Below are 114798 nucleotides of genomic sequence, written 5' to 3'. Positions count from 1 at the left end.
TGGGCGACCGAATCAAGCACGATTTGACTCCCAGAAGGGAGGAACGGGAAGCCCTGCGCAATCTGGCGTTCCAGTTCCTTTGACCCCGAGCCGGTCAGCGCACGGAATCGTCGGTCGAAGCGAAATTCCCGGCGCTGATGCCCGACGAAATCCAATGCTGTCAAAACAGTCTTGCCGTGGGTAAGCCGCAAGCCCCGGCCAAGCTGCTGCAAGAAGACCGTGGCGCTCTCGGTCGGCCGCAGAAACAACACGGTGTCAACCTCGGGTATGTCTACGCCTTCGTTGAATAGGTCGACGTTAAAGATGACGTTGATCTCCCGGTTCCGCAAGGCGGTTAGCGCTTCAGCCCGCTCCATTGACGGAGTATCGGCCCATACGGCCCGCGCCGGGATTCCCGCTGCATTGAACGTAGCTGTCATGTACCGGGCATGGTCAACGCTGACACAGAATCCCAACGCCCGCATTGTGTCGATGTCAGCCACCTTGTCGCGTAATTCTTTCAGAACAATCCGGGTTCGCGCATCATTACCGGTGTAGACAGAACTCAAACCAGCTAGGTCGTATCCACCGCGCTTCCAACCTAGGTCGCCCAGGTCGACCCCGTCGTATACCCCGAAATAGTGGAACGGGCATAGCAGATTCTGCTCGAGCGCCTCCCAAAGTCGCAGCTCACTGGCGACCCTTCCGTCGAAAAAGTCACGCACGTCGACTCCGTCGCCACGCTCCGGCGTCGCTGTCAGGCCCAATAGCTCGATCGGCCGCACATGATTGAGCAACCTCCGGTAAGAGGCGGCGTCTGCATGGTGAAACTCGTCAATCACCACGACCTCGAAATGATTCGGCACGAGGACCGAAAGCCGTTCTGCCGATAGCGATTGCACACTAGCGAATACGTGACGCCATCTACTCGGTTGCTCTCCGCCAACGAGAAGCTCCCCAAATGTCGCATCGGATAGCACCTCCTGATACATGCGACGAGCCTGAACGAGGATCTCCTTTCGGTGAGCGACGAACAGCAGAGTCAAGTCCCGGGCGTGCACCTCGCGAACCAACCGTCGGTAGTCAAGGGCCGCGACCACTGTCTTACCGGTACCAGTTGCCGCGACGATCAGATTGCGGTGCCGATCGTGCAGACTGCGTTCGGCATCGAGCTCTTCGAGCATCTCGGCCTGAAATGGTTTGGGCTGCACCTCGAGTCCGGAAAGCGCAATCGTCTTTATGCCGGGTTGGTGGCGGCCGGAGGCCACCGCCAGCGCTTCCCGCAGACGTTCCCCGTCAGCCATTGGGCGATACAAGGCGAACTCGCGAGCGACCCAGTAAGAGTCGAAGGTATCCCGAAATTTCTTCAGCAAGTGCGGGGTCGCCTTCGCCGACAAGCGCACGTTCCATTCCAGTCCATCGACAAGCGCAGCGTGTGAGAGGTTGCTCGAACCGACATATGCAGTATGAAACCCACTATTGCGGCGGAGCAGCCACGCCTTCGCATGCAGGCGAGTGCCGTGGGTTTCGTAGTTAACCCGTACCTCGGCACCGAACTCATTGACCAGCGCGTCGATGGCGCGGGCGTCGGTAGCGCCCAGATAGGTTGTGGTTATTACTCTCAGCGGCACACCCCGCTCACGCAGCTCAGTCAGCGGTCCTTCCAGTAACCGCAGTCCCTGCCACTTGACGAAAGCACACAGCAGATCGACCGCATCGGCACTGGCCAATTCTGCGCGCAGCTCGGCGGCCAGCGTCGGCTCACCACGACCATTGGTCATCAACGCCGCATCCGACAACGGGGTGGCGGGCCTAGCCGGAGGCGGGGTCAGCCGGTTGGCCACGGTTACCGCGTCGAGCCGTTCGATGCGGGCCTCACGCACATTCGGTGTCTCATCAGGCTCGGCCAGCAGCGCCAGGATCGCTCGGGTCAGTTGAGCGCGCTCCTCGGCGGTCTTCGCTGAACGCAGTGCTCGCTCGATCAAGGGGGTTAAGTGCCTGGCCAGGGCCAGCGGCTGCTCAGCATCATCGACCGTAACAATTTGCGGGCATAGGTCAGGCCGGGCGGCCAGGTCCCGCTCCAGCCGGCCAGTGAGCAATGATTCGTACAGACCTTCGTCCACGAGCCGGAGGCTAGCCGATCCTTGCGACAAACGGTGCTGGTCAACGCGATGTGACCTCAATTGTCGCCGAGGCGCGAATACCCCGTAAGAGATAATTGGTCGCGACGACGTGCACCCGGGTCCCGATCACCAGGGTGCGGTAGATGCGGCCGTGCGGCCCTGGAAAAGCCGCATAGGTCTGTGCGTGTACGCGCGTAGCGCCCGTCGAAGCGTCGGTGAGCTCGAAGACCAACCGATACCGGGAGAATCGATGCCGGCCCACGAGAATGATCCGTTGCAGCTCAACACTTTCGGCCACTGCAAAGCCGGCGCGGGGCTGCAGGCCGAGCGGCGCGAGAAGCGGATTGTGTTCGTTGGCGCGCAACATGGCCTCGACATAGCGCTGCAGGGCCCTCCAAACCCGGTCGCGCGGCGCGTCGATCCGTAGCGTGTGTTCATCGATGTAGGGCAGGTCGATGGTCATGGCGATCCCCTCGTCTGGTTCGAGACGGCGTGGCGAAAGTCGTCGGCCAGTGCCGGCTGCAGGCCCGCCCCGTACGTGTGCCCCCGCACCGCTGCGACGCCGGGACAGCCGAGCCCGGGAATCCACTCGAAGGTCCCGGCCATGTCTTACTGCTCATGTCATGTAGACGATTCCGCGCGGGCAACTGTGACACCAGCGAACGGTCACGTTCACCGGCCACCTTCCGTCCTAGCAGAGGGCCGGCGGCTCAGCTCGACGTAAGCCCTCAGAACGTGTCGACGAAACGCCGCGGCGGCACGTCACGGCCGACCGCTTCCGACGCCGCCAGTGTCGCCGCGATCAGACCCCGGGTCTCGGCGGGGTCGATCACGTCGTCGATCTCGAAAATCGCTGCGGCGTTGAGGGCTTTGGCGTGCTCCTCGGCGGCGGTGGTGGCTTGGCGCACCCGTTCCTCGCGCTCGTCGGCGTCGGCGATGGCCTCGAGTTCCTTGCGCAGACCCAACCGGACCGCGCCCTCCAGCCCCATCGGGCCCAGGTGCGCGCCGGGCCAGGCCACGGTCAGCACCGGCTCGTGCAGGCTGCCGCCCATCATGGCTTGAGCACCCAGCCCGTAGCCGCGGCGCAGGATCACCGCGATCAGCGGCACCCGCAGCGCGGCGCCGGCCACCAACAGCCGAGATGCTCGCCGCACCAGGGCTTCTGCTTCGGCGGCCGGGCCCACCATGTAGCCCGGGCAGTCGATGAGCGACACCACCGGCAGCCCGAAGGCGTCGCAGAGCTGCAGGAATCGGGCGGCCTTGTCCGATGCGCCGGCGGTGATGGCCCCGGCCATCACCATGGTGTTGTTGCCGATGATTCCGACCGGGCGGCCTTCGATGCGGGCCAGTGCGGTGACCATCTCGGGGGCGAATTTCTCCCGCAGGAAGGTCACCGAGTCGGCGTCGGCGATGGTCTCGATGATGGGCTTGAGCGGGTAGGCGCGCCGGGCGCGCTCGGGAATCATGGTGCGCAAGGCGTTTTGGTCGGGTGCCGGGCCGGCCGCGGTCGCGCCCTGGAAATAGCCGAGCACCTTCTTGGTCACCGCGACGGCTTCGGCTTCGTCGGCCACCACCACATCGACGACGCCGTTGGGTGCCTGTACCGAGAGGGGCCCGACGTCGTCGGGGGCGACCTGGCCCAGGCCGCCGCCGGCGATCATCGCCGGGCCCGCCATGCCGATCGAGGTATCGGCGGTGGCGATGATCAGATCCGAACAACCCGCGATGACGGCGTTGCCGGCAAAACAACGGCCCTTGACCACGGCGATGCGCGGCACCAGACCGGACAGTTTGGCCCACAACGCGAACGCGGGGACATCCAGAGACGACACCGTCGGGTAGTCGGTATCCCCGGGGCGCCCGCCGCCGCCTTCGGCGAAGAAGACCGTGGGCAGGCGCATTCGCGCGATCAGCTCGAACAGCCGGTCCTTCTTGAAGTGGCCGATCGCGCCCTGAGTGCCGGCCAGCACGGTGTAGTCGTAGGCCAGCACCGCGCACGCGCTGCGCTCGCGGCCGAACACCGCGCTGTTGATGGTGGCGGTGCCACCAAGCAGGCCGTCGCCGGGGGTGTTGGCGATCAGGTCGTCGATGTCGCGGCGGGCGCGTTGGGCGGCGATCGCGAACCGCCCGTACTCCACGAAGCTGCCGGGGTCGACCAGGTCGGCGATGTTCTCCCGCGCGGTACGGCCGCCGGCGTCGTGGCGGCGTTGCACGGCCTGGGGGCGCGCCGCGTCCTCGGTCAGTGCGCGGCGGCGCAACAGTTCGAGGTGGTCGTCGCGCAGCGGAGCATCAGGCATAAGAGATTCCTTCACTGTCGAACGTGAACACCATCATGGGCCACCCGTCGCAGCCGAGCGCGGCACCCGGCGGATCCCCCGAGGCTGACATAACGGCCACTGTCGCTCAGAGGCGGGCAAAAGTCTGGTCACCCGGGTCCGGCGCACGCGGCTCCGCACACCCCCACCGTCTGCGTCATCGCACCCTGCCCGGGACCGGTCTGGGTGTAGAACGTCTGGCCATCCACGGCTGACAGGCTAGACCGCGCCGCACCTTACGCTGGGGCCATGGCCAACGAGGATCAGCAGCAGTCTTGGGCGACCCAAGGGGTGGATTGGGTCGACAATGCGGCAATCTTCGAGGCGGCGCTTGCCCCGTTCGCCGACGCCGTGATGCGGGCCGCCGACATCCGAGCCGGCGCAAGGGTGCTCGACATCGGTTGCGGTTCCGGGACGCTGTTGAAACGGGTGGCGGCACTGCGCGCCGTCCCGTTCGGCGTCGATATCTCCGAGCCCATGGTGACCGCGGCCCGCCGGCGGGTTCCGCAGGCCACCGTGACGCTCGGGGACGCCCAGACCCTCGATCTGCGGGCCGGCGGGGCGCCGTTTGACCGGGTCGTCTCGCGGTTCGGGGTGATGTTCTTCGACGACCCGGTGGCCGCATTCATCAACATCCGCAGCGCCGCAGCGCCGGGTGCCGGCTTGGCGTTCGTGTGCTGGCGCGAAGGCGACAACCCGATGTTCTCCGTGGGCGTCGACCTGCTGGCCGCGCAGCTGGAGTCGCCACCTGCCGCGGTGGACGCCAGCGCGCCGGGTCCGCTGGCCTTCGGCAACGCCGACCGGGTGCGCGCTGTCCTGACTGACGCCGGCTGGGCCCAGGTCGGCGTCGCGGCCTATGACGGGGTCTGCAACTTCAGCATCGACGGCAGCGACGGCGTCGAGGAACGCCTGACGATGATCCTGTCCAACCGCACCGGCCAGCAGGCCCGCACCGAACTGCCTGCCCGGCTCGGCGCGGACGGCTGGGCCGCTGTGGTCGAGGAACTGCGTGACGAGCTGCGCCGGCACCGCGTCGACGGAGTCCTGAAATTCCCCGGCCACACCTGGGTGGTGACGGCGGTCAATCCGGGCTGACGGCCCGCGATAGCGTGACCGATATCGTTCCGCCTGCCGGGAGGGCCGCTGTGACCGAACACCCCTTCGACCGCGCCGTGCGTCTCGACGCCGTCGACGCCGAGACGTTCCGCGGGGCCACCGACCCGGCGTGGGCCAACATGGTGGGGCCGTTCGGGGGGATCACCGCGGCGGTGCTGTTGCGCGCCGTGGAGTCCCATCCCGACCGCATCGGCGATCCACTGGCGCTGACGGTCAACTTCGCCGCGCCCATCGCCGACGGCGAGTTCGACATCAGTCTGCGGGCCGCCCGCACCAACCGCAGCAACCAGCACTGGATGCTCGAGCTTCGCCAGGGCGGCGAGGTCAAGACCACCGCGACCGCGTTGTTCGGCCTGCACCGCGACACCTGGGCCGACGACGAAACCCACCCGCCGAGCGTCCCCGCCCCCGAGGACGTCGCCCGCGGGACCTTCGTCGACGCGATCGTCTGGGCCAACCGCTACGACATGCGGTTCGCCGAAGGCCCGGTGCCGCTGCGGGCCGTGGAACCCAGTACTTCGTCGACGACGACGTTGTGGGTGCGCGACGTCGAAGGCCGGGCCGTCGACTTCGCCGCGCTGGCCTGTCTGTCGGATGTCTTCTTCCCGCGGGCCTTCCTGCGCCGCGGCAAGTTCCTTCCGGCCGGGACTATCTCGCTGACCACGTATTTTCACGCCGACCAACGTGAAATCGACGCTCTGGGAAGCGATTACCTGCTGGCCAGCGCACACGCCAACCGGTTCTCGCGAGGCTACTTCGACCAGAGCGCGCACCTGTGGTCACGCACCGGCCAGCTGCTGGCCAGCACTCATCAGCTGGTGTATTTCAAGGACTGACGTCGTCACGGGCCCTCAGGTGAATACCGCGAGCGCAGCCACTGAACTAACGTCGCAAATATGCCCGAGGAACTCGGCGCTCACGCCGATGCCGCGCGCGAACGCGAGGACGTCCTGGCGCGGCGGCTGCAGACCTCCGCCAAGGCCGACCGGGCCTTCGCGGCGACGGTGCACGGTGCCACGCAAGTGGCCCTGCAGAGCCGAAAGCGGCTCGACGGTATCGAGGCCGAGCTCCGCGCCGTCCTGGCCCACCCTCGGGCGCTGGCGTTGGACAGCCCCGCCGGTGCCCGGCAGTTCCAGCGTTTCCTGGCCGCCAAAAGCCACGACATCCACCAGGTGATCGCCGACACCGTCGCCGACAGCCAAGCCCGCGGGCAGGCCGTGCGTGCGGCGCGGGGCGGCTACGCCACCGAGGACCGGAAACGGCCGAGCATCCAGGCCGTCGACCACTCCTTCAAACTGTCCCCCGCCACCGATGACGAACGCCGCCGAAATCAGGCCGCCGCCTTCCGGGAGGTGTTCGGACGCGACCCGGTCTCCCGGTCAGATTGGACCACCGCAGGCGCACTCGATGCACATACCTACAACCCGATCTTCCGGGGCGTGAATTCCCAGGTTCGGGTCGCACGGATCGAGCCCGTACCCGGGCAGGGTGTGGTTCGTACGTCGCAGTGGATAGAGCAGCCGTGGGTCAGAAGCGGCTTCAACGCACGCGACGCCGGCAATGGCCGCGGCCCCAACGCGAACTTCGATCCCGAGGACACCAAAGTCACCACCTACATCGACTACGACAACGGCATCGTGGTGATGCGGCAGAACCCGTCTGTTGAAATCGACCCCGACGGCTCTCCCACGCGCGTGAAAGTCGGTATTCCGCAAGGCAGCGTCGCGCAGGCTCCTGACGGATCGGTTCGGATCAAATATGACGCCGGAAATCCGCTGGCCCCAGATTTCGCTACTGACGTTCGCGGGCCGCTGGGCAATCACCGCCTGAGCGTTAACGGCGATGTGGTCTTTACCCCCGGACCGAGCGGTGTGCATGTCGACGGAACGCGTACCGACTATCCCTCCATGGAGATCTACCAAGACCTGCCCAATGGAAGTAGCCGCACAGTGTTGATCGATCCTGCGCAATCGGGCAGTAGCGCGGGACCGGTGTTCAACCTTCCGTTCCACCACGACATCGGCGTCGGCGGCAAGGCGTTCGCGCCGTTCGATCACGGCGGTTCCTGGAATCCGCGCTTCGACGTCCGAACCCCGATCCCCGCCACCGACTTCGGGCCGACTACCGCCCCGCCGTCGGCGTCGTCGGCCTCGGGCAGGCCGGGCGGTGTCCCCGCATGAGCATCGAGAGGAGCTGGTAAATGGCTGGCGCACTACGGAAACGTCGGCGCGACAGCAGTCCGGATCTCTGGCGGACCGCCACGTGGGCGGCACCACTGATGTTCCAGGGTGTGTTCGCAGTGGCGGTGGGCCTCGGCTGGCTGTTGTGCCGCTTTCCGATCGACAGTGATGCCGGATATTCCATCATGATCGCGGTCTCTACCACTGTCGCGACTGTCGCATCGCTGCTGATCGGTGTGAAGCTGCAGGGCGCTGATTCACCGCGCCGGCGCGGCCAGGGATTGGCCCTCGGGGGAGCCGGTCTGGCAGCCGCCGCCGTCGGCTGGTCATACGCCCTGTCCTACCTGCTGCTGTTGAACGCCTCATGAGCGCCCCGCCCGCCGAAGACCGCTACAGTCGGCACGGTTTCCACGCCGCGCTGGCGACCATCGCGATCGTCGAGACCGCGACGTGGGTGACGGCTCCCTATTGGATCGCTCAGCTGTACCTGTTGGGCATCGCGACCCTGATCGTGGTGCCGACCGGCTTCTTCATGTGGCAGACCGGCGGCGTCAAGACCGCTCAGGTGGGCTTGGGAATGCTCATCGGCTACCTGGCGACGCCACTGACCGTTGCGCTGGTCGTCATCCCCCCGCTGGTGTTCACCCTGCTCTTGCATCCGGCGTGAAGTCACCGCGACGCCGCGGCCCGTCGTACTTGCCGTTGAGCAGCTTCGCCACCGTGCCGGCCTGCCACGGTCGGCCGGTCGGCGTGCGCTGCCCGGCGGAGTTGAGCACCCGGGCGGTGGCCGCCTGGGTGACACCGCATCCGTGCACCAGCCAGCGCACGTAGTCCTCCAGCGGCCGCTTGCGCTGCGGCCACGGCACCGTCGCCGACGGGAGGGCCGGCGGTAGCGGGTTCCTGGTGTCGTCGGCCCGGATTCGCCGTACCGTCTGCGAACCGCGGGAGCCACCCAGGGCCAGCTCGATCTCCCTGCTCAGGCTCTTCGCGCCTTCGGCAGCCAACGCCGCCTGGTCGAGGTCGTCGACAGCCCGCACCTCACGGCGCAGCGCGAAGTCGATTTCGTTCATCCCACCGTCGATGGGCGCTGAGAAGAGATCCCGCGTCAGCCGCAGGTTCAGCCCGTGACGCTGCAGCACCATGCTCATCCGCCGCAGATGCTGCTCCCGGGTGAAGTCCGGGCCGGGGAACGGCACCCAGACATCCATGCGGCCCGAGATGGCCCGGCCCACCGCTGCGATCACGGCGCCGACGCTGGTCAGGTCGTCGGTGGCACCGGCCTCGCCCGCCTCGAAAAAGAAGGACTCGACGATCATGCAGTTCTTTGTGGCCGCATCGGTGGCCAGCTCGGCACGAAGCTCGACGGTCGCTCTATCCCCGAGCAGGATGATTCGAGTGACCGCAGATGGATCCTCACCGGATTCCGACATCGATTCCTTTCGATTGTCCAAGAGCACGTAGTAAATTGCCTGCCCCGGAACTGTAACGACGCCCACCGACAAGTCGTCTGCGTCGCACTACCGGCAGCGGCGGCACGCAGTGCACCGCACGCCCCGACAAGACTTGGCGCACAACCACGTCCAACCGAACTTGTCGGACCCCCTCGATACGGTTGGGCGCATGGACGAACCCCCTTTAGATTGGCCCGGCGTGTTGGACCCTTCTCTGCTGCCGGAGGAGGTCAGCGCAGCCGGGCACAAGATGGCCGATGCCGCCGACGCCGGCGACTGGCCGGCCCTGTTCGATCTGCTCGATGCCGTTCCGGCGCTCAACGTCAATCAGTGGCGCCCCGGCAGTCCCGAGTGGATCACGCCGCTGCATCACGCCGCCCGGCACGGAGCGGCGGATGTCGTTGCCGAACTGGTCGAACGGGGAGCGCTGCGTTCGCTGCGCGACGCCCGGGGCTGGACGGCACGGGACACCGCGCTCGACCAGCGGCACCCGCTGCCGTTGATCAGGTTGCTGACCCCGCCTCCGTCGCCGCATTCGGTTGAGCGGGTCCGCGCACTGGACGCCAACCTGGAGTGGGCCATCGACGGCACCATTCGCACCACCCAGATCTTTTCCGATCTCACCGACCACCAGCTGCGCCGCACCCTGCGCTACCCGCCGGTCGCGGTGCTGCACGAAGCGCACCGGTGGTCGGTGCACGTCGCAATTCCCGGGATAGCCAGCGGTATCCGCGTGCGGTTGCGCCGCGGCTACCTGGAAACCGAGAGCGCCGGCCGGGTGCAGGTGATCACCCACCGCGGCGCGGTCCTGGTCACCGACCCCACGGCGGCCACCGGCGAGCAGGCCGGGCAGGTAGCGTGACCGGCATGTCTTTCAGAATCGCGGACACTCCGGACCAGTCCGGCCGCACCTTCGTGGTGACCGGCGCCAACGGCGGTTTGGGCGAGGTCGTCACCCGGACCCTGGCCGCCAAGGGCGCCACGGTGGTTATGGCCTGCCGCAACACCGCCAAGGCCCAGGAGATCGCCGACGGGATCGACGGCGACGTCACGGTGGCGGCACTGGATCTGGGCAGCCTGGCCTCGGTGCGCGATTTCGCCGCCCAGCAGGGCCAGGTGGATGTGCTGGTCAACAACGCCGGGATCATGAACATCCCCAAGCGGCGCACCGTGGACGGCTTCGAGACCCAGTTCGGTGTCAACCACCTGGGCCACTTCGCGCTGACCGGCCTGCTGCTGGATCGGATCACCGACCGGGTGGTGACGGTGTCGAGCATCGCGCACAAGCAGACCCCGAAGTTCTGGATCGACGACCTCAACTACGAGCACCGGCCCTACCAGCGCAACCTGGCCTACGCACAGTCGAAGCTGGCCAACCTGATGTTCGCACGCGAGCTGCAGCGGCGGCTGGTCGCAGCCGGCTCGCCCCTGCGTTCCTACGCGGTGCATCCCGGCGTCTCGAGCACCGACCTGTTTTCCAACGACAAGACCATCGTGGGCCTGGTCGCCAGGTTCGGCGCGCCGCTGGTCGGCCAGCCCCCGGAGCGGGGTGCCGAATCCATTCTGTTCGCCGCCAGCGTCCCCGATGCCGACCCGAACATCTACTGGGGCCCGACGAAGCTGAACCAGTCCCGCGGCCCGGTGGGGCCGTGCCCGTCGAACAAGCTGTCGAAGGACCAGCGGTTGTGGCTCCGGCTGTGGGAGGAGTCGGAGAAGATGACCGGAGTCCACTACCCGCTCTGACCTGACCGCACACAGACGTTGCCGGGTGCGGCGCCGGCCCGGTGACGGGCCGATGGCCACCCCTGCGATCCCGCCCCCAGCCGTGACGGGTGTGACGCATGGGACTCATCGGGGGCGACGCGGCCGTATCTCACCGACAAACCACGGTGGTACCGCTACTCACCGGTTAAGTTGTGGCGAGCCGCCACGCGATGCGGCCTGAGACGGACCGAAAGAGATCATGCGAGTTGAGGGGCGCGATGTCGCGGTCACCGGCAACCTCCTACAGCCGCTGACCCGACGCACCAACGACATTCTGCGTCTGGCGCTGGCCAGCCTCTTCCTCGCGACGGTCATCACCAGCTCGCTGGTCACCCGCTACGAATGGGTGGCCCTGGAGCGATCGGTATCCGAAATCGTCGGGGTGCTCTCGCCCACCCACGCCAACCTGGTCTACCTCGCCTACGGCATCGCGATTCTGGTGTTGCCGTTCGCGATCCTGATCGGGCTGGTGGCCTCCCGGCAATGGAAACTACTCGGGGCTTACGCGGTGGCCGGGCTGCTGGCGGTGGTATCGCTGTCGATCCGCAGCAACGGCCTGGCGGCACCGAATTGGCATTTCGACCTCTCGGATCGGCTCGCCACCACGCTGGCGCAGTTCCTCGACGATCCGCGCTGGATCGCGATGCTCGCCGCCGTGCTCACCGTGTCCGGTCCCTGGCTGCCGGCCCGGTGGCGGCGCTGGTGGTGGACGCTGCTGCTCGCTTTCGTGCCGATCCACCTGGTGGTCAGCGCCATCGTGCCGGCCCGTTCGCTGCTCGGCCTGGCGGTCGGGTGGTTCGTCGGAGCCCTGGTGATCCTGATCGTCGGCACGCCGGCGCTGGAAGTGCCGCTGGACGGTACCGTCCGCGCCCTGGCCCGTCGCGGTCACACCGTCTCCGAGCTCGCCGTCATCCGGCCGGCGGGCCCCGGCCCGCTGGTGCTGTCCACCGTCGGGGCATACCCGACGATCATCGAGCTCTACGGCCCCAACCAGCGCAGCGGGGGCGCGCTGCGCCAGCTCTGGCGCAAACTGCGGTTGCGCAACACCGAGACCGCACCGCTGCACGCCTCGCTGCACCGGGCCGTCGAGCACCGCGCGCTGATGGCGATCGCGATCGGCGACAGCGGGATCGCCAACACCGCCACGGTGGCCGTCGCCTCCCTGGACCGGGGCTGGACGCTGTATGCCCATACCCCGTCCCGGGGCACCCCGCTGGCCGAATCCACCGCCACGACGCCGGTGGCCAAGCCGTGGGAGTCCTTGCGCCGGCTGCACGATCAGCAGATCTCGCATGGCGACCTGCGGTGCAAGGAGATGACCGTCGACGGCGACAAAGTGCTGTTCGGCGGCTTCGGCAACGCCGAATACGGTGCCACCGACACCCAGCTGCAGTCCGATATCGCCCAGTTGTTGGTGACGACGTCGTCGCTGTACGGCCCGACCGACGCGGTGGACGCGGCGATCGAGTACTTCGGCCGCAGCACGGTGCTGGCCGCGTCACGCCGGCTCACCAAATCGGCGGTGCCCGCGCGTCTGCGCAAGGCCGTTCCCGAGGTCGCCGGGGTGATCGCCGCCGCCCGCGAGGAGGTCAAACGCCAGACCGGCACGGACCAGATCCAGACCAAGACCATCACCCGCTTCACCCGCAGCCAGCTGATCCAGCTGGTCCTGCTGGTCGCCCTGGTCTACGTGGCCTATCCGTTCATCAGCCAGGTGCCTACATTCTTCTCCCAACTGCGCCATGCCAATTGGTGGTGGGCCCTGGTCGGGCTGATCGTCTCATCGCTGACCTACGTCGGCGCGGCGGGCGCGCTGTGGGCCTGCGCCAACGGCTCGGTCAGGTTTCGGCACCTGGCGATCATGCAGGTGGCCAACACCTTTGCGGCCACCACCACCCCGGCCGGCGTGGGCGGCCTGGCGCTGAGCACCCGGTTTCTGCAGAAGGGCGGTCTGAGCACCCTGCGCGCCACCGCCGCGGTGGCCCTGCAGCAGTCGGTGCAGGTGATCGTGCACGTGATCCTGCTGGTCATCTTCACCACCGCCGCCGGCGCCTCAACGGACCTGTCGCACTTCGTTCCCGGCGCGACCATGCTCTACCTGCTCGCCGGGGTGGCGCTCGGGTTGGCCGGCATTGTGTTGCTGGTCCCGAATCTGCGCCGCTGGCTCACGACGGCACTGCGGCCGCGGCTCAAGGAAGTCACCGGGGACCTGGTGGAGTTGGCCCGCGAGCCCCGGCGGCTGGCGCTGATCGTGCTGGGCGCGGCCGGCACCACCCTCGGGGCGGCGCTGGCACTGTGGGCCAGTGTGGAGGCATTCGGCGGCAACACCTCATTTGTCACCGTGACGGTCGTGACCATGGTCGGCGGCACCCTGGCGTCGGCCGCGCCGACGCCCGGCGGGGTGGGAGCGGTGGAGGCCGCCCTGATCGGTGGGCTGGCCGCCTTCGGTGTGCCCGCCGCGCTGGCGGTCCCCTCGGTCCTGCTCTACCGGGTCCTGACCTGTTGGCTGCCAGTGTTCGTGGGCTGGCCGGTGATGCGCTGGTTGACAGAGAACGAGATGATCTGAGCCGATGCGGATCGCGATCAGCGGTGCAGGAGTGGCCGGGACGGCGCTCGCGTACTGGCTGCACCGCACCGGCCACACCCCGACGGTGATCGAGAAGGCCGAGGCCTTTCGCTCCGGCGGCTACATTGTCGACTTCTGGGGTGTGGGCTACACCGTCGCCCAACGGATGGGCCTGGAGTCACAGATCCTGGACAGGGGCTACCAGATCGAATCCGTCCGATCGGTGGCTTCCGACGGCCATGTGGTCGCGACGTTGGACACCAACGTTTTTCGGCGCCTGATCGGCGACGAATTCACCAGCATTCCGCGGGGTGACCTGGCAGCCACGGTTTACGCCGGGATCGCCGAAGACGTGGAGATGATCTACGGCGACAGCATCACCGGGATCACTGACGGCGGCGACAGCGTCCGCCTGACCTTCACCCACGCCGGGCCTAGGGAGTTCGACCTCGTGATCGGTGCCGACGGGCTGCACTCCAACGTGCGCCGGTTGGTGTTCGGTCCCGACACCGACTTCGAGCACTACCTCGGCTGCAAGGTGGCCGCCGCCGTCGTCGACGGCTATCGGCCCCGCGACGAGCTGGCGTACGTCACGTACGCCGTTCCCGGCCAACAGGTGTCACGGGTCGCGCTGCGCGACGACCGCACCTTGACCTTATTCGTGTTCCGCGATGCCTCGCCTGAGATCTCCGACCCGGGCGCCCAGTTGCACGACCGGTTCGCCGACGCCGGTTGGGAATGCCCGCAGTTGCTCACCGCCATCGAGGGCCTGGACGGCTCGACCGGCGAGGGGCTGTACTTCGATGTGGTCAGTCAGGTTCGGATGCAGCGCTGGTCGCGAGGTCGGGTGCTGTTGATCGGCGACGCCGCCGGGTGCATTTCGCTACTGGGCGGGGAAGGCACCGGCCTGGCGATCGCCGAAGCCTACGTGTTGGCCGGCGAGTTGCGCCGCGCCGGCGGCGACCACCGGCGCGCCTTTGAGACCTACGAAGCGCGACTACGCCCGCTGATCGAAACGAAACAGTCCAACGCTCAACAACTTCTCGGATTCTTCGCCACCCGAACGCGCTTCGGACTCTACTTTCGCAACCTGGCGATCCGGGCGATGAACCTCCGGATGCTGACGAACCTGTTCGCCGGCGCCGTGCGCGATGATTTCGACCTGCCCGACTACGGGATCTGACGCTAGCCCGCCCCCGCCGCCGCGTACACCCGGCTGACCTCCGGTTCCGGGTAACCGGCCGCGGTGACCGCGGCGCGCACCGCGTCACCGACCTTGACCGTGAGCTCGGCGGGCACCAGGGCGATCACACAACCACCGAACCCGCCGCCGGTCATCCGGGCACCATGCGCTCCGGCGGCCACCGCACTGTCGGCGATCAGGTCGATGTGTTCGGTGGTGATCTCGAAGTCGTCGCGCATCGAAGCGTGCGATGCGGTGAACAGCGCTCCGGCAGCGGCGAAGTCGCGCTCTGCGCAGGCCGCGACAAAATCCAGCACCCGCTCGTTCTCGGTCAGCACATGCCGTGCCCGCCGGGCATCGACCGGGTCGCTGAGCGCCGCCAGCGCCTCGACACCCCGGTGCCCGACCTCGCGCAGCGACGACACCCCCAACGCGGCGGCGGCCCGCTCACACGATGCCCGCCGGGCGCCGTACTCGCCGTCGACGTGTCCGTGCCGCTGCCCGGAGTCCAGGAGCAGCAGGCTCACCCCGGAATCGTCGGGGTCGAACGGCACCGGGTGCACCGCGACATCGCGGAAGTCGATCAGCAGCGCGTGCGACACCTCGCCGAACAGCGAGGCCAGCTGATCCAGCAAACCCGTTGGCGCGCCGACATAGTCGTTCTCGGCGCGCTGGCCGATCCGGGCCTGCTCGAAGCGGTCGATGTCCAGACCGGCCGCCGAGGCCAGGGCGCCCAGCACCGCACATTCCAGGGCTGCCGATGAGGACAGACCGGAGCCGATCGGCACGTCGCTACGCACCGTCATAGTTCCGCCGGGGACCGCGAACCCGCTGTCGCGCAACGCCCAGACCACTCCCGCGGTATAGGCGCCCCAGCCGGTGATCTGTCCGGGTGTGGTGCTCAGCGGAATGTTCACCGGCGCGTCGGCTCGGTCGCTGACCACCGTGAGGGTGTCCGTCTCGGCGGGTGTGAAGCTGACGCTGGTGCGTTGGGGCAGCGCGATGGGCAGCGCGAATCCGCCGTTGTAGTCGGTGTGTTCGCCGATCAGGTTGACCCGGCCGGGCGCGGAGTAGGTGATCACAGCTCACGCAGCCTAGCCGCCACGGCCTCCGGGGTGACGTCGGCGATGAAGGCGTCCATCGCCGATTCCGAAGCGGCCAGATACTTCAGCTTGGTGGCGCTGCGCCTGATCGACATGAACTCGACATGGAAGTATCCGTCCGCCTGAACGCCCTGGGCGCGGTACTGGTGCAGTGCGGCCATGTAGGGCAGCGGGGCGTCGTACATGCGGTCGAAGCGGCCCAGCACGTCGTGGTAGACGGACGCGAAGTCCTCGAGCTCGGCGTCGGTCAGCTCGGTCAGATTGTGTACCCGCCGGTTCGGGTAAAGGTGCAGCTCTACCGGCCACCTCGCGGCGAACGGCACGAACGCGGTGCAGTGTTCGGTCTGCCGCACGATCCGCGTCCCCGCGGCGCGCTCGGCCGCCAGCAGATCCGCGAACAGATTGGCGCCGTGCTTGATTCGATGCTCCCGCGCCTGGGTCAGCATTGCGGCGGTGCGCGGGGTCAGATAGGGGTAGCCGTAGATCTGGCCGTGGGGGTGCGCCAATGTCACCCCGATCTCCCGGCCACGGTTTTCGAAGCAGAACACCTGCTCGACACCGGGGCGGGCCAGCAGATCAGCGGTGCGGTGCCGCCACGCCTGCACCACCAGCAGGGCATGCGCGGCCGGCAGGTCGGCGAACGACCCGGTGTGATCGGCCGAGAAGCAGATGACTTCACACCGGCCGTAGCCGGGCACCCCGACGAACGCGGCGCCGTCGGGCGGGACGGCGTCCAGAGCACCGGCCCCGGCCAGGCTGGGGAACCGGTTCTCGAAGACCGCGACGTCATAGTCGGCCGCAGGCACCTCGCTGGTCAGCCCGGTGGGGCCCGGGCACAGCGGGCAGGCCTCGGCGGGTGGGTGGTAGGTGCGGTCCTGGCGCTGCGCGGCGATGATCACCCATTGGCCGGTGGTGCGGTCGAAGCGCAACTGCGACGGCTCCGGGTCGCGGGGGGACAGCGGCCGGCGATCCGGCACCGGGGCGGCGGTGTGGCCCGGCAGGGCGAACAACAGCAGGTCGCGGCCGTCGGCAAGCGTCCAGCGAAGCGGTGTGCTCACGCGACCAGCCGCGGATGCAGCCGTTGCGAGCCGATCTCGATCCCGGCCGCCAAGTCATCGGCCAGTTGCGTGGCGAAGCCCTGCAATCCGTCGAGATCGACACCGTAGGGCGCGGGGGGCCGCACGCCGGCCAGATGATCCGCGCCCCGGCGCAGCAGACTGACCGCGCCGGTGACATTGCCGCGCTGGACGTGGGTGATGCCGACCGCCAGCTGGGCCAGCCCCTGCCAGAGTTCGCGTTCGGCGGGCGGTCGATGCTTCCAGGCGGCTTCGAGCACCTCGTGGGCGTTGAACGCCAGGCCGTCGTCCAGCAGCAACTGGGCGTAGGCCAGCATCTGGGCCGGCGGCAGGTCCAGGTCGTCGGGGACCCCCTCAACCCCACCCTGGCTGCCGCGCGGCAGGGGCCGGCCCAGCCGATCACGCGGGCGGGCGTTACGGGGGCGGCCCTCAGCGTCGCGGTCGCGGGTTGTCACCTGTCCATCATGGCAAGCCGGTCAGGCAGGCTTGGCGGCAATCACCTCGATCGCGGCCATGTTCTTGCGGTGGCGGCGGAACGTCGCGCGCATGTTGAGGACCCTGGCCCGCGCATCGGAATCGCGCAACACGTTGAACACGAAGCGCAGCGCCCCGAACAGACCCTCGTCGGCGATCAACCGGTGCGGCTCCAACAGCGCCATCGGCGCGTAGCCCACCTTCTCCACCTCGAAGCCGGCGTCGGTGAGCAGCTCGGTCCACTCCGCGGCGGTCAGCGGCCGGGCATTGACCTTGATCGAGCGGGCCAGGGCCGTACGGACCTCATCCTTGACGGCCTCCGGCACGTCGGCAGGCTGCAGCATCATCTCGTGGATCGCATAGCGGCCGCCCGGCCGCAGCACCCGGAATGCCTCGCGCATGATCTCGGACTTGTGGGCGTTGGTCTGCATGGTCAGCATCGCCTCGCCGATGACCACGTCAGCGCTGTCATCGGCCAGTCCGGTCTCCGATGCCTGGCCGGTGACCACCCGTCCCTTGTCGCCCACCACGGAGCGAACGACACCGGCGGCATGGTCGTCGGCCTCGACGCCGGTGTACGTGCCGGGGGTGTGCGCCAGGATGTCGCGTGCGGTGCGGCCCATGCCGGGCGCCAGTTCGACGACGTCGGAGCCAGCGATGTTCGCGTCGGCGAGCATCCGGTGGGTCAGCCCGAGTCCGCCCGGCCGCAGGACCCGTTTGCCGAGACGCGCGAAGAGCCAGTGCCCGGGCAGGTCAGCGGTCTTGCGGTCAGGCATCGGAAGTGTCATGCGATGGAGGTTAGCCTAACCAGTCTTGGTTCCGCCAGAGGACTTTCGACCCCTAGAACTCCTTTAAATGGCACGCCGCTTCACGTCAGACCACCTGGCGGCCGGCCAGGAAGGTGGCACGCACCTGAAGGTCAGCGACCTCCTCGGGCGCGACGGCGCGTGGGTCGGCCGACAGCACCACCAGGTCGGCATACTTTCCCACCTCCAGGGAGCCGGTCACATCGTCGGCGAACAACTGCCAGGCCGCATCGAGGGTCTGCGCCCGGATCGCCTGCTCGACGGTGAGCCGCTCCTCGGGAGCCAGGACTCGCCCGCTGGGCGCCCGGCGGGTGGCGGCGACGCTGATGTTGCGCAACGGCTCTTCGGGGGTGACCGGTGCGTCGTTGTGCAGCGAGATACGCATACCCGCCGCCACGGCGGAGGCCGCGGGCATCCACCGCGCGCCGTGCTCCTCCCCGAACAGCCCGTCGACCAGAACGTCCCCCCAGTAATGGAGGTGGTCGACGAACAGGCTGCAGGTGACACCCAACTCAGCGGCGCGTCGCAACTGCTCGGGGCGGATGGCGCCGACGTGTTCGAGGCGCAACCGATGATCGGCGCGCGGGTGCCGGCGCAGCACGTCTTCGTAGACGTCGAGGATGGTGTCGACACCGTTGTCGCCGTGGACGTGGCAGGCCATCTGCCAGCCGTGCGGGAAGTAGGCCTCAACGATTCGGCTCAGTTGTTCGCCGGTGTAGTTGGCATGCCCGCACGATCCGGGTTCGACGCCGATGATCCGGGTGGCCTCGGTGTCCAGGTACGGAAACGACAGGTCGACGTTGCCGATCCACGGCGAGCCGTCCACCCAGATCTTGATGCCGACCTGGCGCAGCATGTCGTCTCCCTCGCCCGGCGAGGCATCGGTGTGCAGCGCCGCGTTGGAGATCTCGTAGGTGCGCAGTCGCACCGTCAACTCGTCATGCAGTGCCTGCACCAAGGGCCGGTACTGCGGAGAGAACGCCATCTCCGAAATCGTCGTCAGCCCGGCCCGGTTGAGCCGGGCGCATTCGGCCCGCAACATCGCCGGTCCGTCGGCGGGCAGCATGGCCTTGCCCAGCAGCGGGATGAGGGCGGCGGTCTCCTCTGCGGTCCCGTCCAGTTCGCCGTCGGCGTCACGGCCGTACTTCGCCCCGGCCGGGTCGGGGGTGTCGCGGTTCAGTCCGGCCTCGCGGCCGGCCGCGCTGTTGAAGTACGCCTTGTGACCCGAGTTGTGCACGATCACCAGCGGACTGTCCGGGGCGATGCTGTCCAGCCAGTCCAAGGTGGGTTCGGGCAGGCCCGGCTGCAGCAGCTGGTCCCAGCCGACCGCGTAGGCCCCGTCGGCGCCGCGGGCAGCGACCTCTGTGCGAACCAGATCAACCACGGCGCCGGCCTCGGTGAGGGTGACCGGCCGGATGTCGAGGATGCGGTCCGACAGCACGACGGATTCCATCAGCGGGTGCCCGTGGGCCTCGATGAAGCCGGGCAGCACACAGCCCTCGCCGGCGTCGTACACCCGGGTGTCTGGACCGATCAGTGTCTCGATGTCCTTGCGGTCGCCGACGGCGACGATGCGCCCGTCGGTGACGGCCAGCGCCTCGGCAGTCGGTTGCGCGTCGTTGACCGTCAGTACGGTGCCGGTGACGACCAGATCGGCTGCGGGCATTGTTGCTCCTTGTCGGCAGGCTTCGCCGGAGTGTAAGGCGCTGGAAGCGCCGCTGCCGGGAACCTCTCCGAGGCGCGGTGGAATAGCCCGGGGTCAACCGCTGTTCGAGTCGGTATGCCCAGAAACTTCACTGAGACCGAACGTCAGCAGTTCCTCGCCGGCAAGCACGTCGCCGTGCTGTCGGTCGCCGCCACCGATGGCCGCCCGCCGGCCAGTGTCCCGATCTGGTACGACTACACCCCCGGCGGCGACATCCTGGTCAACACCGGCACCGGCACCCGTAAGGCCAAGCTCATCGAGCAGGCCGGCGTGGTGACGCTGGTGGTGCAGCGCGAAGAGCTGCCCTACCAGTACGTGGTCGTCGAAGGAACCGTGGTCGATGCGGCCACGCCCGCCCCGCTGCCCCAGCGCGAAGCCATCGCGATCCGCTACCTGGGCGAGGAGGCCGGCCGAGCGTTCGCCGCCGCCATGAACGATGCCGCCGGCGTGTTGTTCACGATCCGACCGGACCGCTGGTTGACCGCCGACTTCACCGGCGATCTGTAGACGCTCGACCGGAAACTTTGCCGGCGGCCGGTGGGCTTTTTTGAAAGTCGCGGTCGCCGTCAGGGGTGGCCGATGGCGGGGCCCGCCGAGGCTGCTCCATAGCGCGACACCAGCTCCTGCTTGCGCAGCTTTCCTGCCTCGGTGCGCGGCAGCAGGTCCTCGAAGGAGATCGATCGCGGGCACTTGTAGGGGGCCAGCCGGTCGCGCAACCAGGCGATCAGCTCCTGGGCGAAGTCCTCGCCGGCGTCCGCGGGTTGCACGCACTGCACCACCGCTTTCACCGACTGCCCCATGGCCGGATCCGGGATGCCGAAGACCGCGGCGTCGAGTACGCGGGGGTGGCTGATCAGCAGGTTCTCGGCTTCCTGCGGGTAGATGTTGACCCCGCCGGAGATGATCACATGGTGCCGGCGGTCGGTCAGATACAGGTAGCCGTCTTCGTCGAGGTAGCCGATGTCGCCGACGGTGACCCAGCCCCGGTCGTTGCGGGTCGCGGCGGTCTTGGCCTCGTCGTTGAGGTAGGAGAAGGACAGCCCCCCTTCGAAGTAGATCTCCCCGTGTTCGCCGGCGGGCAGCTCGGCGCCGTCCTCGCCGACGATGTGCACCGCACCGCCCATCGGCCGGCCCACCGAGCCCGGATGCGACAGCCAGTCCTGCGCCCGGATGTAGGAGGCTCCGGCGCCTTCGGAGGATCCGTAGAACTCATCGATGATCGGCCCCCACCAGCCGAGCATCTGCCACTTGATCTCCGGCGGGCAGGGCGCAGCGGCGTGCACCACCCGGCGCAGGCTGGACACGTCGTAGCGGGTGCGTACCGCTTCGGGCAGCTTGAGCATCCGGACGAACATCGTCGGCACGAACTGTCCGTGGGTGACGCGGTAGCGCTCGATCGCCTCGAGCGCGCCGCAGGGGTCGAACTTCTCCAGCATCACCACCGTCGCGCCGAGGGCCTGCGCGGACATCGACCAGAACGACGGCGCGGTGTGGTAGAGCGGGGCCGGGCTCAGATACACCGAGCCCGAGTTGATGCCGGCGGCGGTGAGCAGTGGCGCCAGCAGCAACCCGGCGTCCTTCGGTGACAGGTGCGGCAGCTCGCGGCGGATTCCCTTGGGCAGCCCGGTGGTGCCCGAGGAGTACTGCAGCAGATCGCCCTCGCGTTCGTCGGCGATCGGCCCGTCCGGCCGGTGCGCCACGCAGTCCGGGTACTGCTGCCAGCCGTCGAGATTCCCGCCGGCCAGGATCCGCAGCTCCGGCAACCCGCCGGGGAGATGCGAACCGAGCGCAGCGCAGACGTCCCGGGTGGCAACCGACCCGACGACGGCTGTGGCGCCGCTGTTCTCGAGGATGTAGGCGGCTTCGGCAGTGGTGAGGTGCGTGCTGATGGTCGCGTAGTACAGCCCGCAGCGACGGGCGGCCCACATCACCGCGTGCATGTGTTCGTTGTTCTCCATCAGCACGGCGACCGTGTCGCCCTCACGCAGTCCCGCCGCCCGGAAATGGTGCGCCAACCGGTTCGCTCGCGCCTCGAGTTCGGCGAACGTGATCTGGATGCCGCTCGGATGCAGGATCAACGCGGTTCGCCCGGAAGCCGCCCACTGCCGAATCTGCATGATCAGTCCGACGCCGGCAGCGGCTTGGCCGCCCGCAGGACCAGCGCGCGCCCGGCGAACCGCAGCGGCCCGGCGCCGGCCTTGACGCACAGCACTTCCAGCCCGGATTCCTCATCGGCGTACCGCTTGCCGACCAGGATCGGCTCCTGGCCGTCACCCTCGTGCGCGCAGAGCTCGCCGTCGGTGGACGGCGGCCGGACGACCATGACCTCGCAGGTGGACCCGGGCAACGTCAGCCGGGTTCCGGACTTGAGTGTCATGCGCACCTCCTAATAGGATACTGATCTATTCGATAGTATCCGGCCCGGCAACACGAGGAGGCCACGGTGCACGGGATCTCGGTGCTCCTGGAGATGGCCGCTTCGGTCGAGCCCGATCGGGTCGCCGTGCAGTGCGATCAGCGGCGGTGGACCACCGCCGAACTCGACGCCCTGACCCAGCGCGCAGCCGCCGTGTTGGTCGGCCACCCGGCAGCCAGCATCGCCTACGTCGGGCTCGGCGGGTCCGTGATGCCGCTGCTGCTGTTCGCCGCCGCGCGCAGCGGGCTGCCGTTCGCTCCGCTGAACTACCGGCTCAGCACCGCGGCACTCGACGAGCTGATCGGCCGGCTACCCGATCCCCTGGTGATCGTCGACCCCGAATACCGCAGCGCGGTCAGCGCCACCGCCCGGGTGATCGACACCACGCAGTTCCTGGCGGCGGTATCGGCCGCCGAGCCAGGCGAGGACGCCGCGGTCGACCCCGACGATGTCGCGGTACTGCTGTTCACCTCAGGCACCACGTCGGCCCCCAAGGCCGTCGAACTCAGCCACGCAAACCTGTCCAGCTACATCTTGGGCAGCGTCGAATTCGCCTCGGCGACAGCCGATGACGCGGCGCTGATCGCCGTCCCGCCCTACCACATCGCCGGGGTCAGCGCGGCGCTGTCCAACCTCTATGCCGGACGCCGGATGGTGTATCTGCGCCGGTTCGACGCCGCCGGGTGGGTGCGCACGGTCCGCGACGAGAAGATCAGCACCGCGACGGTGGTCCCCACGATGCTCGATCGCATCGTCACCGCGCTGCACCGCGACCCCCAGCCGCTGCCCACCCTGAAGGCACTGGCCTACGGTGGCGCGAAGGTACCCCAGCCGCTGCTGCGGCGCGCACTGGATCTGTTGCCCGACACCGGTTTCGTCAACGCCTACGGCCTCACCGAGACCAGCTCCACCATCGCCGTACTGGGCCCGGAAGATCATCGCGCCGCCCATCGTTCGACCGAACACGCGGTGGCTCGCCGGCTGGCTTCGGTCGGGCGGCCACTGCCCGGGGTGGAGATCGAGATTCGCGACGAGGACGGCCGCCCGCTGGGACCCGGCACAGCGGGTGAGCTGTTCGTGCGCGGCGAGCAGGTGTCGGGACGCTATGCCGAGCTGGGATCGGCTCTCGACGCACAGGGCTGGTTCCCGACCCGGGACCGGGCCGAAATCGACGACGAGGGTTACCTGTTCATCACCGGGCGAGCTGACGACACCATCATCCGCGGCGGCGAGAACATCGCTCCGGCCGAGGTGGAGGACGTGCTGATCGAGCATCCCCTGGTGCGCGACGTCGCGGTGGTGGGCGCGGCCGACGAACAGTGGGGGCAGATCATCGTGGCCGTGGTGGTACCCGAAGCCGGAGCCAGCCCGCCGGGCGAGGAGTTGCGGGCATTCGTCCGGGAGCGGCTGCGCGGCTCGAGAACTCCCGACCGCGTCGTCTTTCGCGACGAACTCCCCGCGACGGCCACCGGAAAGGTGCTGCGCAAAGACATCGTGGCGAGTCTGTCCGGTGAATAACACGATCGATCCGGGGGCGGCCTCGCCTCGTGTGATTCTGCCGGATCCCGGGCCGAAGAGGTCTGATAACTTCAGCTCAATCGTTCGCGCGCAAGGGGTCCCGGACGCCGCGCGGAACTCAGCGTTAAGGAGCACGTCGTGACGACTGGCCAGGAGTTGGCGATCTCCTTCGTCGCCGGGAGAAGTCTGCGCGCCCGCGCGGTGTGCAACGCCGCCACGGTACTGGTGAAGCCGGCGGTGTACGTCGGCGGTCACCTCCTGGATCTCCCGTGGCCGTTCGCCGTTGCCGAACTCGCCGCCAGATGCCTGCCCAAACTGTCCGGGGTCACCGTCGAACCGGTGCGTGTCGGCGAGATGTACGCCGAAATCATCCGGCCGGCCGCCGGCCCCCGGTCGCCCCATGTCCTGCTGTACCTGCACGGCGGTGCCTTCTACGTCGGGGGGCCCAACACCCACCGCCGGGCGGTCTCGCACCTGGTCCGCGAAACCGGTCAGACCGCACTGGTGGTGGATTACCGCCAGAGCCCCCGGCACCCGGTCAGCAGTTCGGTACGCGACTGTGCGGCAGCCTTCGAGTGGCTGATCGGCCAGGGCTACCAGGCCGGCGACATCAGCATCGTCGGCGACTCGGCGGGGGGCTTCCTGTCCGTCGCCACCGCGATCACCGTGCGACAGCGCAGTCTCGGTACCCCGGCCGGGCTGGTGTGCTGGTCGCCGGGCCTGGATTTCACCCCCACACCGCACCGCCGCGGGCGGTACCGGGACGCGTTGATCGGCCGCCGCTCCTACAACGCGCTGTGCCGGAGTCTGGCGAAGGTCGAGTCGCGGGCCGGTGGCGTCGACGGCATCGGAGCCGCCACCAGCCTGCTGTGCGCCGACGTCACCGGCTTGCCCGCCACCCTCATCCAGGTCGGATCACAGGAATTCGTCGCTACCGATGCCGTGGATTTCGCCCGGCACCTGGCCGACAACGGTGTGCCGACCACCCTCGAACTGTGGGACCGCCAGATCCACGTCTTCCCGGTCCTGGCCGACATCCTGCCGGAGGGCATGGCCGCACTACGCCGCGCGGCCGTGTACCTCAACGAACTCCATGCGGCCGCACCCGGCACCCAGCCAGCTGCCTGACCAAAGGACTGCCCTGATATGACACCGAATCCGCTACGCCGTGCCATGCGCCAGTCGATCAACGTGCTGACCAAGCCCGTACCTATCCCCCGGGTGGGCACCCCGTCGCTGGCCGAGCGCGTCTCCGGTCGCGTCGTTCTCATCACGGGCGCCTCGAGCGGCATCGGCAAACGGCTGGCCGAGCGGGTCGCGGGCGCGGGGGCCACGGCCGTCGTCACGGCCCGGCGCGCCGACGAACTCGACCGTCTGGTGCGCTCGATCGAGGCCACCGGCGGGAAGGCGCACGCGGTGGTCGGCGATCTGTCCACCGAGGAGGGCATCAACGAGGTCGCCCAGGCCGTGCTCGACCGTTTCGGGGCGCCGGACGTCTTCGTCAGCAACGCGGGCAGATCCATCATGCGCTCGGTCGCCGAATCCGAACACCGACTGCACGACTACGAGCGCACGATGCGGCTCAATTACCTGGCCGGCGTGGGCCTGACGCTGCGCCTGCTGCCCGAGATGCGCCGGCGCCGAAGCGGCCACGTCGTGCACAGTTCCTCGATCGGGGTGTTGTCGAACCTGCCGACGTTCTCGGCGTACATCGGCTCGAAGGCGGCGTTGGACGCCTTCTTCGGCGTCGCCGCGATCGAGAGTCTGCGCGACGGCGTCCACTTCACCAACGTGCATCTGCCGCTCGTCGACACCGAGATGATCGCCCCCACCGATTGGAGCGGCTTCGCCTCGCTGACCGTCGACGAGGCGGCCGACATGTTGATCGACGCCATCAGGCGCCGTCCCCGGGCGGTCAACAACCCCCTGGGTTCGATGTACCTGGCCGCCGAATCGGTGGCTCCGCGCACCCTGCACCGGTTGCAGAACCTGATGTTCCACGAGATCGGCGTGGGTCAGAGCGAAAGCTAGCCTCCTACACCGCGTAGCCGCCGGCGCGCCCCGAACCCGGGGCGCGCCCGACCGGCTCAGCCGGTCACGGTAGCGGCGGGCACGGCGGATTCGGTCCCAGGCCGCACATATCGTGGTGCAGGTAACTCGGGATGTCTTGCGCCGGTTGGGTGTCGGCGTGCTGATTCACCAGGTTGAAGCCGAGCATGAAGACCATCATGATCACGTTGAACACGCCGGTCAGAGCCAGGATGCGTACCAGCGGGACCACGCGCTTGTTGCGCAGCTTCTCGATCCCGGCGTCGGTGATCATCCGGCCGTCCTTGTCCCGGAAGCAGTAGATGGCTATCGACAACGTGCTCACGATGCCCCCGAAGAAAACGCCTTCGTACAAGGGGAACTGATACAGGTGCCCAGTGAAGATCGACCAGGAACCGTCCACGCGGAGGTAGGTCCACAGGCCGACCCGGTGGAAGAACTGCTCCATCACGATGTCGATCACGGTGAACAGCAGCACCATCAACCCCAGCACGCCCGCCCGGTTCAGCCGGGGCGCGGCGGTGCGCAGCCGGCCGATCAGTTTGTCGATGCCCATGATCGCCAGCGGGGTCAAGACGATGTAGCTGGCCAGGAAGTAGATCAGGGGCTGGGGATTCTCCGCGCCTTTGCTCACCCACCCGGGAATGAACTCGCCCCACGTTCCCCGGTTGAAGAAGCCGCTGTTGTAGGCGAAGACCGGACGGGTCGCGTTGACCCCGGGGTCCTGCCAGGCCGCCAGCAGCCAGGCCACCACGAAGATCCCGATCGGCGGAAACTCCCGCTCGGCCCGGAGTTTGCGCACGATCCACCAGAGAAGCCCAATACCCAGCAGCACACAGCCGATCTCCCAGAACCGGATCCAGAACATCGATGATGCCGGGATCGGATCGGGTCCAGCAGGTGTGGACGCGAAGCTGTCCGAGAAGATCCAGCGCAGGTACACGTAGAGCTGAAACACCACGAACACCGCGCCGAGCCGCGCCAGCCATACGATGGGCGGCGACTCCTTGGCCCCCACCCAGAGCTGTTTCATCGTGTCACCATCGGTGGTGACAGAACTTGTGGTCATGTCAGAACTACTCCATTCTCGGCAAACGCCTCGATCACCTGTTCTCCGTAGCGCTGTCGGCGCCGCGGACTGACGAGAAAGCCTGGCGGCGAGAAAAATCCGATGTCGGGCAGCCGCCGCCGGGCCGCCAGCATCTCGCGGGCCTGGGCGGTGTCGCCGCACACCGCCATCGCCCACAACATGTCATCGCTGACGTGCTTGCCCAGCTCGCGGGCGTTGCCCTTGGCGAACTCGGCCCGGATCGCCGCGACTTCGTCCTGCCAGCCGTGCAGGTCCACCAGCGAGTCGTAGGTCCGGACGGTGAGCTCGAACCCGATCTGGCGCTTGGCGTCCTGGACCGCTCGCCGCGGGTCTTCGTTGTCGATCACGGTGGTGATCCAGCCCCAGCGCTTGAGCCCGGCAGGGTCCCGGCCCTGCCGGGCAGCGCCGATCTCGAGTTGCGGATCGACCACCTCGGCCCACCACCTGTCGGTGAACAGCGGGTGGCCCAGTACCCCGTCCGCCACGCTTCCGGCGGTCCGGATCATATGGATGTTGAAGGCGCCCAGCAGGATCGGCACGTCGATGGGTCCCATGACCGGTGCCCGGATGTGGGTGTTCAACGAGTAGAAGTCGCCGTCGAACACGATCTTCTGGTCGTTCTCGGCCCGCAGGAAACCGCGGATGCAGATGACGAGTTCGGCCATCCGGCGAGCGGGGTGGCTGGAGTCGACGCCGAACCAGTCGCGGTTCATCCGTGCCGTTCCCGCCCCCAGCCCCAGAAAGACCCGGCCGGGCGCAATCCGGTTGAGGTGGCGCACCGACGAGGCGTGCACGAACGGTGACCGGGCAAACGCATAGGCGATGCCCGGCCCCGTCCTGGCCGTGGTGGTGGAACGCGCCATCTCGGCAGCCGTCACATACGCACTGGTGTCGGCGAACTCGCCGGCACAGAAGGCGACAGCGCCCGCCTGTTCGCAACGCTGCGCGAGCTCAGCTCCGGGCCAGGGCATTCCCCACTTCATCGCGGCCTCGTCAGAACTTCAGGCTGGCGCCGGCATCCACCTTGAGTTGCACCCCGGTGACATATCGGGACTCGTCCGAGGCCAGGTAGCACACCGCATGCGAGACGTCCTCGGGCTCCACGTAGGGAACGGGCATGCCTTGCATCATCGGGAAGGTGAGCAGGGCGTCGTCCACGCCGGGGTGCTCCAGATCCGGGCGGAACATCTTGTACATCCCCTCGTTGTGCAGCATGGGGGTGTTGACATTGGTCGGATGCACCACGTTGGCCCGGATGGACAGCGGCGACAGTTGCGCGGCCAGCGCCAGGGTGTACTTGTCGATGAACTGCTTGGCCAGGTTGTAGCCGGCGCCGCCGGATCCCTGCGGGCCCATCGCCGAACCTGGGCCGGCCTTCTCCGCCAACAGTCCCGCCACCGAACCGACCGTCACGATCGACGCGCCGGACGACAGATACTGCAGTGCCGCGTGCACGGTGTTGACGACCCCGACGAAGTCGACGTCGAAGGCGTTCGCGAAGGCGCCGATCGGCTGGTTGAGGCCCAGCGGGCAGATGCCGGCATTGGCGACCACCACATCGAGCTTGCCCATCTCGGCGACCGCTGCGGCCAGCGCGGCCTCGACGGCGGCGCGGTCGCGGACGTCCACGGCGGCCGCGGTCACCCGGTGGCCGGACTTCTCGACCTCTCGGCTGGCCTCGTCCAGGTCCTCAGGGCGGGCCAGCGCGTACTCGTTGTGTTCGATATCGGCACAGATATCGAACAAGATGATGTCGGCGCCTTCCTCAGCCAGCCGCACGGCGTGCCGGCGGCCCTGACCGCGCGCCCCGCCGGTGACCAGGACGACTTTCCCGTCTACTCTGCCCATCTCGGTTTCCTTCCGCCTATCTGAGTTGTTCTCGGAGAACGTGCTTTTGAATCTTTCCGCTCGCTGTGCGTGGCAGCTCGGAAACCACCACGATGCGCTCCGGGGTCTTCTGCCGCGCCAAGCCGCAGTCGACGAAATGCGCTGCGGCGTCGGCGAGGTCGAATCTGTGGCCGGGGTTGACGACCACGAAGGCGCAGACCCGTTCGCCGTAGGTCTCATCAGGTGCACCGACCGCGGCGGCCTCGGCGATCGCAGGATGCGCGCTCAGCACGTCCTCGACTTCCTTGGACGAGATGTTCTCGCCGCCCCGGACGATGATGTCCTTCTTGCGGTCGGTGATGGTGAGGTATCCGTCGGCATCGAGGCGCCCGACATCTCCGGTACGGAACCATCCGTCGACCATGCTGGCGCGGGTGAACTCCGCATTGGTGTACCCGCCGAACACTTCGGGGCCGCGGGTCAAGATCTCGCCGGGCTCGCCGACGGCCACGTCGCGGCCGTCGTCGTCGACGATTCTGACTTCGGTGCCCGGGCAGATCCGGCCGTCGGTGTCGGCCCGCTTGTGCAGCGGATCCTCCGGGCGTCCCGAGCTGATCGTCGGATGCTCTGACGAGCCATAGCACCGGAACGCACCGATGCCGAACCCGTCGGCCCGGCGGATCAGGGCGCCGGCCACTCCGGCGGCGCCGGTGGTGTATTCCCGCAGACTGGACAGGTCCAGCCGGTCGCGCTGCGCGATGTCGAGTATCCCGCTGAGGTGAATGGGCGCGCCGCCGGAGGAGCCCACCGCGTAGCGGTCGATGAGCGTCGCGGCCTTCTCGGGGTTCCAGGCATCCATCGCGATGGTGCTGCTGCCCCGGCACAGCATCCGCAGTATGCCGAGCGTGCCGGCGATGTGTCCGGAGGGGAAGACCGACAGGGTGGTCAGACCTGGCCCGGAGGAACGCATCTGGTCCAGCGATGCCACCTCGCCGAGCAGGCTGGCATGAGTGTGCTGCACGCCCTTGGGCTCGGCGGTGGTGCCGGAGGTGTACACCAGCAGGCAGCGCCGGTGCGGGTCGTCGTCGACGACCGGGGTGAAGCCGGGTGCGGCGGCAGCGGCCAGCTCGGCATAGGACAGTGTTCCCGGCAGCGCGGCACCGACCAGGATGCGGTGTTGCAGGCTCGGCACGTCGGCAAGCGCGGCCAAGGTCGCGGCGGCGTCGCGGTTGCGGTTCTCGCGGGCCAGGATCAACGCCCGGGCCCCGGACTGCCGGGCGATGAAGGCGACTTCGGCGGGACCGTAGATCGGCACGATGGGCAGCGCGACCGCCCCGGCCAGCCAGATCCCGGCGTGCGCGGTGAAGCACTCCCGCCAGTTGGGCAGCTGCAGGGCCACCACGTCACCGGGACCGATACCGAGCGCCGCCAGGGACGCGGCCACCCGGCAGCTTTCCCCGAAGATCTCACCGAGCGACCCCGAGTAGGGGTTGACGTCGCTGTGTACCTGCACCGCGGTTGCGCCGTGCTGCGCTGCGGCGCGGACCATCTCGCCGGGTATGTCCGCCAACGTCTCGGTGGCCGGGGTCAGCATGACAGCAGCACACATCCTGCGATCGGTCCACCGCCCGCCGAGACCACGGCCACCTCCGGCCGGGTGGCCAGAGACGTCGGGCCGGCGCACCCGCGCAGCTGCTGACATGCCTCATGCAGCACCCAGTAGCCGTGCATCCGTCCGGCGGACAGTTGCCCGCCGTAGGTGTTCAGGGGCAGCTCGCCGTCGAGCGCGATGCGCTGGCCGCCCTGCACGAACGGTCCGGACTCGCCGGGCGCGCAGAAGCCGAGCGCTTCCAGCCAGGCCAGGGTGAGGAAACTGAACCCGTCGTAGAGCTCGGCGAGGTCGACATCGGCGGGCTTGAGCGAGGTCTTCGACCACATCTCCGCGGCCGCGTCGGTGGCGGCCATCTGCGGATAGTCGGCACGGCTGAACCATCCGCCCGCCCCGGCGGACCCGCCGGATGCCTCGATGGCCACCGCCCCGTGGGGGGCGTTGCGGCGATGCTCGGCCACCGAGATCACCAGCGCGATGGATCCGTCGACCGGGACGTCGCAGTCCAGCAGGCCCAGCGGGGTGGAGACCGGCCTGGCGTTGAGGTAGTCGTCCATGGTGATCGGCTCGCGGTACACCGCCAGCGGGTTGCGGGCGGCGTTGCGGCGCGCATTGATCGCCACCCAGCCCAACTGCTCCTTGGTGGTGCCATAGAGATCCATGTGCCGCCGGCAATGCAGCGCCAGCCAGTTGGCTGCCGAATAGGCGTGGGCGGCAAGCAGATAACCGACGTCCGACAGTGCGGCGGGGAGCTTGGCGCCCTTCTTCGGCGCTTGCGCGGTGCCACCGATCATCTGGACCGTGCGGTAGACCAGGACATGCCGGAACCGGCCCGAGGCGACCGCCTCGGCGGCCTGCACCACCGGAGTGAGCAGTCCCGCGGACCCGAAGGCCGTGCCGAAATCACCGGGATCGGCGATCCCCAACAGGGCGGCGGCCTCGGCGGCCGGGGTGTCGCCCAGGGTGATGACCCCGTCGATGTCGGCGGGCGTGAGGCCGGCGTCGGCGATGGCCGCCGTGCAGGCCTGCACCGTCATGTCCGCGGCAGGGATGCCGGTCCGCCTCCCGATGCCCGAGATCCCGGTACCCGAGATCACCGGAGCGGGCCGCGCCGCTTCGATCATGAAACCTCCGTCACCAATGTCATAAATGAGTGTACTATTGAACAATGGCGCCTGTGCCCGCTTTCGCCCCCCGGATTCTGCCCGGGATCGATGATCACAACCGCGGCTTCTGGGCCGGTGGGGCCGACGGGAAGTTGCATCTCGCGCGGTGCGAACCCTGCGGGCGCTACGTCCATCCGCCCCGGAGCAACTGCTCGGACTGCGGTGCGCCGCTGACCTTCGCCGCGGTCTCCGGGAACGCCACGCTGTACAGCTACACCGTGGCGCATCAGCAGTTTCACCCCGATGTGCCAACGCCGTTCGTCATCGCGCTGGTCGAGATCGCCGAACAGCCCGGTCTGCGACTGGTCACCAACCTCGTCGACTGCGACGTGGATTCGCTGACCTGCGGCATGGCCCTGCGGGTCCGCTTCGAGGAGCACGGCGAGGCGTTCGTGCCGGTGTTCACCCCGGCCTGAACACCTCGCCGTCCCCATCATTTGATCAACGGGTCGCGCGGCAGACCGAGGATGCGCTCGGCGATCTGGTTACGGGTCACCTCCGATGTTCCGCCGGCGATCGTCATCCCGCGGGACCCCAGCACCAGCAGGCCCGTCACCTTTGCCGGCGCCGTCAGCACCGCGACATCGCGACCGAACAACTCGGCCGACAGTCCGGCCCGCTTGACCACATGCTCGGCGATCAGCAGCTTGGTCACGTTGCCCTCCGGACCGGGTTCGGCGCCGCTCACACTGCGCACCACGCGCCGTAGGTTCAGCAGCCGCAGAGCGTGGTCTTCGGCGATGAACCTGCCGGCTCGTTCGGGCCCACCGGCGATGTCGTCGCCGTAGCGCTGGGTCAGGTCCACGATCACCCGCGTCGCGCCGTCGGCGCTGGCCGCCCCGCCGCCGATGCTGACCCGCTCATTGCCCAGCGTCGCGCGGGCCACCGTCCAGCCGGCGTTGGGCTGCCCGACCACGTTCTCGTCGGGGACGAACACGTCGGTGAAGAACACCTCGTTGAACTCAGCGCCCCCGGTGATCTGGCGCAGCGGCCGAACCTCGACGCCCTCGGCAGCCATATCGATGATCACCGTGGTGATGCCACTGTGCTTGGGCGCATCGGGATCGGTGCGCACCGTCGCCAGGCCCCGCTGGCAGTGCTGGGCTCCACTGGTCCACACCTTCTGCCCGTTGATGACCCAGCCGCCGTCGACACGGACCGCCTTGGTCGCCACCGCCGCGGCGTCGGATCCGGCACCCGGCTCGGAGAACAGCTGGCACCAGACTTCTTCCTTACGCAGCGCCGCAGCGACGTACCGCTCGATCTGCTCAGCACTGCCGTGCTGGATCAGGGTCAGGATCACCCACGCGGTGATGCCGTAATCCGGCCGCTTGACCGCCGCGTCGGCCAGTTCCTGTTCGATCACCAGCTGCTCGACCGCATCTGCGGCCCGGCCCCACGGCTTGGGCCAGTGCGGCATCACGTAACCGGTTTCGATCATCCGCTCGCGCAACGCGGCCTCGTCCAGCCCGGACCAGGAGGCGACCTCGGCGCGGACCTCGGCGCGTAGCGCCTCGGCCTCGGCCGGCAGTTCGATCGAGTTCTCCCGGACCACGCCCTTGGCTGTCAGTTCGTACGCCTGCGTCGGAGCGTCCCGGCCGCCGAACAGGCCGCGCAGCACCAGAGCCCGCCGCAGGTGCAGGTGCGCGTCATGCTCCCAGGTGAATCCGATACCGCCGTGCAGCTGGATGTTGAGCTCGGCATTGTGCACGTAGGCCGAGAAGGCCAGGGTGGCAGCGCATGCGGCCATCAGCGCGAGCTGATCGTCGCCGTCGGCAGCCGCCCGAGCGGCATCCCATACCGTGGCCGTGGCCGACTCGGCCGCCACCAGCATGTTGGCGGCGTGGTGCTTGACGGCCTGGAAGGTTCCGATGGTGCGGCCGAACTGCTCGCGAACCTTGGCGTAGGCCACGGCGTGCTCCACGCAGTCCTGGGCTCCGCCGATGGCCTCTGCGGCAAAGATGGTGCGGGCCAGGGACTTGGCCAGCGCTGCCGCGCCGGGCAGGATGTCGACCCCGGCCGCGCCGACACCGGTCAGCGCGACCCGTCCCGACCGTCGAGTCGGATCGAGGTTGGCCGGAACATCGACTCGCACGCCGGCGGTATCGGCGGCGACCACGATGACGTCCTCCCCCACCGACAGCACCAGGACATCGGCCAGCCCTGCCCCGATCGCCAAGGCATCGCCGGAGAATGCGTCGCCGTGTGCCGTCACCGACGAGTCGACGTCGACCGCGCCGGTCAGCGAACCGTCGACCAGCCCGGGAAGCCAGCGCGCCCGCTGGGTTTCGTTGCCGGCCGCCGCAATCACCGCGGACGCCGTCACCGTCGGGACGAAGGAACCCGGAGCGTTGACGCGGCCGAACTCCTCGACCACGGCGACCAGTTCCAGCAGCCCGCAGCCCGCACCGCCGTACTGCTCATCGATGTGCAGGCCCAGCCAGCCCAGGCCGGCCAACTCGTCCCAGAACGAGACCTGCGACTCGTCTGGGGCATCCAGCAGCGCCCGGGCCGCCTCACGAGCCTTGCGCGCTTCCAGGAACGATCGGGCGACCCCGGCCAACTCCCGGTGTTCTTCGGTGATTGCGATACCCAACGGTCCAGCGCTCCTTGCTTATCGGGATTGTTCTTCAATGACTCAGCGGCGGCCAGGTACGGCGCGCCAGCGCGCCCGAAGCCGTTCGAGTCAGGTAGTCGTCACGTTTGATGCCGCGCCACAGCTGCGCGACGTAGTCGTATTCGCTGATCTCGCCGCGGCCCACCGCCTCGGCCAGCGCGGCCCGGCCCGCCGACACCGACGCCGGGACATTGCCCAGCAGCGCCGCCAGTTCGGCGGTTTCGGCCGCATCGACCTGGGCACCGACCCGGTTGACTTCGGCGAGGTACTTGACCAGTCGCGCCGCGCCTTTCACGTAGCGCATCGCCAGGGCATCGGTGATCCGTTCCGCCGCGCCGGACAGCGAGGAGGCCGCCGCCTCATACACCGCCGAGAACTCCCCGTCGCCGCCGTCCTCGGGCAGGTCGACGTCTACCTCGGGTATGCCGACCACCTGCGCCAGCGCCTCCACCAGCATCCGCCGGTGCAGCATGCCGTAGATCAGGCTGTTCCCGGCGTCGGGCGATCCGGCCGGTGCCGAGGCTCTGATGTCCACGGTGCCCGGGTTGATCGACGCCAGACGGGTTTCGGCGAGCAACCGGTAGTACCAGACACGTCCTTCGTCGATGCGATGCCCGGACAGTTGTTCGTACTCGGCCAGCCGATCCGGGAACACGGTGAAGGTGTCCTGGACCGCCCGCAGCGACAGCCAGGCGATGTCGTCCATCGGATCGCCGAAATGGGCCAACTCCCAGTCGACCACGGCCGTGACGGCGCCGTCGGCGTACATGAAGTTTCCCGGCCCGGTGTCGCCCTGGACCAACACTGTCGGCCCGTCGTAGTCGGGCACATTGCGATCCAGCCAATCGATGCAGAACGTCACCAACGGTGCGGGTTTGCCGTACCGCGCGACCCGCGCCCGCATCGCCGCGATCTCGGCGCGGACGTGCTCGGCAACCGGACCGGCGGGGCCCAGACTGTCGATCTTGAGGTCGCGTGCGTCGATTCGGTGCAGGGCAGCAAGTTTGGCGATGAAGTCGCGAGCGGTGCGCACCTGTTCGTCGGGATCTTTGATCAACCGGAACCAGGTCTGCCCGCCCACCCGTTCCAGCAGCACGGCCTGCTGCACCGGATGCGCGGCGATGACGCGCGGCACGGTGACCCCGTGGCGATGCAGCTCGGCCATGATCTCGGCCTCGACCTGCAGCGGATGGAACGCGCCGCCGGGATCGGCGGGTTTCGGGTCGTAACGCAGGAACAGCTCCTGTGTCTGCGACCCGATGGTGACGTCGACGAACCAGGCCTGCCGGCTGGCGCCCCCGGATACCTGCCGGCTTTCGACCCGATCGGCACCGGTGACCTCGGCGATCCACTGCCGGATCTCCTCCCCGATCCCGGGCTTGGGACTGCTCATCGGCGGGCCTGCGTCTTCTTCGCCGCCGTGGCAAGCCACGCCTTGACCGCGTCCCGATGTTCGGCGGTGAGCGCGCTGCGCACCATGCGCTCGCTCTCCGCCTTTACTGCCTCGTGCAGCGTGAGGCGCTGCGCATCAAGGACATTGGCCTTGGTACCGGCGAACGCCGCAGTGGGTCCCGCGGCGATCTCGGCGGCCCAGGCCAGCGCTGCCGCGGGCAGCTCCGCATCGTCGACCACGCGATTGAACAGCCCCAACGCCAAACCGGTGTCGCTGTCGATGGGCCGGTCCGCAATCAGCAGTTCCAGCGCCCGGGAAGGCCCGAGCAGGTGGGTCAGGAACCACGCACCACCGAAATCACCGGAGAAGGCCAGCTTCGACCAGCCCGGAACCAACTTGGCCGAGCGCGCTGCGATCCGCAGATCGGTGGACAGCGCGATACTCATGCCGGCACCGACCGCCGCGCCGGGCAGCGCAGCGATGGTGATCTTCGGCATCTCGTGCAGCAGCGTCACCATCCGCGCGTTGTCGGCCAGCACGGCGCTGCGCTGAAGGACCTGGGCCTCGGGATCCGGCGCGGTGACTTCCCGGGCCGAGCCGCCGTCGCGGACGTCGCCGCCGGCGCAGAACGCGCTGCCGGTGCCGGTGATGACCACGCAACCGATGTCGTCGTCGGCGGCGAAGCGCTCCAGCAGCGCGGGAATCGCCACATACATCTCGCTGTGCAGTGCGTTGCGCCGATGCGGCCGGTTGAAGGAGATGACTCCGACTCCCTCGACGACTTGGGCCAGCACCGTCTCGGTGCCGGTCTCGATCACCGTGTGTTTCCGTGCAGGAGCTCGTTGTGGCGCCGCAGCATCGACGCGGCCTTGCGCCGCAGTTCGTCATCGGGCTGCGGCAGGATCACCGGGCCGAGTTCCCGGCTCGGCAGGGCAACGGTGGCCGTCGCCGGTGCGGTGACCTCGCCCCGCTGGCTGGTGGCCCGGAACTCCAGATCGACGAGGGCGTTGCCGTTCTCGATGCGCTTGCCCACCACCTCCCCGGTGATGATCTGGGTGTCACCGATGAAGTTGAACTTGCGCATTTCGTCGTACTGGCGGACCAGCCAGCCGTCGTCACCCATCCAGTCGGTGACGTAGTGGGTCAGCCAGCACTCCCGCATGACGCCGTAGTCGTAGGCCATCGGGTTACCGATCGACTGCGACCATTCGTTCTCCCAGTGCAGCCGCTGCGCCACATCGGGGATGCCTGCCGCGTTCTTGATGTAGAACTTGGGCGCCCGCTGCCGGTTCTTGTAGCCCACCCGGCCGGGTCCGATGCCGTACGGCGCCAGGCCGTAACCACCGGCATGGAAGCAGATCATGTCCGTCAGGGTGAACGGCCCCTTGGCCATCTTGGGCAGGACGTCGCCGACGTTGACGTCCTCGTAGTAGCGGGGTTCGGCACCGCGGGGACCTTCGGCGGCATAGATCTCGTCGATCTCGGCGATCTCGGCGTCGGTGTAGGTCGCGGCCGTCAGCCCCATGTACTTGCCGCGTTCCCGCGACTTCTTGCGTTCGGTGGCGATCAGGATCATGCGGGTCACCGCCACCACTTCGCCCCGCTGGTTGATGCGTACCGACCTGATGCGCCGGATGACCGAACGGCCGGCGTACTCGCTGGCCTTCTCCTCGATGGACTCCAGACCGCCGAAGCCGTAGAGCGTGTCGCCGGGGTACACCGGCGCGTACCACTCGGTGTCCTGCCCCGAGACGAACATGTGCACGCCGGAGAACAGGCCCCTGGTGGCTTTGCGGATGTCCTCGGGGATCGGGTCGCCCAACATCTTTCGGGCCATCGCGATATGGATCATCGGTGGCGCGATCGGCGCCCCCCAGCGGGTGCCGGCCGCGTACTGCGGATCGGCGAACAGCGGGTTGTCGTCGCCGTAGGCACGGGCGAAGTTGCGGATCCCGTCGGCGCTGAGCTCGCGGTAGTACTCATCGATACTGGTCGGGGCATCCACGCCGAGCAACAGCTTGGCGCGCTCGATGTCCTCGTCCTTGATGGCGTAGTCGAATTCCTTGGCCTGCTCCGTCTGCGTCATGTCAGTACATCCGTATCGGTAGTTTGGTCAGCCCGCGCAGCGACACCGTGGGCTTGTAGTGCAGTTGTTCCTTGGGTACCGCCAGTTCCCAGTTGGCGAAGCGATCCAGCAGTGCCGTCAGGGCGATGCGGCCCTCGAGGCGGGCCAGCTGGTGGCCCAGGCAGTAGTGCATGCCGAAGTTGAATGCCAGGTGGCGGTTGGGCTTTCGGGTCAGGTCCAGGGAGTCGGGGTTGTCGAACACCGTCTCGTCCCGGTTGGCCGAGACGATCATGCCGAGAATCTGCGACCCGCGCGGGATGGCGACACCGTGGATTTCGACGTCCTCCTTGGCCAGCCGCGCCGCACCCGAGGCCACCGGCGAGGTGAAGCGCAGCAGTTCCTCGATACCGGTGCCCGCCAGCAGCTCGGGCTGCTGGCGCAGCAACGCAAGCTGGTCGGGATGCTCGATGAGCGCCAGCACGCTGCTGCCGATCAGGCTGGCGGTGGTGTCGTGCCCGGCCAGCAGCAACAGGAAGACCATGGCGACCGTCTCCTTGTGCGTGAGCCGGTCGCCGTCGGCATTGGCGCGCACCAGGTCTGAGATCAGCCCGTCGTCCGGACGGACCCGACGTTCTTCGATCAGCTCCTCGAACAGCTGGACAAGCCGTCGCGCCGCCGAGAACATGCCCAGTTTGCGGCCGCCGTCGCCCACCTTCTCCACGAGTTGGTGGAACTCGTCGCGGTCCTTGTCGGCCACCCCGAGCATTTTGGCGATAACGGCCAGCGGTAGCCGGACCGCGTATTCGTGCGCCAGGTCGACATCGCGTTTGGCCGCCACCTCGTCGGCCAGCTGGTCGGCGATCTTGACGATGTCCGATTCCATGGTGGCCACCAGCTTCGGGGTGAACGCCTTGTGCACCAGCGCCCGCAGCCGCTTGTGGTCCGGATCGTCTTTGAACACCATGGTCTGGGTCAGCATCCGGATGGTCGGCGGCAGCACCCAGGCGAATTTGCCCACCGCGGTGTACTTGAGCACATCGGTCGAATACCGGTCCTCGCTGTGCAGCGCCATGACGTCGTCGAACCGGGTGAGTAGGTAGCCGCCCCTGCCCCGCAGCAGCTGCGGCGCGGTGGCCCAGGACACCGGGGCGTTCGAGCGCAGATAGGCAAAGCGCTCGTAGGGGTGATCGAGCATGTCCCGGCTTCCCAGCGCGGTCTTCTCCAGGTTGGCGGCCTTGGCCATTGCTACTCCCATCGATGCCCTACTCGTCGGATCGCGCGAAATCGCATGCCGCCCACCTCAGCCCCTCATCGGATGATTGAGTTCAAAAGGCACCTCGGCGAAGTGGGCCGCCTTGGTCTGCAGGTCCGCCACCGTCCAACGTTGCCCGTTGGGCGCATCGATCCGGTCGATGATCGACCACGGCTGGAACAGCTGCACCGAACCGCCCATGACGAAGAACACCCGACCGGTGATCGGGCTGTCCGCGGTTGCCAGGTAGGCCACGAACGGCGCCACGTTGGCGGGATCCATCGCACCCACGGCGTCGCCGCTGCCGACATCGGGCACCCCGGGCAGGCCCGCGGTGAGCCGGGTCAGCGCCGCCGGAGCGATGGCATTCACCCGAACCCCGTAGCGGGCCAGTTCGTCGGCGGCGATCATGGTGATCATCGCGATGCCGGATTTGGCTGCGCCGTAGTTGGTTTGGCCGGGCTGACCGAACAGGCCGGAGGTCGACGAGGTGTTGATCACCGATCGGTCGGTGACGACACCGCTTTTCGCCTGATCCCGCCAGTACGCCGCCGCATGGCGCAACGGGGCGAAGTGCCCCTTGAGGTGCACCCGGATGACGTCGTCGAACTCCGCCTCGGTCATGTTGACCACCGTGCGGTCGCGCAGAATGCCGGCGTTGTTGACCAGGACGTGCAGATCGCCGAACTGCTCGATAGCGGTGCGGATCAGCGACTGCGCTCCCGACCAGGTCGCGACGTCGTCATGATTGGCCACCGCGTCACCGCCGCTGTCGCGGATCTCGGCAACAACGTCCTGGGCCGGAGTGCGGTCGCCACCGGTTCCGTCGCTGGCGCCACCGAGGTCATTCACCACGACCTTGGCTCCTTCGGCGGCGAAGAGCAATGCGTGCTCGCGGCCGATGCCACGCCCGGCACCTGTGACCACCGCGACGCGTCCGTCCAGAGTCCCCATCTCTACTTCCCTGTATCCCGCTGTCCCGTTGGAAATTATTAGTACACTGATTTCTATGATTTCCGCTACCCCTCAGGGCGCTACCGATGGCAGCACCGGTGAACCGATCCCGCTCGAGCACATCGCGTTCGACGTCGCCGACCACATCGCCACCATCACCCTGAACCGCCCGGACGCCATGAACGCGATCTCCGCCCGGATGGCCAGCGAACTGACCTGGGCCTGGCGCACGGTGCGCGACACCGACGACATTCACGTCGTCGTGCTGCAGGCCGCCGGCGATCGCGCGTTCTGCACCGGGGTGGACGTCAAGGGCGACTCCAGCTGGTTCTTCCGCAGCAACGTCTGGAACACCTTCGACCCGGGCATGGTGATCTCGCCGAAGATCCATCACCGCTGCTGGAAGCCGGTGGTCACGGCGGTGCACGGCATGGCCGCCGGCGGCGCTCAGTACCTGCTCAACGAATCCGACATCATCATCTGCTCCGAGGATGCCGCGTTCTTCGACCCGCACGCCAACGCCTCGATCGTGTCGGCGCTCGAACCGATCGGCATGCTGCACCGCGGCGTACCGCTCGGCGAGGTGCTGCGCTGGGCGCTGATGGGGACCGAGGAACGCATCTCGGCGGCCACGGCGCTGCGGATCGGGCTGGTGTCCGAGGTGGTCCCGCGCGAGCAGCTGCATGCCCGCGCCCGCGACATCGCGGCGTCGATCGCAGAACGCAGCCCGCAGGCAATCCAGGGCACCATCCGCGCGATATGGGAATCTTTAGACATGACCCGGTCAACCGCTCTGCAGAACGGAATGGCCTACACCCATATCGGCAACCCGCCCCTGGCCGAACGCCGCGCCAGCCCGCGGCGCAATGGACCTGCCCTGTACCGGTGAGCATGTGAATCCAGAGCTGATCGCCCCCCGCGTCGACTCGCGTCGCGCCAAGCTGGCCGGACGTGCCGCCGAGCAGATCATTGCCGACGTCGTCGAGCTGGGCTGGCCGGTCGGCGAGGTTCTGGGGTCGGAAGCCGAACTGCTCGCCCGTTACGGGGTGAGCCGCGCAGTCTTCCGGGAGGCGATCCGGCTGGTCGAGCACCAGCATGTGGCGCGGATGCGGCGCGGCACCGGTGGCGGGCTGGTGATCGACGAACCTGAGGTCGACGCCGTGATCGGTCCGGCCATCATCCACCTGCTGCGGGTCGACGCCACCCTCGACGAAGTCTTCGCCACCCGCATCCTGCTCGAGGAGCTGGCGGCCGAGATCGCCTCGCAACGGATCACCGAATCCGACATCGCCGCGATCCGCCACACCCTGGAGCAGGAATCCGCGGGCACGTTCTCCAATTACCGGCTGCTGCACTCCCAGCTGGCGACCCTGACCGCCAACCCCGTCCTCGAGCTGTTCGTCGAGGCGTTCGGACGACTCACCAACTTCTATTTCAACGACACCGCGGCGCTGCCGCCCGACACCGACCGCGAGACCGCGCGAGCACACGACGGTATCGCCAGGGCGATCCTGACCAACAACCCCGGGCAGGCCCGCGACCGGATGCGGCGCCATCTGACGGCCGAGGCCGATTTCATCCGCGCCCAGCCGGCCACCCGTCAGCGGCTCGACCCGGCGGTCGCCCTGGCCGGAACCCTGGGCGACAAGCGGGGCGAGGCGCTGGCCCGCCAGCTGTTCGCCGAGATCCTGAAGTCCGGTGCCACCCCGGGCGCCTTCATCGGATCCGAGTCGACGTTGATGAGCACCCACCACGCCAGCCGCGCCGTGGTGCGCGAAGCGATCCGGATTCTGGAGTATCACCAGATCGCGCTGACCCGTCGCGGGCCCGGCGGTGGGCTGTTCGTCGCCGAGCCCGACATCTCCGCACTGGTCGACATCATCACCATCTACCTGCGCCGGCGCGGGGTCCGGCTGCGCGACATCATGGACCTGCGGACCGGGCTCGAGCTGGCGGTGGTCGAGCAGGCGGCCGCGGCGCTGCGTGCGGCACCCGAGCGGGCCGAGGCCCTCGAACAGTCGTTGCACCACGAGTGCGACAAGGGCCTGGGACCGGCGTTTTCGCACGGCGAGGACTTCCACTCGACCTTGGCCTCGCTCACCGACAACAACGCGCTGCGCCTGGTCCACGGCGTCACCATGCGGCTGGGCTGGCACTTCTTCGCCCAGCTCGCCGACGTCGACCCGCGCATCGGCGCGATCTCGCAACGGGCCAGAATCGAGCCCGCCCACCGCGGCATCGTCGATGCGCTCACCGCCGGTGACGCCGAATTGGCGGTGATGCGGATGCGCGCACACATGACCGCGACGTCGGAACCGGACGACTGACCCGGTGCAGCGGCTTTACCCCGGGCCTTCCCTTGGCTCCCAATTGAGGATACTGTTCTAGCTATTTCGAGCGTGGAGGGTCGATGCAACATCCGTGGGACCAGCGTCTGGGTGTGTGGTGGATCGCCGAAGACCACCCCGACGCACCGGCCATCGTCGAATCTCCCAGCGGCCGTACCCTCAGCTTCGGCGAACTGACCGCGGCCGCGCACCGGGTTTCCAACGCCCTGCGCGCGCACGGCCTGCCCCCCGGATCGGTGGTGGCCTACGCGCTGCCCAACGACGTGGACGCGGTCATCTGGCAACTTGCCACCAACGAGATCGGACTGCGCTACCTGACCTTGAACACGGCCCTGTCGGCCGACGAGTTCACCTCGATCCTCGACCATTCCGGCGCCACCGTGCTGGTCACCCACAGCGACTACCTGGACCGCTTCACCGCCATACCCGAGGAGACCCGAGTCCGGATCGTCGTCGGCGGAACGAACGCCGACGGGTTTGTGGCCGAATCGGACTTCCTGGCCGACCACCCGACCACCGCGCCCGCCGACCGCACGCAGGGCGATTCCATCCGGTATTCCTCGGGCACCACCGGCAAGCCGAAGGGGATCGTGCGCCAACTCGACGGCCGGGACCCCTCGGTGGCGGCGAACGCGATGGCCGTCTTCGGCCGCGCCTTCGACTTCCGCCCCTTCGACGGTGCTCATCTGGTCTCCACCGGGATGCACCACGCCGGTTGCCAGAGCTTCTACCTGGGAGCCCTCAACGTCGGTCAGCCACTGGCGATCCTGGGCCGCTTCGACGCCGAGCAGACGCTGTCCGCGATCGAACGCCACGGGGTGACGACCGCCTATATGGTGCCGACCCAATTCGTCCGGATGCTCAAGCTCGCGCCCGAGGTACGCGCGAAGTACGACCTGTCCAGCCTGCGGTCGGTGGTGCACTCCGCCGCCCCGTGCCCCCTTGAGGTCAAAAAAGAGATGCTGGCCTGGTGGGGCCCGGTGATCTGGGAGACCTACGGCGGCACCGAGGGCGCCGCAACCATCGCCAAGCCGTACCGCTGGCTGGAGAAACCCGGAACCGTGGGCCGACCGATCCGTGGAGTCCGGGTCAGAATCATCGACGACGAAGGCCATGACCTGCCTGCCAACGCCATCGGCAACGTCTATATCGAGCGCCTGGACGGGGAACGCTTCGAATACCGCAATGACGCCGAACTGACGGCCTCGGTGCATCGCGGGTCTGCCTTCACCATCGGTGACGTCGGCTACCTCGACGACGACGGCTACCTGTTCATCTGCGACCGCGCCAAGGACATGATCATCAGCGGTGGCGTCAACATCTACCCGGCCGAGGTGGAAGGCGTCTTGAGCACTCACCCCGCCGTCGCCGACGCCGCCGTCATCGGCGTTCCCGACCCGGAATGGGGCGAACAGGTCAAAGCGGTGGTCAAGCTGCTCGACGGAGCCGAGCAGACCGACCAGCTGGCCGACGAGCTGATCACGTACTGCCGCGACCGGCTGGCCGGATTCAAATGCCCGCGCTCGGTGGATTTCGTCACCGCGCTGCCCCGCACCGAAACCGGAAAGCTGGTCAAACGTGCGCTCCGCGACGCCTACTGGGCGGGCGCGGGACGACAGGTCTGAACCGAACCCGACCGAAAGGACCGCGACGCCATGAGCGAGACCGCCGCTGGGAAACCCATCCCGATAGTCGGGTATCTGAGCCTTCAGGACCCCCCGAAGCTGGTCGCGACGGTGTGCGTCACCTGCGGCGCGTACTACTTCGACCGGCGCGACGCCTGCGCGTCGTGTTTCGGCGCTGACTTCACCACCCAGCCGGTGTCGTCCACCGGAACGCTGGAGACCTTCACCGTGGTCGAGGTGGCCGCCCCCGGCGTGCCCGTGCCCTATGTGGCCGGCGTGGTGGACTGCGCCGGCATCTCGGTGCGGGCCAACGTCGTCAACGTCGATCCCACGGTGGATGCGGTCCGCCTGGGAATGCCCCTGCGCCTGACCACCTTTCCGATCGGTACCGACGACGAGGGCCGTACCGCGATCGGGTTCGGATTCGAGCCGGCGAGCGAAAGCGAGGACCTGCGGTGAACGGTGACATCTGGATTCTGGGCATCTCGATGACCAAGTTCGGCAAGCGGCCGGATCGCGACGGGGTGGGGCTCGGCGTCGAAGCCGCCCGCGCGGCCCTGGCCGATGCCGGGGTCAGCGTCGCCGACATCGACGTGCTGGCCGCCGGCAACCTGTTCGGCCCACCCGGCTACGGGCAGGCCGTCCAGAAGCAGCTCGGCCAGACCGGCATCCCGGTGTTCAACGTGGCCAACGCCTGCGCCACCGGGGCGACAGCGCTGCGCACCGCCATGCTGGCGATCAAGGCCGGTGAAGCCCACCTCGGGCTGGCGGTGGGCGCCGAGAAGCTCGCCGGCGCCGGGATGCTCGGCGCCTCCGGCAAGGCCGGCACCGGACCCAAGACCTGGCAGCCACAGGGACGGCTGGATGCGGTCACCGGGCTGGAGGGCCGCGTCGGGACCGACCTGATGCCCGGGGTGTTCGCCCAGATCGGCATGCAGTACCTGCATCGCCACGACTACGCCGGAACACCGCTGGAACTGTTCGCCCGGATCAGCGAGAAGAACCACTCCCATTCCACGCTGAACCCGCTGGCGGCCCACACCAAAGCAATGTCCGCGGAGCAGATCATGAACGATGTCATGATCGCCTACCCGAACACCCGCCCGATGTGTTCGGCCAACTGCGACGGCGCGGCCGCAGCAGTGGTGGTCAGCGACGAACGGCTCCAATCGCTTTCGGCCGAACAGCGCCGGCGCGCAGTCAAGGTCAGCGCCTCGGTGCTGACCACCGACCCCTGGGAACCGGCATGCCAGGTACTGCCCAACGTCAACACCGTCACCCGTAACGCCGCAACCCAGGCCTACGAGCAGGCCGGACTCGGACCCGCCGACCTGGACCTCGTGGAGCTGCACGACTGCTTCGCCACCGCCGAACTGGTGCACTACGACAACCTGGGCCTGTGCCCGCCCGGCGGCGCGGTCAACTTCTTCGAAAGCGGCGCGCCCTGGCGCGACGGCAAGCTTCCCGTCAACGTCTCCGGCGGCCTGCAATCCAAGGGCCACCCGATCGCGGCCACCGGAATCGCCAACGTGTGGGAGATCTGCCAGCACCTGCGCGGCGAGGCCGGACCGCGCCAGATCGACGGCGCCCGTGTCGGTTTGGCGCATGTCATCGGCCTGGGCTCCACCTGCGGCATCCACATTCTGGAAAAGGCCGGCTGACTCCCCGCACACATCGACCCAGGCAACATCCCGAGGGCAAAGGAGTCCCCGTGACCACACACCAGACACCCGGCCGCGACGCGGTGATCGTCGGCGCGGTGCGCACGCCGGTCGGGCGCCGCAACGGCGCGCTGTCGGGCATCGCCGCCGGTGAGGTGTCCGCGCAGGTGCTGCGGGCCCTGGCCGACCGCACCGGAATCGATCCCGCGGTCGTCGACGACGTCATCTGGGGTTGTGTGAGCCAGGTCGGCGAACAGACCGGCAACATCGCCCGGCACGCGGTGCTCAGTGCCGGCTGGCCCGAGGACGTGCCCGGCACCACGGTGGACCGGCAGTGCGGATCCAGCCAGCAGGCGCTGCACTTCGCCGCAGCGGGGGTCATCTCCGGCCAGTACGACGTGGCCGTGGCCGGCGGGGTCGAGATGATGAGCCGGGTGCCGATGGGGGCATCGCGCGGCGTCGACGTGGGCGATCCGATGACCGAATCCGAGCGGGAACGCTACGGCATCAAGCACTTCCACCAGGGCCTCGGCGCCGAAATGATCGCTGAGCGCTGGTCGCTGTCACGTTCGCAGCTCGATGAGTTCAGCGCCGGTTCGCACCACCGCGCGGCGCGGGCCATCCAGGCCGGCGAGTTCGCCGACGAGATCGTGCCGGTGACCCTGCCCGACGGAACGACCGTGGACACCGACGGCGGTGTCCGGCCGGACACCACGGCCGAGAAACTCGCCGGGTTGAAGCCCGCCTTCGCCGCGGACGGCGTGATCACCGCCGGCAGCTCGTCGCAGATCAGCGACGGGTCCGCGGCGCTGCTCATCACCACCTCCGAGCGGGCCCGCGCACTGGGGCTTACGCCGTGGGCCCGCATCCACACCGCAGTCCTCGCCGGTTCCGACCCGGTGATGATGCTGACCGCACCGATACCCGCCACCGCGAAGGCCCTCGACCGGGCCGGCCTGGCGATATCGGATATCGGCACGTTCGAGGTCAACGAGGCGTTCGCCCCCGTGGTGCTGGCCTGGCTGAAGGAGACCGGGGCGGGCGAGCTGGCGACCAACCCGAGCGGCGGGGCTATTGCGCTGGGCCACCCGCTGGGCGCCTCCGGCGCGCGCCTGATGACCACGATGGTGCATCGCATGCGGCGCGAAGGAATACGGTTCGGCCTGCAGACAATGTGCGAGGGCGGCGGGATGGCGAATGCGACGATCATCGAGTTGCTGTGAACCTCACCTCGCGTGAGGTCTTCGACGAGAACCAGGTCACTCCGACAGCGGTAGCCGAGCTGTTGACGCTGCGGCGGCTTCCGCACGACCGCTTCCTTGCCGACCCGGTAGCGGTGACCGGTCGGCGCGCCATCTACGGCGGCCAGATCGCCGCCCAGGCGCTGCGCGCCGCCAGCCTCACGGTGCCCGGCGACCGGGTGGCGCACTCGCTGCACGGTTACTTCCTGGCGGCCGGCGACGCCGGCAGCCCCCTAGAACTGCAGGTGGACCGCGATCGCGATGGCGGCCGCTACTCCGGCCGGCGCGTCACCGCGTATCAGGGCGGAACCGCGATCTTCTCGATGGGATGCTCCTTCTCGCGCCCCAAAGATGACGCCACCGAATACCAGGCCGTCGAGATCCCCGCCGTGCCGCCGCCGGCCGAGCTGACCACCTATGAGCTCAATGCCTCGCGCACCTTCGACCTGGAAGCGCGGGTGCCCGACGGGGGCGAACCCTGGTACCGGTGGCCGGCGCGGTTCTGGGTCCGCATCCGCGAGCCGCTGGACGACGATCCGAACGCCCGGGCCTGCGGGGTGGTGTTCGTCTCGGATCTGTGCACCGGGCTGTCCCGGGCACCGGAGATCGAACGGGTGGGCCTGCTGCCGAGCCTCGATCACGCGGTGTGGCTGCACCGGCGAGGCGATCCCAACGACTGGCTCCTGCTCGATCTGCATCCGCTGGCCGCCTCGGGCGGCCGCGGTGTCTACGCCGGTCAGATCTATGACCAACGCGGCACTCTGGTGGCCAGCCTGACCCAGGAGTCGCTGTTCGACGCCACCGGCGGCGACCCATAGGCAGGCGTCCTGGCGGTTCATCCGGCTGGCTGATCGCAGCAATTAACTACTAAATCAGTATCCTTTTCAGTTAGGATCACGGCTATGTCGACCAGGCCGTCAGCGGAGACCTTGGGAGCCACACCCCAAGCCGCTAACCCGGATTCGCCGTTCACCCCGGCCGACGACGACTTCCACCCCTGCCCGTCCGACCCGTTCTGGACCGAGACCACCTGGTGGTCGTTCAACATCCCCGAACGCAAGATCGGCGGGTGGCTGCACGCCGAGTTCCACACCAGCCGCGGCACCGCGACATGGCGGGTCTACGTCTGGGATCCGGCCGGTGCGACCCCGGAACACCTGCGGTATTTCCGGATGCGCAGCGAAGTCCCCCTCACCGACACCAGCCTGGACCTGCGCGACATCGTGCTACCCGGCGGCGGATTCAGTGTGCGGATGGTGCGCCCCATGCGCGAATACCGCATCGAGTACCAGGACCCGGAGTCGGACTTCGCGGTGCGGCTTGACTTCGAGGGCACCCACGACCCGCGCCGATTCACCCCCGGCGAACCGCCGTTCATGACGCACACCCACTTCGATCAGCTCGGCCACGTCACCGGCGAGCTGGTGCTGAGCGGGGAGCGGATTGCGCTCGACTGCTACTCGATCCGGGACCGGACCTGGGCCCCGCGGGGAGGTCCCCGGCCCCCGCGAACCGCCCCGGCGGACCAGGGCGACCGGGTCCTGCACCCCGGCGGTGCGCGCTGGCGGGAGATCGAGCGGGAACGCGGCCGCGGCCGGATCCAGTACATCTTCGGCCATTCCGGACCGCGCACCGGCTTTCTGGCCTTCGCCCGAGTCGCCGAGGGCGACGCCGAGGGCTGGTCCCCGCTGAACCACGGCTGGCTGTTGCGGGACGGCCGTTTCGAGCGGTTGGACAAATCGGCCAGCCGGATGAAGAACTACCGCGACCCGGTCACCGGCTGGAGTTCGCACATGCATGTGCATCTGGTGGACCTCACCGGCCGGGTGATGGACGCCGAGGGGTTCACGGTCAGCCACATCTGCGAGCGCGGCGGCGGCAGCACCGCGCTCATGCGGTGGGATCTCGACGGCGAGATCGGCTGGGGCGAGGACCAAGACATCTGGCATCCACAACATTTCGCCCGCATGCTCGAAGCCCTGCACGCCACGCACTGACGCGAAACCCAGATCAGGAGAAACCAAGTGATCCGACCGTTCGAGGGCGTACGCGTCATCGAGGTGGCCGCGTGGACATTCGTCCCGGGCGCAGGCGCCATTCTGGCCGACCTCGGCGCCGACGTGATCAAGGTCGAGCCGCCCACCGGTGACCCCCAACGCGGCCTGCTGAATTCGCTCAACGGCGACACCTCGCTGCCCAATCCGTTCCTGCAGGTGCCCAACCGCGGCAAGCGCAGCATCACCCTGGACCTGTCCCGTCCCAGTGGCATCGCGACACTTCGCCAGTTGACCGCCACCGCTGACGTGTTCTTGACCAGTTACCTGCCCAAGGTGCGCGCCAAGCTCGGCATCGAGGCCGAAGACCTGCGCGCCGGCCACGAGCGCCTCATCTACGCCCGCGGTTCCGGCTGGGGCATCCGCGGGCCGCAGGCCGACGCCGGCGGATTCGATGCCGCCGCGGCATGGTCGGCGGCCGGCGTCCAGCACAAGCTCACCGCACCCGGCGCCGAGGCGCCGGCCGCGCAGCCGGCCGCGTTCTTCGACCTGCAGGGCTCCAGCGCGATCGCCGGTGCGATCGCCATGGCCCTGTTCCGCCGCGAGCGGACCGGCCAGGGCGGGGTGGTCGATGTCTCGCTGCTGAACACCGGCATGTGGACGATGGGTCCGGATCTGGCCGCCAGCGCGGTCGGCGTCAGCGAGATCCCCCGCACCGACCGTCGGGAAGCGCCGAATCCGATCGTCAACAGCTACCGCACGGCCGACGACCGGTGGCTGAATCTGGTGTGCCTGCAGTCCGATCGGTTCTGGCCCGAGCTGTGCGAACTCGTCGGGCGCACCGACTTGGCGCAGGACGAGCGATTCGGCAATGCCGCGCAGCGCTTCGCCAACCGTGCGGCCTGCGTCGCCGAACTCGACAAGGTCTTCGGCTCCCGGACCCTGGCGGAGTGGAAGCAGCTACTCGCGGGGTTCTCCGGAGTATGGTCTGCCGCGGCCACCTTCGACGAGGTGTGCGAAAGCCCGCAGGTGGCCGACAACGGATACCTGCCCACGGTCACCGGGACAGACGACCGCCCCTTCCGGCTGGTCGCACCGCCCTACCAATTCGACGAGACCCCCAACGTTCCCGTCGGTCCCGCGCCCGAACTCGGACAGCACACCGAGGAGATCCTGCTCGAGTACGGCCTGGACTGGGATGCGATCAACTCCCTGCGCGACGACGGCGCCCTGGGCTGATGCGATGTCAGACGTAGAGGTCGAGCACGGTTTCCTTGGCGAGTCCGCCCCACAACATGTTGCGGCCGGCCCGCTCCATATGCGCGCTCCAGAGCTCCTTTGCCTCAACGCCGTTGCCCGCTTCGATCAGCGCGGTGAACTTGTTGAAGGTCCGGATGGTGCGCTTGAACTGCTTCTCGATCTCGTCGTGATTGCCCGCGGCAACCGCCATCACCCGGGCCATATGCCGGGTGACGACTTCGCGCAGCACGGCCCCGACCAGAGCAATCGTGTTGTTGCCGGCCCGTTCCAAGATCAGGTCGTGGAACCTGAAGGCAGCAGCCGACCACTGGCCGAAATCGGCGGCGACGGTTCCCCGGGCGACCAGCGCCGCCAGCGCCGCGGCCGCGGTCTTGAGGTCCTCGACGTCCTGCGGTGTGGCGCGTTGCGCCAGCATCTGCGCAGCGGCGGGCTCGAAGACCTTACGGGCCTCGTAGAGGTCGGCCAGCGTGGTTCCCGACATCTGCAGGAGCAAGCCGAAGTTGCGGGCCGCCACCGAGGTTTCCGGCGCGGACACCAGGACCCCGCCCCGCGACCCGCGCCGGACGACGATGAGCGATTCGCTCTCCAGAATGCGAAACGCCTCCCGCAGGGTGGGCCGCGAGACGCCGAACTGCTTGACCAGCTCCACCTCGGTGGGCAGCGCGTCACCGTTCTTCAGGACACCGCGGACAATGCTGCTGCGCAGATGATCTGCGATGATCTCGGCCGTCTTGGGCGCCCGCACCAGCTTTCTCGAACCAGCGCCCGGATTCACCGTAGCCATATCAGCACTCCTTGGCCGTCCGCGGCGCACACCGCCCGCCCCGAACCCGAATATCTAAATCAGCATACTCATCGCCCATCTACCAGGAGGATTCCGTGACCACGACACGACTACCGGCCCGCGGCCTGTTCATCAACGGCTCGTGGGTCGAAGGCTCGGGCAGCGAAGTCCTCGAGGTCGTCAACCCGGCGAACGAGGAGATCATTGCCGAGGTACCGCAGGCGACCACCGCGGATATCGACACCGCCGTCGCAGCGGCGCGCACTGCTTTCGACGAGGGCCCTTGGCCCACAATGCGTCCCGCCGAACGCGGACGCATCCTGGCGGCGATGGCCGACGAGCTGACCCGCCGGAGAGCCGAACTCGTCGAACTGAACATCGCCGAGGCCGGCTCCACCCGGATGCTGGCCGACATGCTCCAGGTGGGCACCCCCATCGACCACTTCAACGATCTGGTGCACCGCGTGCTACCCCAGTTCTCGTTCGAGGCGCCGGTTCCGCCCATCTACGGCCAGGGCATCGGGCACGGGGTCGCGGTGCGCGAAGCCTACGGTGTCGCCGCACTGATCACCGCGTTCAACTTTCCCTTCCTGCTGAACCTGGCCAAGGTGGGTCCGGCGCTGGCCGCCGGCTGCACGGCGGTGCTCAAGTCCTCGCCCTATACCCCGCTGGAGGCCATGGTTCTCGGTGAGATCGCCGAAGCCGCAGGGCTGCCCCCGGGCGTGCTGAACATCGTCACCGGCGATATCGCCGCGGGCGAGCGGTTGACCCGCCATCCGGGCGTGGACATCATCAGTTTCACCGGATCCGACGCCGTCGGCCGCAAGGTCTACACCCAGGGCGCCGAGAGCATCAAGAAGGTGGTGCTCGAGCTCGGCGGTAAGTCGGCGAACATCCTGCTCGACGATGCCGACCTGGACAAGGCGCTGCAGGGCGTGTTGGCCGGCTTCATCACCCACGCCGGTCAGGGCTGTGCCCTGCAGACCCGGATTCTGGTGCACGAGTCACTGCACGACGATCTGGTGGCCCGAATCGTCGGCGTCCTGGGATTCATCAGCGTCGGTGATCCGTCCGACACCGCGACCATGATGGGACCGCTGATCCGCGAGGTGCAGCGCGAGCGGGTGGAGTCGCTGATCGCCAGCGGTGTCGAAGAGGGCGCGCAGATCGCCTTCGGCGGCAAGCGCCCGGCACACCTGGACCGCGGCTACTACGTCGAGCCGACGCTGTTCGTGGGTGTCGACAACAGCATGCGCATCGCGCAGGAGGAGATCTTCGGCCCTGTCGCGGTGGTGATTCCGTTCACCGATGACGACGACGCGGTGCGGATCGCCAACGACAGCCGCTACGGTCTGGCGGGCGGGGTGTGGTCGGCGGATCCGCTGCGTGCCGATGCGGTCGCCCGAAGACTGCGGACCGGGATGGTCGTGATCAACGGCGGCGGTGGGGGACTCAACCCCGCTTCCCCGTTCGGCGGCTACAAGCAGAGCGGCATCGGCCGCGAGTTCGGCGAGTACGGGCTGTCGGAATACCTGCAGCACAAAGCCTTGCAGTGGCCGGTCGGGTAGGCACTGCGGTGCGCGCGATCGTCGACCACGACCGGTGCGAGGGACACGGCCGGTGCTTTGCCGTGGCACCGGATCTCTTCGACCTCGATGACGACGGCTACAGCGTGGTCGACGAGATCACGGTGCCCGAAGGCCGGCACGACGACGCCCGCGAAGCCGCGTCGTCGTGCCCCCGCGCGGCTATCCGGCTGGTGGACTGAGAAGGATGTGTTGAGCGGGGGACGCGTGGCCGCCATCGCGGCGGGGGTGCTGGCGGTGCTGTTCGCCGGCAGTTCGGCGAACGCCGATCCAGTGCCCCCGCGGCCGCCGGGTTCACCGCAGTACATCGACCATGTGGAGTGGGTCGACAACGGCGACCGGGCGACCCTGCGGGTGTTCCCCACCGCGTGGGGGTGGGCCGCATCCGGGGTGTTCACCAATGGCGCCCAAAGCTATGACGCCTGGGCTGAGCTCCTGCAGAACGCACCGGATGCCAACACGCTGACCATGCAGAAGCAGTTCTTCTGCTTTTGGCAGCTGTCGTCGTTCACCAACCCGGGCAAGGTCGGCACCTGGAACCTGGAACCGTGGCGGCCGGTGGTGGCCGACACGATCATGCTCAACTCCGGGTGTAACCCCGGCGGCCCCGACGACGTTCTCAATTGGTGATCGGCACGAATTCCGGTGCGATGAGGTCGATCACGGCCGGCCAGGGAATCGTGATGACGTGTAAGCCGCGGCCGACCTGGTACTCGGGGAAATGCAGTTCTATTCCCTGTGCGGTGGGAATCCACGCTCTGAAGTTGCGTTCCAGCGGCGCCATGCCGGGGCCGTATTCCGCCCAGCCGCCCAGCGGAGCCGGATAGACCGACGGCAGGATCTTCTTGGTCAGCTCGGAGAGCCTGCGCAGGCCGGCCTGTCTGTCGACGAAGAGGTTCTCCCAGACGATCTGAATCCCGCTGCGCGCATCGAAAACCCGGGTCGCCACCGTCTTGTACGGCATGTTCGGCAGCTCGACGGCGTTGTACTCACCGTCGAACAACGCCGATACGGTGACCGGCCGGAACAACAACCGCCCCTGAGTGCGAAACGTCCATGGCGTGGTGTGGCTGGAGCTCGCCACGTAGGTGGCGATCTGCCCGGCGGCCTCATCGTCGAGGATCTGGTTGATCGGATCGGTGATCGCCGGGTCGCCCCCGGCGATCCTCTCGTAGTCCACCGTCCAGGTCCCCAGCTCGTTGGGACTGGTCCCGGTCAGCCTCGCCGGGATCACCGCGTAGCCGGCACCGCCTGATGCCGGGTCCGCCAGGGCTGGTGCCGGCGACAACAGCGCCAGGCCCGCCGCCAGCAGGACCGGCAGCATGCGGCGCCACAGCGGGCCCGGACCGGATTCCGACATGGGTGCGCTCCTTTCGACTGCACTCATGGCCCGCTCGGCGGCGGGGGCAGGGGCAGCGTCGGTCCGGCATAGGGCAGATCAATGGTGTACGGCCCCTGCGGGGTTCGATCGGCGCGCTGCAACGGGTTGACGCCGGGCGGCGGTCCCGCGGTGTCGTCCCCCGGCGGTCTGGGCGCGTTGCGGGCGCCCCGAACCAGATACTTCGGGTCCGGGTTGGGGCAATAGGTGTACAGGTACGGTTCCGGATGGTCGGCCACGGTCGGCGGGGCCTTGGGCAGGTTGAAGTCACACGAATACCGTTGGTACAGACTGACGGCTCCCCACACGCCACCGTCCCGGAAAGTACTGGCGGCCGCGTCCAGCGCCGATCCGTCGCGGTACTGCGGGAAGAACAGCTCCTGCAACGCCGGGACCCGGACGTACATCAGTTGCGACACCGTCGTGAGATTGCCCAGCAGCTGCACCATGGTGGGTGAGTTGTCCGCGATCAGGGCGTCGATACCCGCCATGGCCGCCGGTCCGCTGTCGAGAAGCCGCCGATACCCACCGTCCATCTGCTGCACACCGCGCAGCACCGACGACAGGTTCGCCGAGGTCGCCGCCAGCCCTGGACTGACATCGCCGACGGTGGAGAGCACCACCTTGCTGGTGTTGAGCAGACTCACCGTCTGCGGCAACACCGAGTCCAGCGTCGACGCCAAGAACGCTCCGCCGTCGAGGATGGCCGCCAGCTTCTGCGGCCCCTGCCGACCGACCCGGAGTTCGTCGAAGACGGCGGCCAGCGTCGCCGGATCGAGCTGGGCCAGCGTGCCGTCCATATCCGCCAGCAACCTCGACAGTGAGACCGGCGTGCGTGTCCGGGCGGTGTCGATGACGGCTCCGTCGGTCAGATACGGGCCGGCGTTGGTATCGGCCCGGAAGTCCAGGTACTGCTCTCCCGCCGGCGACAGCGCCGATACGTGCGCAACGCTGCCGGCCGGCACGGCGGCATCCGGGTCCAGAGCAGCGGTCGCCACGACCCCGTCGCCGGACATGTCGATCGAGTGCACGCGGCCGATGGGCACGCCCCGCAGCGTCACGTCCTGGCCGGGCAGCAGCCCACCGGTCTCGGCCAGGTGCACCCGCACCAAGATGTCCGAGCGCGCCGGATCGATCCGCAGCGTGCCGAACAGCAGGTAGAGCACCCCGACCACCAGCATCACCACCAGCGCCGCCGCCGACAGCCCCAGCCGTCGCGCCCGGAGGTAGCGCAGCGCATCCAGACTCCACCCGAGCACCGCGGTCATGGCGACCCTGCCGGAGGAGTCGAGACGCCCGGTGCCAGCAGATTGGGCCGGGGCTGTGCCGGTGTCAGTTCGCCGGGCCGCGGGCCGATCAGATCGGGCGGGGGCACCAGCCCGGGCGGCATGGTGGGGGCGCCCCAGAACTTGTCACGCACTTTGATCAGCGCATAGCTGATGCTGCCGACCATATTGCGGAAGTCCTCCCGGGTGGGTCCGTGGCTTCCGGGGTCACCGGGGTGGTGGAGGTCGGCGAACGCGCCGACCGCCATATCGGCCAAGTCGATGTCGACGTGCGAGGAGGTGGAGTTCGTCAGTTTCAGCATCGGCCCGAATACCCTGCTGAAATTCTCCAAGGAGGCGTCGGGGGCGTTGGTCGCCGCGTCCAGTCCGGCCGACAGCCGGTTGAGGTCGGCGATCATACTGCGCGATATCTCACCCCGGACCGACGGAAACTTGGCCAGTTGCAGCGTGATGCGGTTGATGGTTGCGGCCAGGTCCACGACGTGATCGGTGTTGCCGGCCAGGGTTCCCAGTGCCGGCGCGCTTGCCTCGATGGCCTCGTCGATGGTCTGCTGCCGGTCCGACAGCGTCGTGGACAGCTCGCCGCTCTGCGCGAGCACCGTTTTGATGGCCGTCGATCGGTCCGAGAGGTTCTGCACGATCCGGGTGGACTCGTCGAGGAACTGCTTGAGATCCTCCCCCTTGCCGCCGACCGCATGCCCCATGCCGTTGACCACATTGATCACATTGCGGATGGCGCCGCCGTTGCTGAGCAGAGACGCCGTGGTGAGCACCTGCTCGACGGAGGCGGCCGTGGCGGTCGCGTGCGCGGGAATCGCATCGCCCGGTGCCATCAGCGGGCCGCCCGGGTCGGCGTCCGCGGGCGGCTTGAGCGAAACGAAGATGTCACCCAGCGGCGTTGCCGACCGCAGTTCGGCGGTGGTGCCGACCGGGATCTGGGTGTCGGAGGATATCCGCATGGTGACCACGGCGGTGTAGTCGCGCGCCGTCATCGACTCCACTTCGCCCACATCTGCTCCCGAGAGCCGAACCTTGGCCTTGGTGGGAAGGTTGAGGGCGTTGGCGAATGTGGCGGTGATCGGATAGGTCCGGGCTCCGGCGGACGGTGCGGGCAGCGGCAGCCGGTCCAGGCCGACCGAACATGAGCTGAGCGCGCCGGCCAGCACCACCGCCGCGGTCACCGAGCAGATGCGTGATGTCATGAGCCCAGACCCGCCAGTCCCTCGATCATGCTGGTGATGCCGAAATCCGGACCGAAGTCCTGGATGGTTCCGGTGGCGCAGCCCAACTGACGCATGCCCAGCAGGCTGCACATCTCTTTGGTGGCTTGCGTGTTCAGCTCGATCTGGTCCAGCAGCGGGTGTGCGCGAATGGCGGACTTGATGGGGTCGATCATGTTGTAGACGTTGTCCGCCAGCATCGGGATGAGGTCGAGCGTTTCGGCCATCTCGCGGCGGTAGTCGGCGATCGCCCGGGTGACGGTCTCGGCGTTTGCTGCGGTGGATTTGAGGACGTCCCGGTTGCTTTCCAGCAGGTCGGTTGTCTCCGTGAGGATCTGATTGAGCTGTGCGCCGGTGGATCCGCGGCCCAGGCGCTGGCCTTCCAGGACCCCGCTCAACTGCCGCACCGCGGTGCCGAATTCCCGGATGGTCGCATCGTTGTCGGCGGCGGCCTTGGTCAGCCGGTCGAGGTTGGTGACGATCGTGGTGATCGCCTCGCGGGTGGGCGCCCCGCGGTCCTGGCTGAGCTTCAGCGCCTCCGACAGCTGGCTCAGCGCCGATCGGATCTTGTCGCCGTTTCCGCCGGTCATCGATGCGCTGATGCTGAGCAGATCGGCGACCGGCCCCGAACCTGCACCGTCGCCGGCCAATTGCAGCGACAGCTTGTCGATCATCGCCAGCACCCGGTCGAACTCCACCGGTGTGCGGGTGCGGGCGAGGCTGAGCGAGTCGTTGTCGGCCAGCATCGGTCCGCCCCGATACACCGGGGTGAACTCGATGTGCCGGTCGGTGAGGATCGATGTCGAGACCGTGACGGCCTGGGCGTCCGCCGGGATCTTGACTCCGCTGTCGATGTGCATGGTGACCTGGACGTAGTCGCCCCTGGCTTCGATCTTCGCGATCTTTCCCACGCGCATGCCCAGCACGGAGACGGCGTTGCCCTCGTAGAGTCCGCTGGCGTTGTCGAACTGGGCCGTGACGGTCACGCCGCGGGCCAGCGGCCCCGGCGCGTCGTTGGAACAGCCGAACGCTGCCAGGGCCATCGCGACGACCCCGAGCGCCTTGGCGATCAGCCGGCCGCTCATCCGCAGTCCTCGAAGTAGTGCGGCAGGTTGAACTGCTTGGCGCGGCCGCTGATCGCGCACATGAACGAGTCGATGAGCGTGCCGCCCGTCGAACTGAAGTCGAACTCGTTACCGTTGCCCGTCGCGTTGGAGAAGTTCCTGATCGGAACGGGCATGATCTGCAACATATTCCGGAACAGCTCATCGTTGTGGCCGACCGAGGACAGCATTCCGTCGAGGTTGGCCAGCAGTTCGCGGGTCTGCCGGCGATCGGCGACGAGCACCGGTTGCAGCTGCCCGACCAGCTTGGTGGTCGCGTTGATGAGTCGCACGATGACCTCCCGCCGGGCCGCCAGATCGGCGAGCACATCGCGGCCCTGCAGCATCAGCACCCCCAGGCTGCTCTGCTGCCTGCCCAGCAGTTCGGACACCTGCTGCGTGCTGCGCAGCAGGCTGCCGATCTCGTCGCGCCGGGCACCGATGACCGCGGACAGGTGCGCGATGTTGTCGAGTGCCTGGGGCAGGATCTCCGGGCCGCCCTGCAGCTGCTGGGACAGTGTGGTCATCGATTGGGCGATCTTCTCGGCGTCGACGGCGTCGAACGTCGTGGTCGCATCCTGCAGCGCGGATTGCAGGTCGTAGGGCACTTCTGTGTTGGCCAACGGGATACGCCGCTGGGCCAGCCTTCCGGAGCCGGCTGGGCGTAGGTCCACATAGCGCGCGCCGAGCAACGTGGTGAGCTTGATCGAGGCTCGAGTCTCGGCTCCCAGGTGCAGGCCTTTGTCGATCTCCATTGCGACGGCCACGTGGTCGTCTTCGAGGCGAAGGCCCTTGACCGCGCCGACCCGGACTCCGGCCACCGTGATCTGATCGCCGGCACTCAGGCCGGCGGCCTGAGCGAAGTCGGCGGTGTAGGTGAGGCGGCCCACGCCGATCTTTCCCATGCCCAGCACGCCGCCGCAGAGCAGCGCGATCACCGCCACCGTGACTATCCCGAGCCGCAGGTTGCCGTGGCTCTCGATGGGGCGCCGCAGCACGGCGCTGATCCTGTTCACGTCCTCACCTGCATTTCGCGCTGAACTGTTTGGCCCCGCTTGGTGTCCCGTTGCGCAGAATGGCGTCGATCAGGGCGTCGATGCGGGGAAACTCGCTGACCGTGATGTTGCAGGCGTAGATGTCGAGATAGGACCCCTCCTGGCTCATCCGGGCCAGCCCCTTGAGCATCAGCGGAACGTTGAAGCCCATGTAGGCGAATCCCTGTTTGTTGTCCATGAAGTGCTTGGCGAATCCCGGCTCGCGTTGCACGAACTCGCGCAGGTCGGGCTGGATATCGCCGATCACGTTGGCCAGACGTTGCCCCACCACCGACACCTGTTCTAAGGAGGTGACGAATTCCGCACGCCGAGCGGCAAACCCGCGGAACATGTCCTTTGCCGAGGAGATGCTGGACTCGACGTCCCCACCGCGGCGCGCCACCGACTCGAGAACCGATCTCAGATTGGTCAACACCGGGTCCAGCAGGTCGTCGGTGCCGGAGTACGCCTGGGCCAGTTGGGTGGTGTCGGCGATGAGTTGGGTGATCGCGCCGGAATCCCCTTGCATCGAGGCGATGACGGCGGTGGTGAGGTGGTCCACCTCCTCGGGGTTGAGCAGGGCGAACAACGGCTCGAATCCGTTGAGCAGGTGCGAGATGTCGAACGAGGGTTGGGTGCGCTCGACCGGGATCACCGTTCCCGCGGGCAGCACCCCGGGGTTGTCGAACTTGCCCAGCGACAGACCCACGTAGCGCTGGCCGACCAGGTTCTGGTAGTCGATCGAGGCCCTGGTGTCGCCCGAGAGGGGCTGCGCCTTCTCGATGCGGAAGTCGACCCGGGCCAGCTCACCCTGCAGGGTCACGCCCTCGACCCGGCCGACCCGGACTCCGGCCATGCGGACGTCGTCACCGACTTTCAGGCCGGAGACATCGGTGAACAGCGCGGCATACGGCGTCGTCGGGCCGGCGACCTGGCGTTGCAGCGTGACGAAAACGGTCCAGGTGAGCGCGAAGCAGACGGCCAGAAACGTGCACAGCCCCAGCAGCCGGCGGCGGTGTCCACTCATGACCCACCTGCCTGGGTGGGGCCCGCAGGCGCGGCTTCGGCCGGCACGCCGGGGGGCGCTGCCGGTTCGGGGATCATCTGCACGGTCGTTCCGCGCAGCACCGGACCTAAGAGCAGCTCCGAGGCCGGGTTGGTGTCGGGGCCGAGAATCTCGGTCAGTTTCGCCAGTTCCTCGGGACCGCCCACCAAACCCGGGCCGCCGCCGGTCAGCTCCGGCGCGAGCGGATAGTTGCGGGGATCGATGGCTTGCGGCAGCACCGGAGGATCAGCGGACAACGGCGCGGTCTGGCAACTGGGGCCCTCGAGGCTGCCGTAGCGCGGGCAGTCTCCGCGGGTGTACATCCGGTTGGGGGTGATGACCAGCAGGAACTTGCCCACCGCCGTGTTGCGATCCGAGCGCCAGACGTGGTCGAAGAACCTGTTCACCACGTTGTTCATCCGGGTGACCATGGGAGCGAACTCGCCGCCGGCGTCGGCCAGCACACCGAGCACCGGGGACAGCTGGGTGGTGATGACGATCATCCGGTCGGTGTTGTTGACGAAGGCTTCGGCCATCGATCCCGTGGTGGTGTTACCGGCCGCCAGGAAGTCGGTGAGCGCCTGCCGTTTCTCGGCCAGGGTCCGCATGGGCACGACCATCTGGTGCACGGTCTCCAGCAGCTCCGGAGCAGCGCTCTGCAGGCCCGTCAACGCGTCCGTGAGCTGGCCGACGGTGGACGCCGATCCTTGGGCCTGCATCACCTCGTTGAGCTGCCGGACGATCCGCTTGGCGCCGCCACCGGCGGCGGTGAGGGCGTCGCCGCGGCCGCCGGTGGCTTCCGCGACCGCCTGCAGCACGCCGATCGAGTCGCGGGAGTCGGGCCGGCCGACGGCGCCGAGGATTTCGCGCAGCTTGGTCAGCACGGTCTGGAATTGCACGGTGGCCAGGCTCTGATCCTGAACGATCCGGGCACCGCTGCGCAGCCCGCCGGCCGGTCCGTTGTCCACCAGCTGAATCGAGGAGACCGCGAAAACGTTGCTGGGTACCACGCGAGCCGTCACCGTCGCCGGAATCCCCTGCGCGAAGTGCGGGTCGATGATCAGTTCCGCGGCGTTCGGTCGCCCGCCCAGCGCCGGTGTCACCTTCGCGACCGAGCCCACCAGGGCACCGCGGAACTTGACGTCCGAGCCTTTCGGCAGGCCGTCGCCGACGTCGGTGAGCAGGGCGGTGACCGCGACGTGCTCGGAGAAGGCGCCCTGCGACTTGGCGATCGCGACGCCGGCGAGCAGCAGCACCCCGGTCAGCACGGCGAGCCCCCGGAGCAACAGGCGCCAGCCGGCCAGCTGCCGATGCGCCGATTCGATCTGCTGCATGCCTATCCCCCCAGCCTTGCTCCCGATCCGATCCCCCAAAGACCCACGGTGAGAAGCAGGTTCGCGATGATCATCACCGAGATGCTGGCCCGCATCGCCCGGCCGGCCGCCACCCCGACTCCTTGCGGACCGCCGGCTGCGAAGTAGCCGTAATAGCACTGGATGGTCGACGTGATGAGGACGAAGACCACGGCTTTGATCACCGAGTACACGACATCGGTACCGGTGAGCACCAAGCCGAAGTAATGCTCGAAGGAGCCGCCGGACAGGCCCCCGGCGAACGTGACGATGGTCTTCACGGTCGCGTAGTTGACCACCAGACACAAGATGTAGAGCGGGATGATCGCCAGCGTGGAAGCCACCAACCGGGTGGTCACCAGGTACGGGATCGGCCGGATGGCCAGCGATTCCATCGCATCGATCTCTTCGGAGACCCGCATGGAACCGAGTTGAGCGGTGAAGCGGCAACCGGCCTGCGCCGCGAATGCGAGGGCGGCCATGATCGGTGCCAGTTCTCGGGTCGACACCGTGGAGGACAACAGGCCCGCCGCCGGTTCCATGCCGAGCAGGTGCAGGGCCTGGTATCCCTCGATGCCGACGATGGCGCCCGCGGTGGCCCCCAGCACGATGATCACTCCCGCGGTGCCGCCGCCCACGACAATCGACCCGTTGCCCCAGCTGACGTCGGACAGGATGATCAGGAAGGCCTTGCGGTACCGCGCCAGCATCACCGGCACTCCCGCGACGGCGTGCGCGAAGAAGGTGAGCATGTGGCCCAGCCGCATGACCGTGTTGGTCACCGCGGTCGTGGCGCCGAGCAGTGGCCGAACCCCGCGCGGCAGATACGGGGCGGCCATCACAGGGCCGCCTTCGGGAACATCAGGACGTACATCTGGGTGAACAGCACATTGGTGACCATCAGCAGCAGAATCGAGGCCACCACCGTGGCGTTCACCGAATTGGCCACCCCCGCAGGGCCCCCCTTGGTGGTCAATCCCTTGTCACAGGCCACGATTGCGACGATCGCGCCGAAGACCACCGACTTGATCAAGGTCACGACGAGGTCCCCGACGGTGGCAAACGATGCGAAGGTCGACACGAAGCTCCCGGGGGCTCCGCCCTGGGCGAAGGTGTTGAACAGGTAGCCGGCCAGAAACCCGATGAAGCTCACCAGTCCGGTCAACGCCAGGCCGACGGTGATCGCCGCGGCCAAACGCGGTACGACCAGGCGCCGGATCGCCGAGATACCCAGCACTTCAAGCGCGTCGACCTCTTCGCGAATGGTGCGCGATCCCAGGTCGGCGCAGATGGCCGAGCCGACCGCCGAGGCCATCAGCAGCGCGGCCACCAGCGGGGCGCCCTGCCGGATGACCGCCAGCCCGCTGGCCGCGCCGGCCAGCGACGTCGCGCCGACCTGGCCGGCCAGCAGCGCGAACTGGATCTGCAGGGTCACCCCGATGGGGATGGCCACACACATGGTGGGCAGCATCGCGGTCGAGGCCATGAACGTCGCCTGCTCGACGAACTCACGGAAGGCGAACCGGCGCTCGATGATGTCGATGAACAGGTATTGCATTGCCCGCACGCCCAGAGCGGCCTGGCTGCCCACGGTTTTCAGCGATGCGATGGGGTGGCGCTCGACGTAGCCGTGCGTCCACTCCCGGACCTCCCCCAGCGGGGAGGGGAGCTCCGCTGTCATCGGCGGTTCCCTCCCCTGTTTTCCCGATTGGTCAACGCCATTGCGGACGATCGTCTGAAGTGGCGGTCAGTGAGCCGTATCGGCGGAGGAACGCGCTGTTGGTTCGCTGCTCCTCGCTGTAGCGCTGGGCGCCGGCTCTCAGGCGCTCGATGCGTTGTTCGACTGACCGGATCGCCGCCTGATCCGGATTGGGTTGGCTGCGCAGCTTTTCCAGCTCGGCGGCCTCGGCGGCCAGCACCTCGGTGAGCCGCGCCGCGACCTCACCGAAGGTCAGCAGGTCATAGTCGTCGGTCTCCGGCCGCCCCCCGCTGGAGTCCATCATCGGTCACCGAGGTGCAACAGCTCTCGGGCGTTGAGTTCCACGATCCGGTGGACGTCGCTGTCGCTCACCTCGCGCAGGGTCTCGGCGATTCTCTTACGGCTGTTGGGCCAGTTGGAGTCCGAGTGCGGATAGTCCACCTCGATGAGGATGTTGTCGATCCCGATCGCATCCCGGGACGCGACCCCGTGTTCGTCGTCGATGAAGCAGCCCCAGAAGTGCCGGCGGAACAGATCCGACGGACGGTCCGTGCGGCTGATCTTCTGGTACCACCGGTGCCGCTCCCAGGTGTAGTCCATCCGCTCCAGCAGGTAGGGGATCCAGCCGATTCCGCCCTCGGACAGCATGAACTTCAGGTTCGGGTGCCGCTGCAGCATTCCGGAGAAGACGAGATCGGCGGTACTCCACATGAGGTTGGTGGAGAAGGTGGCGATGGCCACCGCGAACGGCGCCGTGTCCTGCGGCGAAGGGTTGCGGGCGGGGAATCCCGGCACATAGCCGCCGGAGCCGAAGTGCAGGCAGACCGGCATGTCGGCGGCTTCCAGCGCGTCCCAGACCGGCTCCCAGTGGGTGGGGTGATGGAACGACGGCAGGTCCAGCGGCACCGGGCTGTCCGGGAAGGACACCGCCCGGGTACCGATCTGCGCCAGCCGCTCGACCTCCGCGGCGGCCAGCTGCGGGTCCCAGGTGGGCAGGATCCCCAACGGGATCAACCGGCCCGGGGCCGACGCGCACCACTCCTCGACCTGGAAGTCGTTCCAGGCCCGCACACACGACAGCGCCAGGTCCTTGTCCTTGGCGCGCTGGAACACTCCCCCGCCGAAGCCCGGGAACGACGGGAAACACAGCGCCCCGTGGATACCGTCGATGTCCATGTCCTTGAGACGCTCGGCCGGGTCGTAGCAGCCGGGAATCATCTGGTCGTAGCGCACCGGCTCCATGCCGTACTCCGCGGGCGGCTTTCCGGCCACGGCGTTGAGGCCGATCTGCGGATACAGCTGTCCCTCGTAGCGCCACACATGGTGGCCCTCGGCGGTCTCGATGATCTGCGGGCCCTCGGCACGCTCGGATTCGGCGAGCCGGTCCTGCCACACCAGGGGGTGTTCGATGACGTGGTCGTCGACCGAGATGACTTTCATCCAGTCCTGCAACGGCATGGTGTCTCCTTTGGCTCGATCGGTCAGCGAGGCAGGCCGAGCGCCCGCTCGGCGATCAGATTGCGCAGCACCTCGTTGGTGCCGCCGGCAATCGTGAAGGCGCGGCCGTACATGAAGGCGTCCTGCCACCAGCCCTCGTCGTAGACCTGCGCATCGCCTTCGATCCGCACGCCGTCATGGCCCTGCAACTGCATTCCGTATTCGTGCAGGGCGAGGTTGATCTCGCTGAACAGGATCTTCGAGATCGGGGCGTCAGCGGCATCGCCGGTGCCGTGCAGCGATCGGCTGTCGCCCAGCGCTGAAACCAGTGCGTTGACATGCACGTCGGCGACGAAGCCGCCGAGTGCCTGCCGGACGTCGTCGTGGTCGATGGCCCGCCGTCCGCCCCGCGGGACCGCGCCGGCCAGGGCCGCCAGCCGGTCCAGCGCGCCGAAGAGCGACGCGCCGGTCCCGGCGCTGGAGCGCTCGTGCGCCAGGCTGGTCGTGGTGACCGCCCAGCCCGCGTTGACCGCACCGATGACCTGCCCGGCGGGGATCCGCACCGCGTCGAGGAACACCTCGTTGAAGTCGGCGGTACCGGTGATCTCGCGCAGCGGGCGCACCGACACGCCGGGGGTGTCCATGGCGAGGGCGAACGCGGTGATACCGGCGTGCTTGGGGGCGTCCGGGTCGGTCCTGGCCAGCAGGTAGCCGAAGTCCGCGTGCTGCCCGTTGGTGGTCCACACCTTCTGGCCGTCGACGACGAAGTCGTCGCCGTCGCGGGTGGCTCGCGTGCGCAGCCCGGCCAGGTCGCTGCCGGCGTCGGGTTCGCTGAACAACTGGCACCAAATGTGTTCCCCGGTACGGATTCGCGGGAGGAAGTAGTCCTTCTGCTCATCGGTTCCCGAGGCGATGATCGCCGCTGCGGCAAGCAGACCGCCGCCGACCGGGCCGGCCGCACCAACCCTGATCAGCTCGTCGGTGACCACCGACTCGTGCAGCGGATGGGCATCCGGCAGCCCGCCGTAGGAGACCGGCCAGTGCACCCCGAGCAACTGCTCTTCGAACAGCAGTCCGGTCCATTTCCGCAGCGCCGGTATCTCGTGGGCCTCCGGCGCGCGCACCCCGGTGTGCTTGTTGCGCGGTGGCGCGTACCGGGCCGCAAGATCTCGTACACGCGCTCGCAACGCGTCCAGTTCGGTGTCTTGCCCGAGATGCAACGTTGCCTCCGGTTCGTCGCGCCAGGATTAAGCTTAATCAGTATCCTGTATCTTCGGTAACGGATTTTCAATCCCCAACCTGTTTGCGCATCTCGCGTTAAGGAGCGGCCCGTGGACTTCGAGCTCACCGACGAGCAGCGCGGCATCGTCGACTCGACTCGTTCCCTGTTGGCGACCAAGTTCCCGGTGGACACGGCCCGGAACCTCATCGACACCGCGCACGGTTTCGATCCCGAATTGTGGCGGCGCGGCACCGAACTCGGCTGGCCCGCCCTCGGCGTGGCCGAAGACGACGGCGGGCTCGGCCAGCAGACCGTCGAGCTGGCGCTGGTCGCCGCAGAACTCGGCCGGGGCCTCGGCTGCGTCCCATTCCTGCCGGTGGTGGTGGCGGCCGACGCCCTGGGCCAGTCCGACCATGGGCACCGCTCGGCACTGTTACCGGCGATCTGCGAGGGAACCGTGATCGCCACCTGGGCCTTCGCCGAGTTCGGCCGGCCCTGGTCGGCGGCCGGCATCACGACGCGCGCCGAACGACGCCCCGACGGCTTCACCCTCACCGGATCGAAGGTCAGTGTCCAGGACGCCGACAGCGCGCAGGTGCTGATCGTCGACGCGGCCCTCGACACCGGGCCGGCCCGGTTCGTGGTTCCCGCCGACGCCCCCGGCATCCGGATCGAGCGCCAGCAGACTCTCGACGTCACGCGCAGCTACTGCGACGTGAGCTTTGACCAGGTGCAGCTGGACGCCGCGGCGCTGATCGCCGACGGCGAGCAGGCCCAGCGTGAAATCACCCGATCGCTGCTGCTGGCCACGGTCCTGACCTGCGCCGAGATGGTCGGGATCGGTGAACGACTGCTCGCCATGACCACCGAATACGTCAAGGACCGCGTCCAGTTCGGTCGCCCGGTGGGCAGCTTCCAGGCCGTCAAGCACAAATGCGCCAATATGCGGATCTGGTCCCAGGCCAGCACCGCCGCGACCTACTACGCGGCGATGGCCCTCGACGCCGCACATCCGCAGGCCGACCGTGCGGTCAGCATCGCCAAGGCCTATGTCTCCGACGCGGTGAACCGGATCGCCGGTGAGGCGCTGCAGCTGCATGGCGGCATCGGGTTCACCTGGGAACACGACCTGCATCTGTACCTGCGCCGGGCCCGGGTCGATGCCTTGCTCTCCGGCGATGCCACGCACCACCGGGAACTGCTGTGCCAGTCGATCGAGGCCGGCCTGACCACCGCGACGGCTTCGGCCTGAACCACCCCGGACCCGCCCGTGCCCCAGGGCGATCAGGGCCCGCCGCAGCGGCGGTCAACCGGCGATGTGCAGCAGGCTCTCGGCGTTGAGATGGCTGATCAGGGCACGGTCGGCCTCGGAGATCGGCGCACCGGCCAGGAAAGCCGTGGCGACGTCGATGTCCTCGTACGGGTAATCGGTGGCGAACAGGACATGCTCGGGCCCCAGTGCGGCGAGCGCACACAACAGCGGCGGGTTGTCGCACACCCCGCTGGTGGTCACATAGAGGTTGCGGCGCAGATAGTGCGAGGGATGGCCGAGCGCGAGCTGCACACCGTGGTGTCGGTGCCAGTCCCACCGTGAGTCCAGCCGCCACAGTGAATAGGGCAGGCTCTCGCCCATGTGCCCGAGCAGCAGCTTGGCTCCGGGGAAGTCGTCGAACACCCCACCGAAGATGAGCCGCAGCGCGTGGGTGGCGGTGTCGGTGCCCCAACTCCACATCGGTCCGATCAGCTCCGGGTGGCCGGCGATGACGTGCGGGGTGTCGAAACCGTTCGCCGGGTGCAGGTACAGCGGGACGTCCAGCGCTTCGGCGCGCTCCCACACCACCCGCAGGGGCGGTGCGTCCAGGTACACCCCGCCGGTGTGCGCGTTGACCAGGGCGCCGCACAGCCCGAGCTGCTCGACCGCACGCTGCAGCTCCTTGGCCGCGGCGTCCGGGTCCTGCAACGGCAACGCGGCGAATCCCCGAAACCGGGTCGGGTTGGCGGCCACCAGTCCCGCCAGGAAGTCGTTGACCTCGGCGGCCCGGGCCACCGCCAGTTGCGGGTCGGGTTCGGCCTGAATTCCCGGCGCGGTCAACGACAGGACCGCGATGTCCACACCGGCGCGGTCCATGTCCGCCAGGCGCTGTTCGGCCAGATCGGTCAGCCGCGGGGCGGTCTCCCGCCAGATCTGGGGCTCGGCCAACTCGCGGGTGGCATCGCTGTAGTGGGCGAGTTCGCCGGTCAGAAAGTGCTCTTCCAATGCGATCGTGCGCATCGCCGCCCCGCTTCCACCCCGAGTTTCCCCTGGCGACCACGCTACTCGCGCGGGCCTGCGGGCCCCGCACAACGAAATCAGGCCCCCGGAAAACGGGGGCCTGACCTTGGTGGCAGGTGCAGGATTCGAACCTGCGTAGGCTTGCGCCGACGGATTTACAGTCCGCTCCCATTGGCCGCTCGGGCAACCTGCCTCATCGCGCCTAGCAGACTACAACGAGGATGTACCCACAACACAAACGGCCCGCACAACTCGAGGAGAGGACAAGGTCTCGTGGCGGATTCATCGTTCGACATCGTCAGCAAGGTCGACCGGCAGGAGGTCGACAACGCCTTGAACCAGGCCGCCAAGGAATTGGCCACCCGGTTCGACTTCCGCGGCACCGACACCACCATCTCGTGGAAGGGTGAGGAGACCATCGAGCTGGTCAGCTCCACCGAGGAGCGGGTCAAGGCCGCCGTCGAGGTCTTCAAGGAGAAACTGATCCGCCGCGACATCTCGATGAAGGCGTTCGACGCCGGCGATCCCCAGCCTTCCGGTAAGACCTACAAAGTCAGCGGCAGTCTCAAGCAGGGCATCGACGCCGAGCACGCCAAGAAGATCAACAAGTTGATCCGCGACGAGGGCCCCAAGGGCGTCAAGTCCCAGGTGCAGGGCGACGAAATCCGGGTGTCGTCGAAGAAGCGCGACGACCTGCAGGCCGTCATCGCGTTGCTCAAGGGAGCCGACCTGGATGTCGCCCTGCAATTCGTGAACTACCGGTAGCGCAATCTCGACCCAGCAGCCCGCCCGGTGCCTAGGCTGGGACCGTGACTACCGAAGAGGTCGCGGACGTCGTCATCATCGGAGCTGGCATCTCGGGTATCGGTGCGGCCTACCGCATCACCGAGCGCAACCCCGGCGTGAACTACGTGATCCTGGAACGGCGGGAGCGCATCGGCGGGACGTGGGATCTGTTCCGCTACCCCGGTGTGCGCTCCGACAGCAGCATTTTCACGCTGAGCCTGCCGTACGAACCCTGGCGGCGGCGCGAACGCGTCGCCGACGGCGATGAGATCCGCGACTACCTGACCGATGCCGCGCATAAGCACGGCATCGACCGCCACATCCGGTTCAACAATCACGTGCTGGCGGCCGACTGGGATTCGGCGACCGACACCTGGACGATCACCGCCGACGAGGCCGGGACCCAGCGGACCTACCGCAGCAGGTTCGTGTTCTTCGGCTCCGGCTACTACAACTACGACAGCGGTTACACGCCGGACTTCCCGGGCTCGGAGACGTTCTCCGGAACTGTGGTCCATCCGCAGCACTGGCCCGAAGACCTCGACTACACCGGCAAGAAGGTGGTGGTGATCGGCAGCGGCGCCACCGCGATGTCGCTGGTTCCGGCGTTGGCCGAACGCGCCGGGCACGTGACCCTGCTGCAGCGCACGCCCACCTATTTGATCTCGGCGACCCGCGGCAGTCGTTTCGTCGACGTGGTCGCCAAAGTGTTTCCCCGCAGCTGGGCGCACGCGATCCTGCGGTTCACCATGGCGCTGTCCGAGGGTTACGTCTGGGTCCTGGCCCGCAAGACGCCGCCGATCCTCAAATGGATGCTGCGCCGCACCGCGGTGCAGAACCTGCCGCCGGATTACGACATCGACACCCATTTCAAGCCGCCCTATCAACCGTGGGACCAGCGCCTGTGCCTGATTCCCGACGCCGATCTCTACACCGAGATCAGCGCCGGGCGGGTGGAGATGGTGACCGACCGGATCGACCGCTTCGACGCCACCGGCATCGTCCTGCAGTCCGGGACGCATCTGGACGCCGACATCATCATCACCGCCACCGGTCTGCAGTTGCAGGCGCTCGGCGGCGTGCGGATCAGCCTGGACGGCACGGAGATCAAGGCCACGGACCGCTTCGTCTACAAGGCGCACATGCTCGAAGACGTGCCGAACCTGTTCTGGTGCGTCGGCTACACCAACGCGTCGTGGACGCTGCGCGCCGACATCACCGCCCGTGCGACCGCCAAGCTGATGGCCTACATGGCTTCTCGCGGCTACACCCACGCCTACCCCCACCTCGGCGACACGCCGATGGGCGAGAAGCCCGCCTGGGACATCCAAGCCGGTTATGTGCTGCGCGCACCGCGTGCGCTGCCGCGCTCGGGGACCAAGCGGCCCTGGAATGTGCGGCAGAACTACTTCGCCGACGCCCTGGACTTTCGCTTCGACCGCATCGCCGAGTCGATGGTGTTCGGACGGCCCGGCGAACCGATTCCGCTGGCCGGATAGCCCGCCGTCACCGGCGGCCCCGCCGGCTGGCGTGGGCGCGCCAAAACCGCTGCCCCAAACGGCAGGTGTGGCCGTGGCGACGGCAATACGCTGTCGCTCATGCCTGCTACTCGTACCCCCAATGTTGTTGTGCTCGGCGGCGGATCTTTCGGCACCACCGTGGCATCCATCTGCTCGCGCCGCGCGCCCACGCTGCAGTGGGTCCGATCGGAATCGACGGCCGCCGACATCAACGACAACCACCGCAACAGCCGCTACCTGGGCACCGAAGTGGAGCTCAGCAGCACACTGCGCGCCACCACCGACTTCGCCGAAGCCGCGCACTGCGCCGACGTCGTGGTGATGGCGGTCCCCTCGCACGGCTTCCGCAGCGTGCTGGAAGAGCTGGCCCCGGAGCTGCGCCCGTGGGTGCCGGTGGTGTCGCTGGTCAAAGGCCTTGAGCAGGGCACCAATATGCGGATGTCGCAGATCGTCGACGAGGTGCTACCGGGGCATCCCGCCGGCATCCTGGCCGGCCCGAACATCGCCCGCGAGGTCGCCGAGGGCTACGCCGCGGCCGCGGTGCTGGCCATGCCCGACCCGAACCTGGCCTGCGTACTGGCATCGCTGTTCCGCACCAAACGATTCCGGGTCTACACCAGCGACGACGTGGTCGGCGTCGAGATGGCCGGCGCGCTGAAGAACGTGTACGCGATCGCGGTGGGCATGGGCTATTCACTGGGGATCGGGGAGAACACCCGGGCGATGGTGATGTCGCGATCGGTGCGGGAGATGTCTAAGCTCGGCGAGGCGATGGGCGGGGCCCGCGATACCTTCGCCGGCCTGGCCGGAATGGGCGACCTGATCGTCACCTGCACCAGCCAGCGCAGCCGTAACCGCTATGTCGGCGAGCAGCTGGGCGCCGGTAAGACGATCAACGAGATCATCGCGTCGATGAATCAGGTAGCCGAGGGCGTCCGCGCGGCCAGCGTGATCATGAAGTTCGCCGCGCAGTACGGGCTGAGCATGCCGATCGCCCGCGAGGTCGACGGAGTGATCAACCACGGCTCGACTGTGGAGCAGGCCTACCGCGGGCTGATCGCCGAAACTCCTGGTCACGAGGTGGAAGGCACGGGATTCTGACAGGGTAAGCCGGATTATGACTGTGCGAACCCTGTACATCTGATGCCGACGCGGTAACCTTTGTTTACTTAATGGACATGTCGTATTCGATCACAGGTAATGCGCATGGAATAGCTTCACTGGGTCTTAGCTAAACCCTACGAAGAGCAGAGGTTCACCTCGATGCTGACCGCTCACCGCGCAGACCACGCCGTCGACCGAAGAAAGGCCTGGTCACGGTCAGTTCTGCGCGATGACCTACCGGCATCGCTGGTGGTGTTCCTGGTGGCGCTGCCCCTGTCGCTCGGCATCGCCATCGCCTCGGGCGCACCCGTGCTGGCCGGGCTCATCGCCGCCATCGTGGGCGGTCTCGTCGTCGGCGTGCTGGGCGGATCACCGCTGCAGGTGAGCGGGCCGGCGGCCGGATTGACCGTCGTCGTTGCCGAACTGGTAGCCCGCTTCGGCTGGAAGGTGACCTGCGCGATCACCGTGGGCGCGGGTGTCTTGCAGGTGCTGCTGGGGCTGAGCCGGGTCGCGCGGGCCGCACTGGCGATCTCGCCGGTGGTGGTGCACGCCATGCTGGCCGGAATCGGTGTGACGATCGCCCTGCAGCAGCTGCACGTGATGCTCGGCGGGAAGTCGGCCAGCTCGGCCTGGGAAAACGTGATCGCTCTGCCCCACGGGGTGATGGACGCCCAGGGACCCGAGCCGATCCTGGGAATCCTGGTGATCGTCACCATGCTCGCCTGGCGATCGGTGCGCGGGCCGCTGGGCCGCATTCCGGGCCCGCTGGTCGCGATCACCGGGGCGACGCTGCTGTCTTTGATCTTCTCCCTCGACGTGCAGCGCATCACCCTCGACGGGTCGTTGCTGGACGCGGTCCAACTGCCGGAGTTGCCGCACGGCGACTGGACCGCGGTCGTCATCGGGGTGGTGACTGTGGCGTTGATCGCCAGCGTGGAGAGCCTGCTCTCGGCAGTGTCGGTGGACCGCATGCACACCGGTCCGCGGACCGATTTCAACCGCGAACTGATCGGGCAGGGTACCGCCAACGTCGCCTCGGGAATGTTGGGTGGGCTGCCGATCACCGGGGTGATCGTGCGCAGCGCCACCAACGTGACCGCCGGCGCGAAGTCGCGGGCTTCGGCCTTCCTGCACGGCGTCTGGATCCTGCTGTTCGCCCTGCCGTTCGCGGGAATCGTGGACAAGATCCCCAGCGCGGCGCTGGCCGGCCTGCTGATCACCATCGGTATTCAGCTGATCAAACTGGTACACGTCGAAACCGCTTGGCGCTCTGGTGACATCGCGGTCTATCTGGTGACCATCCTGGGCGTGGTCTTCCTCAACCTGCTCGAGGGCGTGCTGATCGGCCTGGTCCTGGCGCTGGCACTGACCGGTTGGCGGGTGCTGCGGGTCAAGGTCACCGCCGAGCAGGTGGGCGACGAGTGGCAGGTGAGCGTGGCGGGCGCCTGCACCTTCCTGGCGTTGCCGAAGCTGACCGGCGTGCTGGCGAAGATCCCGGTCGGGGCGCGGGTTCGCCTGGATGTCTCGACCACCTACCTCGACCACGCAGCGGAGCAGGCCCTGGAGGACTGGCAGGACCAGCATCGCGCCACCGGCGGCATGGTGTACGCGTTCGATGAGACCCCGCCGGTCCCGGCCGCCGCATGCAGCACCTGCACACCGAGCAACGGCGCGGTCCCGGAAACGAACGGGCACGCCGATCTGCACCTCAACGATGTGCCGTTGAGCAGCCGGACCTAACCGCGGGCCATGGCCTCCAGCCGGCGAATCCGGTCGGCCATCGGAGGGTGGGTGGCAAACAGCTGACCGACCTTTTCGCCCATCCGGAAGGGGTTGGCGATCATCAGGTGCGACTGGCTGGCCAGCTCGGGCTCGGGCGGCAGCGGCGCGGCCTGCACACCGTCGGAGATCTTGCGCAACGCCGACGCCAGCGCCAGCGGGTCGCCGGAGAGCACGGCACCGGATTGGTCTGCCTGGTACTCCCGCGACCGCGACACCGCCATCCGCACCACCGAGGCGGCCAGCGGACCGACCAGCGCCACCAGCAGCATCGCCAGGGGGTTGCCGTCGCGGCGGTTGCCCATGAACATCGCCATATTGGCCAGACCGGTGATGACCGAGGCCAGCGCCCCGGCCACACACGAGATCAGAATGTCGCGGTTGTAGACGTGCGACAGCTCATGGGCCAGCACCGCACGCAGCTCGCGTTCGTTGAGCAGGCGCAGGATCCCGCTGGTACAACACACCGCGGCGTGCCGCGGGTTGCGGCCGGTGGCGAAAGCGTTGGGAGCGTTGGTGTCGCTGACGTAGAGCCGGGGCATCGGCTGGTGTGCCGTGGTGGCCAACTCGCGCACGATCCGATAGATCTCCGGCGCCTGGACCTCCGTCACCGGTTGGGCCCGCATCGCCCGCAGCGCCAGCTTGTCGCTGTTGAAGTAGGTGTAGGCGTTCATCCCCACGGCGAACAACACCGCCACCCACATCATCTGGGGTCCGAACGCCCTGCCCACCAGAACGATCAACGCCGACATCACGAACAGCAAAAAGAACGTCTTCGCCGTGTTGTGGTGCGGGTGCCAGGTCATCGACTTCCTCCTTGGAGAACCTCGGTCGTGCTCATTAAACGCCGCCGAGGCCCCAGGAGTTCCGCAATCGTGGTCAGCCGTGCCGGTTCACGGTGTAGTCGACCAGGCCGGCCAGGGCCGCCCGCCCGACACAGTCGGGCAGCGCAGCCAGCTCCGCCCGCGCCTGTGCGGCGTAGTCGGCCACCGTCTCCTTGGCCTTGGCCATGCCGGCCGACGCCCGCAGCAGCCCCAGCGCCTCCTGCACCGCGGCGTCGTCGGTGACCGGCCCGACCAGCAGCTCGCGCAGCCGGTCGGCGTCGGCCCCGCTGTCCTGCAGCGCGTAGAGCACCGGCAACGTGTGGACGCCCTCACGCAGATCGGTGCCGGGCAACTTGCCGGACTCGTCGGGGTCGGAATCGATGTCGATGATGTCGTCGGAGATCTGGAACGCGGTGCCCACGATCCCGCCCAGCCGGGCCAGGCGTTCGATCTGGTCGTCGTCGGCACCGGAGAACGTCGCGCCGAAGCGACCCGACGCCGCGATCAGACAGGCCGTCTTCTCGTAGACGACCTTGAGGTAGTGCTCAACCGAATCCACCCCCTCGGCGGCCCCGCGGGTCTCCCGCATCTGTCCGGTCACCAGCTGCGCGAACGTCTCGGCGATGATGCGCACCGCGTCCGGGCCCAGCCGCGAGACCAGCCGTGAGGCCGTCGCGAACAGGTAGTCACCGGCCAGGATCGCGATGTTGTTCCCCCACCGCGCGTTGGCGCTCGGGGCCCCGCGGCGGATCTGGGCCTCGTCCATCACGTCGTCGTGGTACAGCGTCGCCAGGTGCACCAGCTCGATCACCGCACCGGCCACCGTCACCTGCCAGGCGTCCGGCTCGGGTCCCAGCTGGGCGGACAGCACCGTGAACAGCGGACGGAAGCGCTTTCCCCCGGCCTCGAACAGGTGGGTCACGGCCTCGGTCATCAGACCGTCGCCACCACGCAGCTCGGTGTCCATCAGTTCTTCGATGCGGGCGACGCCGTCACGGACTCGGCCCGCAAACCCCGGGTCCCCCAAGCCGCCGAAATCCAGCCCCGCCACCACGCTCGCCGGTGTCCTCACGGGTCCAACATACTGGTCACTGTGAATTCGCAGGCTGATGTGGTGGTGGTGGGCGCCGGACCGGCCGGGTCGGCGGCAGCCGCCTGGGCCGCTCGGGCGGGCCATGACGTGCTGGTGGTCGATTCGGCCGGCTTCCCCCGGGACAAGCCGTGTGGGGACGGTCTGACCCCCCGTGCCGTCGAGCAACTGGAGCTGCTCGGGCTCGGCGAGTGGCTGGACAGCCACATCCGGCACCGGGGCCTGCGACTGACGGGCTTCGGCGGCCATGTCGAGGTGGCCTGGCCCGGGCAAAGCTTCCCGTCGACCAGCAGCGCGGCGCCGCGCACCGAACTCGACGAGCGCATCCGCAAGGTCGCCGAGGAGTCCGGTGCCCGGATGCTGCTGGGCGTTAAGGCCGTCGGGGTCCAACATGATTCGTCGGGGCGGGTGCGCGCGGTGGTGCTGGCCGACGGCGCCGAGGTGGCCTGCCGGACGCTGATCGTGGCTGACGGGGCCCGCTCGACGTTGGGCCGGGTGCTGGGCCGCGAGTGGCACCAGGAGACGGTCTACGGGGTGGCTGCCCGCGGTTATCTGGCCTCGCCGCGCAGCGACGAGCCGTGGCTGACCTCGCATCTGGAGCTGCGCTCGCCCGAAGGGGCGGTGCTGCCGGGCTACGGCTGGATCTTTCCGCTGGGCAACGGCGAGGTCAACATCGGCGTCGGCGCGCTGGCCACCGTCAAGCGGCCGGCCGACGTGGCGCTGCGACCGCTGATGTCCTACTACGCCGACCTGCGCCGCGAGGAGTGGGGTTTCCAGGGCCCGGTGCGTGCTCCGGCCAGTGCGCTGCTGCCCATGGGCGGTGCGGTCTCCGGCGTCGCAGGACCCAACTGGATGTTGATCGGTGACGCCGCGGCGTGTGTGAACCCGCTCAACGGCGAGGGCATCGACTACGGCATGGAGACCGGGCGACTGGCCGTCGAACTGCTGGGCGATGCGGGCGCAGGCGATCTCTCCCAGGCGTGGCCGGCCCTGCTGACCGCCCACTATGCCCGCGGGTTCTCGGTGGCCCGGCGGCTGGCGCTGCTGCTGACGTTTCCCCGTTTCCTGCCCGCCACCGGCCCGGTGGCGATGCGTTCGACGGCGCTGATGCGGGTGGCGGTTCGGGTGATGGCCAACCTGGTCACCGACGACGACGCGGACCTGGTGGCGCGGGCCTGGCGCGGCGGAGGACGACTGTCCCGGCTGGTCGACCGCCGCCGCCCGTTCTCCTAGCCGCCCCCGCGCGGGACCACTTGCATATCAACCTCGTTGACGTACGCGGGGGGCGTTGCTATACCGGGGTGATGAGCGATTCCAGCGATTCCATGGACTTGCAGTTCGACGCCGCCTACCGGGGCGAGTCCGAGCAGTTCGGGGTGGGCGCCAAACCCCCGTGGAGTATCGGGGAGCCGCAGCCCGAATTGGCCCGGCTGATCGCCGAGGGCAAGTTCCACGGTGACATCCTCGACGTCGGATGCGGCGAAGCCGCCATCTCGCTGTACCTGGCCGAACGGGGCCACACCACCGTGGGCCTGGACAGTTCGCCCACCGCCATCGACCTGGCCCGGCGCGAGGCGGCCCGGCGGGGACTGACCAACGCCACCTTCGAGGTCGCCGACATCAGCGCGTTCTCCGGCTATGACGGCCGGTTCGGCACCATCGTCGACAGCACGCTGTTCCACTCGATCCCGGTGGAGGCCCGGGAGGGCTACCAGCGCTGCATCGCCCGGGCGGCCGCCCCCGGGGCGTCCTACTTCGTGCTGGTCTTCGACAAGGCCGCCATTCCCGAAGGCCCCCCTTTCGCGGTGACCTCCGACGAGTTGCGCGAGGTCGTCTCGAAGTACTGGGTGGTCGATGAGATCAAGCCGGCCCGCCTGTACGCGGTGTTCCCCGACGACTTCCCCGGCTTCGGTGGCGTCCCTCTGCGCGACGAGCCGGGCGGGCGCAAGTCCGCTGCCGGGTGGCTGCTCTCGGCGCACCTGGGCTGAACGCCCCCGGCCGGGGGGCGAATCACTCCAGCGGTTTGCGGGCCGAATGCAGCGCGACGATACCGCCGGTGAGATTGCGCCAGCTCACCTCCGACCAGCCCGAGGCGCGAATCTGCTCGGCCAGCGCGGCCTGATCCGGCCAGGCGCGGATCGATTCGGCGAGGTAGACGTAAGCCTCCGGGTTCGAGGACACCGCGCGTGCCACCGCCGGCAGCGCGCGCATCAGATACTCCTTGTAGGCGGTGGCGAACACCGGCACAGTCGGGGTGGAGAACTCGCAGACCACCAGACGTCCACCCGGCCGAGTCACCCGGGCCATCTCCCGCAGGCCCGCGGTGTGGTCGACCACATTGCGCAACCCGAAGCTGATGGTCACCGCATCGAACACCGCGTCGGCGAAGGGCAGCCTGGTGGCGTCCCCGGCGACCTTGGGCACCGCGCGACGGGCACCGGCGGCCAGCATCCCGACCGAGAAGTCGGCTGCCACGCACCAGGCACCGGAGCGGGCCAACTCCACCGTCGACACCGCGGTGCCCGCGGCCAGGTCGAGGACCCGCTGGCCGGGCCGCAGCTCCAGGGCCAGCCGGGTGGCCCGCCGCCAGGAGCGGTCTCGGCCCAGCGACAGCACGGTATTGGTCAGGTCGTAACGCCGGGCGACGCCGTCGAACATCGACGCCACGGCGTGCGGATCTTTGTCCAGGCTCGCGCGGCTCACCCGACCGACGGTACCCGCCTCCGATAGGGTTCCTGGAATGCGGTCTTTGCTAGGCACATTCGCAGCGCTGGCGGTCGTGGGCGCGACCCTGTCGGGTCCGGCGGCAGCCGACCCGGACCGGCCCGGCACGGCGCTGAGCGCCGACCACTTCGGTGTGCTGGCCGGCGCACCCACCGCCCCGGTGCAGCTGGAGATCTTCTGCGACCCGCAGTGCTCGGAGTGCGCCAAGTTCGAAGCGGCCTTCGGCGACGCTCTGGGCCGGCACCTGGCCGACGGCGAGGTGGCGGTGACCTACCGGTGGATGACGTTCCTGGACGCCCGCCGCCACAACGACACCTCCGCCCGGGTCGGCAACGCCCTGATGGCAGCGGCCGACCCGGCCACGCCCGCCGATGCCTACCAGACGTTCGTGACGGCTCTGTACCGCAAGGGCGCTACCCCCGACGTGCGCGAGATTGCCGCCACCGCCGGCGAGAGCGGCCTGCCCGAGCATGTGGTGCAGCGCATCGCCGACGCGCAGCCGGCCGTGGACGCCACGTCGATGAACGCCTTCAACCGCGTGCAGCTGCTGGCGGCGAACCCGGCCAGCCCCGGCACCCCGACGGTGTATGACCTGACCACCAGGACGGTCGTGGACACCGATGACACCGGCTGGCTCGACCGGCTGGTGTCCGAACGCTAGCCGCCCGAGCGCCGCATCACCGACCGAGTCCTGGCGTACCGTCGTTCGGCCAGGTTGCACCCCGCCAGCGCTGCGATCCCGACGAGCCAGGCGATCACCGCGACGGAGCCGGCCGGGATGACGGCCAACACCGCGGTGCGGTGCTGGACCCGCACCAGATCCGGGTCGGCCTTGTTGTATTCGACGTAGATCCTCATCCCGGTCGCCAACTCCGAGGGATAGAGCACACCGAGCTCCGGGCGGTAGGTGATCCGCTCCGGCGTCACGAACTCGATGGTGGAGCGGCGAAAGCCCGCGTTGAGCACTTCGGCCTCGGCCACGCCCATGTCCCGCTCGATGGTGATGTCGTTGCGCCAGGCGCCGGCCACCAGCAGTACCGACTGCAGCGTCACAACCGTCACCATGATCAGCACGCCGATGCGCGACCAGCGCAGCAGCCGGCCCGCCTGCGAATTGCGGGGCAGAGCGCCGTCCCCCCAGACCAGGCCGTACACCAACGGCTTCAGGGTCCGGTAGACCCGGGTGGACCGGTAATCGGGCAGTCTCACAGGGCCGCCTTGATCGCGGCATGCAAGGACCGCAGCGACGACCGGTCCGCTTTGACCTCGAGCACGCGCACACCGCCGGCGGGTTCGGCGAGTGCGTCGGGCAGAGCTTCCGCCTCCACCTGGGAGAACTCGACGTGATAGGCCCGGCACAGCGCGGCGACATCGACGTCGTGCGGGGTGCCGAAGACCCGCGACGAGACGTCGGCGAACCGCGGGTCGCCCTGCTCGAGCAGCTCGAAAATGCCGCCACCGTTGTCGTTGGACACCACGATCGTCAGCTGCTGCGGTCTGGGCTCGGTGGGCCCGATCAGCAGCCCGGAGCTGTCGTGGACGAACGTCAGGTCCCCGATCAGCGCGAGGGTGCGCGCGTCGGGATTGCGCCGCTCGTGGGCCAGGGCGGCGCCGATCGCGGTGGACACCGTGCCGTCGATGCCGGCCACGCCGCGGTTGGATCGCACGGCGATACCGCCGCCGCCCACGGCGTTGCCCAACCCGACCAGCGCGGCGTCGCGTACCGGGTTCGAAGCGCCGAGCACCACCTGGTCACCGGGGCGCAGCGCAGCGGCCACGGCAGCGGCCACGTGCAGGCCGGTGGTGAGCGGGTGCGCCGCCAACTGCTCGCGCACCGCGGCCTCGGCATGCCTGTTCAGCTCCGCGCAGCGGCGCAGCCAGGCCGGGTCGGGTTCCCCGGAGGTGACGGCCCGGGTACCGGTGGCCTGCGAGTTCCCCGAGACGTCCGGCCAACGCGGACCGGTGGTCAGGGCGTACACCGGCACCGTGGGGTCGGCCAGCAGGCTCGACACCGGGCGGTGCAGGGTGGGCCGGCCGGCCATGATGACCTGCTGCGGGTGCAGCAGGGGCAACGCCAGCGGGTGCAGCGGATTCTGCGGCGCAGGAGCGGTGGGTTCGGCGACGGTGGGCAGCGCCGCCAGGTTGGGGTGGCTCCCCGCACCGTGCCCGGCAATCACGACGGTGTCCGGGGTCAGGTCGATGTCCAGGGGCTGGTCGAAGGTGACCGGCGGGGTGAGGGTCCACGGACGCCCGTTCGGCCGGCCTGCCGGCTCGGTCGACCGATCCGGGCTCAGATCGGGGACCAGGGGCTCGCGTAGCGGGATGTCGAACTGCACCGGTCCGGCGTTGGCGGTCCGAGATCCCGTGGCCGCGACCAAAACTCGGCACACCGCCGATCGCCATGTGGCATTGAGTGCGTCCATGCGCTCGGGGGCGTCCTCGGCCAGTCCCAGGCTGATCGCGGCGCGCACCTGGGTGCCGAAGTAGCCCAGTTGTTCCATGGTCTGGTTGGCGCCGGTGCCCAGCAACTCATAGGGGCGGTTGGCGCTCAGCACGATCAGCGGAACCCGGGCGTAGTTGGCCTCGACCACCGCCGGGCCCAGGTTGGCCACTGCCGTGCCCGAGGTCATCGCCACGCACACCGGCGCGCCCGCCCCCACCGCCAGCCCGATCGCCAGGTATCCGGCGGTGCGCTCGTCGATGCGCACGTGCAGCCGCAGCCGACCGGCCCGGTCGGCGTCATGCAGTGCGAACGCCAGCGGCGCATTGCGTGACCCCGGGCACAGCACCACGTCGCGGACGCCACCGCGAATCAGCTCGTCGACGACGATGCGGGCCTGTGCCGTCGAGGGGTTGGTCATTGGTATCAGGTTAGTCGTGCGGCGACGGTGCAGCCGCCCAGCGGAAGGGCTTGCCGTCGACCTCGGCCAGGAACTCCAGGGCCGCCTTGTTGACCTGGTCGGGCTTCTCGATGAAGCCGAGGTGCCCGGCGTCGGGGATCTCCAGGTAGCGTGCGCCCGGGATCGCGTCGGCGACTTCACGGCTCAGGTGCGCCGGGGTGACGACGTCGTCGCCGAAACCGATCACCAGCACCGGCTGGGTGATGTTGGCGTAAGCGGGCAGCCGGTTGGTCAGCGGCGCCACGTCGAGCTGGCAACGCAGCCCCGGCGTGTTCTTCACCGGCCACATGGTGAACATCGCGATCCAGTCCTTGATCGCCGCGTCGTCGCTGAGCGTCTTCGGCGAAAAACTCTCCAGCAGGCGCACCTTGGCTTCGTACTCGGCGGGCAGTTGAGCACCGGACTCGGCGAGTTTGGCTTCGGCGGAATAGAAGAACTCGCGGGCGCGGTCGTGGCGGCCGCGGGTTGCCATCAAGACAGCGGATTTCACCAACTCGGGCCGTGCCAGCATCAGTTCTTGGGCGATGAACGAGCCCATCGACACCGCGACGATGCGGACCGGGGCGATGTTCAGCGATTCGATCAGTTCGGCGGTGTCGGCCACCATCGTCTCGGTGGTGAACCCGGAAGCGTTCTCGGTGGCACCGATGCCACGGTTGTCGAAGGTGATCGGGCGGTACCGGGCGAGCTGGAACTCGCGGACCTGATGCAGGTGCCAGCCCCGGCCGGCGCCCCCGCGCCCGGCGATGAAAAGGACCGGCTCCCCGTCCTGATTGCGGTCGTCGTAGGCGAGGTTGGTCACCAGAGTGAAGGTACGCGACGCCTCGGCGCTTTAAAGTGTGAGCATCGCAACTGCGCAGCGGGGGAAGGTGATGCGGCTACGGCACGCCGGGTTGGTGTCTGTACTGATGCTGGCCTGCGCCGTGCTGACGGACTGCGCACGCGTCACCGGCGGAGTGGCGATCCCCGCCGACCTCGACGGTCCCCGGCCGGTGACCGCCGCCATGCTGCCCGAACTGCTGCTCAAGGCCGCCACCGTCAGCGACATCATGGGGGCCGGCGGCATGCGGGTTGAAGACTCCCGATCGCGGATGTTCGACTCCGGCCGCCAATTCCCCGACCACAGCTGCCTGGTGGCCTGGATGCCCGCCGAGAAGACGGTGTACGGCGAAGCAGACTGGACGGCGACGCTTGCCCAGAGCCTCACCGAGTACAGCCACGACCATTTCGTGATTCAGGCCGCGACGGTGTTCGCCACCCGAGACGCCGCGCGGAGCTTCTTCGGCATGACCGCCCGGCAATGGTCCCCGTGCGGGGAGCGAACTTTCGGAACCGTCAAAAACGGCCGCCCCGACACCTCCTGGACATTCGACCCGGTGACCGACGTCGACTGGACGCTGTGGATGACCCAGCACCAGGACGGAAGCGCGGGTTGGTCATGCCAGCGGGCCCTGCGCGTGACCAACAACGTGGCGATCGACGTACTGGCCTGCAAGCTCTACGTCAGCGATGAAGCCGTGACGATCGCCAACGGGATCGACGCCCGACTGCCCAGCGTGTGAGCACTCAGCGCCGCAACAGGCGATGGCAGGAGCCGATCCGGTCGATCCACCACTGACGGCGTTGTGGCGTCGCGCGCAGAGCCTCCAGCCGGGCGGGGTCCGGGACAACCGACTGCACCGGCAGGTAGCCATCGGTCGGCGCCGGCGTCTCGACGATGTCGTCGACGAACAGCGATCCGGTGCCCAGCCCACAGGCGTGCTGCAGGTCCGGCAGTGCGGCGGCGGCACGCAGACCTGTCGCGATGCCGACCGCCGAGTCGATAGCACTGGAGACCACCACCGGGATCCCAACCTGGTCAGCGATCTGCAACAACGCCGAAATGCCGCCCAGCGGTGCGACTTTCAGCACCGCGATATCGGCGGCACCGGCTTTCGCGACCGCCAAGGGGTCCTCGGCCTTGCGGAGGCTCTCGTCGGCGGCCACCGGCGTGTCGATGCGGCGGCGCAACTCCGCGAGCTCGGCGACCGTGGCGCAGGGTTGTTCCAGGTATTCCAGTGCGCCCAATGCCTTTGCCGCCTCGACCGCCTGATCGAGCGTCCAACCACCATTGGCATCGACCCGCACGGTGGGGATGAGCGCGCGGACGGCTTCGACGCGGGCGACGTCGTCGGCCAGGGTCTGGCCGGGTTCGGCGACTTTGACTTTGGCGGTGCGGGCGCCGGGGAACCGCGCCAGCACCTCGGGAACCCGCTCGGGCTCGACCGCGGGCACGGTTGCGTTGATGGGGACGCGGTCACGGAGGGGTTGCGGAAGTTCGCAATAAGCGCTCTCGAGCGCGGCGGCCAGCCAGTGCGCCGCCTCGAGCGGTTCGTATTCAGCGAACGCACCGAACTCTCCCCAGCCGGCGGGGCCGTCGATCAGGGCCACCTCCCGCACCGTGATGCCGCGAAATGTGACGCGCATCGGCAACGCCACCACATGCAGGCGGTCGAGGATGTCGTCCAGCGGCGGCGGCCCCTCCTGCCGGTGGCTCGTGCTCACGCGCGCCGACTCTTCGCCGGTTCGGCAGCCCCGCGAGGACCGTGCGTACGGGCCGTGCCGTCAAGACAGCCGTTCGTCCGGGCCGTCCACACCTGCCTGGTCATCGTCTCCACGGTAGACACCCTGGTTGGCGGCTGCTGCCACGCGGCCGAACTGCGCGCGTCAGCCCGCAGTGTCGCGCCACCTGCCGCCACCGCACCGGTACGGTCGCAGGCGTGAGCAGCAACCCCTTTGACGAGAGCATCTGGCGACCCGTCGACGGCTTCGCCGACCTGACCGACATCACCTATCACCGCCACGTCACCGACGCGACGGTGCGGGTGGCGTTCAACCGTCCCGAGGTGCGCAACGCGTTTCGGCCGCACACCGTCGACGAGCTGTACCAGGCGCTGGATCACGCCCGGATGTCTCCGGACGTCGGCGTGGTGCTGCTGACCGGCAACGGGCCCTCCCCCAAAGACGGCGGCTGGGCGTTCTGCTCCGGGGGCGATCAGCGCATTCGCGGGCGCAGCGGCTACCAGTACGCCTCCGGGGAGACCGCCGACACCGTCGATGCGGCCCGGGCCGGCAGGCTGCACATCCTGGAGGTGCAGCGGCTGATCCGGTTCATGCCCAAACCGGTGATCTGCCTGGTCAACGGCTGGGCCGCCGGCGGCGGGCACAGTTTGCACGTGGTGTGCGACCTCACCCTGGCCAGCCGCGAGCACGCGAGGTTCAAGCAGACCGACGCCGACGTCGGCAGCTTCGACGGCGGGTACGGCAGCGCCTACCTGGCCCGGCAGGTGGGCCAGAAGTTCGCTCGCGAGATCTTCTTTCTGGGCCGGACCTACACCGCCGAGCAGATGCACCAGATGGGCGCGGTCAACGAGGTTGTCGACCATGCCGACCTGGAAGCCACCGGCGTGCAGTGGGCCAAGGAGATCAACGGCAAATCGCCTCAGGCGCAACGCATGCTGAAGTTCGCCTTCAACCTGCTCGATGACGGCCTGGTGGGTCAGCAACTGTTCGCCGGGGAAGCCACCCGACTGGCCTACATGACCGACGAGGCGGTCGAGGGCCGCGACGCGTTCCTGGAGAAGCGCGATCCGGACTGGAGCCGGTTCCCCCGCTACTTCTAGGGGCGATCGCCTGCCGCGAGCCCCCGCCTAGACTCGCCAACCATGAGCAAGAGCCCGCTGCGCCGCCTGACCGAGGCGGCCTTCCTGACCGCAATGCGGCCGCCCGTGGCGCCGCAGCTGCTGGCATACCGGCCGCTGGCCAAGCCGATCGAGCTGCGGGGCAAGCGGGTGCTGCTCACGGGTGCCTCCTCGGGTATCGGCGAGGCCGCGGCCGAGCGGTTCGCCGCCGAGGGCGCCACCGTGGTCGCGGTGGCCCGCCGCAAGGACCTGCTCGACGAGGTCGTGGCACGGATCACCGCCGCCGGCGGCCAGGGCATTGCGATTGCCTGCGACCTGTCCGACATGGCGGCCATCGATGCCCTGGCCGCCGATGTCGAAGACCGGCTGGGCGGGGTGGACATCCTGGTCAACAACGCCGGGCGTTCGATTCGGCGGCCGCTGGCGGAGTCGCTGGACCGCTGGCACGACGTCGAGCGGACCATGACCCTGAACTACTACTCGCCGCTGCGCCTGATCCGCGCGATCGCCCCGGGCATGCGCCAGCGCGGCGACGGGCACATCATCAACGTCGCCACCTGGGGTGTGATGAGCGAAGCCTCACCGCTGTTCGGGGTGTACAACGCCTCCAAGACGGCGCTGTCGGCGGTCAGCCGGGTCATCGAAACCGAGTGGGCGGATCAGGGGGTGCATTCCACCACGCTGTACTACCCGCTGGTGGCCACCCCGATGATCGCGCCCACCAAAGCCTTCGAGAACCGCCCGGCACTGAGTTCCGGCGAGGCCGCCGAGTGGATGATCACCGCGGCGCGCAGCCGACCGGTGCGCATCGCCCCGCGCATCGCGGTGACCGCACGCGCCCTGGATGTGGTGGCCCCCGGCTTGGTCACCTCGGTGATGCAGCGCGGCCGCTGATACCGCGGCGCCGAACGTGCTAGACACGCAGGCATGGAGATTCTGGCCAGCCGGGTCTTGCTCCGTCCGGTCGACTACCAACGCTCGCTGCGCTTCTACCGCGACGAGATCGGGTTGGCGATCGCCCGCGACTATGGCGCCGGAATGGTCTTCTACGCCGGCCAGTCACTGATCGAACTCGCCGGGCACGGCAACCCCCGCGTTGCTCCCCCACCGTTCCCGGGGGCACTGTGGCTGCAGGTGCGCGACGTCGCCGCCACCCAGGCCGAACTGCAGGAACGTGGCGTGCCGATCGCCCGGGAAGCCCGCCAGGAGCCGTGGGGGCTGCGTGAGATGCATGTCACCGATCCCGACGGTCTGACGCTGATATTCGTGGAGGTGCCCGCCGAGCATCCGCTGCGGCGCGACATCCGACAGACCAAACAGCCCGAGGCGTGAGGTTAACGAAGGGCAAACAGTTCGAAACGTCTCGACATACACCGGCGTTTCCCACAGGCGATGGTTAGACAACCGACCCATCGAGGCACCAGAATCAGTGCCGTGATGCTCCCGTGAGCCTTGATCTGTTCCTTTTGATCATCGTGGTAGTCACGGCTTTGGCCTTCGACTTCACCAACGGCTTCCATGACACCGGAAACGCGATGGCGACGTCGATTGCCAGCGGTGCGCTCAAGCCGAAGGCAGCGGTCACGCTGTCGGCCTGCCTGAACCTGATCGGCGCATTCCTGTCCACCGCCGTCGCGGCGACGATCGCCAAGGGGCTGGTCGACGCCCATCTGGTGACCTTGGAACTCATTTTCGCCGGGCTGGTCGGCGGCATCGTGTGGAACCTGCTGACCTGGTTGCTCGGCATTCCGTCGAGCTCGTCGCACGCCTTGATCGGCGGCATCGTGGGCGCGATGATCGCCGCGGTGGGCGGCCACGGGGTGATCTGGAGCGGCGTGGTCTCCAAGGTGCTGGTACCGGCGGTGGTCGCCACCCTGATCGCCACGGTGATCGCCTCCGTGGGCACCTGGCTGGTCTACCGCGCAACCCGCGGCGTGGACGAGAAGCGGTCCGAGAAGTTGTTCCGGCGTGGCCAGATCGGTTCGGCCGCGTTGGTGTCCCTGGCGCACGGCACCAACGACGCGCAGAAAACCATGGGTGTCATCTTCCTGGCCCTGATGTCCTACGGCGCCGTCAGCACGTCCGAAACCCTCCCCCCGTTGTGGGTGATCGTCAGCTGCGCGCTGGCCATGGCCGCCGGAACCTACACCGGTGGCTGGCGCATCATCCGCACCCTGGGTAAGGGACTGGTCGAGATCAAGGCTCCCCAGGGCATGGCGGCCGAGTCGTCGGCCGCCGCCGTCATCCTGCTGTCCAGTCACTTCGGCTACTCCCTGTCCACCACCCAGGTCGCCACCGGTTCGGTGCTCGGCAGCGGCGTCGGCAAGCCCGGCGCACAGGTCCGCTGGGGCGTCGCCGGACGGATGGCATCGGCCTGGCTGGTGACCCTGCCGATGGCCGGCGGCGTCGGCTCCGGCGCGTACGGCCTGGTGCACGGCATCGGCGGCTACTTCGGAATCGCCGTCGGCGTGACGCTGCTGATCACCGCGGTGCTCGCGATCTGGCTGCGGTCGCGCCGCGCCCGTATCGACCACAGCAACGTCAACGCCGAATGGGACGGCACCCTGACCGGCGGCCTGGACGCCCCGGGCGTGCGGCCTGAGGAAGCCGGCCAGGAAGTCGAGCGCGCCCTGCGCGCGGCGCTCGAAGCCGGCACCGACGAGGCGCAGCTGGCGGCTGGGCCCGACACCCCCGCCCCGGCCCGCGAGGTCATCCGCTCATGAGCCAGTGGTTCAACTTCGACGCCACGCTGAAGATCCTGGTTTTCGGCCTGCTGGTCGGCGGGCTGCTGCCGGCGCTGTTCGCCGTCGGCGTCCGGGTGAACGCGGCCGGCACCAGCGCCTCCGCGGTGGACGCCGGGACGCCCGGCCTGCGCCGGTCGCTGTTGGTGGCTCTGAGCTGGACGATCTTCCTGGTTGTGCTGGCCGTGGCGATCCTCGGGGTGCTGTTCATCGCCCGCGACTTCCTGGGCCACCATCTGGGTTGGTACCTGCTGGGCGCCAAGCACGGCTGACCCGGCTCGACAAGGTCCCGGTGCTGCTGCAAAAATCCGCACGGTGACCTTGGAGCTGTTCCTGTTGATCACGGTTGTGATCACCGCCCTGGCTTTCGACTTCACCAACGGCTTCCACGACACCGGCAACGCTGTGGCCACCGGGATCGCCAGCGGTGCTCTCAAGCCCAAGACGGCGGTGACGCTGTGCGCGACGCTGAATCTTGTCGGCGCGTTCATGTCCACCCAGGTGGCGGCCACGGTGGCCAAAGACCTCGTGGTCACCAACCTGGTGACGCTGGAGGTGATGTTCGCCGGCCTTGTCGGCGGCATCGTGTGGAACCTGACCACCTGGCTTTTCGGCATCCCGTCCAGCTCGTCGCACGCCTTGATCGGCGGCGTCGTGGGCGCCATGCTGGCCGCCGCCGGCACGGCCGGGGTGCGCTGGCCCGGGGTGGTCTCGAAGGTGCTGGTGCCCACGGTGATCGCCGTGCTGGCCGCGACCTTGGTCGCCACCGTCGGCACCTGGCTGGTGTACCGGTTGAGCCGGGGCGTCTCGCGAAAACGCACCCTGCGGGACTTCCGGCGCGGCCAGGTGGTCTCCGCGGCCCTGATGTCGCTGGCGCACGGCACCAACGACGCCCAAAAGACCATGGGCGTGATCTTCCTCGCCTTGATCTCCTACGGGGCCGCCCACAAGACCGATGTCACACCGCCGCTGTGGGTGATCGTGTCGTGTGCGGTGGCGATGGCCGCCGGCACCTATTTCGGCGGGTGGCGGGTGATCCGCACCTTGGGCAAGGGACTCGTCGAGATCGAATCCCCCCAGGGGATGGCTGCCGAGTCGTCCTCGGCGGCCATCATTTTGCTGTCCAGCCACTTCGGCTACTCACTGTCGACCACGCAGGTGGTGACGGGTTCGGTGTTGGGATCGGGTCTGGGAAGGCCCGGAGCCACCGTGCGCTGGGGAGTCGCCCGCCGGATGGCGACCGCCTGGTTGATCACGCTGCCGCTGGCCGGCGCCATCGGGGCAGGCACCTACCAGATGATCCACCGCATCGGCGGCTTCCCCGGCACCATCACCGGCGTGGTGCTGCTGGTGGGAGCCTCCGCACTGATCTGGCTGCAGTCGCGTAAAGTCCCGGTCGACCACACCAACGTCACCGCCGACTGGGGCGCCCATATGACGGATGGCCTCGAAGTCATTGCGCCCCAACCGGATGCACCCGGCGTTGCGGACAAGGTAGGCACCGAGGAGGTCGGCGCGTGACCACCTTGAGCAGCTGGTTCGACTACGTTGCGACAGCGAAGATCCTGATCTTCGGCCTGCTGGTCGGCACCGCGCTGCCGGCGTTGTTCGCCGTCGGCGTCCGGCTGGGTGACGCAGCCGACACAGCGACGCAGTACCGCCGGGAACTGATCCTGCTGCGGTGGATGGTCTTCGCGGTGTTGATCGCCGCCGTGGCGGTCGGAGTGCTGTTCATCGCCCGCGACTTCATCGAGCATCGGATCGGCTGGCAGTGGGAAGACTGGGGCACGTGGGACGAGGTGTTTGGCTTTGACTAGACGTACTATGGCAGCCGACATGTTCCTGGCGGTGTCGGTGCGGGAAGTTGACGCGGGATGAACAAGTTTCTCACCTCGATCGTCGCCTGGCTGCGCGCCGGGTATCCCGACGGCGTACCGCAGAATGACTACGTTCCGCTACTGGCACTGCTGTCGCGGCGACTGACCAACGACGAAGTCAAAGACGTTGCCCGCGAACTGATCGGCCGCGGGGAGTTCGATCGCATCGACATCGGCGTGCTGATCGCCCGTCTGACCAACGAACTGCCCGCCGCTGAGGATGTCGAACGGGTACGTGAGCGGCTGGCGGCAAAGGGCTGGCTGCTCGACGACGCCCCCACCAACGGAGGCAACCCATAGCACTCCTGCGTGCGCTGGCGATCCCGCCCGGCGGTGCCGTTGCCACGCTCTTGCCCGCCCTGCAGGAGGTTTTGGATGGGCGCAACGACGCATTCACGCCGGTAGGCACCGACACCGATCCAGCGACCCTGACCGCATTGCGGGTGGGTGAACCCATCAGCGATGACCTCGCGCTGGTGGTGACCACCTCGGGAACCACCGGGACTCCCAAGGGCGCCCTGCTGACAGCGGCGTCTCTGATGGCCAGCGCCGCTGCCACGCACGAGCGACTGGGCGGACCGGGCCGCTGGCTGCTGGCGCTGCCGGCTCACCATATCGCGGGCATCCAGGTCCTGGTGCGCAGCGTTGCTTCGGGCACCGACCCCGTGGAGCTCGATGTGACAACAGGTTTCGACGTCGCGCAGTTGGCCGCAGCGGTGTCTGCACTCGGCTCCGGACGGCGCTACACGTCACTGGTCGCCACCCAACTCGCCAAGGCGCTGACCGTCCCGGCTTCCGCGGCCGCACTGGCGGAGCTGGACGCGGTGCTGCTGGGCGGAGGCCCGGCACCGCAACCGGTATTGGACGCCGCAGCAACCGCGGGGGTGCGGGTGGTGCGCACCTACGGCATGAGCGAAACCGCCGGCGGTTGCGTCTATGACGGGATTCCGCTGTCGGGCGTCCGGGTGCGCATCGGCAGCGAGGGCCGTATCACGATCGGCGGTCCCACCCTGGCCCGCGGTTACCGCAATCCGGTTGAACCGGACCCGTTCGCGCAGCCAGGATGGTTTGTCACCGATGACGTTGGCGCCCTTGACTCCTCGGGCCGTCTGACGGTGCTCGGCCGAGCCGATGACGCCATCAGCACCGGCGGCCTGACGGTACTTCCCGGTCCGGTGGAGTCGGCGTTGTCGACCCATCCCGCGGTGGCCGAGTGCGCGGTGTTCGGGATCGACGACGATCGGCTGGGGCAGCGCGTGGTCGCCGCGGTCGTGACGGCCCCAGGTGCGGCACCGCCCACCCTGGAAGAGTTGCGCGCCCATGTCGCGGAGTCTCTGGACAGTACGGCCGCGCCGCGCGAGCTGCATCTCGTCGCCTCGCTCCCCCGGCGCGGGATCGGCAAACTGGATCGAAAGGCACTGGCGCACCAGTTCTCTGCCGGCCGGAAAGCATCCGGCTAGACCGCGCGCCCGAATCGCGGCCAGCGAACCGGGCCCTGAGCGGTCACCGGGGTGAGAAGTTCAGTCCGCCCCACCACTCGAGCCACCGCTCGAGCCGCTGGAACCACCGCTCGAGCCACCGCTGGAACCACCGCTTGAGCCGCCGGAGTCGCCGCTGGAACCGCCACTCGAGCCGCCGGAGTCGCCGCTGGAGCCGCCGCCGGACCCGCTGCTGGAGCCGCCGCCGGACCCGCTGCTGCCCGACGATGCCCCGGCGTCGCCGGCTGAGCCCCCGGAACTCGACCCGCCGCCGGAGTCGCCGGCAGTACCGCCGGAACCGGCGGAAGTACCGCCCGAGCTACCTGATTCACCCGAGGTGCCGCCCGACGTAGTGCCGGAGCCGCCTGCACCGCCCGACCCGGATGTTCCCGAACCCGAACCGCTGGAGCCGGACGTCCCCGAATCGGAACCGGTCGACCCGGAAGCCCCCGAACCCGAACCGCTCGTGTCGCCGCCCTGTGCACCGGAACCGGATCCGCCCGCGTCGCCACCCCCGGAACTGCTGCCGTCAGAACCCCCGGTGTTGCCGCCGGACCCGCCGGTGTTGCCGCCGGACCCGCCGGTGTTGCCGCCCGAACCACTGTCGCCGGAACCGCCGGAACCGCCACCGGATTCGCCCGGGTTACCGCTGGAGCCGTTGCCTCCCGTGCTGCCGCCCGAGCCGGCGTCGCCGCCGGAGTTACCGCCTTCGCCGTGGTCCCGGCCAGGCCCGACACCTCCGCCACCGTTACCCGAGCCGGGCAGCCAACCGCCGCCGCCACCGACCGGCCCGGTGATGATCGGCACCGGAATGGGGAACGGGATCACCGCAGGAGGCGCCGGTGCCGCCGGGGGTGCCGGCACCGCCGGCGGAACAACGACGCCCGGCGCGGGCTTAAGCGGCGCGACAATGGAGTTCAGCGGTGGAGCCTGCGGAGCCGGTGTGGGCACCGGCTTGGGCATCGGCAGCACGGGCATGAAGTTGCCCGGCACCGGCTGGGACTGCGGCGGCTGCACCACCGGGGGCTGCGACGGCGTGGACGCGGCGGTCGGGCGGATGCCGATGGTCACCGCCACCGCCAGTGCCGCGCACCCGGCGACCAGAATTCCACCGACCGAGCTGCCCACCAGAAGTGCACGCCCCACCGGCGGCGGTGGAGCCTGTTCGTCGGCTTCAGCGGGGTCGGCTCCCCCGTAGTCGGCCTCGTAGCCCTCGTAGTCGTTCTCGGCATACTCCAGCGGCAGCAACTCACCGTCGTCGTCGGTCATCGAATACGCCAGCTGTTGCTCCGGCTGGCCTTCCTCCACCGCTGGTGCCAGCTCCGTAGACGTTGCCTCCACGGCGCCGGCCTGCGTCACCGCCGGTGCGGTCATGGTCGCGTCGCCGCCGGGATCGGCGGGCAACCATGTGGTCTGACCGTCCTCGTCCGTGGCGTTGCGCGCCAGCGCGACGGCCGAACGCGCCTGGGCCAGCTCGGCGACGTTCTCGACCCCCGCCTCCTCCAGGGCCCGGCGGAGCTGGGCGAGCAATTCCGAGTCCGACCAGCACAGTCGCGTCGCCGCCAACCGATGGCCCTCTTGGGCCAGCATGCGATGCGTACCGAGCACGGTGTCGGTCAGCGTTTCGACCGGATTGCGCGTCAGGTCGAGCATCGACTCGTCGAGGACGGCATCGCCGTAGCCGTCCGACTCGACGAGCGCCAGCCGGGCGAGCGCGCCGGTGATCGACACGCCGAGCGCGACGTCCATTACGCGTCTCCTTCCGCGGCCACTCGATTAGCCAGTCTAGCCGCGCCTGATCAATAGCCGGGCGACCTGATTTTCGCAGGTCCGCGGCGTACACGCTGCCCGCAGCTATGGTGAGCAGGTGATCGCCGAGTCGACCAGGACCTGGAATATCGGCCGCGATGCGACGGCCGCGGTACTGCTGATCACGGCGTCGGCCCTGCCGTGGAGCGTGTACCTCGGCGCCGGAATCCCGGGCACCACGGCGTGGTTGTCGGTTGCGCTGGCCGTCGCCACGGTGCTGGCGCTCGCTGCGATCGCCGCCACCTACGCCGGGCCCTGGGCGATCACGCGCGAGCCGGCCGATCCGGCCGCCACCGCGACCCTGCGACTGCTGCTGGCCACGCCGTATCTGTTGTTGGTGCTGGGGGTGGTAGCCGCCGACGTGGTGCAGACCGCGCGCTACGGGGGAAGCCCGCGACCGCCGGGCGGGGTGGGTCCGGGCGCCCTGCTGGGCACCGCGGGGGCGTTGCTCGCCGCGCAACCGGTGCTTGCCGGACCGGTGCGCCTGTGGTGGCGCACGGTCCGCGTCCTGGGATACGCATCGATCGCCGGTGCCACCCTGAGCACGCTGTTCAACCTCTATTGGCGTGTGAGCTTCGCCCTGCCGGACGCGCAGTCTCCCGACGGCTTCGGCCGCCAGCAGGTGGCGATCATCGCGACCGCCCTGGTGTACGGGGCGGTGGCATGGGTCACGGTGCTCTTCGCCTCGCGGTGGGTGCTAATGCGAGACAAGGCATCCCAGCTCAGCATTGTCCTTCTCGGCGCTGCCACCGTGGTTGCCGTACTCCTGGTGTGGGTGCTGCCGGTGGGCCGCGACATCGACGGCTTTCACGGCATCGCCCAGAACACCTCCACGGCGGGGGTCGGTTTCGAGGGCTATCTGGTGTGGGTGGCGGCCGGAGCGTTGCTCGCGGTGGCCGCCGCACGCGACGCGTCGCCGACAACGTGGCTGGCGGCGACCCGTAACACGCTGCTGCTCATCGCGGTCTGGAGTTGCGGGTCGGCCCTCATGCGCATTGTCGATCTGAGTGTCGCGCTCGGCCTGGACCTGCCGCGTTCGCCCTACGACAGCGTTGCGATGGCCTCCTTCGACGTGGTGAGCGCGGCCCTGGCGATCTGGCTGCGGCTCAACCTGGGTAATCGATCCCTGCCGGGGGCCGCCGTCTGGTCGGTGAGCGCCGTCCTCGTCGGCTTCACGGTGGCGCGCGTGGTGGTGGGTGTCGGTCTGGCTCCGCGGCTCGCGGAGGCCCAGCGCGTCGCCGCGGCGGCGAACCCGGTGTACGGCAACGGACTGGCGCAGCAGATCACCAGCACCTTCGACGTGGTGCTGTGCGGCCTTGCCCTGTGCGTCCTGGGGGTGGCGATCATCGTCGGACGCCTGACGGTGCCCGCCCACGACCGCCACAAGCCCGGCGAGCCCGGCGCACCGCGCATCTTCCGATCAGCGAACTCTCCCACCGCCGCACCCACGGGTGGACCAAAGATCTATCGGGGCAGCGACGATGCAGCCGAAGACGGCGACGTGGTGCAGGGCAGCTCGGGCTGCGACTGAGTGCCTTCGCGCGGCCAGCACGAGCACCGGTGCACCGAGGCGTTTATCGAACTCCAACGACGGGTAGCCGAAACTTTCTGCTCGTGAGCGCGGGCAAACAATACGGATGAAGGTCACGATGGACATCACTGCACTCGTCGCAACGACAACACGGCGCATCGCTCGGTATCTGGGCGCAGCGATGGTGCTGGGCGGTGCCGCACTGGTGGCCCCCGGCGTCCCATCCGTCTCGGCGCAACCCTGCCCCGACGTGGAGGTGGTGTTCGCGCGCGGCACCGGCGAGCCACCCGGCGTCGGCGGCATCGGTCAAGCCTTCGTCGATGCGCTGCGGGCCAAGGTGGGTGAGCGCTCCTTCGAGGTGTATCCGGTCAACTACGCCGCCAGCAATGATTTCGGCGGCGGTGTCGACTTCGCCCGCACCGTGGTCGACGGTATCCGAGACGCCGGCACCCATATCGAGAACACCGCCGCGAACTGCCCCAACACCCGTATCGTGCTGGGCGGCTTCTCACAAGGTGCGGCGCTGGCCGGCTACACCACGTCGGCCGAGGTTCCCAAAGAAGTCCCCGCCGCCTACCTCGCCTACCTCCCCCAGCCGATGCCGCCGTCAGTGGCCAACCACGTTGCGGCGGTCGTCTTGTTCGGCAAGCCTTCGGCGGAGTTCCTTGCGCCCAACGGCGCGCCACCAGTGCGGATCGGTCCACAGTATGCGTCCAAGGCCTTGGAACTGTGCGCCGACGGCGACACCATCTGTAACGGCGCCCCAGCCGGCGGCCCGCCCTTCGCACATGCGTCGTACGGCGTCAACGGCATGACTGAGCAGGGCGCCGAGTATGCGGCCGCCCACCTCTGAGCGCGCTACTTCGATTCAGGGCAGTTCGAACGGCAGCTGAACACCCGCGTGCGACAGGCAGTGCGTGCAGGTGCGCTCGGCGTCGATCTGTTCGATGGCTTGGTGCACCAGGTTTTTGAACGGCTCGATGTTCTTCTGGAACTCGGCGAACACGTCAACGGCCTTCACGCCGGCGCCGACGTCGACACCGGCATCCAAGTCGGTGACCAGAGCTACTGCGGCATAACACATTTCCAACTCCCGGGCCAGCACCGACTCGGGATACCCGGTCATGTTGACCAGCCGGAATCCGGCCGCGGCGAACCATTGACTTTCGGCGCGGGTGGAAAAGCGCGGGCCCTGGATCACCACCATGGTCCCGCCGTCGACGACGTCGGGCAGCCCGGTCACCGCGGCCCGCAGCGCGGGGCAGTACGGATCGGCGAACTCGACGTGCACACCGCCGTCGTCGAAGTAGGTGTCGACACGGCCGCGGGTGCGGTCCACCAGCTGGTCGGGGACCACCACCGAGCCGGGGGGCAGTTCCGGAGTCAGGCTGCCGACCGCACAGGGCGCCAGGATCCGCCGCACTCCCAGCGCCCGTAGCGCCCACATGTTGGCCCGATAGGGAACCGTGTGGGCCGAATACTCGTGCGCCGCGCCGTGCCGCGGCAGAAAGGCGACCTCGTGGCCGCCGACCGCACCGACGGTGATCTCGGCGCTGGGGCTCCCGTAGGGGGTGTCGCTGCTGACGCGGCGCGCGTCGTCGCCGAAGAAGGAGTAGAAGCCGCTACCGCCGATCACGCCCAGCATGCCCGCCGCTTCCTCCGCATCGCCTCGTCGCTCGCCGCCGACGGCCGCCCCGATCGGGTCGTCGCCGCCGAGCACGTTCCCCCGCTCATGCAAGGATCGTGCGGTGGCCAGCTTCGCACAATGGATAGAGGGGGCACGTCCCCGCACCCTGCCCAATGCGATCGCCCCGGTGGTCGCCGGAACGGGCGCGGCGGCGTGGTTGGGCGCTGCGGTGTGGTGGAAGGCCGTGCTGGCGCTGACCGTCGCGGTGGCGTTGATCATCGGGGTGAACTACGCCAATGATTACTCCGACGGCATCCGGGGCACCGACGACGACCGGAGCGGACCGGTACGCCTGGTGGGCGCCGGGCTGGCGCGCCCACGGGCGGTCCTGTCCGCAGCGATCGCCGCGCTGACGGTGGCAGCGCTGGCCGGCTTGGCGCTGGCCCTGCTCACCGCACCCTGGCTGCTGGCAGTCGGGGCGGTCTGCATTGCCGGAGCATGGCTCTACACCGGCGGGTCGCGACCGTACGGCTACGCCGGCTTCGGCGAGATCGCGGTCTTCGTGTTCTTCGGCCTGGTCGCGGTGCTGGGCACCCAATACACCCAAGCTCTGCGGATCGACTGGGTCGGCGGCGCGCTGGCAGTCGGGGTGGGCGCGCTGTCCTCGGCGGTGCTGGTGGCCAACAATCTGCGCGACATCCCCACCGACGAGCCGGCCGGCAAACTGACGCTGGCGGTCCGGCTCGGCGACGCCCGCACGCGGGTCCTCTACACGCTGCTGCTGGCGTTGGCCGGGGTGATGACGTTGGCGCTGATGCGGGCCACACCGTGGTGTGCGGCCGGCCTGATCGCCACGCCGCTGGCCCTGCGCGCGGCTGCGCCGGTGCGCTCCGGACTGCGCGGGGCGGCGCTGATCCCGGTGTTGCGCGATACCGGCCTGGTCATGTTGGTGTGGGCAACCGTGGAGGCGACGGCATTAGGGCTCCGTTGACGTTGTGCACGGACGGCGGCGCTGGCTAGCGCCGAGTTCGGCTGTGCGTGCGATACGAGCACAGCGCCGGCTCACTCCCCGCGCAGCCGGGCCTGCAGTTCCGCTCGCTCCTGGCGCCGGCGCTCCCCGGCCGCCGACAGGCTCTGAGTCGCCCGTCTGCGCAGCGGCGTGAAAAGCCACATCCCCAACGGCAGCGCGACGATCAGCGCCAGCATCGCCGCGATGATCGGCGGGAAGTCGCTGAGCCCGATCAGCCGGCCCAGCCCGTAGATCACCGCAGTCAGTACGACTACCAGCGCCAACCGTGCCACGGTGTACAGCGCCACATCGAGTACCGCACGGCCCGCCCGGGCCCGACCTGTCTCCACGATCATCAAGGGTACTGACGGGCCGGACCGGTTCATTGGCCGCTAAAGGTATATTCGGCGCCAGGAGGTGTCGCGAGTGCTCTACCTGCTCCTCGTCCTGACCCTGGGAACGCTGATCTACCTCGGCCTGCGTACGGCTCGCAGCCGGCCGAAGACGCGCGTGATCGGTCCCGACGACGATCCAGAATTCCTGTGGCGCATCAGCCACGGCGACAACCAGCCCTAGAGCTGCACCCGGGCCGCAACCGTCCGATCAGACGAAGTGCTGGTTGAACCGGTCGTCGCCCGGGAACGCCTCGGCGACGACGGCGGCCAGTTCGACCAGTGCCTCGCGGGTCTCCCGCTTCAGCCGCGATAGGTCGATCTCCGCGCCCTCTTCCAAGTGCGGGTCGAACGGCACCAACCGCACCGCGCGGCAGCGGCGGGAGAAGTGGTCGACCACTTTCTGCATGTCGACCTTGCCGGAGCGGGGCCGCACCGCGTTGATGACCGCGATCGAGTTACGCACCAGGTCCTCGTGGCCGTGCGCGTCGAGCCAGTCCAGCGTCGCCGAGGCACTGCGGGCACCATCGACCGAACCGGAACTGACCACGATCAGGGTGTCGGCCTTGGCGAGCACCGCCGACATGGCGGAGTGCATCAGACCGGTGCCGCAGTCGGTCAGGACCAGGCTGTAGAACCGCTCCAGTACCTGCAATGTGCTGGCGTAATCCTCGCCGCTGAAGGCCTCCGAGACCGCCGGGTCACTGTCGGAGGCCAGCACCTCGAGGCGGCTGGGCCCCTGGTTGGTGTAGCTGCGCACGTCGCTGTAGCGCTGGATGCCGTCGGCGTCGCGCAACAGGTGCCGCACCGTGGCCGGCGTCTCCATCGGCACCTTCTGGTTCAGCGTGCCGCGGTCGGGATTGGCGTCCACGGCGACCACCCGGTCGCCTCGGATGGAGGCGAACGTCGAGCCCAGGGTCGCGGTGATGGTGGTCTTGCCGACGCCGCCCTTCAGGGACAGCACCGCGATCCGGTGACAGCCCTGCAGCGGCCGGTTCACCTGCGACACCAAGTCGTTGAACCGGATGGTTCGGGGGCTCTCGCCGACATTGATGAGCTGACCGGACAGCACATAGAGCAGGCGCCGCCAGCCTGAGGTCGGCGGCGGCTTGACCTGCCGCAACAACGACGTGGTGGACAGGTCCGAGAACGGCGCGATGGACTCGGCGGGACGCTGGGGGGCATGGGCCGCACCGCCGGGGCTGCCGCCGTAGAAGACGGGAGCGGGGTTCTCCATCGGCTGTGGAATCCAGGTGGTGGAGGCGTTGGGGTTCCACGACTGTTGCCGGCCGCGGCCCTCCGCGGGGGTCGGCGGCCACGGGTCGACCGGTTCGGAGAACCGCCGCTCGGTGCGGAAGCCCCCGAAGGAACGGGTCTCCGGTGCCTCGGCACGCTGGTCGATCGACCCGGTGGCCCCGGAATCCGTTCCGGCGGCGGGGCGGTCAGCTGCCTCGCCGACGTGCTGGTACGGCCGGAACTGGGTGGTCGGATGGTCGGTCACGTCGTGGCTCGCAGTGGTATCACCGGATGCGTGGTCGGACACGTGATTCTCCCCTGTCAGCGTGGCTGGGACGTCGATGGACGCCGATAACCGCAGGGTAGCGCAGCCGTCATAAAGGAAACTGACAGCTTTATTAGCCGACTCCGGCGTAGGAGTGCAGGCCGACGGTCACGAGGTTGACGAAAAACAGGTTGAAGATCATCGCCGCGAAGCCCACCACGTTGATCCACGCCGCCTTGTAGTCGCGCCACCCGGCGGTGGACCGCGCGTGCAGGTAGGCGGCGTAGACCACCCACGCGATGAAGGAGACGGTCTCCTTGGGGTCCCAGCCCCAGTAGCGGCCCCACGCCCCCTCCGCCCAGATCGCGCCGAAGATCACGCCGAAGCCGAACACCGGGAACGCGAAAATGGTGGTCCGGTAGGCGATGCGGTCCAGGGTCTGCGCATCGGGCAGCCGGCGCACCATGCGCGCCAGGGCACCGGGCGTTTCGGGGTCGCTGAGCCGCGAGGAGCGGATCAGAAACAGAATGCTGGCCACCCCGGCCACCAGGAACACTCCGGATCCGATGCTGACCACCGAGACGTGGATCGGCAGCCAGTACGACTGCAGGGCCGGCATGACCGGCGCCGCCGTGGCGTAGAGCCAGCGCCCGGAGACCGTGAGCAGGATCAGCACCGGCAGCAGCACGAACACCCACAGGCTGCGGTGTTGCGGCCGGCGCAGCGCGACGGCGGAAGCCACCAACCCGGAGAAGCAGGTCAGGTTGATGAACTCGTACATGTTGCCCCACGGCGGGCGCAGCGTGGCGGCGCCGCGGAACACGATGCAGGCCAGCAGCAGGGCGATGCCCAGGTAGACCAGGGCCAGGCCGGCGCGGCCCACCCGCTCGCCCAGGGGCCGGCGCTGCGCGGGAACCACCAGCCCCGGCGTGGCACTGTCGGTGCGCACCCCGCCGGCCGCGACCAGCTCGGCCTCGGCCGGGGTGCGTGCCCGGCTGTAGGCCAGCTCGACGGCCAGCAGCAGCAGCGCCATGACCAGCACGATCATCGCCGAGGTGAACGCCCAGTCGGAGTAGCGCGCCAGCCCGATGTCGATATGACTCGTATTCACCTACGTCTCCTTGCCGAACAGCCGGGTGCTCAACCGCTCGAACTCGTCACCCCAGCCGGAGTTGTCGGTGCGAGCGAGCCCGCCCACCTCGACGTTCACCGTACCGGGCTGCCCACTCGGTCCCACCGGCGTGATCCGGATCCAGATCCGCCGGCGGCGCACCACCAGGGAGATCACCAGGCCGGCCATCATCGTCATGGCGAACACCAGCACCCAGATCTCCGCCGGGTCATGCGAGATCTGGATGTTGACGAACGGCAGCGCGCCGTCGAAACGCACCCGGGTGCCGTCGTCGAGACGGATCTCTTCACCGGCCTTGAGATTGGACCGGGCCACCTTGGTCAGCCGGCCCTGGTCGATCAGCCGGGAATCCAGACTGAACAGGCTCTGCGGCCGGCCGGTGTCGAGCCCGGTGTCCCCGCGGTAGACGTCGATCGCGACCGCGGGGTCGTTCATCGCGGGGAATGCCGATGACAGCAGCCGGTTGTCGAGTTGTTCGGTCGGCGCGAACAGCCCCTGGATGCCGATCTGGTGTTTCCGCCGCTCGGCGGCGTCGGGATAGGTCCCGGCCGGCGGGTCGATCCGGACCGCGCCCGACGACAACAGGGTCAGCGGGTTGTCCGGGCGGAACTGCACCGTCTGGGTCCGGGTCTGCCCGTCCGGGAAGACCACCGTGAAGGTGGGTGCGTAACCGTGCCCCTGCAGGTAGGCGCGCACACCGCCGACCCGCAGCGGGTGGTTGACCTCCAGCCGGTAGGGCCGCCACTGCCCGGTGGTCAAGTCCTCGCCGGCCTGGTAGTCGATGTGCGCGGTGAAGGACGTGGCCAGCCCGGTGGGCAGGTAGTCGGCGGTGAAGTCGTTGACCCGCACACACAACGGATGCAGTTTGGTGCCATCCACGGTGGCCCCGGCGCGGAACGAGTCGAACGCGGCGGGCGAGGCCGAGCAGAAACCCGGCCCGCCGTCGGCGATCACCATCACGTTGCCCTCGTAGCCGAACAGCCGGCCCACCGCAACGGCGCCCAGCAGCCCCAGCAACGCGAAATGGAAGACCAGGTTGCCGAACTCGCGCAGGTAGCCCTTTTCCGCCGACACTTCGACGGTGCCCTGCTCCGAACGGATCACCCGGCGCCAGCCGCGCAGCGCGTCCGCCATCTGGGCGCCGAGCTGTTCGGGGTCGCCGGCCAGGTGCGTCTGGGCGTGCTTGGGCAGCCGGGCCAGGTTGCGCGGCGCGGCGACCGGTACGGCGCGCAGGCTGCGCAGGTGCTCAAGGGTCCGGGGCGTCAGACAGCCGATCAGCGACACGCACAGCAGGACGTAGATGGCGGTGAACCAGAAGCTGGAGAAGACGTCGAACGCCTCCAGCCGGTCGAGCCAGGGCCCCAGTACCGGGTGCAGCGCCAAGTACTCGTCGACCTTGGCGGCGTTGAGGCTGCGTTGTGGCAGCAGTGCTCCCGGGATCGCGGCCAGCGCCAGCAGCACCAGCAGCACCAGCGCGGTGCCCATCGAGGTCAGCGCCCGCCAGGTGTTGCGGACCCGGGCGGCCAGCCGCGCGATCGGTCCCCGACGGGCCGGGGCGGTGGTGGGTGCGGCCATCAGATGGGAAGCCTGACATCGGAGACCAAGCCGTCTCGGATCACGGCGACGAAGTGGTCCCACACGCCGGTGAGCAGAGCCAGGCCCACCGCGATCAGCAGCACGCCGCCGAGCACCTGAATGGACCGGGTGTGCCGGCGCAGCCAGCCCAGCCCGGCCACTGCGCTGGCCGACCCGAAGGCCAGCGCCACGAACGGCACCCCCAGCCCCAGGCAGTAGGCGATCACCAGCAGAACTCCCCGGGCCACCCCGGCGCCGTCGGTGGTGGAGGCCACTGCGATCACGCCGGTCAGGGTCGGCCCCAGGCAGGGTGTCCAGCCGAGCGCGAACACCGCACCCAGAAGCGGTGCCCCGACCACGGTCGACAGCTGCGCAGGGGTGAAGCGAAGAGGGCGTTGCAGCGCCGGCACGAACCCGACGAACACCAACCCCATCAGAATCGTCACCACGCCGCCGACCCGCTGCAGCAGCACCTGGTTGGTGATCAGCGTGCTGGTCATGCCCAGCACGGCCACCGAGCCGAGCAGAAAGACCGCGGTGAATCCGGCGACGAACAGCGCCGCCGAACCCGCGACGCGCCACCGGGCGCCGGGAGGGGCTGCACCGGTATCGGGCAGGTCGGGCCTTTCTTCGACGCCGACCACCGCCGCCAGGTAGGACAGGTAGCCGGGCACCAGCGGCACCACGCACGGCGAGGCGAACGACACCAGCCCGGCCAGGGTCGACACCGCGACGGCCAGCAGCAACGGACCGGAGGTGACGGTGGCGGTGAAGCCGCTCACGGCGCCGCCTCGGCGGCCAACCGCTGCACGACGGGCTGCAGGTCTTCGGCAAGGACTTCGCGCAGGAACACCGCCGCCACCCGGTGCGCCCGGTCGAGCACCATGGTCGCCGGGATCACCGAGGAGGGATAGCGTCCGCCGAACGCGATCATGGTGCGCATGGCCGGGTCGTAGATCGACGGGTACGTCACCCGGCGATCGGCGATGAAGTCGCGGGGCGCCTGCGGGTCGGGGTCGCGGACGTCGATGCCCAGGAACGCAACGCCCTGGGCGCGGGTGGCGTCGTAAACCTGTTGCAGCTGGCTGACCTCGGAACGGCAGGGCCCGCACCACTGGCCCCAGACGTTGACGACGACGACCTGCCCGGGAAAGTCGGCCACGCTGAGGGTGCGGCCGGTGTCCATCAGGTCGGGCCCGGAGATCGGACCGGGCCGGCCGCGGGTTTCCGGCGGGTCGTAGACGATGTCGGTCTTGCCCCCGGGGGAGACGAATTCGAAGGTGCCGCCGTGTGTGACGGCGTCGTCGCCGACTGAACACCCCGAGATCAGGGCGGCCAGCACCGTCCCGACGATCAGCACGGCCCGCATCGTCAGCCGCCGGCCGGGACCTGGTAATCGACGTCGACGAGACGATCACCGGCGTAGATCAGCGTGGTCACCGACCCCACGTCGCACTGCCGGCGGCGCGGGTCGTGCCAGAGCCGGTTGCCGGTGAGGTGTTGACGGGCGGTCCAGACCGGCAGCTGATGGCTGACGCACACCGCCTCGTGGCCGGCGGCGCGGGCCCGCGCCTTGTCCACCGCGGCGGCCATGCGGGCGGCGATCTGGCCGTAGGGCTCGCCCCACGACGGGGTGAACGGGTCGCGCAGGTGCCACCAGAACCGGGGGTTGCGCCAGGCGCCGTCGCCGGGCGAAACCCGCTTGCCCTCGAAGATGTTGGCCGACTCGATCAGGTCATGGTCGGTGTCGATCGTCAGGTTGTGCCGGGCGGCGATCGGGGCGGCCGTCTCCTGGGCGCGCTGCAGCGGCGAGGCGATCACGGCGACGATGTCGCGGCCGGCCAGCAGTTCGGCGGCGGCCACGGCCTGGGCGCGGCCGGTGTCGGACAGCCGGAAACCGGGCAGCCGGCCGTAGAGAATGCCGTCGGGATTGTGCACCTCGCCGTGGCGGATCAGGTGGACGCGGGTTTCTTCGGCCATCAGTGGTTGGGCTCCGTGGTGGTGGCCGCGGCACGGGCCGCGGCGGGCAATGCGGTGGCGATCCGGTCGAACGCCTCCTCGGTGAGGGCCGCCGAGACGAACCATGCCTCGAAGGCACTGCACGGCGGGTAGACGCCGGCGTCCAGCAGCGAGTGGAAGAACGCCGGGAAGCGCCAGGTCTGGCTGGCCCGGGCGGCGGCGAAGTCGGTGACCGGTTCGTCGGCGAAGAACACGCTGAACATGTTTCCCGCGCGCGGAATCTGGTGCGGCACCCCGGCGGCTGTCAGCGCGTCGGCCAGCAGCACCGTCAGCCGGTCGGCGTTCTTGTCCAGCGCGGCGTAGACATCGTCGTCGGCGGCGCGCAGGGTGGCCAGGCCCGCGGCGGTGGCCACCGGGTTACCCGACAGGGTCCCGGCCTGATAGACCGGCCCCAGCGGCGCCAGCCGGTCCATCACGTCGGCCCGGCCGCCGAAGGCCGCAGCCGGCAGGCCGCCGCTGATCACCTTGCCGAAGGTGAACAGGTCGGCGTCCACGGGGTCCAGGCCGTACCAGCCACCGGCGCTCACCCGGAAACCCGTCATCACCTCGTCGATGATCAGCAGGGCGCCGTGTTCGGCGGTGATCGCCCGCAGTTCGGCGTTGAAGCCCGGCGCCGGCGGCACGACGCCCATGTTGCCGGGGCTGGCTTCGGTGATGACGGCGGCGATCTGGTCGCCGAACTCGGCGAAGGCCCCGCGGACGGCGTCGACATCGTTGTAGGGCAGCACGATGGTGTCGGCGGCGGTGGTGCCGGTGACCCCCGGCGACGACGGCAGGGCCAGGGTGGCCACCCCCGATCCGGCGTCGGCGAGCAGGGCATCGACGTGGCCGTGGTAGCAGCCGGAGAACTTGATGACCTTGGCCCGGCCGGTGAAGCCGCGGGCCAGCCGCAGGGCGCTCATGGTGGCTTCGGTGCCGGAGTTGACCAGCCGGACCTTGTGCACCGCGGGCACCCGGGCGATGATCTCGGCCGCCAGCTCGGTTTCGGTTCGGGTCGGCGCCCCGAAGGACAGGCCGGCGCCGGCCGCGGCGCGGACCGCCTCGACCACCGCGGGGTGGGCGTGGCCCAGGATCATCGGTCCCCACGAACAGACCAGGTCGACATAGCGGTGGCCGTCGGCGTCGGTCAGCCAGCAGCCGTGCGCCTCGGTGATGAAGCGCGGCGTGCCCCCCACCGCGGCGAACGCCCGAGCGGGCGAGTTCACCCCGCCGGGGATCACCGCGCAGGCCTCGGCGAACAACCGTTCCGATACTGCCGTGGCACCTTCCGCATTACCCACGACGCCCAGTGTCCCAGCCGATCCGGCCCGGTCGACTACGGGGTGTAGGAGTCAGTCACTGCGACTGGGTCTTGAGTGGGGCCACGACCACGGGGTTTGATGACTCTCATGCAACTACCGCAGCGGCTGGCCCGGTTCAACCGGCACGTCACCAACCCCATCCAGCGAATGTGGGCCGGCTGGGCCCCTACGTTCGGCATCCTCGAGCACGTCGGCCGGCGCTCCGGCAAGCCCTACCGGACCCCGCTGAGCGTGTTCAGCACCGATGACGGCGTGGCCGTTCTGCTGACCTACGGCCCGGACCGCGACTGGCTGAAGAACATCATGGCCGCCGGCGGTGCCCGGATGCGCCGCCGCGGTAAGACCTTCGAGGTCACCAATCCCCGGGTGGTGAGCCGGGCCGAGGCGGCCGAGCACGTGAACCCGCGCACCCGCAACGTCTTCGCCCGGTTGCCGTTCGAGCAGGCGGTGCTGCTCACCAGGCAGGGCTAGATGGTGCGCTTCTCCGACCGGCGCGCCCGCTTCAACAGGGTGGTGACCAATCCGCTGTTCCGGCCGTTTTGCGGGTGGGTGCCGATGTGGTCGCTGGTCGAGCACACCGGCCGGCGCTCCGGGACCACCTACCGCACCCCGGTCTCGATGTTTCACACCGACGACGGCGTCGCGGTGCTGCTGCCGTACGGCACCCGCCGCGACTGGGTGAAAAACCTGGAGGCCGCCGGCGGCGGGCGGGTCAAGGTCGGCGGAAAGACGTTCGCGGTGACCAATCCCCGGGTGGTGTCGACCGAGGAGGCGGTCGGGCGGCTGAAGCCTCCATGGCGTCAGTTGCTCGGGCGCGCCGGGGTCCCGCACACGTTGTTGCTGTCTCGCGCCTGAGACCGCGCCGGGTCACTGGCCCAGCAGGCGCATCTTCTGTTCGTTGTACTCGTCGTTGCTGATCAGGCCGCGGTCGCGCAGTTCGGCGAATTCGCGGATTTCGGCGGCGATGCCCATCTTCGTCGGCGCGGGGGCGCCGTCGCCATCGCCGGTCGCGGCGCCGGCCCCGGCGTCTGCGGCGGCCCGCTGCGGCGTCTGGACCGGCGCCGGCGCGTCGGCGCCTCCGCGGCCCCGACTGACCGAACCGGCCAGGGCGCTGCCGCCCATGCCCGCCAGCGCCATCTGGCTGAACGCCGTGCCGGCGCCGGCCAGCGATGCCGCCGGGGCAGCGCCGACGCCGGGCCCGACCAGCGGCTTGGTGTAGGACAGCGTGCGGATCTCCGGGGCGTTGGCCGCCCAGTTGACCGGCACCGAAAGATTCCCGGCGCTGAACGCCTCCCCCATCGCCGCCGACAGCCCGACGCCGGGAACCGCCGGCCGCGACGGGGTCAACGGGGAGAACAGGTCGATCGCGTTGAGGATCTCGTACTCCACCAGCTCCAGCTGGTCCTGCTCGGCGAGGATTTCGCGGGTGCTGGCGCTGGCCGAGGACCAGGCACCGGCGGACAGCGCCAGGGCAACCGCCGACAGCGCGTTCAGACCGAAGAGATCGGAGAGGCTGGGCAGCGTGAAGATGTCCTCGATCCCCTGGGCGGGCCCGACCACGGCCGCCGTCCCGACCTGCGCGGCGGCACTCTGCGGCGACCCGAAGATCCCCGAGGCCAGCTGGCCCAGCAGCGACTGCACATCCAGCGACGACGACGTGGCTTCGGCACTCGCCGCGGCGGCGGCCTGGCCGGCGGGCCCGGCGGGGTTGCTGGTCTGCGGCGGCTCCTCGAACGGCGCGAGGCCGGTGGCGGCCGCGGACGCCGCGGCGTAGGCGTACATCGCGGCCGCGTCCTGGGCCCACATCTCGCCGTACTCGGCCTCGGTGGCAGCGATCGCCGCGGTGTTGGTGCCCAGCACGTTGGTGGCGATCAGCAGCAGCAACTGGGCCCGGTTGGCCGCCACCACCGAGGGCGGGACCGTGGCGCTGTGTGCCGCCTCGTAGGCCGCCGCCGCCGCGTTCGCCTGCGCCGTCGTCTGGTCTATCTGCGCCGCGGTCGCGGCCATCCAGGCGACGTAGAGGTCGGCGGCCCGGCTCAGCGCCGTCGCGGACGGCCCCCGCCAGGCCTGGGCGGTCAGCTCGGCGATCACCGATTCATAGGATGCGGCGGCCGCGTGCAGCTCGGCCGACACCGCACCCCAGGCGGCGGCGGCCGCGCGCATCGGCGCGGATCCCGGCCCGGTATAGATACGCAGTGAGTTGATCTCCGGTGGCAGCGCAGCGTAGTTCATCACCGACCCCCTCCGTACGGCGTACGCCGGGCTCATGAAGCTGGCGTGTGTGTATTTGTAGCCCAAAAACCGGCCGTTGACTCAACCATTCTGGATTTGCCGAAACCGGTCGGGCGGGCCACCATCCACGATAGGCGCCGCACGCTGCGATAACATGCGCGCGTGCGGCTGTTAATCACCGCTCTTCGTGATCTGCAATGGCGATTACGCAGGTTCATCGTGGCCGTCGTGGGCACCGCGCTGGTCTTCGCCCTGACCCTGGTGCTGGCCGGTTTGACCCACGGTTTCCGGGTCGAGGCCGAAGACGTGGTCGATTCGCTGGGAATCGACGCCTACCTGATCCAGACGGCCGCGGTGGGGCCGTTCATGGGCTCGTCACGGTTCCCCCAGAACGAGCCCGGGAACGTCGCCCGGATCTCCGGCGTGCAGGCGGCGTTGCCCGTGGTCTACGGCAACACCATCGTGCAGGACGGCCGGTCGCCGCTGAACGTGAACATCTACGGCGTGCCCCGCGACGCGATGCCGCCACTGAGCGCCGGGCGGGTTCCGGCCGCACCCGACGAGATCGCGATGTCGACAACGCTGCGGCGCTCCCTCGGCGATGAGATCGAACTGGGCGCGGAGAAGCTGCGGATCGTCGGGCTGGTGGAGAAGTCGACGACGCTGGCCGGCCAGCCCAACGGCTTCCTGACGGTGGCCGGCGCCCAGCGGCTGATGTATTCGGGGCAGCGGGTGGCCTCCGCGATCGGCCTGCGGGGAAACCCGGCGCGGGTGCCGGCGGGCTACCGCGTGGTGGACCGGACCGCCGCCGTCGACGACATGGTCCGCCCGCTGGCAGGTGCGCAGATGGCCCTGTCGTACATGTCGATCCTGTTGTGGGCCGTGGCCGCCCTGATCGTCGGCTCGCTGGTCTACCTGTCGGCCCTGGAGCGCACCCGCGACTTCGCGGTGTTCAAGGCGCTGGGCGTCACCACCTGGATGGTGCTGGCGGGCCTGGCGCTGCAGGCGGTGGTGGTCGCGGTGAGCGCGGCGGTCCTCGGCGGCGTGCTGGCGGTGTCCATCGGCCCGCTGTTCCCGATGCTGGTCGCGGTGACGCCGTCGTCGTTCGCCCTGCTGATGGTGACCGCGGTGGGCATCGGCCTGCTTGCCAGCCTGGCCGGTGTGCGGCACGCGGTGGCCGTGGACCCGGTGCTGGCGTTCGGGGGGCCGTAGCCGATGGGGGACTTGCGGATCCGCGATCTGGTGATCGAGTACGCCACCGGCGGCGGGGACCCGGTGCGTCCCATTCACGGCTTGAGCCTGGACGTCCCGGCCGGTTCGCTGGTGGTGGTGCTGGGCCCCAGCGGCTGCGGAAAGACCACCCTGCTGTCCTGCCTGGGCGGCATCTTGAGCCCCACCGCCGGCCAGATCCGGTTCGGCGCCACCGACGTCACTGCACTGCGCAGACGCGACCTCACCGCTTACCGCCGGCGCACCGTCGGAATCGTCTTCCAGGCGTTCAATCTGGTGCCGAGCCTGACGGCGCTGGAGAACGTGATGGTCCCGATGTGGGCGGCCGGCTGGACACAATGGTCGGCTCAGGAGCGCGGCCGCGACCTGCTGACCCGGGTCGGCCTGGCCGACCGGACGCATCACCGGCCCGGGCAGCTCAGCGGCGGCCAGCAGCAGCGGGTGGCGGTGGCCCGCGCGCTGGCCCTGGATCCGCCCTTGATCCTGGCCGACGAACCCACCGCGCAATTGGATTACGCCCGGGCCGGCGAGGTGGTGCAACTGCTGCGGCTGCTGGCCGCCGGTGACCGCGTCGTGGTGGTGGCCACCCACGACACCCGGATCGTGCCCCTGGCCGACATCGTCGTCGAGCTGTCCCCGTCCGCGATGCCCGAGCGGTCCCCGCAGGCCCCGGTCCGCCTTGGGCCCGGCTCGGTCCTGCTGGAACAGGGCACCGTCGAGGACCTGATCTACGTGGTCACCGAAGGGGAGGTGGAGATCGCCCCGCACCCTGCCGACCCCGGCGGCGGCCCGCTCAAGATCGGCAAGTCCGGCCACTTCACCGGTCCGCTCGGGCCCCTGGTGCGGATTCCCCGCTCCGCTGCGGTCCGGGCACCACGGGAAGCGACCCTGATCGGTTACACCGTGGAGGCGTTCCGCGAGCGCTTCGGCCGCAGCCCGCACCCGGACGTTCCTAACGAACCGGCATCAACCTGATCAAGGGTGGTGCGCCGGGCTGCTCCGCCCCGGGCCGCCGCGCGATGATGCTGTCCATGGCTGATGTGACCCGCCGGGCTGCTTTGCGCCTTGGGGTCGGCGCGGTGGGGGCTGCGGGCCTGTTCGGAGCGGTTGCGCTTCGGCGCCCGGCCGCCTCCCGGGCCACCGGTAACAGCTATCCGACCTTGGAATCCGGGTCGTTCGTCTCGGCGGCTCGTGGCGGCGTCGAGACCAACTGGATCATCGCCCGCCCGCCGGGGCAGACCGCTCCCCTGCGCCCCGTGATCGCGCTGCACTGCAAGGACGGCGATGCGGCATGGGTGATGGATCTGGGCGTGGAGGAGGAGCTGGCGAAGCTGGCCGCGGCAGGCCGGCCCCCGTTCGCGGTGGTGGCCGTCGACGGCGGCAACTCCTACTGGCGGCCGCACAGCTCCGGCGAGGACTCCGGCGCCATGGTGCTGCACGAGCTGATCCCGATGCTGACCGAGAAGGGCATCGACACCTCCCGCGTCGCGTTCATGGGCTGGTCAATGGGCGGCTACGGCGCACTGCTGCTGGGCACCCGTCTGGGCCCGGCACGCACCGCGGGCATCTGCGCCATCAGCCCGGCGATCTACATGACCTATTTCGGCGCGCCCGCCGGCGCGTTCGACAGTGTCGATGACTGGCGGACCAACTCGGTGTTCAACCTGGTGCCGCGGTTGGCGCCGATCCCGCTGCGGGTGGACTGCGGTACCGGGGACAGCTTCGCTTACGCGACCAAGAGTTTCATCGCCCAGCTGAATCCGCCGCCGGCCGGGGGCTTTTCGCCCGGCGGCCACGACGTGTCCTACTGGCGCAGCCAGCTGCCCGCGCAGTTGGCCTGGCTGGACTCCTGACTCCGGCCGGACAGAGCGCAACACCCCGGCCGACTGTCCCGGCCTTATCGCGCGAAACGCCGAAGCCGCAGGCTGTTGGCGACCACCAGGACCGATGAGGCGGCCATCGCCGCGCCCGCGATCATCGGGTTGAGCAACCCGGCCGCCGCGAGCGGGATGGCCGCCACGTTGTAGCCGAACGCCCAGACGAGGTTCTGCCGGATGATGCGCAGGGTGCGCGCCGACAGCCGAAGGGCGGTGGGCACGGTGCCGAGGTCGCCGCGCACCAGGGTGACATCACCGGCCTCGATGGCGGCATCGGTGCCGGTGCCCATCGCCATCCCGATATCGGCGGTGGCCAGCGCCACCGAATCGTTGACGCCGTCACCGACCATGGCCACCCGCCGGCCGTCGGCCTGCAGGCGCTTGACCTCGGCGGCCTTGTCCGCGGGCAAGACGTCGGCGATGACGTTGCCGGGGTCGATACCGACCTGTCCGGCCACCCTGCGGGCCGCCGCCGCGCCGTCGCCGGTGAGCAGGATCGGCGTGATGTCCATGGCTTTGAGCTGCGCCACCGCGGCCGCGCTGGTGGGCCGGACCGTGTCGGTCACGATGATCGTCCCGCGCACCTGCCCCTCCCAGCAGACCTCCACCGCGGTCCCGGTCTCGTCCGCGGCGGCCGCCCGCGCGACCTCGACCCGCAGGCCGTCGACGACCCCGGTCACACCGTGGCCGGGTTTGCTGACGAAATCGGTCACCGGGGCGATCTGCAGGCCGGCGGCCTTGGCCCCGGCGACGATGGCTGTGGCGATCGGATGCTCGGACGCCGACTCGACGGCGGCGGCTCGGGCCAGCACCGTGTCCGGGTCCTCGCCCGGTTCGGCCGCGAGGCCGCCGACGGACATCACGCCGCTGGTAACGGTGCCGGTCTTGTCCAGCACGACGGTGTCGATGTCCTTGACGGTCTCGAGCACCTGCGGGTTCTTGATCAGGATGCCCAGCTGCGCACCACGGCCGGTGCCGACCAGGATGGCGGTCGGCGTGGCCAACCCGAGCGCGCACGGGCAGGCGATGATGAGCACGGCCACCGCCGCGGTGAACGCCGCCGCGGCGGACGCGCCGGTCAGCAGCCAGCCGGCCAGCGTGAGCGCAGCGATACCCAGCACTGCGGGCACAAACACCGCCGAGACCCGATCGGCAAGTCGCTGGACCGAGGCCTTGCCGGCCTGGGCGTCGGCGACCATGGTGGCCATCCGCGCCAGCTGGGTGTCGGCGCCGACTTTGGCGGCCCGAACCAACACCCGCCCGGTGGTGTTGAGCGAACCACCCAGCACCGAATCGCCGGCGGCGACGTCCACCGGTAGCGGCTCGCCGGTCATCGCCGAGGTGTCCAAGGCGCTGGCGCCGTCGACGACGACGCCGTCGGCGGCGACGCGCTCTCCCGGCCGCACGACGATGACGTCGCCGACCCGAAGGTCCGCGATCGGCACCCGGGTCTCGGTGGACCCGTCCGCGCTGATGACCGTGGCGTCTTTGGCGCCGAGCTCCAGCAGTTCCCGCAGGGCTGCCCCCGCCGACCGTTTGGCGTGCGATTCGGCGTAGCGGCCGGCCAGCAGGAACACCGTGACCACGGCGGCCACTTCGAAGTACACGTGGCCCGACCCCGTGAACACCGCCACCACCGACCACAGATAGGCGGCGCAGGTGCCCAGCGAGACCAGGGTGTCCATGGTGGCGGCGCGGTGCACCGCGGTGCGCGCAGCGGCGCGGTGGAAGGGATATCCGCCCCAGACCACGATCGGGGTGGTCAGCGCGAGCGCGACCCACTGCCAACCGCTGAACTGCCAGGCCATCACCATCGACAGCACCACCACGGGCACGGCCAGCAGAGCCGAGCCGATCAGCCGGGTGCGCAGTTGGCCGGCGGATACGTCGGCGTGCTCGTGGTGTTCACCGGCCGAACCGAGCACGACGGCCTGGTATCCGGTCGCTTCGACGGTGTTCACCAGGTCGGCCGGCGAGACCCGGGGCTCATGTTCGATGTGGGCTCGCTCGACCGCGAAGTTGACCGTGGCCTGCACCCCGTCCAGGGCGTTCAAGGCGCGCTCCACCCGCGCCGCGCACGACGCACACGTCATTCCCCGCAGCTCGAGGTCGGTGGTGATCACGCCGCCGATGATACCCCCGTGGGGTATCTAGCCGGGGTGGTGCGGCGGGCCCGGTGCAGCCGCGCGGCACCCATCACCGCCAGCACCCCGGCCGTCGTCGCCAAGACCCATGCCAGCAGCAGCATCGGGGGGTGGTAGCCGATCGAGACGGTGGCCGGTTCGCCGTCGATGACCGGCGCGACCACCACCGGGTAGCGCACCTGCAGCCAGCTGGCCGCGCAGCCCACCGCCGCGGCGGCGGCCAGGGCCAGTTCGGCCAGGGCCCGGATGAGCGGGGCGGTTCTCACCACGCCGATCCATCGTCGGCGTCGGTCTCAGCGGGGCCGCCCGGCGGAACGGTCTCGGGGATCAGCTCTCCCAGCGCCGCACGCAGCCGGCGATGGTCGCGCGCCCACGCCTGCACGGTGCGCCGCCCGCTCAGCCGCAGGCCGATCCCCACCCGGCGCCGGGGCACGCCGCTCAGCTCCCCGAGCGCGCGGGATTCCTGCCACTTCTGCAGCACCTGCTTGCCCCAACCGGTGGGCCGTTCGGCCTCGGGATAGAGCGCAACGATGTCGGCCACCCGAATGGTCTCGGTGCCTTGGCGCAGGGTGTCCTCGGTGAGTTCGACCGAGGTGTGGATACGCGCGGCTTTCACCTGGATGGCGAGCATGAGCGAGACGAGCACCAGCAGGATCGCCGGGACCAGCGGCTGGAAACCGAAGCCGCTGGAGTGCTGGATCACCAAGAGCAGGCCCGCGGAGATCGGGCCGAAGAGCACCCAGTACCAACTGGCACCGCTCTCGAAGAACAGCGGTGCGGGTTGCGGCTGGGAAGCAGACATGTCGGGTCAGCCTAACGCGGCGCCCAAACACGCTGCACAGGACCGCGGCATCGCGCGATTTTCGGCGATCCTTACCTTACGCGCAAGTAGGTTGAGTTAGATTTTGGCCTGCATACATGCTTTGCACAGGTTGTCCTGCCTTGGAGAGGACTTCGGATGAAGCGCCGCAACCGCACCGCAGCAGAGCCCGCCCTGCGCACCCGAGTCGTCGGTCTGGCCGCCTCCACCGGGGCGCTGCTGACGTTCGGGATGGGGCCGCTGGCCGCTGCGCCCGGAGCCCACGCTGACTTCTTCGACCCCCTGACCGACCAGATCCTGGAACCGTTTCTGGACGCCACGACCGGCGCCCCGGACTGGGACGCGGTGTTCTCACCGGACGCCTGGGAGACCTTCCTGAGCGCCGAGCACTGGGATGCCGCTCTGAGCGCGTTCAGCGGCGCAGCCCTGGCCGGACCCGCGGTCGATCCCAACACCTGGCTGCTGCAGTACCTCTACACCCCGATCCACGCCGGCCTCGACGAGGCGGTCAACAGCGATCTCGGCCAACTGCTGCTCAGCGTGGTCAACCAACCCAGCCTCCTGCTCACCGGCCGCCCCCTGATCGGCGACGGCGTGGACGGAACCGCCGCTGCGCCCAACGGCGGCCATGGCGGCTGGTTGTTCGGCGACGGTGGGGACGGTTGGGACAACACCGAATCCGGCGGAATGGGTGGAGCCGGCGGCAACGCCGGCATGATCGGCAACGGCGGCGACGGAGGCGACGGCGCAGACGGCGGCCTCGGCGGTAACGGCGGGGACGGCGGCAGCGGCGGCTGGCTAATCGGCATCGGCGGCCTCGGCGGGGACGCCGGGGACGGGGTCTACAGCGGCCCCGGCGACCTGCCGGCCCTCGGCGGCGCGGGCGGCAACGCCGGCCTGCTGGTCGGCGCCCACGGCGATCATGGCCACTTCGGCACTCTCGACGGTGCCCCGGCCGCCGTCGCCGGGATCAGCACCACCGGGACCTGGATCACCGGCGCTGACGGCCGGGTGCTGGTCATGCACGGTTTCAACGAGGTCTACAAGATTCCGCCGTATGAGCCGGCCGCCGGCGGATTCGACGAGGACGACGCGGCGTTCCTGGCGGCCAACGGCTTCAACTCGGTGCGGCTGGGCGTCATCTGGGCGGGAGTGGAGCCGCAGCCCGGCGTCATCGACTACAACTACCTGGCCTCGATCCAGACGACCGTGCAGATCCTGGGCAGATACGGCATCGTCAGCATCATCGACTTCCACCAGGACGACTTCAGCCCGGTCTTCCGCGGCGAGGGCGCGCCGGAGTGGGCCACCCAGACCGGCGGACTGCCCAACCCCGACATCGGCTTCGGACTCAACTACCCGCTGAACCCCGCCCAGAACCACGCTTGGGATGCGTTCTGGTCCAACGCCAAAGGCCCCGACGGGGTGGGGCTGCTCAACCACTACGCGCGCATGACCCAGGCCGTCGCGGACTACTTCAAGGACGACCCCAACATCGCCGGCTACGAGATCATCAACGAACCGTGGCCCGGGTCGACATGGCTGTCAACGATCTTCGGCAATTCCTACTTCGAAGCTCAACAGCTGACTCCGTTCTACAACCAGGTCAGCGCGGCGATCCGGTCCGTCGACCCGACCACACCGATGATCTACGAGCCCAACACCCTGTTCAACGAGGCGGTGCCGACGCAGTTGCGCGAGGTGGACGACCCCCACGGCGTCTTCGCGTTCCACGACTACTGCATGCTGACCAGCGTGAGCGCGGCCCTCTCGCCGCTGTGCCCGGACTACATCGACCTGCTGGCCGCCAACGGCGAGGCCTACACCAGCAGGTACGGGGTGCCGGGAATGATCACCGAGTACGGATCGGCGAACGGCGCCGACGAAATCATGCGGGTGATGAACAACGCCGACCAGCGGATGTGGGGCTGGTCGCAGTGGGCCTACAACGGCACGCCCAGCCTCACCGGCAGCGGCCCCTGGGCGGCGCTGGTCTATGACCCCAGCAAGCCGCCGGTCGGCGACAACGTCGACTGGGCCAGGCTGGAGGCGACGGCGGTGCCCTACGCGCAGGCCGTCGCCGGCACCCCGATCTCCTGGTCGTACGGAGACGGCGTCTTCCAGCTCAGCTACTCCACCGAGATGGCCAGCGGCGCAGGCCACTTCGCTGCCGGCGCCCAGACCGAGATCGCGGTGCCGACCATTCAGTACCCCGACGGCTACCAGGTCAGTGTCACCGGCGGGCACGTGGTCTCGGCACCCGGCGCACCGGTGCTGGTCATCGCCGCCGACGGTGCCGGCACCGTCGAGGTCGTCGTGACGCCGGCGGCCGGGTGACTACCGGACGAAGTAGGCGTTGGCCTCCGCGCGGTGCAGCAGGAACGTGCCCGTGGCGATCAGCACCGATCCGACGATTCCGGTGATTGCAGCCAGGACGGCGACCGACGGCCGCGCGTCGGCGTCGGTGAGCCCGCTGAGCCCATACGCCATCGCGCCGATTCCCCCGCCGGTCAGCACGGTGCGCGCCCACCGGTATCCCGACCGCATCAACATCAGAAACGTCGCGACCACCACCATCACCACGATGGCCGTGAGCGCCGCGACCGGATAGACGATCTCGGGACCCGCGATCTGCGGGCCGGTCAGCATGTTCACCACGTATTCGCACGTCATCAGCGGCAGGGCGACCAGCCACAGCCAGAACGCGGTGTCGACATCGGCGGGGCGGGGGGGCGCGCCCTCGGCCGGGGGG

The 114798-nt window shown here is 68.8% G+C and carries 112 protein-coding genes and 1 tRNA gene (1 of these 113 only partly in view); 54 read left to right on the top strand and 59 right to left on the bottom strand.

The features are described 5' to 3' along the window. The 3 genes from AWC02_RS07710 to AWC02_RS07700 all read right to left on the bottom strand — a co-directional run. Positions 1 to 2102, bottom strand: the 5' portion of a protein-coding gene (locus AWC02_RS07710; protein WP_085128187.1) for a DEAD/DEAH box helicase. Its footprint begins 982 nt before the window's first position; the window shows 2102 of its 3084 coding nt (coding positions 1-2102); the start codon lies at positions 2100 to 2102; its stop codon lies off the left edge, out of view. A gap of 40 nt (positions 2103 to 2142) precedes the next feature. Next, positions 2143 to 2565 (bottom strand): hypothetical protein, encoded by a 423-nt coding sequence (locus AWC02_RS07705; RefSeq protein ID WP_085128186.1) that lies wholly within the window; start codon positions 2563 to 2565, stop codon positions 2143 to 2145. A 265-nt stretch (positions 2566 to 2830) separates the two neighbouring features. Further along, on the bottom strand, positions 2831 to 4399 hold the full coding sequence (locus AWC02_RS07700) for an acyl-CoA carboxylase subunit beta (RefSeq protein WP_085128185.1): 1569 nt from the start codon (positions 4397 to 4399) through the stop codon (positions 2831 to 2833). Positions 4400 to 4666: 267 nt separating this feature from the next. Between AWC02_RS07700 and AWC02_RS07695 the strand changes: the two genes are divergently transcribed. Genes AWC02_RS07695 through AWC02_RS07675 form a run of 5 tightly spaced genes read left to right on the top strand, consistent with a single transcriptional unit; the run spans position 4667 to position 8380 of the window. Continuing rightward, a complete protein-coding gene (locus tag AWC02_RS07695; RefSeq protein ID WP_085128184.1) occupies positions 4667 to 5512 on the top strand; it encodes a class I SAM-dependent methyltransferase in 846 nt (281 codons plus the stop codon). A 50-nt stretch (positions 5513 to 5562) separates the two neighbouring features. Continuing rightward, complete coding sequence (locus tag AWC02_RS07690) at positions 5563 to 6369, top strand: acyl-CoA thioesterase (protein ID WP_085128183.1); 807 nt, start codon at positions 5563 to 5565, stop codon at positions 6367 to 6369. 60 nt (positions 6370 to 6429) lie between these two features. Then, on the top strand, positions 6430 to 7713 hold the full coding sequence (locus tag AWC02_RS07685) for a DUF4226 domain-containing protein (protein WP_085128182.1): 1284 nt from the start codon (positions 6430 to 6432) through the stop codon (positions 7711 to 7713). A gap of 20 nt (positions 7714 to 7733) precedes the next feature. Continuing rightward, positions 7734 to 8081 carry a hypothetical protein gene (locus AWC02_RS07680; protein WP_109560918.1) on the top strand — a complete coding sequence of 116 codons (348 nt, stop codon included), beginning with the start codon at positions 7734 to 7736 and terminating at the stop codon, positions 8079 to 8081. Next, entirely contained in the window at positions 8078 to 8380 is a 303-nt protein-coding gene (locus tag AWC02_RS07675) for a hypothetical protein (RefSeq protein WP_085128180.1), read from the top strand. The genes AWC02_RS07680 and AWC02_RS07675 overlap by 4 nt, the downstream gene beginning before the upstream one ends. On the opposite strand, the gene AWC02_RS07670 is transcribed toward AWC02_RS07675, so the two are convergent. Continuing rightward, entirely contained in the window at positions 8355 to 9143 is a 789-nt protein-coding gene (locus AWC02_RS07670) for a hypothetical protein (protein WP_085128179.1), read from the bottom strand. The two genes, AWC02_RS07675 and AWC02_RS07670, sit on opposite strands and share 26 nt — an antisense overlap. Positions 9144 to 9333: 190 nt before the next feature. Here AWC02_RS07670 and AWC02_RS07665 point away from each other — a divergent pair, with 190 nt between their 5' ends. The 4 genes from AWC02_RS07665 (at position 9334) to AWC02_RS07650 (ending at position 14677) form a co-directional block, all read left to right on the top strand. Further along, entirely contained in the window at positions 9334 to 10026 is a 693-nt protein-coding gene (locus AWC02_RS07665) for an ankyrin repeat domain-containing protein (protein WP_085128178.1), read from the top strand. A gap of 5 nt (positions 10027 to 10031) precedes the next feature. After that, on the top strand, positions 10032 to 10907 hold the full coding sequence (locus AWC02_RS07660; RefSeq protein WP_085128219.1) for an oxidoreductase: 876 nt from the start codon (positions 10032 to 10034) through the stop codon (positions 10905 to 10907). A 220-nt stretch (positions 10908 to 11127) separates the two neighbouring features. Further along, a complete protein-coding gene (locus tag AWC02_RS07655; RefSeq protein WP_085128177.1) occupies positions 11128 to 13494 on the top strand; it encodes a lysylphosphatidylglycerol synthase transmembrane domain-containing protein in 2367 nt (788 codons plus the stop codon). A 4-nt stretch (positions 13495 to 13498) separates the two neighbouring features. Next, entirely contained in the window at positions 13499 to 14677 is a 1179-nt protein-coding gene (locus AWC02_RS07650; protein WP_085128176.1) for an FAD-binding domain, read from the top strand. 2 nt (positions 14678 to 14679) lie between these two features. On the opposite strand, the gene AWC02_RS07645 is transcribed toward AWC02_RS07650, so the two are convergent. From AWC02_RS07645 to AWC02_RS07625, 5 genes are all read right to left on the bottom strand, one after another. Then, positions 14680 to 15759: a galactokinase gene (locus tag AWC02_RS07645; RefSeq protein ID WP_085128175.1), complete on the bottom strand. Its 1080-nt coding sequence runs from the start codon at positions 15757 to 15759 to the stop codon at positions 14680 to 14682. Then, positions 15756 to 16838, bottom strand: coding sequence for a galactose-1-phosphate uridylyltransferase (gene galT, locus AWC02_RS07640; RefSeq protein ID WP_085128174.1), 1083 nt, complete (start codon positions 16836 to 16838; stop codon positions 15756 to 15758). Before galT ends, AWC02_RS07645 begins: the two co-directional genes overlap by 4 nt. Beyond that, positions 16835 to 17311 (bottom strand): DUF309 domain-containing protein, encoded by a 477-nt coding sequence (locus tag AWC02_RS07635; RefSeq protein WP_085128173.1) that lies wholly within the window; start codon positions 17309 to 17311, stop codon positions 16835 to 16837. The genes galT and AWC02_RS07635 overlap by 4 nt, the downstream gene beginning before the upstream one ends. A gap of 21 nt (positions 17312 to 17332) precedes the next feature. Continuing rightward, entirely contained in the window at positions 17333 to 18118 is a 786-nt protein-coding gene (locus AWC02_RS07630) for a class I SAM-dependent methyltransferase (RefSeq protein ID WP_085128172.1), read from the bottom strand. Positions 18119 to 18203: 85 nt separating this feature from the next. Next, on the bottom strand, positions 18204 to 19802 hold the full coding sequence (locus AWC02_RS07625; RefSeq protein WP_085128171.1) for an amidohydrolase: 1599 nt from the start codon (positions 19800 to 19802) through the stop codon (positions 18204 to 18206). Positions 19803 to 19916: 114 nt separating this feature from the next. Between AWC02_RS07625 and AWC02_RS07620 the strand changes: the two genes are divergently transcribed. Then, entirely contained in the window at positions 19917 to 20348 is a 432-nt protein-coding gene (locus tag AWC02_RS07620; protein ID WP_085128170.1) for a pyridoxamine 5'-phosphate oxidase family protein, read from the top strand. 59 nt (positions 20349 to 20407) lie between these two features. Here AWC02_RS07620 and fadD4 read toward each other — a convergent pair whose 3' ends face one another. After that, on the bottom strand, positions 20408 to 21958 hold the full coding sequence (gene fadD4, locus AWC02_RS07615) for a fatty-acid--CoA ligase FadD4 (RefSeq protein ID WP_085128169.1): 1551 nt from the start codon (positions 21956 to 21958) through the stop codon (positions 20408 to 20410). 2 nt (positions 21959 to 21960) lie between these two features. Then, the gene (locus tag AWC02_RS07610; protein ID WP_085128168.1) at positions 21961 to 22218 is read right to left on the bottom strand and encodes a hypothetical protein; all 258 of its coding nucleotides are present in this window, start codon (positions 22216 to 22218) and stop codon (positions 21961 to 21963) included. Between the two features lie 93 nt (positions 22219 to 22311). Between AWC02_RS07610 and AWC02_RS07605 the strand changes: the two genes are divergently transcribed. From AWC02_RS07605 to AWC02_RS07595, 3 genes are all read left to right on the top strand, one after another. Beyond that, positions 22312 to 23775: a class I adenylate-forming enzyme family protein gene (locus AWC02_RS07605; protein WP_085128218.1), complete on the top strand. Its 1464-nt coding sequence runs from the start codon at positions 22312 to 22314 to the stop codon at positions 23773 to 23775. Between the two features lie 138 nt (positions 23776 to 23913). Then, on the top strand, positions 23914 to 24903 hold the full coding sequence (locus AWC02_RS07600; RefSeq protein WP_133055610.1) for an alpha/beta hydrolase: 990 nt from the start codon (positions 23914 to 23916) through the stop codon (positions 24901 to 24903). A gap of 18 nt (positions 24904 to 24921) precedes the next feature. Further along, entirely contained in the window at positions 24922 to 25806 is an 885-nt protein-coding gene (locus AWC02_RS07595; protein WP_085128166.1) for an SDR family NAD(P)-dependent oxidoreductase, read from the top strand. Positions 25807 to 25870: 64 nt separating this feature from the next. On the opposite strand, the gene AWC02_RS07590 is transcribed toward AWC02_RS07595, so the two are convergent. Genes AWC02_RS07590 through AWC02_RS07570 form a run of 5 tightly spaced genes read right to left on the bottom strand, consistent with a single transcriptional unit; the run spans position 25871 to position 31474 of the window. Next, positions 25871 to 26893 carry a spirocyclase AveC family protein gene (locus AWC02_RS07590; RefSeq protein ID WP_085128165.1) on the bottom strand — a complete coding sequence of 341 codons (1023 nt, stop codon included), beginning with the start codon at positions 26891 to 26893 and terminating at the stop codon, positions 25871 to 25873. Then, on the bottom strand, positions 26890 to 27897 hold the full coding sequence (locus tag AWC02_RS07585; RefSeq protein WP_085128164.1) for an LLM class flavin-dependent oxidoreductase: 1008 nt from the start codon (positions 27895 to 27897) through the stop codon (positions 26890 to 26892). The genes AWC02_RS07590 and AWC02_RS07585 overlap by 4 nt, the downstream gene beginning before the upstream one ends. 10 nt (positions 27898 to 27907) lie before the next feature. Further along, the gene (locus tag AWC02_RS07580) at positions 27908 to 28762 is read right to left on the bottom strand and encodes a mycofactocin-coupled SDR family oxidoreductase (RefSeq protein WP_085128163.1); all 855 of its coding nucleotides are present in this window, start codon (positions 28760 to 28762) and stop codon (positions 27908 to 27910) included. A gap of 16 nt (positions 28763 to 28778) precedes the next feature. Beyond that, entirely contained in the window at positions 28779 to 30335 is a 1557-nt protein-coding gene (locus AWC02_RS07575; RefSeq protein WP_237160367.1) for a class I adenylate-forming enzyme family protein, read from the bottom strand. Next, the gene (locus AWC02_RS07570) at positions 30329 to 31474 is read right to left on the bottom strand and encodes a thiolase family protein (RefSeq protein ID WP_085128162.1); all 1146 of its coding nucleotides are present in this window, start codon (positions 31472 to 31474) and stop codon (positions 30329 to 30331) included. The genes AWC02_RS07575 and AWC02_RS07570 overlap by 7 nt, the downstream gene beginning before the upstream one ends. Before the next feature lie 44 nt (positions 31475 to 31518). On the opposite strand from AWC02_RS07570, the gene AWC02_RS07565 reads away from it, so the two are divergent. Then, positions 31519 to 31932 (top strand): Zn-ribbon domain-containing OB-fold protein, encoded by a 414-nt coding sequence (locus tag AWC02_RS07565; protein WP_109560916.1) that lies wholly within the window; start codon positions 31519 to 31521, stop codon positions 31930 to 31932. A gap of 17 nt (positions 31933 to 31949) precedes the next feature. Here the strand turns inward: AWC02_RS07565 and AWC02_RS07560 are convergent, their stop codons facing one another. From AWC02_RS07560 to AWC02_RS07535, 6 genes are read right to left on the bottom strand one after another with little or no spacing between them, the layout of a single operon-like run. Then, a complete protein-coding gene (locus tag AWC02_RS07560) occupies positions 31950 to 34112 on the bottom strand; it encodes an acyl-CoA dehydrogenase family protein (RefSeq protein ID WP_109560915.1) in 2163 nt (720 codons plus the stop codon). A gap of 34 nt (positions 34113 to 34146) precedes the next feature. Beyond that, entirely contained in the window at positions 34147 to 35526 is a 1380-nt protein-coding gene (locus AWC02_RS07555; RefSeq protein WP_109560914.1) for a phosphotransferase family protein, read from the bottom strand. Next, the gene (locus AWC02_RS07550; protein WP_085128160.1) at positions 35523 to 36344 is read right to left on the bottom strand and encodes an enoyl-CoA hydratase/isomerase family protein; all 822 of its coding nucleotides are present in this window, start codon (positions 36342 to 36344) and stop codon (positions 35523 to 35525) included. Before AWC02_RS07550 ends, AWC02_RS07555 begins: the two co-directional genes overlap by 4 nt. Further along, positions 36341 to 37612 carry an FAS1-like dehydratase domain-containing protein gene (locus AWC02_RS07545; protein WP_085128159.1) on the bottom strand — a complete coding sequence of 424 codons (1272 nt, stop codon included), beginning with the start codon at positions 37610 to 37612 and terminating at the stop codon, positions 36341 to 36343. The genes AWC02_RS07550 and AWC02_RS07545 overlap by 4 nt, the downstream gene beginning before the upstream one ends. Position 37613: 1 nt before the next feature. Further along, positions 37614 to 38846 carry a cytochrome P450 family protein gene (locus AWC02_RS07540; protein WP_237160366.1) on the bottom strand — a complete coding sequence of 411 codons (1233 nt, stop codon included), beginning with the start codon at positions 38844 to 38846 and terminating at the stop codon, positions 37614 to 37616. A gap of 45 nt (positions 38847 to 38891) precedes the next feature. Further along, the gene (locus tag AWC02_RS07535; protein ID WP_085128157.1) at positions 38892 to 39797 is read right to left on the bottom strand and encodes an SDR family oxidoreductase; all 906 of its coding nucleotides are present in this window, start codon (positions 39795 to 39797) and stop codon (positions 38892 to 38894) included. A gap of 55 nt (positions 39798 to 39852) precedes the next feature. On the opposite strand from AWC02_RS07535, the gene AWC02_RS07530 reads away from it, so the two are divergent. The 9 genes from AWC02_RS07530 (at position 39853) to AWC02_RS07490 (ending at position 49905) form a co-directional block, all read left to right on the top strand. Beyond that, positions 39853 to 40686, top strand: a complete 834-nt coding sequence (locus AWC02_RS07530) for an enoyl-CoA hydratase/isomerase family protein (RefSeq protein ID WP_085128156.1) — start codon at positions 39853 to 39855, stop codon at positions 40684 to 40686. Next, a complete protein-coding gene (locus tag AWC02_RS07525; protein WP_237160365.1) occupies positions 40664 to 42124 on the top strand; it encodes a FadR/GntR family transcriptional regulator in 1461 nt (486 codons plus the stop codon). Before AWC02_RS07530 ends, AWC02_RS07525 begins: the two co-directional genes overlap by 23 nt. Positions 42125 to 42207: 83 nt before the next feature. Beyond that, positions 42208 to 43770: an AMP-binding protein gene (locus tag AWC02_RS07520; RefSeq protein ID WP_085128155.1), complete on the top strand. Its 1563-nt coding sequence runs from the start codon at positions 42208 to 42210 to the stop codon at positions 43768 to 43770. Positions 43771 to 43800: 30 nt separating this feature from the next. Further along, entirely contained in the window at positions 43801 to 44229 is a 429-nt protein-coding gene (locus AWC02_RS07515) for a Zn-ribbon domain-containing OB-fold protein (RefSeq protein ID WP_085128154.1), read from the top strand. Next, positions 44226 to 45431 (top strand): thiolase family protein, encoded by a 1206-nt coding sequence (locus AWC02_RS07510; protein WP_109560913.1) that lies wholly within the window; start codon positions 44226 to 44228, stop codon positions 45429 to 45431. Before AWC02_RS07515 ends, AWC02_RS07510 begins: the two co-directional genes overlap by 4 nt. 50 nt (positions 45432 to 45481) lie before the next feature. Further along, on the top strand, positions 45482 to 46654 hold the full coding sequence (locus AWC02_RS07505) for a thiolase family protein (protein ID WP_085128153.1): 1173 nt from the start codon (positions 45482 to 45484) through the stop codon (positions 46652 to 46654). Beyond that, entirely contained in the window at positions 46651 to 47490 is an 840-nt protein-coding gene (locus tag AWC02_RS07500; RefSeq protein WP_085128152.1) for an acyl-CoA thioesterase, read from the top strand. Before AWC02_RS07505 ends, AWC02_RS07500 begins: the two co-directional genes overlap by 4 nt. 84 nt (positions 47491 to 47574) lie before the next feature. Next, positions 47575 to 48669, top strand: coding sequence for a DUF7065 domain-containing protein (locus AWC02_RS07495; RefSeq protein WP_085128151.1), 1095 nt, complete (start codon positions 47575 to 47577; stop codon positions 48667 to 48669). A gap of 27 nt (positions 48670 to 48696) precedes the next feature. Beyond that, positions 48697 to 49905, top strand: coding sequence for a CaiB/BaiF CoA transferase family protein (locus AWC02_RS07490; RefSeq protein ID WP_085128150.1), 1209 nt, complete (start codon positions 48697 to 48699; stop codon positions 49903 to 49905). A gap of 7 nt (positions 49906 to 49912) precedes the next feature. Here the strand turns inward: AWC02_RS07490 and AWC02_RS07485 are convergent, their stop codons facing one another. Next, entirely contained in the window at positions 49913 to 50710 is a 798-nt protein-coding gene (locus AWC02_RS07485) for a FadR/GntR family transcriptional regulator (protein WP_085128149.1), read from the bottom strand. 95 nt (positions 50711 to 50805) lie between these two features. On the opposite strand from AWC02_RS07485, the gene AWC02_RS07480 reads away from it, so the two are divergent. From AWC02_RS07480 to AWC02_RS07470, 3 genes are read left to right on the top strand one after another with little or no spacing between them, the layout of a single operon-like run. After that, entirely contained in the window at positions 50806 to 52278 is a 1473-nt protein-coding gene (locus tag AWC02_RS07480; protein ID WP_085128148.1) for an aldehyde dehydrogenase family protein, read from the top strand. Next, complete coding sequence (locus AWC02_RS07475; RefSeq protein WP_234808986.1) at positions 52263 to 52478, top strand: ferredoxin; 216 nt, start codon at positions 52263 to 52265, stop codon at positions 52476 to 52478. Before AWC02_RS07480 ends, AWC02_RS07475 begins: the two co-directional genes overlap by 16 nt. 10 nt (positions 52479 to 52488) lie before the next feature. Beyond that, positions 52489 to 52926, top strand: a complete 438-nt coding sequence (locus tag AWC02_RS07470; protein ID WP_419179216.1) for a DUF2599 domain-containing protein — start codon at positions 52489 to 52491, stop codon at positions 52924 to 52926. Here the strand turns inward: AWC02_RS07470 and AWC02_RS07465 are convergent. Genes AWC02_RS07465 through AWC02_RS07410 form a run of 12 tightly spaced genes read right to left on the bottom strand, consistent with a single transcriptional unit; the run spans position 52916 to position 65070 of the window. Further along, on the bottom strand, positions 52916 to 53656 hold the full coding sequence (locus AWC02_RS07465) for an RsiV family protein (protein WP_237160364.1): 741 nt from the start codon (positions 53654 to 53656) through the stop codon (positions 52916 to 52918). The genes AWC02_RS07470 and AWC02_RS07465 overlap by 11 nt on opposite strands. A gap of 23 nt (positions 53657 to 53679) precedes the next feature. After that, on the bottom strand, positions 53680 to 54942 hold the full coding sequence (locus tag AWC02_RS07460; protein ID WP_085128146.1) for an MlaD family protein: 1263 nt from the start codon (positions 54940 to 54942) through the stop codon (positions 53680 to 53682). Then, on the bottom strand, positions 54939 to 56162 hold the full coding sequence (locus AWC02_RS07455; RefSeq protein WP_085128145.1) for an MlaD family protein: 1224 nt from the start codon (positions 56160 to 56162) through the stop codon (positions 54939 to 54941). Before AWC02_RS07455 ends, AWC02_RS07460 begins: the two co-directional genes overlap by 4 nt. Further along, positions 56159 to 57265: an MCE family protein gene (locus tag AWC02_RS07450; RefSeq protein ID WP_085128144.1), complete on the bottom strand. Its 1107-nt coding sequence runs from the start codon at positions 57263 to 57265 to the stop codon at positions 56159 to 56161. The genes AWC02_RS07455 and AWC02_RS07450 overlap by 4 nt, the downstream gene beginning before the upstream one ends. Beyond that, the gene (locus AWC02_RS07445; protein ID WP_085128143.1) at positions 57262 to 58299 is read right to left on the bottom strand and encodes an MCE family protein; all 1038 of its coding nucleotides are present in this window, start codon (positions 58297 to 58299) and stop codon (positions 57262 to 57264) included. The genes AWC02_RS07450 and AWC02_RS07445 overlap by 4 nt, the downstream gene beginning before the upstream one ends. Positions 58300 to 58303: 4 nt before the next feature. After that, positions 58304 to 59344, bottom strand: coding sequence for an MCE family protein (locus AWC02_RS07440; protein WP_085128142.1), 1041 nt, complete (start codon positions 59342 to 59344; stop codon positions 58304 to 58306). Next, the gene (locus AWC02_RS07435; RefSeq protein WP_085128141.1) at positions 59341 to 60696 is read right to left on the bottom strand and encodes an MlaD family protein; all 1356 of its coding nucleotides are present in this window, start codon (positions 60694 to 60696) and stop codon (positions 59341 to 59343) included. Before AWC02_RS07435 ends, AWC02_RS07440 begins: the two co-directional genes overlap by 4 nt. A gap of 2 nt (positions 60697 to 60698) precedes the next feature. Further along, on the bottom strand, positions 60699 to 61553 hold the full coding sequence (locus AWC02_RS07430; RefSeq protein WP_207568017.1) for an ABC transporter permease: 855 nt from the start codon (positions 61551 to 61553) through the stop codon (positions 60699 to 60701). Continuing rightward, positions 61553 to 62395, bottom strand: coding sequence for an MlaE family ABC transporter permease (locus AWC02_RS07425; protein ID WP_085128139.1), 843 nt, complete (start codon positions 62393 to 62395; stop codon positions 61553 to 61555). Before AWC02_RS07425 ends, AWC02_RS07430 begins: the two co-directional genes overlap by 1 nt. 31 nt (positions 62396 to 62426) lie before the next feature. After that, positions 62427 to 62714, bottom strand: a complete 288-nt coding sequence (locus AWC02_RS07420; protein WP_085128138.1) for a hypothetical protein — start codon at positions 62712 to 62714, stop codon at positions 62427 to 62429. After that, positions 62714 to 63871, bottom strand: a complete 1158-nt coding sequence (locus tag AWC02_RS07415) for an amidohydrolase family protein (RefSeq protein WP_085128137.1) — start codon at positions 63869 to 63871, stop codon at positions 62714 to 62716. Before AWC02_RS07415 ends, AWC02_RS07420 begins: the two co-directional genes overlap by 1 nt. A gap of 23 nt (positions 63872 to 63894) precedes the next feature. Continuing rightward, on the bottom strand, positions 63895 to 65070 hold the full coding sequence (locus tag AWC02_RS07410; protein WP_085128136.1) for an acyl-CoA dehydrogenase family protein: 1176 nt from the start codon (positions 65068 to 65070) through the stop codon (positions 63895 to 63897). A gap of 111 nt (positions 65071 to 65181) precedes the next feature. Between AWC02_RS07410 and AWC02_RS07405 the strand changes: the two genes are divergently transcribed. Beyond that, on the top strand, positions 65182 to 66324 hold the full coding sequence (locus AWC02_RS07405; protein ID WP_085128135.1) for an acyl-CoA dehydrogenase family protein: 1143 nt from the start codon (positions 65182 to 65184) through the stop codon (positions 66322 to 66324). Between the two features lie 54 nt (positions 66325 to 66378). Here AWC02_RS07405 and AWC02_RS07400 read toward each other — a convergent pair whose 3' ends face one another. Then, the gene (locus AWC02_RS07400) at positions 66379 to 67344 is read right to left on the bottom strand and encodes an amidohydrolase family protein (RefSeq protein ID WP_085128134.1); all 966 of its coding nucleotides are present in this window, start codon (positions 67342 to 67344) and stop codon (positions 66379 to 66381) included. Positions 67345 to 67451: 107 nt separating this feature from the next. Further along, positions 67452 to 67537, bottom strand: a tRNA-Tyr gene (locus AWC02_RS07395). 80 nt (positions 67538 to 67617) lie between these two features. On the opposite strand from AWC02_RS07395, the gene AWC02_RS07390 reads away from it, so the two are divergent. From AWC02_RS07390 to AWC02_RS07375, 4 genes are all read left to right on the top strand, one after another. Continuing rightward, the gene (locus tag AWC02_RS07390) at positions 67618 to 68109 is read left to right on the top strand and encodes a YajQ family cyclic di-GMP-binding protein (protein WP_085128133.1); all 492 of its coding nucleotides are present in this window, start codon (positions 67618 to 67620) and stop codon (positions 68107 to 68109) included. Between the two features lie 44 nt (positions 68110 to 68153). Next, the gene (locus tag AWC02_RS07385; protein WP_085128132.1) at positions 68154 to 69629 is read left to right on the top strand and encodes a flavin-containing monooxygenase; all 1476 of its coding nucleotides are present in this window, start codon (positions 68154 to 68156) and stop codon (positions 69627 to 69629) included. A 99-nt stretch (positions 69630 to 69728) separates the two neighbouring features. Continuing rightward, a complete protein-coding gene (locus AWC02_RS07380; RefSeq protein WP_085128131.1) occupies positions 69729 to 70751 on the top strand; it encodes an NAD(P)H-dependent glycerol-3-phosphate dehydrogenase in 1023 nt (340 codons plus the stop codon). Positions 70752 to 70913: 162 nt separating this feature from the next. After that, positions 70914 to 72494 carry a SulP family inorganic anion transporter gene (locus tag AWC02_RS07375; RefSeq protein ID WP_085128130.1) on the top strand — a complete coding sequence of 527 codons (1581 nt, stop codon included), beginning with the start codon at positions 70914 to 70916 and terminating at the stop codon, positions 72492 to 72494. Here the strand turns inward: AWC02_RS07375 and htpX are convergent. Together htpX and grcC1 are read right to left on the bottom strand one after the other, a co-directional pair. Next, positions 72491 to 73339, bottom strand: coding sequence for a zinc metalloprotease HtpX (htpX, locus tag AWC02_RS07370; RefSeq protein ID WP_085128129.1), 849 nt, complete (start codon positions 73337 to 73339; stop codon positions 72491 to 72493). The genes AWC02_RS07375 and htpX overlap by 4 nt on opposite strands. 73 nt (positions 73340 to 73412) lie before the next feature. Further along, entirely contained in the window at positions 73413 to 74429 is a 1017-nt protein-coding gene (grcC1, locus tag AWC02_RS07365; RefSeq protein WP_165757864.1) for a nonaprenyl/(2E,6E)-farnesyl/geranylgeranyl diphosphat synthase, read from the bottom strand. Between the two features lie 21 nt (positions 74430 to 74450). Between grcC1 and menJ the strand changes: the two genes are divergently transcribed. Then, on the top strand, positions 74451 to 75680 hold the full coding sequence (menJ, locus tag AWC02_RS07360) for a menaquinone reductase (RefSeq protein ID WP_085128128.1): 1230 nt from the start codon (positions 74451 to 74453) through the stop codon (positions 75678 to 75680). A 71-nt stretch (positions 75681 to 75751) separates the two neighbouring features. Beyond that, entirely contained in the window at positions 75752 to 76435 is a 684-nt protein-coding gene (locus tag AWC02_RS07355; RefSeq protein ID WP_085128127.1) for a class I SAM-dependent methyltransferase, read from the top strand. A gap of 22 nt (positions 76436 to 76457) precedes the next feature. Here the strand turns inward: AWC02_RS07355 and AWC02_RS07350 are convergent, their stop codons facing one another. Beyond that, positions 76458 to 77150: a demethylmenaquinone methyltransferase gene (locus AWC02_RS07350; RefSeq protein ID WP_085128126.1), complete on the bottom strand. Its 693-nt coding sequence runs from the start codon at positions 77148 to 77150 to the stop codon at positions 76458 to 76460. A 37-nt stretch (positions 77151 to 77187) separates the two neighbouring features. Here AWC02_RS07350 and AWC02_RS07345 point away from each other — a divergent pair, with 37 nt between their 5' ends. Continuing rightward, positions 77188 to 77832, top strand: coding sequence for a DsbA family protein (locus AWC02_RS07345; protein WP_085128125.1), 645 nt, complete (start codon positions 77188 to 77190; stop codon positions 77830 to 77832). Here AWC02_RS07345 and AWC02_RS07340 read toward each other — a convergent pair. From AWC02_RS07340 to AWC02_RS07330, 3 genes are read right to left on the bottom strand one after another with little or no spacing between them, the layout of a single operon-like run. Then, on the bottom strand, positions 77829 to 78380 hold the full coding sequence (locus tag AWC02_RS07340) for a DUF3592 domain-containing protein (RefSeq protein WP_419179215.1): 552 nt from the start codon (positions 78378 to 78380) through the stop codon (positions 77829 to 77831). The genes AWC02_RS07345 and AWC02_RS07340 overlap by 4 nt on opposite strands. Continuing rightward, complete coding sequence (menD, locus tag AWC02_RS07335; protein WP_085128124.1) at positions 78377 to 80032, bottom strand: 2-succinyl-5-enolpyruvyl-6-hydroxy-3-cyclohexene-1-carboxylic-acid synthase; 1656 nt, start codon at positions 80030 to 80032, stop codon at positions 78377 to 78379. Before menD ends, AWC02_RS07340 begins: the two co-directional genes overlap by 4 nt. A gap of 10 nt (positions 80033 to 80042) precedes the next feature. After that, positions 80043 to 80873 (bottom strand): alpha/beta fold hydrolase, encoded by an 831-nt coding sequence (locus AWC02_RS07330; RefSeq protein WP_085128123.1) that lies wholly within the window; start codon positions 80871 to 80873, stop codon positions 80043 to 80045. Positions 80874 to 80910: 37 nt separating this feature from the next. Between AWC02_RS07330 and AWC02_RS07325 the strand changes: the two genes are divergently transcribed. Continuing rightward, positions 80911 to 81633: a sensor domain-containing protein gene (locus tag AWC02_RS07325; protein WP_237160363.1), complete on the top strand. Its 723-nt coding sequence runs from the start codon at positions 80911 to 80913 to the stop codon at positions 81631 to 81633. A 4-nt stretch (positions 81634 to 81637) separates the two neighbouring features. On the opposite strand, the gene AWC02_RS07320 is transcribed toward AWC02_RS07325, so the two are convergent. Continuing rightward, positions 81638 to 82615, bottom strand: coding sequence for an o-succinylbenzoate synthase (locus tag AWC02_RS07320; protein ID WP_085128122.1), 978 nt, complete (start codon positions 82613 to 82615; stop codon positions 81638 to 81640). Positions 82616 to 82830: 215 nt separating this feature from the next. On the opposite strand from AWC02_RS07320, the gene AWC02_RS07315 reads away from it, so the two are divergent. The 9 genes from AWC02_RS07315 to menE all read left to right on the top strand — a co-directional run bounded on the left by AWC02_RS07315 (position 82831) and on the right by menE (position 89829). Beyond that, a complete protein-coding gene (locus tag AWC02_RS07315) occupies positions 82831 to 83733 on the top strand; it encodes a 1,4-dihydroxy-2-naphthoyl-CoA synthase (protein ID WP_085128121.1) in 903 nt (300 codons plus the stop codon). Positions 83734 to 83775: 42 nt separating this feature from the next. Next, positions 83776 to 84645: an SDR family oxidoreductase gene (locus tag AWC02_RS07310; RefSeq protein WP_085128120.1), complete on the top strand. Its 870-nt coding sequence runs from the start codon at positions 83776 to 83778 to the stop codon at positions 84643 to 84645. A gap of 33 nt (positions 84646 to 84678) precedes the next feature. After that, the gene (locus AWC02_RS07305) at positions 84679 to 85083 is read left to right on the top strand and encodes a VOC family protein (RefSeq protein ID WP_085128119.1); all 405 of its coding nucleotides are present in this window, start codon (positions 84679 to 84681) and stop codon (positions 85081 to 85083) included. A 113-nt stretch (positions 85084 to 85196) separates the two neighbouring features. After that, entirely contained in the window at positions 85197 to 86474 is a 1278-nt protein-coding gene (locus AWC02_RS07300) for an inorganic phosphate transporter (RefSeq protein ID WP_085128118.1), read from the top strand. Further along, complete coding sequence (locus AWC02_RS07295; protein ID WP_085128117.1) at positions 86471 to 86764, top strand: hypothetical protein; 294 nt, start codon at positions 86471 to 86473, stop codon at positions 86762 to 86764. Before AWC02_RS07300 ends, AWC02_RS07295 begins: the two co-directional genes overlap by 4 nt. Before the next feature lie 43 nt (positions 86765 to 86807). Then, the gene (locus tag AWC02_RS07290) at positions 86808 to 88013 is read left to right on the top strand and encodes an inorganic phosphate transporter (RefSeq protein ID WP_085128116.1); all 1206 of its coding nucleotides are present in this window, start codon (positions 86808 to 86810) and stop codon (positions 88011 to 88013) included. A 5-nt stretch (positions 88014 to 88018) separates the two neighbouring features. Beyond that, a complete protein-coding gene (locus AWC02_RS07285) occupies positions 88019 to 88309 on the top strand; it encodes a hypothetical protein (protein ID WP_085128208.1) in 291 nt (96 codons plus the stop codon). A 57-nt stretch (positions 88310 to 88366) separates the two neighbouring features. Beyond that, positions 88367 to 88669, top strand: coding sequence for a DUF3349 domain-containing protein (locus AWC02_RS07280; RefSeq protein ID WP_047319687.1), 303 nt, complete (start codon positions 88367 to 88369; stop codon positions 88667 to 88669). Positions 88670 to 88683: 14 nt separating this feature from the next. Continuing rightward, positions 88684 to 89829: an o-succinylbenzoate--CoA ligase gene (gene menE, locus AWC02_RS07275; protein WP_419179217.1), complete on the top strand. Its 1146-nt coding sequence runs from the start codon at positions 88684 to 88686 to the stop codon at positions 89827 to 89829. A gap of 60 nt (positions 89830 to 89889) precedes the next feature. Here the strand turns inward: menE and AWC02_RS21875 are convergent, their stop codons facing one another. Further along, complete coding sequence (locus tag AWC02_RS21875) at positions 89890 to 91596, bottom strand: DUF7159 family protein (RefSeq protein WP_085128114.1); 1707 nt, start codon at positions 91594 to 91596, stop codon at positions 89890 to 89892. Positions 91597 to 91714: 118 nt separating this feature from the next. On the opposite strand from AWC02_RS21875, the gene AWC02_RS07265 reads away from it, so the two are divergent. Further along, positions 91715 to 93187: a DUF7937 domain-containing protein gene (locus tag AWC02_RS07265; protein ID WP_085128113.1), complete on the top strand. Its 1473-nt coding sequence runs from the start codon at positions 91715 to 91717 to the stop codon at positions 93185 to 93187. A gap of 106 nt (positions 93188 to 93293) precedes the next feature. Continuing rightward, on the top strand, positions 93294 to 94040 hold the full coding sequence (locus AWC02_RS07260) for a cutinase family protein (RefSeq protein ID WP_272818978.1): 747 nt from the start codon (positions 93294 to 93296) through the stop codon (positions 94038 to 94040). 15 nt (positions 94041 to 94055) lie between these two features. Here the strand turns inward: AWC02_RS07260 and AWC02_RS07255 are convergent, their stop codons facing one another. Beyond that, entirely contained in the window at positions 94056 to 94832 is a 777-nt protein-coding gene (locus tag AWC02_RS07255; protein ID WP_085128206.1) for an S-methyl-5'-thioadenosine phosphorylase, read from the bottom strand. A gap of 103 nt (positions 94833 to 94935) precedes the next feature. On the opposite strand from AWC02_RS07255, the gene AWC02_RS07250 reads away from it, so the two are divergent. Continuing rightward, positions 94936 to 95805 (top strand): 1,4-dihydroxy-2-naphthoate polyprenyltransferase, encoded by an 870-nt coding sequence (locus tag AWC02_RS07250; protein ID WP_085128112.1) that lies wholly within the window; start codon positions 94936 to 94938, stop codon positions 95803 to 95805. 71 nt (positions 95806 to 95876) lie between these two features. Here the strand turns inward: AWC02_RS07250 and AWC02_RS07245 are convergent, their stop codons facing one another. Further along, positions 95877 to 96173: a DUF4229 domain-containing protein gene (locus AWC02_RS07245; RefSeq protein ID WP_237160361.1), complete on the bottom strand. Its 297-nt coding sequence runs from the start codon at positions 96171 to 96173 to the stop codon at positions 95877 to 95879. 76 nt (positions 96174 to 96249) lie between these two features. Between AWC02_RS07245 and AWC02_RS21175 the strand changes: the two genes are divergently transcribed. Further along, positions 96250 to 96399 (top strand): hypothetical protein, encoded by a 150-nt coding sequence (locus AWC02_RS21175; protein WP_109559877.1) that lies wholly within the window; start codon positions 96250 to 96252, stop codon positions 96397 to 96399. 27 nt (positions 96400 to 96426) lie between these two features. Here AWC02_RS21175 and AWC02_RS07240 read toward each other — a convergent pair whose 3' ends face one another. The 7 genes from AWC02_RS07240 to hemL all read right to left on the bottom strand — a co-directional run bounded on the left by AWC02_RS07240 (position 96427) and on the right by hemL (position 103722). Beyond that, positions 96427 to 97758, bottom strand: coding sequence for a MinD/ParA family ATP-binding protein (locus AWC02_RS07240; protein WP_109559876.1), 1332 nt, complete (start codon positions 97756 to 97758; stop codon positions 96427 to 96429). A 91-nt stretch (positions 97759 to 97849) separates the two neighbouring features. Then, the gene (gene ccsB / locus AWC02_RS07235; protein WP_085128110.1) at positions 97850 to 98827 is read right to left on the bottom strand and encodes a c-type cytochrome biogenesis protein CcsB; all 978 of its coding nucleotides are present in this window, start codon (positions 98825 to 98827) and stop codon (positions 97850 to 97852) included. Continuing rightward, positions 98828 to 100423: a cytochrome c biogenesis protein ResB gene (resB, locus tag AWC02_RS07230; protein ID WP_085128109.1), complete on the bottom strand. Its 1596-nt coding sequence runs from the start codon at positions 100421 to 100423 to the stop codon at positions 98828 to 98830. After that, positions 100423 to 101205: a cytochrome c biogenesis CcdA family protein gene (locus tag AWC02_RS07225; protein WP_085128108.1), complete on the bottom strand. Its 783-nt coding sequence runs from the start codon at positions 101203 to 101205 to the stop codon at positions 100423 to 100425. The genes resB and AWC02_RS07225 overlap by 1 nt, the downstream gene beginning before the upstream one ends. Next, positions 101202 to 101792, bottom strand: coding sequence for a TlpA disulfide reductase family protein (locus tag AWC02_RS07220; RefSeq protein WP_085128107.1), 591 nt, complete (start codon positions 101790 to 101792; stop codon positions 101202 to 101204). The genes AWC02_RS07225 and AWC02_RS07220 overlap by 4 nt, the downstream gene beginning before the upstream one ends. A gap of 2 nt (positions 101793 to 101794) precedes the next feature. Beyond that, positions 101795 to 102403, bottom strand: a complete 609-nt coding sequence (locus AWC02_RS07215; RefSeq protein WP_085128106.1) for a histidine phosphatase family protein — start codon at positions 102401 to 102403, stop codon at positions 101795 to 101797. After that, positions 102403 to 103722 (bottom strand): glutamate-1-semialdehyde 2,1-aminomutase, encoded by a 1320-nt coding sequence (hemL, locus tag AWC02_RS07210; protein ID WP_085128105.1) that lies wholly within the window; start codon positions 103720 to 103722, stop codon positions 102403 to 102405. Before hemL ends, AWC02_RS07215 begins: the two co-directional genes overlap by 1 nt. 108 nt (positions 103723 to 103830) lie before the next feature. On the opposite strand from hemL, the gene AWC02_RS07205 reads away from it, so the two are divergent. Further along, positions 103831 to 104214, top strand: coding sequence for a nitroreductase family deazaflavin-dependent oxidoreductase (locus AWC02_RS07205; RefSeq protein ID WP_085128104.1), 384 nt, complete (start codon positions 103831 to 103833; stop codon positions 104212 to 104214). Continuing rightward, positions 104215 to 104598 carry a nitroreductase family deazaflavin-dependent oxidoreductase gene (locus AWC02_RS07200; protein WP_085128103.1) on the top strand — a complete coding sequence of 128 codons (384 nt, stop codon included), beginning with the start codon at positions 104215 to 104217 and terminating at the stop codon, positions 104596 to 104598. It abuts the gene before it with no gap. A 12-nt stretch (positions 104599 to 104610) separates the two neighbouring features. Here AWC02_RS07200 and AWC02_RS07195 read toward each other — a convergent pair whose 3' ends face one another. Continuing rightward, positions 104611 to 105975, bottom strand: a complete 1365-nt coding sequence (locus AWC02_RS07195) for a PPE family protein, SVP subgroup (protein WP_237160369.1) — start codon at positions 105973 to 105975, stop codon at positions 104611 to 104613. Between the two features lie 168 nt (positions 105976 to 106143). On the opposite strand from AWC02_RS07195, the gene AWC02_RS07190 reads away from it, so the two are divergent. The 3 genes from AWC02_RS07190 to AWC02_RS07180 are packed head-to-tail and all read left to right on the top strand — an operon-like array spanning position 106144 to position 109058. Beyond that, on the top strand, positions 106144 to 107187 hold the full coding sequence (locus AWC02_RS07190) for an ABC transporter permease (RefSeq protein WP_085128204.1): 1044 nt from the start codon (positions 106144 to 106146) through the stop codon (positions 107185 to 107187). A 3-nt stretch (positions 107188 to 107190) separates the two neighbouring features. Continuing rightward, positions 107191 to 108180: an ATP-binding cassette domain-containing protein gene (locus tag AWC02_RS07185; RefSeq protein WP_085128101.1), complete on the top strand. Its 990-nt coding sequence runs from the start codon at positions 107191 to 107193 to the stop codon at positions 108178 to 108180. Between the two features lie 44 nt (positions 108181 to 108224). Further along, positions 108225 to 109058, top strand: a complete 834-nt coding sequence (locus AWC02_RS07180; protein WP_109560910.1) for an alpha/beta hydrolase — start codon at positions 108225 to 108227, stop codon at positions 109056 to 109058. 44 nt (positions 109059 to 109102) lie between these two features. Here AWC02_RS07180 and AWC02_RS07175 read toward each other — a convergent pair whose 3' ends face one another. Genes AWC02_RS07175 through AWC02_RS07165 form a run of 3 tightly spaced genes read right to left on the bottom strand, consistent with a single transcriptional unit; the run spans position 109103 to position 112028 of the window. Then, positions 109103 to 111175 (bottom strand): heavy metal translocating P-type ATPase, encoded by a 2073-nt coding sequence (locus tag AWC02_RS07175; protein ID WP_085128202.1) that lies wholly within the window; start codon positions 111173 to 111175, stop codon positions 109103 to 109105. A 26-nt stretch (positions 111176 to 111201) separates the two neighbouring features. Then, a complete protein-coding gene (locus AWC02_RS07170) occupies positions 111202 to 111495 on the bottom strand; it encodes a hypothetical protein (RefSeq protein ID WP_085128100.1) in 294 nt (97 codons plus the stop codon). After that, complete coding sequence (locus tag AWC02_RS07165; protein ID WP_085128099.1) at positions 111489 to 112028, bottom strand: hypothetical protein; 540 nt, start codon at positions 112026 to 112028, stop codon at positions 111489 to 111491. The genes AWC02_RS07170 and AWC02_RS07165 overlap by 7 nt, the downstream gene beginning before the upstream one ends. 156 nt (positions 112029 to 112184) lie before the next feature. Between AWC02_RS07165 and AWC02_RS07160 the strand changes: the two genes are divergently transcribed. After that, complete coding sequence (locus AWC02_RS07160; RefSeq protein ID WP_237160360.1) at positions 112185 to 114383, top strand: cellulase family glycosylhydrolase; 2199 nt, start codon at positions 112185 to 112187, stop codon at positions 114381 to 114383. On the opposite strand, the gene AWC02_RS07155 is transcribed toward AWC02_RS07160, so the two are convergent. Beyond that, positions 114384 to 114798, bottom strand: a 415-nt coding sequence (locus tag AWC02_RS07155; protein ID WP_237160359.1) for a hypothetical protein, incomplete at its 5' end; no start/stop codon positions are given.

This window comes from Mycolicibacter engbaekii (genome assembly GCF_002101585.1).
GTDB lineage: Bacteria > Actinomycetota > Actinomycetes > Mycobacteriales > Mycobacteriaceae > Mycobacterium > Mycobacterium engbaekii.
This window is presented reverse-complemented; position numbering and strand designations above follow the sequence as displayed.

Coding starts and splice junctions, on each gene's coding strand:
- AWC02_RS07280 (WP_047319687.1), top strand. CDS start 88,367: ATGAACAAGTTTCTCACCTCGATCGTCGCCTGGCTGCGCGCCGGGTAT.
- AWC02_RS07565 (WP_109560916.1), top strand. CDS start 31,519: ATGGCGCCTGTGCCCGCTTTCGCCCCCCGGATTCTGCCCGGGATCGAT.
- AWC02_RS07665 (WP_085128178.1), top strand. CDS start 9,334: ATGGACGAACCCCCTTTAGATTGGCCCGGCGTGTTGGACCCTTCTCTG.
- menD (WP_085128124.1), bottom strand. CDS start 80,032: ATGACCAACCCCTCGACGGCACAGGCCCGCATCGTCGTCGACGAGCTG.
- AWC02_RS07175 (WP_085128202.1), bottom strand. CDS start 111,175: ATGACGTGTGCGTCGTGCGCGGCGCGGGTGGAGCGCGCCTTGAACGCC.
- AWC02_RS07195 (WP_237160369.1), bottom strand. CDS start 105,975: ATGAACTACGCTGCGCTGCCACCGGAGATCAACTCACTGCGTATCTAT.
- AWC02_RS07420 (WP_085128138.1), bottom strand. CDS start 62,714: ATGGACTCCAGCGGGGGGCGGCCGGAGACCGACGACTATGACCTGCTG.
- AWC02_RS07380 (WP_085128131.1), top strand. CDS start 69,729: ATGCCTGCTACTCGTACCCCCAATGTTGTTGTGCTCGGCGGCGGATCT.
- AWC02_RS07455 (WP_085128145.1), bottom strand. CDS start 56,162: ATGACATCACGCATCTGCTCGGTGACCGCGGCGGTGGTGCTGGCCGGC.
- AWC02_RS07180 (WP_109560910.1), top strand. CDS start 108,225: ATGATGCTGTCCATGGCTGATGTGACCCGCCGGGCTGCTTTGCGCCTT.
- htpX (WP_085128129.1), bottom strand. CDS start 73,339: ATGACCTGGCACCCGCACCACAACACGGCGAAGACGTTCTTTTTGCTG.
- AWC02_RS07695 (WP_085128184.1), top strand. CDS start 4,667: ATGGCCAACGAGGATCAGCAGCAGTCTTGGGCGACCCAAGGGGTGGAT.
- AWC02_RS07185 (WP_085128101.1), top strand. CDS start 107,191: ATGGGGGACTTGCGGATCCGCGATCTGGTGATCGAGTACGCCACCGGC.
- AWC02_RS07575 (WP_237160367.1), bottom strand. CDS start 30,335: ATGCTGACCCCGGCCACCGAGACGTTGGCGGACATACCCGGCGAGATG.
- AWC02_RS07495 (WP_085128151.1), top strand. CDS start 47,575: ATGTCGACCAGGCCGTCAGCGGAGACCTTGGGAGCCACACCCCAAGCC.
- AWC02_RS07310 (WP_085128120.1), top strand. CDS start 83,776: ATGAGCAAGAGCCCGCTGCGCCGCCTGACCGAGGCGGCCTTCCTGACC.
- AWC02_RS07200 (WP_085128103.1), top strand. CDS start 104,215: ATGGTGCGCTTCTCCGACCGGCGCGCCCGCTTCAACAGGGTGGTGACC.
- AWC02_RS07205 (WP_085128104.1), top strand. CDS start 103,831: ATGCAACTACCGCAGCGGCTGGCCCGGTTCAACCGGCACGTCACCAAC.
- AWC02_RS07440 (WP_085128142.1), bottom strand. CDS start 59,344: ATGAGTGGACACCGCCGCCGGCTGCTGGGGCTGTGCACGTTTCTGGCC.
- AWC02_RS07165 (WP_085128099.1), bottom strand. CDS start 112,028: ATGTCTGCTTCCCAGCCGCAACCCGCACCGCTGTTCTTCGAGAGCGGT.
- AWC02_RS07655 (WP_085128177.1), top strand. CDS start 11,128: ATGCGAGTTGAGGGGCGCGATGTCGCGGTCACCGGCAACCTCCTACAG.
- AWC02_RS07515 (WP_085128154.1), top strand. CDS start 43,801: ATGAGCGAGACCGCCGCTGGGAAACCCATCCCGATAGTCGGGTATCTG.
- AWC02_RS07555 (WP_109560914.1), bottom strand. CDS start 35,526: ATGAGCAGTCCCAAGCCCGGGATCGGGGAGGAGATCCGGCAGTGGATC.
- AWC02_RS07540 (WP_237160366.1), bottom strand. CDS start 38,846: ATGGGAGTAGCAATGGCCAAGGCCGCCAACCTGGAGAAGACCGCGCTG.
- AWC02_RS07570 (WP_085128162.1), bottom strand. CDS start 31,474: ATGATCGAAGCGGCGCGGCCCGCTCCGGTGATCTCGGGTACCGGGATC.
- AWC02_RS07450 (WP_085128144.1), bottom strand. CDS start 57,265: ATGAGCGGCCGGCTGATCGCCAAGGCGCTCGGGGTCGTCGCGATGGCC.
- AWC02_RS07295 (WP_085128117.1), top strand. CDS start 86,471: ATGAGCCAGTGGTTCAACTTCGACGCCACGCTGAAGATCCTGGTTTTC.
- AWC02_RS07680 (WP_109560918.1), top strand. CDS start 7,734: ATGGCTGGCGCACTACGGAAACGTCGGCGCGACAGCAGTCCGGATCTC.
- AWC02_RS07435 (WP_085128141.1), bottom strand. CDS start 60,696: ATGCAGCAGATCGAATCGGCGCATCGGCAGCTGGCCGGCTGGCGCCTG.
- AWC02_RS07525 (WP_237160365.1), top strand. CDS start 40,664: ATGGACCTGCCCTGTACCGGTGAGCATGTGAATCCAGAGCTGATCGCC.
- AWC02_RS07700 (WP_085128185.1), bottom strand. CDS start 4,399: ATGCCTGATGCTCCGCTGCGCGACGACCACCTCGAACTGTTGCGCCGC.
- AWC02_RS07465 (WP_237160364.1), bottom strand. CDS start 53,656: ATGTCGGAATCCGGTCCGGGCCCGCTGTGGCGCCGCATGCTGCCGGTC.
- AWC02_RS07590 (WP_085128165.1), bottom strand. CDS start 26,893: ATGACCACAAGTTCTGTCACCACCGATGGTGACACGATGAAACAGCTC.
- AWC02_RS07630 (WP_085128172.1), bottom strand. CDS start 18,118: ATGACACTTCCGATGCCTGACCGCAAGACCGCTGACCTGCCCGGGCAC.
- AWC02_RS07255 (WP_085128206.1), bottom strand. CDS start 94,832: ATGCTGGGCGTGATCGGCGGTAGCGGCTTCTACTCCTTCTTCGGCGAC.
- AWC02_RS21875 (WP_085128114.1), bottom strand. CDS start 91,596: ATGGACGTCGCGCTCGGCGTGTCGATCACCGGCGCGCTCGCCCGGCTG.
- AWC02_RS07460 (WP_085128146.1), bottom strand. CDS start 54,942: ATGACCGCGGTGCTCGGGTGGAGTCTGGATGCGCTGCGCTACCTCCGG.
- AWC02_RS07400 (WP_085128134.1), bottom strand. CDS start 67,344: ATGCGCACGATCGCATTGGAAGAGCACTTTCTGACCGGCGAACTCGCC.
- AWC02_RS07580 (WP_085128163.1), bottom strand. CDS start 28,762: ATGGGCAGAGTAGACGGGAAAGTCGTCCTGGTCACCGGCGGGGCGCGC.
- AWC02_RS07530 (WP_085128156.1), top strand. CDS start 39,853: ATGATTTCCGCTACCCCTCAGGGCGCTACCGATGGCAGCACCGGTGAA.
- AWC02_RS07220 (WP_085128107.1), bottom strand. CDS start 101,792: ATGCGGGCCGTGCTGATCGTCGGGACGGTGCTGGCCGCCCTGATCTCG.
- AWC02_RS07260 (WP_272818978.1), top strand. CDS start 93,294: ATGAAGGTCACGATGGACATCACTGCACTCGTCGCAACGACAACACGG.
- AWC02_RS07605 (WP_085128218.1), top strand. CDS start 22,312: ATGGCCGCTTCGGTCGAGCCCGATCGGGTCGCCGTGCAGTGCGATCAG.
- AWC02_RS07375 (WP_085128130.1), top strand. CDS start 70,914: ATGCTGACCGCTCACCGCGCAGACCACGCCGTCGACCGAAGAAAGGCC.
- resB (WP_085128109.1), bottom strand. CDS start 100,423: ATGGCCGCACCCACCACCGCCCCGGCCCGTCGGGGACCGATCGCGCGG.
- AWC02_RS07430 (WP_207568017.1), bottom strand. CDS start 61,553: ATGGCCGCCCCGTATCTGCCGCGCGGGGTTCGGCCACTGCTCGGCGCC.
- AWC02_RS07305 (WP_085128119.1), top strand. CDS start 84,679: ATGGAGATTCTGGCCAGCCGGGTCTTGCTCCGTCCGGTCGACTACCAA.
- AWC02_RS07485 (WP_085128149.1), bottom strand. CDS start 50,710: ATGGCTACGGTGAATCCGGGCGCTGGTTCGAGAAAGCTGGTGCGGGCG.
- AWC02_RS07625 (WP_085128171.1), bottom strand. CDS start 19,802: ATGCCCGCAGCCGATCTGGTCGTCACCGGCACCGTACTGACGGTCAAC.
- AWC02_RS07705 (WP_085128186.1), bottom strand. CDS start 2,565: ATGACCATCGACCTGCCCTACATCGATGAACACACGCTACGGATCGAC.
- AWC02_RS07675 (WP_085128180.1), top strand. CDS start 8,078: ATGAGCGCCCCGCCCGCCGAAGACCGCTACAGTCGGCACGGTTTCCAC.
- AWC02_RS07535 (WP_085128157.1), bottom strand. CDS start 39,797: ATGGGGACTCTGGACGGACGCGTCGCGGTGGTCACAGGTGCCGGGCGT.
- fadD4 (WP_085128169.1), bottom strand. CDS start 21,958: ATGCAGATTCGGCAGTGGGCGGCTTCCGGGCGAACCGCGTTGATCCTG.
- AWC02_RS07650 (WP_085128176.1), top strand. CDS start 13,499: ATGCGGATCGCGATCAGCGGTGCAGGAGTGGCCGGGACGGCGCTCGCG.
- AWC02_RS07345 (WP_085128125.1), top strand. CDS start 77,188: ATGCGGTCTTTGCTAGGCACATTCGCAGCGCTGGCGGTCGTGGGCGCG.
- AWC02_RS07215 (WP_085128106.1), bottom strand. CDS start 102,403: ATGGCCGAAGAAACCCGCGTCCACCTGATCCGCCACGGCGAGGTGCAC.
- AWC02_RS07685 (WP_085128182.1), top strand. CDS start 6,430: ATGCCCGAGGAACTCGGCGCTCACGCCGATGCCGCGCGCGAACGCGAG.
- AWC02_RS07355 (WP_085128127.1), top strand. CDS start 75,752: ATGAGCGATTCCAGCGATTCCATGGACTTGCAGTTCGACGCCGCCTAC.
- AWC02_RS07415 (WP_085128137.1), bottom strand. CDS start 63,871: ATGCCGTTGCAGGACTGGATGAAAGTCATCTCGGTCGACGACCACGTC.
- AWC02_RS07425 (WP_085128139.1), bottom strand. CDS start 62,395: ATGACAGCGGAGCTCCCCTCCCCGCTGGGGGAGGTCCGGGAGTGGACG.
- AWC02_RS07160 (WP_237160360.1), top strand. CDS start 112,185: ATGAAGCGCCGCAACCGCACCGCAGCAGAGCCCGCCCTGCGCACCCGA.
- AWC02_RS07520 (WP_085128155.1), top strand. CDS start 42,208: ATGCAACATCCGTGGGACCAGCGTCTGGGTGTGTGGTGGATCGCCGAA.
- AWC02_RS07545 (WP_085128159.1), bottom strand. CDS start 37,612: ATGACGCAGACGGAGCAGGCCAAGGAATTCGACTACGCCATCAAGGAC.
- AWC02_RS07610 (WP_085128168.1), bottom strand. CDS start 22,218: ATGACACTCAAGTCCGGAACCCGGCTGACGTTGCCCGGGTCCACCTGC.
- AWC02_RS07585 (WP_085128164.1), bottom strand. CDS start 27,897: ATGAAGTGGGGAATGCCCTGGCCCGGAGCTGAGCTCGCGCAGCGTTGC.
- AWC02_RS07660 (WP_085128219.1), top strand. CDS start 10,032: ATGTCTTTCAGAATCGCGGACACTCCGGACCAGTCCGGCCGCACCTTC.
- AWC02_RS07670 (WP_085128179.1), bottom strand. CDS start 9,143: ATGTCGGAATCCGGTGAGGATCCATCTGCGGTCACTCGAATCATCCTG.
- AWC02_RS07620 (WP_085128170.1), top strand. CDS start 19,917: ATGCCCAGAAACTTCACTGAGACCGAACGTCAGCAGTTCCTCGCCGGC.
- AWC02_RS07595 (WP_085128166.1), top strand. CDS start 24,922: ATGACACCGAATCCGCTACGCCGTGCCATGCGCCAGTCGATCAACGTG.